Here is a 115343-nt window from a genome sequence, read left to right as displayed (position 1 = left end):
CCAGGCCAGGGCTGCCGAGCAGCAGTGAAAGCATTGCCGATGAGGCAAGCAGGTATCTCGTCATTGTTTCCTCCTTGGGGGCATTGGTTTTGGGAGCAGGCCTGATCCAATGTACGGCTGCGCCCGAGATCAGAGGCGGGTCCGCCTGCGGGAGAAGCCTCCGGGGCCCGCTAAGCCGCAGCCCGGAGGCTTGCCGATGTTGCGGTTACTGACGCTGGCAGAGGGTGCGGGCCATATCGTTGGCCTCTGGGGTAGCGCCTTCGGCGGGTAGGATGCTGGCGGCAGCGGCCTGGGCGATCAGGCGATCGGCATCCCGTTGGAGCAGATAGCGCTTCTCCACATCGCGTTTTGCTGCCGCCCGAACAACACACACGTAGCCTTCCTGAGTGCCGTAGCGTTCCTCGAGAGAAGGTCTCGGGTCGCCCGAGGCGAGGCGCTCGGCCTTGGTCTGAGCAAACGGGATGTAGCCGCCCGTGAGTCCGCCGCCGCAAGGTTGCCCCTTGAAGAACCCTGTCGCCGTTGCATTCCAGCCCGTATACGTCCCAAGCGGCGCCTGGTGCAGGAGGGAGCCAATTCCGACCACCTCGTTGCCATCAGCATTGACCTTGGGCATCAGGGCCCGGATCGTCTGCTTGATCCCAGGTGGTTGGCGCGAGATCACGCCGGAGAAGTCGTTGTAGTCCAGATCGGGACCGAAATCGTAATCCATCAGGCCAATTGCCATCCCGTCCGGCGCGAGGCCGCCGGGAATCGTCGGGAAGCCCATGGCTTCCTTGGTATTGGCCACGAGATTGCCGTCACTCAGCCTCGGATAAACGCTCCCAGGCGGCTCGGTCCCATCCATGACCCACTCCGCCAAGGCGAGTTGGAGTGCGTTCATGGTCTCAGTCTCCGGGTTCGGGTTCTTCGCCAGGACACAACCCGAGGCAGGCTGCGGCTTCGGATCGAACCCAGCCTCAACGTCACCGCCATGAGTGGTCCCCGGGAAGTAGTAGCGCCGAACGTTGGCCGGCAGCGGCAGGTCGGCCTTGCTGTCAGTGCCCGTGAGCGCGACGGTCATCAGGCGAGCATTGAACTCGGCCGCACCAAAGGTCTCGAAGATCTTCGGACAGGTGCCTGTCGCTGTGCAGCGGTCGAGCAGGCTTGCCTCGGTGCGGCCGCGGCCCTTGTCCTGGTAACGGGTCCACCAGAGAACCCCCTCGCCGCCCGGCTCATAGAGCGTGCCGGAGCCGCTTGGAACGCCGAATCTCACGTTGACGGCAGTCAGGCGTCCGGCAATGTGCGGGTTGGCGCCGTCGAACACCATCCGTCCTGCCTCGTCCTGGTTGAACCCGAGCAGGATGAAGGTCTTCAGGGCATTGCCGCTCTGAGAGATGCCTTGCGTGACGGCCTTCTTGATCCGCCCGGCAACCGGGTTGGCGTTGCCCTCGGTATCCTTATCCTCGTAGCGGAAGAAGGAGGCTACATCGCGCATGGCCGCAAGACCGACCCCGAGCACCTTGGGATCCTTGACGTCATAGGCCAACTCATAGAGGAGCTTGGGATCAAATCCGTCCTTCAGGCATAGCATCCGCGGGTTGGGCGTTCCCGGGAACGGCGTCTTGGAGCAATCGGCAAAGGCCCACTCGGTTGAGGCAATCTCCTTGGTGGGCCCGATCTCACCCGATCGCTTTTCCGAGGTCTTCGCAATCAGGTGAGCCTTGGAGGTGTCAAGCGATGCCGCATCGTAGGGAATGGCATTGGCAAGCACCGACAGAGGCCGGGTATTCGCGTCCGGCTTCGAGTCCGCCAGCCGAGACAGAACGACCCCGGTGATGGATGATCCGTCGGGATTACGTGCAACGGGCACCTGGACCGTCACGTTCTTGTCGGTTTGGACGAGATCGCCCTGCCAGCCGCTGATCAGATGGACATGCCCGTGGGCAGGCGGGCGGATTGCTCCCTCGCCCAGGGTCACGGGCGTCCCGCGATTGACGAGGTCGTACCAGAGCAGTCCGCTGGCCTTCGTCATGTCGACAGGCTTCGTCAGCTCGAAGACGGAGACGTATTCGACTTTTCCGTTAGCATTGCGGGTCGCGAACTTGAGATCCGTGATGATCTCGTTCGCCGGATCATAGGGATCCAGCTCCCCAAAGGCACGGCCCCTGAGCTTCTCGTAGGAAACAGACGGGTTCGCATCGTTGAGGGGTTCGACCTTGTCGACGACAATGCGAGACACCTTCGCAGTGGCGCCCCCGACCCAAACACTCATTGTCCCGGCAGCTGCCAGTGCAAGCGTCAATACCCTCCGGGATACGCTTGAGACTGTCCCTCTTCCTCGTGTCTCACTCATGGGAGTTCCTCCGTTACATGATTATAGGTAGGTCTTGTCGAGACGCGGGTCCGGTGCTCTGACCACGTCCAGTTAATTCGTCGTTGCTAGCGCATCCTGGGAGAGATGCTGACGCATGATCTGCTGCACGATCGAAACATCCTCCTCGCACGCCCCTCAATTATCACCTCGCCCCTCTTTCGACGGGACCAGTGTGTTGTCGAGAATCGAGCTATCTCGATGCTCCATGTTAAGCGAGGTGGCGGACAACTGCTTTTCGAGCAGGGTAGGTATAGAGGTGGTGTATCTTGTCGTCCGAGGGATCTACGCTAGTTTTGCGTCCTGCATATTCCGACAAACCTGCGTGACACACGTGTTTCGAGATCAATATTCAGCCAATTGATCCGTATCTCGTACCTCAGGGTGTTCTCCGAAGAGCACGCACTTCAACAACGAGACTTCCAGGACTAGTTGACCAATCGTTCATACCGAAATCGTCTATGTTCGAGCCAACGGTATGTGAGCTATCCGAGGGCGGCTCACCACCTGTTGCGAGAGGTCGGCCCACTTCCTAAACGGATTAATCCATGGAGTTCCCGCTTCCGCAGCAATGTCCGAAGATCCCTACGTACTTATCGGCGTTAGCCAGATGTAGACCTTCAAAGCTCCAAGGAGAGCCGCCTGTAGTGAGCAGCCTTAAGTTGCTGCACATTGAAAAAGGCCAGAGGAAGGTCCTCTTGTCGACGCATTCCGGAATTTCGGTCTACTCCCGGGATGTGCCAGAGGGAGACCTTCCGAGCCGCGGTTTGGAAGGTTGAAAGTCTCGGCGAGTTGAGTTTGCCTTTTGCGGACGTGAATCAAAGACGCTTGCCGGACTGCTCGTCGAAGAGGTGCACGAGCTTCGGATCAGGAGTGACGCGGATCTGCTGGCCGGGCTGGGCATCGATGCGCTCGCGGAACACGCCGACCACGTCGGCGCCGCCGAACTTGGCGAAGACCTGCGTCTCCGAACCGGTCGGCTCGACCACCGCCACCTCGGCCGGCAGGCCGTTGGTGTCGTCGAGAATGAAGTGCTCGGGCCGGATGCCGTAGATGATCGGCTGCCCGTCCGAGGCCGCCGGGGCATTGGCCACCGGCAGGCTGGTGCCGCTCGCGGTGACGAAGCGCCCGCCCTGCAGGTGGCCTTTGAGGAAGTTCATCGCCGGCGAGCCGATGAAGCCGGCCACGAACAGGTTGGCCGGGCGGTCGTAGAGCTCGAGCGGCGCCCCGACCTGCTCGACCACGCCGTCGTGCATCACCACGATCTTGTCGGCCATGGTCATGGCCTCGATCTGGTCGTGGGTGACGTAGATGGTGGTGGTCTTCAGGCGCTGGTGCAGGGCCTTGATCTCGGTGCGCATGGCCACGCGCAGCTTGGCGTCGAGGTTGGACAGGGGCTCGTCGAACAGGAACACCTGCGGGTCGCGCACGATGGCCCGGCCCATCGCGACGCGCTGGCGCTGGCCGCCCGAGAGCTGGCGCGGGTAGCGGTCGAGCAGCTTGTTGAGCCCCAGGATCTCGGCGGCGCGGTCGACGCGGGCCTTGATCTCGGCTTTCGGCGCCTTCTTGAGCTTGAGCGAGAAGGCCATGTTGTCGGCCACCGTCATATGCGGGTAGAGGGCGTAGTTCTGGAACACCATGGCGATGTCGCGCTCTTTCGGCGGCATGTCGTTGACCACCTTCGGGCCGATGCGCAGCTCGCCGCCCGAGACGCTCTCCAGCCCGGCGATCATGCGCAGCAGGGTCGACTTGCCGCAGCCCGACGGGCCCACCAGGATCACGAACTCCCCGTCCTGGATGTCGATCGACACCCCGTGAATGACCGGGACCGTGCCGAAATTCTTGCGGATGTTGCGGATCTCAACCGGTGCCATGGTGTGTTCCTCCGTAATTCATTTCTGATCTCGCAGAGATGCGACTCGCTGAGCGGTCAGGCGCAGTGTTTCAGCTTTTGGTGTTCGTTGGAGATCGCCAGCGCCCTCATCGATATCGGCTGTATGGCCTACGCGGTCGGCAGCTTCTCTAGAGACTTGCGATTTGTGCGAAGCGGAGGCGTCACAAGGCCGCACGGTGCGCGTCAGCATAAGCCGATCAAGGCATACCGGTTTCATGCATGATTGCGCCCGCTGTACCAGTAGAGTACAGCGTAGCGGGCGCAATCAGACGTGCGGAGCCGGTCGACGGCAGCTGCCGAGTGACGTCATTCACTCCATTGAGCGGCTCATACGAAGTTGGCCAATTCCTGTTCGCCGCGCGTGAAGCGGTTCAGCTTCGCGTAGAAATCCTCAAGGATGTATCTTACATCAATGCTGTGGTAGACCTTGATCGGGCGATTGGCTCCTGTATGCACGTAATTCATCAGGCTGTTGAACTCGGGCGCAGGCAGCCATTCCGAGATGCCGCCGTTCGGATTGAGAATGACCGAAAGGGCCGGCGTGTCGCCGAGCGATCTGTGCTCAATCGGGCCGGCGTGCATTCGCAGGTTCCAGTCGATCAGTTGCTCGACAAGATACTTGCCGATGGCGCCCCTGTCATAGACGCGCTCCATGAGTTCCGCGTAGCTGACGGCCATCATGCGGTAGACTGACATAGGAATCTGCCAGAGCTGAACCTTCGACTTCATGACCACGTTGGCGGCATGGATATCGTTCGAGAGGTTGTATTCGCGACCTCCAACGGGCCATTGCCCACCCCCGATCCAGACAACGCAGATATTCCTCTCGTTCAGACGAGGCTCCATCAGCAGGGCCGCAGCCATGTCGGTCAGAGGCCCCAGGAATGCCACGTAGAGTGGCCGCGGATCATCTTTCATTCCCTCCTCAATAATCAGACGCGCGCCCGCCGATGCCATGGGAGTCTTCTCATCGGGCATTGAACCCTCGGCTCCGGGCTCTACACGCACGCGATCTTTGAGGTTCATCAGATCCAGGATCTTCATAACCTCATCGTGGCTGTCCCTCAGACTTGTCTTCGATTTGATCGATCCGAAGTGAGCCGGAATGATCCCATGGAAGTCGAAGGTCGGCGTCAGAAGCGCATGAACGATCGTATACTGGTCGTCAGCCTCATTCTTGGCATCAGTGTTGAGGATGAGGCGAGCTCTCTTTTCGATGGGTAGCACTCTTTTCTCCTATGTCAGTGCGGTTTCGGATTATTTGATCGCTCCGGCCATGCCGTGGACGAAGTATCGCTGGAAGAACAGGTAGAGCAGGATCAATGGCGCAATGGTAATGATCTGCCCAGCCGCGAGGAGTTCATAGGCCGTCGAGAACTCGGTGCTAAACTGCACGACGCCCAATGGCAGAGTTCGATTGGCCTGGGTCCGGATAAAGATCTGGGCGAGGATAAACTCGTTCCAGGTCGATATGCCGTCAAGGATGAGAAGCGATACGATGGCGGGCTTTGAGACAGGCATGACGATGCGCCAATAGACATCCCACCAGGAGCAGCCATCAATGAACGCCGCTTCGATCATCTCATCCGGAATGGACCGGAAGTAGCCGCGCAAGATCAGAATGCCCAACGGCAGTCCAAAACCGAGATAAAGGAAGAACAGTCCCGGCAATGAGTCGATCAACCCAAGGTGCTGATACAACGTGGTCAATGGAACGAGAGTCATCTGCATCGGCACGACCAGTCCGAGAACGAAGACCGTGAAAATGACTTGGGCGCCCCGCAAGCGCATCTTAGTGAGCGCGAATGCCGCGAGCGAGCATATGAAGACTCCTGTAGGCACCTTGATCAGGGTGAGGACAAGCGAGTTCATGAAATATGTTTTGATCCCGATGTCCCATGCCTTGGCAAAATTGGAGAGTTCAAGGGTTTGCGGCAGGGAGAAGGTACCGTTCTGCGCAAAATCGTTGGCACTCTTCAAGGCTGTGAAGAACAGGATAAACAACGGTGACGACCAGATGAGCGCGGCGACCGAGATCGCGATATAGAACCCATATGATCCCACCGCGAACCGTGGCGTCCGCACGGCGACGTCCGGGAAGGAGGCGACGGAGGCTGTCATCAGTTTCTCACCATGTGTCGCGTGTAAGGAATAGCGAAGAATAATGTCAGACCGAAGAGAATGACTGCTATCGCCGTGCCGAGGCCGACCTCGTTATGGTTGTAGGTGAGAAAATACATCCATGTTCCGAGGACCTGGGTCCGATTGGCGGGACCGCCGTAAGTCATCACGTAGATGATGTCATAGACCTTCAGGGAATTGATTGCCGTGATCGCAACGACAACCATTGTTGTCTCCCGCAGCATCGGAAAGGTGACAAACCAGAAACCCTGCAGGCGGGTCGCACCGTCGATGCGCGAGGCCTCCATGACCTCCTTGGGGATGGTCTGCAAGCCCGCGAGGAACAGCAGCATCGGGAGACCTGCATTATGCCAGGTTGCGGCGACGAAGACCGAATAGAGTGCGATGGAAGGATCGGACAGCCAATTATTCTCCAATCCAGTTAGCCCAATGGCCGCAAGGGACTGATTGATGAGACCGAGTGTCGGATGATACATCCAGCTCCAGATCAGGCCGACGATGCTCATCGACAGGATCGCCGGAAAGTAGAAGACGCTCCGGAAAAATGAACTTCCCCGGAACGCCATGTTGAGGAGCAGGGCAAGGCCTAACCCGATCCCTGTTGGGATGACGAGTGAGAGCAGACTCCAGAACACATTGTTCTTCAATGCGATCCAGAAGACCCGGTTTGCCGTGAACAACTCGACGTAGTTCTCAACACCCACCCAGACCTTGTTCGGCGAGACCCCGTCCCATTGGAACAGGCTCAACCAGGCCGAATAGGTCATGGGATATATAAGAACGACGGCGAATATGACGGCTGCCGGAGCAAGAAACAGCCAAGCCACAAGAGACTGCGGGAGAGTTCGTCTCATGGTCAGGCTGCCGGCTTTTAGATCGACCGGGATGGATGTCATGGCGCTGCACCTCGTAGGAGAACCAGGGGCGTCATTTATTGCGCTTTTTAAAGCGTGTGATGGCTTCCTGAACCTGCTCGGCCGCCTCCTCCGGTTTCATCGCCCCAAGGATGACCGAGTCCTGTGCCTCGAAGTACGATGCCACCACGTCTTGGGGTAGCCCCTGATCCGTCAGCTTGTAGAAGCCGACCTCACCTTGCGTCCATTCGGCCCACTTCCGCTGGATCGGGAGGTTTTCAGGGGGCAGAATGCCTTTTGTCGCGCTGGGATATCCAACCGCCTCCGCCGTCACTGGAGCGATGTCCGGACGCGCCGCGAAGCTCACAAAGAGCAGTGCGGCCTGCCTCGTTTCGTCTGGCGTCTTGGCGTTGACCTGGAACTGGGACGGGGATCCTGGCGCACGCAGCGGCTTGTGATCCGTCGGGAGCGGGAACGTGCCGTAATCAGCCGGCGACATGTTCTCCCGAATGATGCGGCTGGTTTCGAGCGAAGGGGTATCAAAGACGATCGCCGCCTGATCGTTGTAGAGCAGAGGAAGATTGGTGCTCGGATCGATGTTGAGGAAGCCTTTTGGGAAGTACCCCTTGTCGGACCATTCCTTCAACTTCGCAAATGACTTGACCACCGGGTCGGATGTCCATGGCGTCTCCGTGTTGAGCAATGCGTCGTGTCCGGCCGGACCGGCGTAGTGCTCGAGGAAGAAGTCGAAGAACCGCATGGTCATCCAGCTGAACTTGCCCCCGATCGAGAACGGCGTTACGCCGTTTGCCTTCAGGGTTTCGGCGGCCTTTTCGAGTTCGGCGAAGGTGGTCGGCTCCTTGATGTTGTACTTGGCGAACAGTGCCTTCTTGTAGATAAAGCCGAACGGTCCGATCTTGTTGGGAATGCCGTAGAGATCGGCACCGTCCCGCGTGATGTCGAGCGAAGCGGGTGTCACATTCTGAGTGATGCCATACTCCTTCTGCATTTCCGGCGTGATCTTCAGCGCGTAGCCGGCACGGTTGTAAGGTGACGCAAGCGAGCCACCCCAGTTCCACCAGAGATCCGGGAGCTTGCCTGAGGATGCGCCTACCCGCAGCGCCTGCTTCATCTCGTCCGTGCTGAACTTCGTGAACTTGATCTTAATGTTCGGGTACTGAGCTTGAAAGCGGTCAATGACGAGTTGCCAGTTGTGCGATGCGAGGCCGAACAATTCAAGGGTAACGGGACGGGTGGGGGCGGGCTGGCTTAGAGCCGGCGCAGCTCCAAACACAAAGGCTGCGGCAATGATCGATCGACGTGACAGTGCATTCATGGCGTAATTTCCTCCTATTCCAGTTTCGGCAATCTTTTTGTTTTTGGTCTTGGAGCATCGCGCCGGGTGACACGATCCTCGTCCGTGTTGGCAGGTACAGGTCAGGCTGCTTCGCAAATCTCCTTGACGGATCGCATGACGGCCTTCGGGTCGAAGACACGCTCCAGCCAGCCGTCGCGGAAAATTTGAGGTTTGGCCTGCTCGATGGCATGCAGGGCGCCATCCGAGAAACGGCCTTCAGGGAAAACTTCGAAGGCGATGGAAAGCCCGATGTTGATGTGCCCCAGCACGAACTCGACGGCGGCCTGACGCGGGACGCCACGCCGGATCGCCTCCTCGGTCGCCTCGCGAAGAGCGATGCACATGGTAATGGCAACCGTCTCGGAGAGCGCGGGTTCAAGGATGGCGATCTGCTCGACCGTGCAGCGATGTGCTGCGATGACCGGCTTGTAGATCGTACGGGCGATCTCCTCGCAGAGGGCGTAATGCTCCTCGGGGCCCTGCATCAGGGCGCAAACGATATGCTGCTTGGCCTTTAAGCCACCAAAGAAATCCTTCTTGGCCTCGGGGTCGGTTTCGTCGTTGAAGACCGAGGGATGGCAGGGGTGGGTGACAAAATATGTTACATCCGGCCGGTCAGGCATTTCGCCCGCATGCGGGGCAGCAGCGTCAAGCACGATGAAGGCCGTGCCGGGACGGACCTTGTCGATGATACTGTGTGCGATCTTGCCGATCAGCCGGTCCGGAACGGCCATGAGAACGATGTCCGCTCCGGCAAGCGCCTTATCCTGATCAACGCAGTCGACGCCGATGGCGGACGCCAGACGTTGGCGCCCGCCATCGGAAATCTCGACGTGGTCAACCTCAAAACGTGATCCAAGCAGATTGGTGGCCAAGCGGACTCCCATCTTTCCGCCAGCGCCGAGCAATGCGATCTTCGTCATGTTTCTCTCCTCATTCAGTGTTGGGGACGGGTTCCGCCCTGTCTCACGGCGCAAAAAAAGTCGGGTGCTCCGATCTGCCCACCCTTAAGCGCGATTTCGAGTTGGGCATGGGCTGGATCGTCCGAGTACGCGCGGCAGAGTGGCGAACCGGGAGCAATCGGTGCTGTGGCGGTGAGCGCGTAGATGCCGAGCTCGCGGGCAGCATGGCCCGACGTATCGCCGCCTGCGATGACGGCCCGCCCGAGGCGGGCTTCCCGCAACACCCGATCCAAGATCCGTCCAAGGCCAGCCCCGACCTGGTCATTGATCTCACCCGCAGGCAACCCACTCGTGTCGACCGCGGACCGCATGCAGGAGACGGCCGGGTCGTCCGGGCCGGCGGCCGTGAATACCAGGGCGTCCCGGCCCTGGCCGATGGTGGTGAGCGCGTGAGCCGCAGTGCGTTCCAGCTCCCGCTCCCATTCCGTCGGATCAACGGCCCGAGCCGCATCGAGCCGGATTCCGGCAAAACCATTGTTTTCAGCAAACGCGATCTGCCCAGCGGTAACTGGCGAGCACGAGCCGGAGACACAGACAATGCGTTCGATTGGAGCAGCGCGAAACTCTTGGCGTGGCTTGTCGAGCAGGCCCGCGGCCTGCCAATGAGCAACCAGAGCATTCTCCAAGCCTTGTGAACCCACCGCGAAGATCCGATCCCCGCGGTTGTCCCAAACGAGTCGACCAGCTGCAGCAAGCGTCCCGCCGTCGGCGACATCGATCGCCACGATCTCGGCCCCCCGGGCGCGTTCCTCCTTCAGTCTTGTGACGGATTCGCCGCGCTTCAGGGCAAGATAGTCGACCAAACCGATGTTTTTATCGGTCTGCTGCTGGAGGTGCCGGCGGACATCCGCTTCGCCCATGGGAGTGACCGGGTGGCAGGACATGGTTGGGTGCCGGTCGAGCCGGTAACCAACGCCGCCAGCGACGGCGAACAGGTTCCCGAAGACCTGATAGCGGCCAATCGCCGGGTCTGCGACGATGAGCGGGTGCCATTCGCCTCCAAGCATAGGAGCTGCGAGATCAATCGCTCGCCCGATCGAGCCGACGTGCGGCGCCGAGTCGAAGGTCGAGCAGACTTTGTAGTGTGCAACGGGAGCATTAAGCGCTGCCATGGTCCCAAAAATTCTGGGTAGATGCGCCGTCATCCAATCCGGCGACTGAGATCGAGCAATGCCCGCGATCCCTATACCCCGGTATCCTGCAAACCCGGCAAGCTGCTCGGGCGTTGGCGTATCAAGGAAAAGCACCGTGGGGAGGCCGGCGAAGGTCAGCGCCTCCATAACCGAGGTCGAGCCGGTGAAATCATCGCCATAGAAGCTGACGAGAAGACCGTCAGGCAGGACGGTTGAGGCAGCCATGTCGCTCATGCTGCGTGGGCCTCGAGAGCCTTGGCAAGGGCGGGGTGCTCACGGGCGTAGTCGCCGAGCGGGATACCGGCCAAGGTCGCCTCCCAGGCTTCGCGCAAGCCCGACACTCCGGCGGCAGGTCCATCGGGGTGAGCCATGATGCCCCCTCCCGCCGTGACGATCAGGTCCGCTGATTCAAGCCCTGCGTATGTGCCCGGCGCCTGCTTGGCGGACTGGCCGGAGGAGAAGACCGGCATTGTGATGCAAGGCTTGTCCGCAAACATCGGGGTGAGGCAGGCTCGGGCCGAGGTGATGACACTCTCGTCCGGCTCCGAGAACTTGCTCTGCAGGCCATTCACATGCATGTGGTCAGCGCCTGCAAGCCGCCAGATCTTCTGCCACGCGACGTAGGACCAACCCAACACAGGTGACCGAGAGAGATAGCCCCAGCCGTTGCGATGAGCATGGATCGGCAACTGCGAGAAGCGGCCGAGTTCGACCATACCGACGATGCCCACGGAGTTCAGGCTGGCCATGATGCAGGTGCCGCCCAGTTCGACGACGAGATCGTGGCGATGCCGCATCTGATCGAGTTCACCGGTGAGATTGAAGGCATACATCACCTTCTTGCCCGTACGGTCCGCGTGATCGTTGATAACCCGCATCACGGCACGGGCCCGCTCATCGAAGGGACAATGCGGCCCGTCGGATTGCAGCTCATCATCCTTGATGAAGTCGATGCCGGCTTCGCACAGTGTCTTGGTCAGCGCAGCGGTTTCCTCGGGTCCAAAACCAACGCTTGGCTTGATGATAGTCCCGATCAGCGGGAGATCCGCGACGCCCGCGAGGCGGCGCGTCCCTGCAATGCCGAACTTCGGGCCTGGGTATGCCTGCGCGAAGGCGGTGGGCAGGCGCATGTCGAGAAGGCGCAGGCCTGAGAACTGACGCAGCTCGAACAAGTTACCTGCAACAGTGGCGACCAGATTGGGCAGCGACGGGCCTATGTTTTCAAGTGGCCAGGAGAGCGTGACGCGCGCTTGCCGCCGTATCGGCTCGGCCAGACCCTTGGGGTTTGCCGAGCCCGGAAGCGAAGGCTGTGGTATTTCATTGTCCTGAATGTCCAGCGCTTCAATGCGGGCTGCCGATCGTGCCTTCAGTTCCGGCGTTTCACCGGGGACTGGGACGAACGTTCCGCTCGACTGCTCCCCTGCCATCGCCTCGGCTGCGGCACGGGGGTCGAAGGTTGTCTCTATAAGATAATCGGCCTCGATGCGGATCGGATCGCTCACGGCTTGCCCTCTCCCGTGCTTTTCTGTGCGGAACTTGGCCAGCATGCCGTAGACGGCCATACAGTCGCACTTATCGTCACAGCCGCGGCCATTCGGATGTGTTGCAGCGTCGACATCCAGACAGCTTTCAAAGCCGGGTGTCGGGACCAGGGAGCCAAGGCGTGGCGGGCTCGTGCATGGCGCTCCTCCTGTTTGACGTTCGGCGCAATCGCTCAAGCCTGAATGGGACGAGTGCGAGCAAGCGGTTCTGTATCAGGGCCTGCGCTCTTGACGGCGCATTCCTCTCTTCGCCTGCTGATATGCCGACAAAAGAGCTGCTTTGGTCGTCGTGCCGAATAGCAATGCATACTCATTATACCAGCAGACCAGCACGTGCAAGGCGTTTCTGCATGAGGAGTGATTTTGCGATCTATTTTGCTGTGGTTCGCACGAGCTCACTTATCATCGTCCGGGCTCTTCGGGGCTGCGCGATACGCCAGGGATGGAGCTTGTTATCAATGAGAAGATCCAACAGGCGCGGCTATTGCCAAGTCGATGCATATTCGTTCAGGAGCCGCTCTCGAGCGGCTGCGGGAATCGGGAAGAACAAGCGTCAAGTTCCTGCGTTTGTACAGGGCAAGGCCGCAACGATCGTGGCTTGAGCTATAATCATTATACCAATATGATAGAACCTCTGAGAATGGTTCGGCCCCTGGAGCCGTTTCGTCCTTTGAGCGGGTCCACTCATGCAGGCAACAGAGATCAGGTCAAAGAAGCAGGGATGTTGTGACGGCACCAACTGACGCAATTGTTCGCCGGAAGCTCTCGGATGAGGTGTTCGACCGGTTGAGGCTGATGATAACATCTGGAGAACTCAACCCAGGCGACATGATGCCGTCGGAGCGCGAGCTCATGGAGCGCTTCCGTGTGGGCCGTCCAGCCATTCGCGAAGCGATGCAGGCCCTCAACAACATGGGGCTGATCACCATCACTCACGGTGAACGCGCGAGGGTTCGCCAGCTGACCGCGCGCTCGCTCTTCGAGCAGGTCGACGCGACCGCCCAAATCCTACTCTCTACCTCTCCAACCTCTCTGGATCATTTGAAGAACGCGAGGCGATTTTTCGAGCGGGGCATGGTGCGGGAAGCTGCCCTCAAAGCTAGCAAGGACGATGTAGCCCATCTACGGCAGACATTGGAGCGTCAACGGCATAACCTGGGCAACGCTGCTCCATTCATCGATGACGATATGAGATTTCATGCGCAGATTGCCGCGATTTCAGGAAACCCCATCTTCGAGGCCGTCAGCGAGGCCATGCTCAGCTGGTTAAAGGAATACCATACCGAGCTGCTGATTTGGTCCGGCAAGGAAAAGTTCACGTTGTCCGAACATGAGGAGATCATTGATCGGATAGAGGCTGGAGATCCTAACGGAGCAGAGGCGGCAATGACCAAACATCTCGATCGGTCCGCCTCTCTGTACGAGCATCATCCCAACTCCAGTGAGAAGGATAAGGCCAAGGCTAAGCCAAACCGAAAGCCGAGCACCAGGAAGCCCGGTCGCGCCAAGGTCAACTCCAAGGGCGGCTAGCGCGTCGTGAGATCCGGAAATTGTACCGACCTCCTGGAACGATGCTCTAAGCTTCGCTCCATATCTTCAGGATGCCTGAAGGCGGGCGATGGCAAACGGCTCCATCTCAATGGCGCCGTTCCGTACGTTCATTGTGGTGCCTAGTGAGCCAAGAGACCCGGACTCAACCGAGTGCTGGTCAAGGGTGGTCATCTTCCAGAGTGAATTCTCAGAGACTATTCGGACGCGCTGCTTCCGGTCCGTCACATTGGCGGCCCAAATCGTTGGACGTCCTTGTTCATCGATGACGCCGATTGCGAGGATGTCAGACGGGCGGCTCGATCGGCATCCGGCCAGTTCTTTTCCAGCGAGTGAGGACAAGCCGGAAGCGGCATGGAAGACAGGCCTGACCTGGCCAGTGCGTGGCCCATCTCGCAGGAGCCCAAACGGCCCTGTCAGGGCCCCGATTGTGAGCACCTCGAGCTTCGCTTCGATAATACGGACCGCATATCCGATCGTCCACGCCGCCGCAAACAGACCATCCTGACGGGGATCCCATGAGGCCATGGCGATCCGTTCATTATTCGGATTATCCATCGTGCGGGAGCCGTACGGATTCTGGCGCATCCCAATCGTCGATGGCCCAATCCAATACGGCATATCTCCGATGAAGGCACGTGCCGACCGCGTAATGAATGGGAGCGCTTCGAGCGACTGCATTACGCTCAGGTCATCGGCCGCATGCACGATCGGGCAGGTACAATGAGTCACGAAGCCAAGGCTCTCGACCGGCACACGCTTGCGATTGAGCTCCGTGAAATAGCTGAACATGCCACCGCCGAGCCGAATATCCGGAAAGGCTTTCTGCGCCGACGCATAGACCTCCTCAAGCGGTGGACACTCGGGCCACGTGCTGCCGGGTGGCGTTGATTGCCGGTCCATCGAAGGGGACACCGCAATGGCGGAGAGCGACAATCCCGCGCCCCGCACCAGTTCCGCAACCCGCTCAAGCTCACCCTCATGAGGCTCATGGCACGGGACCACGCACTCAAGCACCATCTCCGCGGGATAGGCAGCCGCGACTTTCGCGAACCCCATCATTGCGTCACGCCCGTGCCCCGCAGTTGGATCGAAATGACAAAGGAGGACCTGAGGACCTGCCTGCTGGAGGCGCTCAATATGAGCGAGGGTTGCATCAATTTCCTCCGGAGCGATCACAAGCCCGATTTTGGGCGCCACCCCGCTGGCCGGCTCAAGGAAAATCTCAACAGCTTCCTGCCTGGGTGGACTGCTTGCCGCCGGCCGTTGTTGCCGCAGATCCTCAATGCTGAGCGTAATTGTTTGCCGATCTGGAACAGCCCGCGGCATAACGTAGGGCCAAGGCAGTGCTAGAGGCCGCACATACGTCTTGTAGGAGGCATCGGACCAGTTGCGCTGATCCTCCATCTCCCACACCCCACCCTCCATCCGGCAACCCGCGATCAGTCCAGGGTCGACCTGATGGGAGATCGCCCGCATATCCTTGAATGGCTGCCACGGTTCGATCAGGTCCGGGAGAACTGACTGCTCCCTCTCACCGTCCGTGTGTTCGACCGTGACAGGTGTTCCTGCCAGATCCACAATGGGATGGAGAATGCAAAAGCCACACCGGTTTGTAAGGAAATCCGTTTCGGGCTCGGCCACGACATCGAAGGTGACCCCTGCCTCCGTGCCATGGATGGCGGCACGGTAGGTCAGGTTCTGATCCGCCGACCCTCGGCAGGCCGCACGATAGGTGACGGTGAACTCGTTGTCGCTTTCGCGAACGACCAGCTCGTCGATGACGGGCGAGTACGTTCCCCAGTCTTTGTCGCGAACCACATACGAGATGGCCCGCAGCACCTCGAGGCCATCGTAGGAGATCGTTCTCAGATTGCCCTCGACCAACTCTGCCGCCAGGCGCCCAGCCGTCAGCAGGCGCACAGCAACCGAGCTCTGCTCAGTGCCAAAATATGTACGAAGTAGATTTCGGTCCATGACGAGTCTAGCCGTTGGTCAAATCGATGGTTTGGCCGGTCCCAGCGCTCCGATAGGCAGCCTCCACCAGTGCGAACGTCTTGAGATTGTCATGTCCGGAGGTCGTCGGTTCCTGCCGTTGCCGCAGGCACTCGATCCAGTGGTTCTGGATCGCGAGCACGCTCTCCTGGATATTGTGCCATGGTCGGGTTGCCCAGGGCAGAAGAGCCGGAGCAACATCTGTGGTCTCCACGCCCTGTGGGCTAGTTACAACCATCTGATAGCCTTGGCCGAGCCTGATGGAGCCGTCACTCCCGTCGACTTCGACGAGGGTTTCAGGAAACGGCTCCGTTGCAAGACGGGTGGCATAGCTGCAGTCCACGACGGAGGTGGCGCCGCTCGCATGGTCCAGCAGCATGGTCGCAACATCTTCGCCCCGGATCGCTGGATTGACTCGCTGTGTTCTTGCCGTGATCCGTGATGCGTCACCGAGTAGAAAACGCGCGACATCAAGAATATGGATCCCCAAGTCTTCAATGATGAACCGTTCACCCTCGGCGAGGTAGGGTTGACCGGAGAAGACGTCGTAAGCGGACCGGAACGAGACCCGCGCAAAGAACGGTTTCCCGATGCGCCCTGATCTGATCACGTCCGCGACCGCCTGGATCGGGGTCTGCCACCGGAAGTTCTCGTGGACCATCAGCGGGATGCCCGCTGCTTCACAGGCACGAACCATGGCCTCAGCATCCTCCATGGAGGGGGCGAACGGCTTCTGGCAAATGGTCGGAACCCGGTGCTGTGCCGCCATCTCGACCAGCAGCCGGTGGGTTCCCGCCGTCGTCGCGATGTCGACGAAGTCAAGCTTCTCGCGCACGAAGAGATCGGCCGCATCCGTGTAGCGGGACTGAATTCCGAATTTGTCGCCATAGTCGGCCAAGCGGGCGGGGTCACGGTCGCAGAGTGCGACGATCCTGGCCCCGGGAATATCTTGCCAGGCATGAAGATGGTTGGCGGCAAAAAAGCCACAGCCTATGAGAGCGCCACGTAGTTCCATAATTACACCGTTCGGGCCAGTTGAAGGGAGGCGACCCGCTGCTGGAGTCGATACTGAGCCTGGTCAACGACCACCGCCGCCACGATCACCAGACCTTTGATCACGGTCTGCCAGAAGGAGCTGACGCCCATCATGACAAGGCCGTCCGACAGAACACCGATCACGAACGCACCTATGATCGTGCCTCCGACGCTGCCACGACCGCCCGACATGGACGTGCCACCAAGGACGGCGGCGGCGATCGCATTGAGTTCGAACGTCTCGCCGGTCGCCGGATGAGACGCCATGAGTTCCGACGAGATGATGAGCCCGACGGTCGCAGCGCAAAAGCCGGAGAACATATAGACGAGCATTTTGACACGCCGGACCCGGATACCCGACAGGGCTGCCGCCCGCTCGTTCCCGCCCACGGCGAAGATGTGCCGGCCCAGCGGCGTCTTCCGGGCGACATAGCTCGCTATTGCGGCAATCGCGATCAAAATCCAAATCGAAAGCGGCAGGCCCAGCAGCGTGCCGGATCCGAGGATCCCATAGCCTGTGGTGCCGAGTTCCGGCTTGCCGACGAGATTCGGAAACGTACGCCCATCGGAAGACAAAAGGGCAATGCCACGAGCCATGTAGAGTGTGCCCAAGGTCGCTATGAATGGGGCTACGTTCAACCGTGTGATCAGCAAACCATTGATGGCGCCGATCATGACGCCCACAGCCAAAGTAATAAGGATGACCTCGACGACGTTGAAGTAGATGGTCCAGCCGATCTGCAGGTCTATGCCGTACAGGAGCAAGCCGCCGGCGACCATGCCGCACAGGCCCACGATTGAACCGATGGACAGGTCAATGCCCCCCGTTACGATGACAAAGGTCATGCCAATTGCCAGGATCGCATTCAGCGCGACATGCTTCGACATCAGCACCAGGTTGGCAGTGCTCAGAAAGTTTGGCGCGGCGATCGAGAAAAAGATCAGCACGGCGAACAGCGCGATGAAGGTACGAAGCTTCATCAAGCCCAAGGCAACTGCACTGCCGTTCCAGGCAGTTCGCGAGTTGCCGATGGTTTGTGTAATGGCCATGCGGATCACCCTTGGGTTGGCTGCAATGACGGATGGGGCCTGTGGCCGACGGCGGACGCCTCGACAATCTGATCCTGAGTGACCGTCGCCCGGTCGAAGACATCGATGAGACGGCCATTGCTCATGACGGCGATCCGGTCGGACAGGGCCATGACCTCCTCGAGGTCGGAGGTCACGAAGAGAATGCCGAGCCCCTCTGCCGCGAGCCGTCTCATCGTTTTGAAGACATCGGCTTTGGCCCCGACATCGATCCCTCGGCTGGGCTCGTCCATGAGCAGGACTTTAGGACCGGTCATAAGGGCTTTGCCGATGACGACTTTCTGCTGGTTCCCGCCACTGAGGGCGGAAACCTCGATGGCAGGATCGGACACCTTGATCGTTAAGTCGCCGACAGCCTTGCGGACCGCTCCCGTCTCGGCCTTGCTTTGGATCTGAAAGCCGCGCAGGAACTTGTGAAGGCTCGCCATGGTAAGATTGCTGGCGACAGACTGAGTAGAAACGAGACCTTCCCGCTGCCGGTCCTCCGGAATCAAAGAAATGCCATGCCGGATCCGGCTGGTCACATCTTTGGCCTCAAGCTTGATCCCCTCGACAAAGATGCTTCCAGATGCCCGCTCATGATCGCCGATGACGCACTCAAGGAACTCGCTTCGCCCGGCCCCCAGCAAACCATAGATCCCGACAATCTCCCCTGCCCTGACCGAGAGTGACACGTGATCGACGAGGTACCCTCCTGTGTCTCGCGGAAGACACACCTCTTCGGCCCGAAACACTTCAGGGCCGAGAACGTGACCATCAGGCTTGGCAAAGGGCTTGGCGTCGGACCCGATCATCTGTCGGACGATCCACGGAACGTCAATGTCGAGGATCCGGCTGCGGGCTGTGACCTGGCCGTCGCGCAGGACGGTCACGAAGTCGCCGATGCGGATCAACTCCTCCAGCCGATGAGAAATATAGACGATAGCAACCCCGCGCGCCTTCAAGTCCGCAATGACCCGAAACAGGATCTCCACCTCGGCTGCACTCAGGGCCGAGGTTGGCTCGTCCATGATGAGGATGCGGGCGTCCAGCATGACGGCCTTGGCGATCTCGACAAGCTGCTGTTGACCAACGCGCAGCGTCTCGACCAGCGTCCCCGGTTCAATGCCGGCCTGCAGCCGGGCGAGGACCTCTGCCGCCCGCCTCTCCTGCTCTCGATGGTCGATTCCGAGCACCCCATAGGTGATCTCCCGGGCGGCGAATATATTTTCCGCGACAGACAGATTGCCGAACAGATTGAGTTCCTGGAAGACGATCCCAATGCCCTGCCGCAGTGCGTCGGCAGAGTTCTTGAGCTCTACCGGGGCTCCATCGATGAGAATTCGCCCGGTCGTCGGTTGCTCGACCCCGGCGATGATCTTCATCAAGGTAGATTTACCGGCTCCGTTCTCTCCCACCAGGACGTTCACGGCACCGCGTCTGACCTCAAAATCCGCGTGCCGCAATGCGACAGTGCCGGAGTAGATCTTGGAGATCCCCTCAGCTTTCAGGACCACCTTCTGCTCAACCAGCGAGGTCACGACTTCGGCCCCAGTGTGAGTTCGGCCGGGGTGATGAGCGGTGGCTGGTCGAGCTTTTCCAGCGGAAAGACGCCGAGTACAGACACCTTGCGGCCCACCAACTGATCTCGTGGCAGGCCCGAGAGCAGAACGCGGTCCACCCGCGTATTGAGCGCCTTCCCGAACTGCGCATACTCGATCTGGTTCGTGAACGATGTGAAGGACACGAAGTCGAGCGCATCACGCAGGGCGGTCCCCCGGATCGCCGGGCCGATCTGGATGGTGGCGTCGGCTTTGCCGTCACCGTCGATGTCCACGCCTGCCGTCGCTGCACGAGACGTCGTATCCGCAGTGACGACCTGCCCGTCCAATTTCGTCACGACAGTCCAGGGCGATCCGTCCTGCTTCTCACGGTAGCCGTACTTGCGCCCGGCCTCGTCCGGGTTCTGGCGTGCCGCAGCCAGGATCTCAGGCAGCGCCCCGGCTTTCCGCCTCAGGTAGGGCATCGCTTTGGAATCCCATATCTCGTCCGCCATCCTGTCAGGCGAGAACTCGGCATTTTGAGCTGGACTGCCTTCCCGCGAATTCGGCTGGTTTTTTGCGGCAGTGGCGACGAGCTTGCATGCGCTGAGGCTCATGCAAGCGGCCAGAAGTGTCGCGATCTGAAGACTCCGGGTGAGCATCAGTCCTGCGTCCTATCGAGGAGCCTGAGGGTTGGCCACCCCTGGACGATCAGAGGTGGCCGAACGCAATCAGTTTGTCAGAGCGAAGGTCTCGAGCTTGCCTGCGTTTTCCGGCGTGACCAGGACGCAATCCATGAGTTGCTTTTCCTGTGCGGGCGCAGTCTTGGTCTTGATGTACTTATCGGCCTGCTCGACGGCGATCTCGGCCTGGCGATAAGCCGGCTGAAGCACTGTTGCCTTGATCCCGCCGCTCTTGATCGAGTCGCGCACATCGTTGCTGCCATCGAACCCAACGACAATGACATCCTTTCGGCCCGCCGCCGCCAAGGCAGCCCATGCGCCCATGGCCATGGTATCGTTTCCTGAGATCACGCCCTTGATGCCGGGGTTGGCTTGCAGGATCGACTCCATCTTGGCATAGGCTTCAGGCTGGCTCCAATTGGCTGACTGGCGGGCGACCATCTTCATCTCGGGATAGTCATCGATGATATCATGGTAGCCCTTGGAGCGAATACCGGCATTGGTGTCTGATTCCTTGCCGACCAGCTCGACGAAATTGCCCTTTTCCCCCATCAGACGGACGAATTCCTGGGCACCCAGCTGGGCGCCTTGGTAATTGTTGGAAACGATCTGCGCGACAGCGACGCCGGTGGCGTTGATCTCACGGTCAATCAGGAACGACGGGACGTTGGCGGTTTTGGCTTTTTGCACGGCCGCGACCGTGGCGTCCGCACCGGCGTTATCGAGAATGATGGCCTTCGCTCCTCGAGCGATCGCGGTGTCGATCAGCTGCGACTGCTTGTTCGCGTCGTCGTTATGGACGAGCACGATCGTCTCATAACCAAGAGCGTCCGCCTTCGCCTTCGCACCGTCAGCTTCCGCCTTGAAGAACGGGTTGTCGTGGGACGGGGTAATAATCGCGATCAGGTCAGCGGCGTTCGCGCCACTCGCCCCCAGGCTTAAGCTCGCGGCGATAGCCGCGCCCAGCATCAATTTCGGAATTCGCATGCGTTTCCTCCTTCTGGTTTCAGGCCGCCCTCTTTTAAGCGGGGCGTTCGTACGATCTTGCGGTCGGTTACTTTGTTATATTTGAAGGTGGCTAGCTCTTTGCGGACTTTGCCGAATGCAGCCTAGGGATGAACAAAGCCTCCTTCCCTCCGAAACGGCCATTCTGTTTCGCCTTGAGCGCTCTAACACCGAGTATTCTTTGAATATTGGAGCACTTCCCAGATGGACAGTAAGCTCGCTGGTATGATGAGTCAATCAGCATATGAGAGGAAGGGATCTGTTTAGGATCTGTCGCAACAATTTGTTTCAGAGTTTCAGATATTGCTCCTTGAGTTCAGCAATGGAGGGTTGCGTGTTCAAGGGCAGGCATTTTGATCGATCCGTGATCCTGCTCTGCATCCGGTGGTATTTGGCTTATAACCTCAGCCTCCGGAACTTAGAGGAGATGATGGTGGAGCGCGGCATCTCCGTCGACCACGCGACCATCCACAGATGGGTCATTCGCTACTCACCCGAACTGCTGAAGCGCTTCAATTCATGCAAGCGATCCGTCACTGGCAAGTGGCACATCGATGAGACTTACATCAAGGTTCGCGGGCAGTGGCGGTATCTCTACCGCGCAATCGACAGCAACGGTGACATGGTCGAGTTCTGGTTCAGCGAACGGCGCAATCTGGCGGCCGCCAAGCGGTTCCTGCGCAAGGCTCCCAAGCGGCACGGCCGGCCCGAGAGGATCGTCATCGACGGCAGCCAAACCAATCGGGAAGCCATCCTGTCGTGTGATGCCGAGGGCCGGCTGCAGGACCATTCAAGACACAGACTCAAGCCGATCCGGATCCGGCGAAGTGCCTACCTGAACAATCGCATCGAACAGGATCATCGAGCCATCAAGCGGCGAGTGCGGCCAATGCTCGGGTTCAAGGCGATGAATAGCGCTCGTGTGATCCTGGGCGGCATTGAGATGATCCACATGATGCGCAAGCAGCAGGCGATCTACGCCCGGAATCCGCAGCCCTCACTCGCCGAGCAGTTTGAGAGGCTTGCTATCTGAAGCCAAGGCAATGCCCCAACGATTCTCTCGCATCCGTTCCAGATTTGCGACACAGCCGCCTGGCGAAGGATGGATCAAAGCGCAGCACCCCACGATGTGGTGTTCTAGTGAGCGCACAGTGGCCGCAATCTCTGCCCTACTTGGCAACGCTCGAAGTGACGGACGTAATCACCTCGGATGCCTTCTGGAACGCAGCGTCCCGATCCACGATGCCATGCCGGCGGGCAATGTACTGGAAATCATTATAGACCGTCCACACTGTGCCGTTCTCATCCTCCGAGACCAGCAGCCGCACCGGCCAGTCAATGCCCGCGTTCGGGTTCGAGGTGATGAACTGCGAGCCGAGTCCCGGATTGCCGAACACCAGAAGGGTCGATGGTCTCAGGTTGATTCCTGCATCGGAAGCAAGCTTTGACTGATCGACCGCGAAGAAGAACATGATGCCTTTTGCGGCAACATCCTGCTTGATCCGATTGATGGTTTCATCGAATGGATAGGCGCTTTTCACACGCACGATGCCGTTCTCGAATATCTGCCGGCCCGGATCCTCCGCCCTGGTCTGAACGGGCGAAAGGGCGAGCCCCAACGGGATCAGGGTAGCGGCACACAAACTTGCAATATGGGTAGCCATCGGGCGCTCCTCCGGGTTGCTGCTCACGCACCTCGCGTAAGCCATGGCAGCATCATGACGAAGGCGACTTGCCTGTTGAAATACCGAGTAGCTCCCAAATCGATACCCATGGGCTATCGTCTCGCGATGGCGGAGCCAGCCTCCAGGATGCCGGAGGAGTGAAGCCCCGCATGCAGTCGATCATCCTGCCATCATAGCCGCCCGCTATCGGCTCCATCGCTCAACGGTATTTCACCAAGCCCTCCATTTCCGGGATCATGTCCCAACCAGCGGCAGCGCAGGCAGGGACGAAGCTCATGTTCCGGGAGATCGGATCAATCCTCCCGGCTGCTGAAACCGAACGGAGGCAATCGTGGGATCTTCAGCGTCCGCTATGCACTCCGACATAGTTTGCCTCACCAAGGTGCTAGCAACCCGGTTCCCGGTGACCCGGGCGCTTGTGGAGGATGATGTCTTCCGGGGCATGGTGCAGGCCTTCATCGCGTTGTCGCCACCCCGCTCTCCCGTGACCCTGACCTATGGCGACGACTTCGGCGATTTCATCGACACTTTCCCGCTCGTCCTGCCAGTGCCGTATCTCGGCGACATGGCACGTCTCGAGGCAGCCCGAACCCGTGCTCATTACGCGGCGGATGCGAGCCCTCTGACCGTCCGGGAACTTGCTGCTTTCGCCCCTCACAGCTGGGAGCAGTGTCTGGCCGTTCTCCATCCATCCGTTCAGGTCGTGAGATCCACCTACCCCATTGTGACGATCTGGGAGACATACGTCGCTAAGCCCCAGGGTAAGTTTGATAATTCAAGGCCGGAGGACGCCCTGATCGCCCGTCCGGATCTCGTGGTCGAGATCCATCGGCTGCCGCCCGGAGGCGCCGTTTTCATCCAGCACCTGATGAACAACTCAGTGTTCAGGGATGCGGCAGATAAGGCTGCTGTAGCGGACCCACGGTTTGACCTTGTTACAAGCCTGAGCGTGCTTCTCAGCCATCACCTGATCATCGGGCTTAATTTATGCGCTAACCAGTAAGCTGAACAAGGAAAACTGTGTCCGTCGTTGGTTGATTTCACGAAGCCAAGCCAAAATTCGGCCGGAGACAATCCCGTGGGGAGCCGCATTCGGGGTACCGGGTCCGAATGCGTCAGTACGGCGTACCTTCAGCACGCTGGCGCCGAAGGGCCTCGGCGTACCACACCAACTCGTCGACAAAGCGGCTGGCGGTCTTGTTGAGCCACGCTGCTCCTGCATAGCCGTCGGCAGTGAGCGCCGTACCGATCTCAGGGATCGGCAGCAGGGATGGGATACTAGGCATCCCAAGCTCGCAGAGCATCGCCCGCAGCTGCATCGCGGCCCTGACGCCGCCGAAGCGCCCGCCCGAGTAGCAGACGATGGCGGAGGGCCGCCAGAAATACTCCTCCAGGAAGTGATCCAGCGTGTTCGACAGGCTAGGCGGGATGCTGTGGTTGTACTCTCCGGACACGACCACGAAGGCATCCGCGCGTCGAAAGAGCTCAGCAAGACGCTCGAGAGTCTTGGGAGCCTCTCCCTTGGGAAATTCCTTGTACATGCGGTCGAGCAGCGGCAACTTCAGTTCAAGTGGGTCTACTAGGGGCGCCGTGTACCCCCGACCCTCCAGATGGCGAATGATGAAGCGCGCGGCCTTTATCCCTTGGCGATCGGAACGGACCGAGCCCAGGATCACGGGTATGAGAAGAGGCATATCGTCCTCCTTACGATTCCGGCGCGGCGCACGCGTCATTACGGGCCCAAACCCGAAGCCTGAGACCGCGGCTGTCCCGTGGATCAGAAACCCATCTCATGCGAGGTCCTCCGCCTTCTGACGCTCCTTCTCGAGATCCAGGGCAAGGGCTGGCTGGCCGAGCCATTGAGCCCGCATGGCCTCGTGCACGAGGGCTCCGACCGCCGGGGAGTACGGGCGGCCGCGGACCGTCACCAAATTGACCTCGCGCCAGATCTCCGGATCGACCATCGGGCAGGCAACGACCATGGGATGCCGGGCACAGCTCTTGGGCATGAAGCCGAATCCGAGCCCGGCCGCGATCATGGACAGGATCCAGTCGTCGCGCTCGCTGCGGTAGACCGTCTCGCAGCCCTCGAAGCCGTTCTCCCGCCAGAGGGCACCGGCATAGCGATAGAACTCACAGTTGATCCGGTTGAGGTAACGGTCCCCCGTAAGGTCGCGTGGCGCGATGCTCTCCTGAAGCGCGAGCGGATGGTCGGGCGAAACGACGATCATGAACGGCTCCCGGAACAAGGGCATATAGTGCAGGCGCTCGTCCGGCTCCCGACCCGGGATGCAATAAATCGCCACCTCGAGTTGGCCGTTGATGAGTCGGTTCTCCAGGTCGGCCGCACTGGCGTCGACAATCTCAAGCTCGATCCCGGGATGTCGCGCCTGGAGACCGCTGACGAGGTCAACCAGTTCATCCGGCTGGATCGTGCACATCACCCCGAGCTTCAGGGCGGTTTTCTTCAGCTTGGCGAAATCGAAGGCTTGTCGTTTGGCTGCCTCTGCTTGGGCATAGACCTGCTCGAGATGCGGCTTCACCATGCGCCCCAGCTCCGACAAGTGGGTGTTGCTCCGCTCGCGATGGAACAGAACGCCCCCAAGCTCCTCCTCAAGCAGCTTGATCGCCCGTGTGAGGGAGGGCTGCGCGACATTGCAGCGCTCTGCCGCCCGCGTGAAGTTGAGATCTTCGCAAACGGCGAGGAAGTACCGGATCTGGTGCATCTCCATTGCAATCCTCCCCATCGGCTGATCGGTGCCACCGATGCCGGCACGACCTGCATGCGATATCATTCTCAGACTACCGCCGATCAGCCTGCTGCGGTGATAGCTTCTGGCTATGGAATCGAGGCTCACTCGGCATTTCCAATCTGTCTTGGCCTGACCGACCATGAAGCTACCGCATCGCGCCGGCTCCACTTGGTTGCCTCCATCTGGGCGCTGCGGAACAGAGGAGACATGGACATGCTGAACCAAATTCGAGGCCCCTTTATGCTCCGGCAGGGACTTTGCACGGTCGCTCTCCTGGCGGGCGCGATCTTCGCGGTTCCCGCAAATGCCGGCGAATGCCCCGCGGACAAGATGAAGGCAGGCGCCCGCACTGAAGGCGAAACACAACACAAAGGCGTTACGGACACGGTGCTCGCCACGGTCGACCTGTCCAAGGAGAAGGTGAACCTCGCCGAGCATCAGCTGCGGACGCGCAAGCTGGTCATCCAGCCTGGCGGCGTCGTGCCCTGGCACAGCCACGAGGACCGGCCGGCCCTGATCTACGTCGTCTCAGGCACCATCGAGGAATATGCCAGCAATTGCTCGGTGCCGATCATTCATAAGGCGGGCGAGGTTTCAGTCGAGAAGAGCGGGGTGCAGCACTGGTGGAAGAACACCGGCAAGGCCCCGGTCGTGCTGCTGTCCTCCGACGTGTTCCACGACATGCCCAAGGCAGACCCTCACATGATGTGACGGCTTTGGCTGCTTTGGATGGTGCTCGGCCGGTCGAACCGAGCACCAGCGCCCCTCCTGCGACAGGAGACGATGATGACAGCGTCCAACCAAGACCAAGCCATGTCGATGCAGGGCCACCATGCCGGCATGGTTGAACGGACTCTTCTGATTGGTCTGATTGCCTTCCTGACGGTGGTCGATCTGTTCGGGACGCAAGCGATCCTGCCGGCGTTGGCCCGAAACTACGGCGTGACGCCGGCTGCAATGGGCTTTGCCGTGAACGCGACAACGATGGGGATGGCGGTCGCTTGCCTAACAGTTGCCTATTTCAGCCATCGCATCGATCGCCGGCGCGGTATCCTGATCAGCCTCGCGGTGCTGGCGATCCCGACCGCCCTGCTGGCGGTTGCACCAAACCTTGCGACCTTCACGGTGCTGCGGATCGCCCAGGGGCTGTGCATGGCCTCCGCGTTCACGCTCACCCTCGCCTATCTCGGCGAGCATTGCAGCGCCATGGACGCTGGCGGTGCCTTCGCGGCCTACATCACCGGCAACGTCGCCAGCAACCTCTTCGGCCGGCTTCTGACAGCGGGCCTCGCCGACCATCTCGGCCTGCCGGCGACCTTCCTGTCCTTGGCGGGCTTGAACCTGCTCGGCGCCGTGATCGTCTATGCTTGGCTCACGCAATCCGCCATGATAACCGCTCAAGACGAACCCAGCCGGGCGCCATTGTCGATCTGGGCCGAGCATCTGCGCAACCCGCTTCTGCGGCCCAGCTTCGCCATCGGCTTCTGCATCCTGTTCGCCTTCATCGGCACCTTCACTTACGTGAACTTCGTGCTGGTTCGCGAGCCGATCGCGATCGGTCAGATGAGCCTCGGCCTCGTCTACTTCGTCTTCGCGCCGTCCATCGTCACCACCCTGTTGGCCGGTCGCACGGTGCAGCGGTTTGGGACCCGGCCCACCTTCTGGGGATCGCTGGCCGTCGCGGGCCTCGGACTGCCGTTCCTGGTCGTGCCAAACCTGACCGCAATCCTGGTAGGCCTGATGCTGGTGGGTGTGGGCACCTTCTTTGCCCAGGCAACCGCCACAGGGTTCGTCAGCCATGCAGCCACGACAGACCGCGGCTCGGCGAGCGGGCTCTACCTTGCGTCCTACTTCTCGGGCGGGCTGGTGGGCAGTGCGATCCTGGGGCAGGTGTTCGACCGGTATGGCTGGGCTGCCTGTGTCACCGGGGTCGGGGCCTCGCTCCTGATCGCGGCACTCCTCGCGATTCGGCTGCGACCCGCATCCGAGAGGCTTTTGCCCGAAATAGAGCGAGACGTCCCGACACCACCTCCGACTGCTGTCCACTCGGCGTAGGGCTTCGGGGAGCCTCGGCAGCAGCCCTCTCCAGAAAGCGTCACGACAACCCCCAGGAGGATCATCATGAACGTCACCTTCACCCAGCCAGCAACCAGGTCCGCGAGAGTTCTGGACGGAAAGGTCGCCATCGTCACTGGTTCCACCAGCGGGATCGGGCTCGGGATTGCACGCGCCTTCGCATCAGCCGGAGCGTCGGTCGTCATCAACGGCTTCGGTAAGCCGGAGGAGATCAACGCTACACTCGAAGGCTTGCAGGATGAGACCCGAAGCAAAGCCATCTATTCGGCTGCCGACATGACCAAGCCGGCCGAGATCGCCGGAATGGTCAATCTTGCCCTGGAGAGCTTCGGTCGGTTGGATATCCTAGTGAACAACGCCGGCATCCAGCATGTCAGCCCGATCGACCAGTTCCCGGTCGAGAAATGGGATGCGGTCCTAGCAATCAATCTGTCCTCCGCCTTCCACACCACCCGTCTCGCCCTCCCGGCGATGCGGCGGCAGGGCGGCGGCCGCATCATCAACATCGCCTCGGCGCACGCGCTCGTCGCCTCCCCGTTCAAGGCCGCCTATGTGGCGGCGAAACACGGGATCGTTGGTCTCACCAAAGTGGTCGCGCTCGAGACGGCTGAGGAAAACATCACCTGCAACGCCATCTGCCCGGGTTATGTCTTCACCCCCCTGGTCGAGGCTCAGATCGAGGGGCAAGCGAAGTCGCATGGCATTCCACGCGAGCAGGTCATCCGGGACGTGCTGCTGGCGCAGCAGCCCAACAAGCGGTTCGCCACCGTCGAGGAAATCGGGGCCTTCGCCACGTTCCTGGCCAGTGATGCCGCTGCCTCGATTACCGGTGCTGCGCTTCCGGTTGATGGCGGCTGGACTGCCCACTGAGGAGGACGCCATGCTCAAACATGTTTCACCCGATGTCCTCAGGACGGACAAGGGCTCCGATGCAGCAGTGATCAGCGAACTCGAGCGGACGGGAACTCCCCCAGATGCGATCACAGAACAACGGCTCCCGGACAGCATACCGGCCCGCCGGAGGCGGATCCCGAAGGAACTCGGCCAAATCGTCCTGGTGCTGCAGGGCGGCGGCGCGCTGGGCGCCTACCAAGTCGGTGCTTACCAGGCGCTGCACGAGGCCGGGGTCGAGCCCGACTGGGTGATCGGCACCTCGATTGGCGCCATCAATGCCAGCCTGATCGCCGGCAACACGCCCGAGGACCGCATGGAACGGCTGCAGGAGTTCTGGCGCCGCATGCAGCACAGCCCTTGGGTGGAGTTCCTGGGCGCGTGGCCGCTTGTGGGGCCGCTGGCCACGAATCTGTCGACCATCGCCCAAGGCATTCCGGCCTTCTTCCGGCCGAACCTGTCGGCATTTCTTGGTCTCCAGGTGCCCCTCGGATCGGAAGCCGCCGGCTATTACGATACCTCGCCGCTGGCCCGAACCCTGTGCGATCTCGTGGATTTCGACCGGATCAACGGCAGGGAGACGCGCCTGACGGTGGGAGCCGCCAACGTGCGCACCAGCGAGATGCGTTACTTCGACAGCCGCGACATGGATCTCGACCTCCGGCACGTAATGGCATCCGGCGCCCTACCGCCTGCCTTTCCGGCCGTGCGGATCGATGGCGATCTCTACTGGGACGGCGGCATCCTGTCGAACACGCCGGTCGAGGCCGTCTTCGACGACAACCCGCGAAAAAACTCCGTCATCTTCGCGGTCCATATCTGGAACCCGCAGGGGCCCGAGCCGGACACGATCTGGCAGGTGATGAGCCGGCAGAAGGATATCCAGTATTGCAGCCGGGCGGTCAGCCACATCGCCCGTCAGAAGCAGATCCACCGGCTCCGGCACGTGATCGCCGAGTTGGTGCGCCGGTTGCCGGAGCGGGAGCAGAGGACCGAGGCCGTGCGGGAGCTGGCTGCCTATGGCTGCGTGACCCGCATGCACGTGGTCCGGCTACTGGCACCTCCCTTTGAGGGCGATGACCACACCAAGGACATCGACTTCAGCCCGCGGGGTATCCGCCGCCGCTGGGAGGCGGGCTATGCCGACACGAGCCGGGTACTGGAGTTGGCACCGTGGTCAAGCGACTTCGATCCCGTGGAAGGCTTCATCCTGCACGAGGCCCGACCCGGCATGATGATGACTGCCGGATAAGATCTCGCAGGAGAAATATCATGAACGTCACCCTCCCTCAGCCGGCGCTCGGTACCGCCAGGATCCTCGACGGAAAGGTGGCGCTCGTCACGGGCTCCACCAGCGGCATCGGTCTTGGCATCGCCCGCGCCTTTGCGTCAGCCGGAGCGTCGGTGGTCATCAATGGTTTCGGTAAGCCCGAGGAGATCAACGACTCCCTTGAAGGGCTGCAGCGCGAGACCGGCGCCAAATCCATCTACTCTGCCGCCGACATGACCAAGCCGGACGAGATCGCCAGGATGGTCAATCTTGCCCTGGAGACGTTCGGTCGCCTGGACATCCTGGTCAACAATGCCGGTATCTTCCATGTCGGTCCGGTCGACCAGGTTCCGGTCGAGAAGTGGGATGCGGTCCTGGCGATCAATCTGTCGTCCGCCTTTCACACGATCCGACTGGCCCTTCCTGCCATGCGCCACCAAGGTGGAGGCCGCATCATCAACATCGCCTCGGCGCTCGCTCTCGTCGGTTTGCCGCTCACGTCGGCTTACGCAGCGGCCAAGCACGGGATCGTCGGCCTGACCAAGGTCGTCGCCTTGGAAACGGCAGAGCAAACCATCACATGCAACGCGATCTGCCCCGGAAACGTCTGGACGCCGCTCGCGGAGGCGCACATCGCGGAACAGGCGAAAACACATGGCCTTCCTCGCGAAGAGGTGATCCGGAAGGTGTTGCTGGCCGAGCAGCCGAACAAACGCTTCGCCATGGTCGAAGAGATCGGCGCCTTCGCGACATTCCTGGCGAGTGATGCCGCCGCTTCGATCACGGGTGCGGCCCTGCCGATCGACGGCGGCTGGACGGCCCATTGAGGCGACAAACCGACGGTCACTGGATATCGGCTCCATGGGACGTCACAGTAACACAATCGTGTTAAGGCCCGTGCATCGGAGCATCGGGATTGGGTGTACCGTGGCCATCGCATGGAGCCATCGCAACGGGAGACGACCATGGTCGAGCAACCCACGGCTTCCATCCGCCGGCACTCCATAGCGGTTCGCGTGACCCATTGGATCAATGCCGTCTGCCTGCTGGTCCTTCTGATGAGCGGCCTTCAGATCTTCAATGCCCATCCGGCGCTCTACTGGGGCCAAGCTTCTGCCTTCGATCACCCGATCCTGGCCCTCACCGCAAGCGACAGCGATGAGGCCGGCACCAAGGGCGTCACGCAGATCTTCGGACATGCGTTCGACACCACGGGCTTCCTCGGCGCTTCGACCGGGCCCGAAGGACAGGTCTGGGCGCGCGGTTTCTCATCCTGGATGACGATTCCAAGCTATCAGGATCTGTCGACCGGAAGGCGGTGGCATTTCTTCTTCGCCTGGCTTCTCGTGGTCAACGGCACGGCATACCTTCTTTACAGCCTCATCAGCGGCCATCTGCGCCGCGACCTCCTGCCGACCCGCCTCCAACTCAGGAAGATCGGGCATACGATCCGAGAGCATCTGCTCCTGCGGTTCCCGCGCGGTGACGAGGCCCGGCACTACAACGTGCTCCAGAAGCTGGCCTATCTGGCCGTTGCCCTCGTGCTGCTGCCGCTGGTGGTCCTCACCGGCCTGACCATGTCGCCCGGGATCGATGCCGCCTTTCCCGAACTCCTCACCCTCTTCGGTGGCCGGCAATCCGCCCGCACGATCCACTTCCTGGCCGCATCAGGGCTGGTGCTCTTCGTCGTCGTGCATGTTGCCATGGTCCTGCTGTCGGGTGCCTGGAACAACCTGCGCTCGATGATCACCGGAACCTACGTCCTCCCGGGAGGCACCCATGCGAACTGATCCTGAGCGACGCAGCTTTCTCAAACGGAGCGCCGCGTTGGCGGGAACGCTGGCGCTCGGTGGCTGCGATCGCCTGTCCGAAGCGCCCTGGTTTCGGCAGATCCTGGAAAGCGCCGAGAGCGCCACTTCGCGGGCACAACGGTTTTTGCTCGGCTCAGGCCCGCTTGCCCGCGAATACACGGAATCGGATCTCTCGCCGGTATTCCGGGCGAATGGCTCGGCCTCGATCGATGACTTCGACTATCAGGCCCTCGCCGAGAAAGGCTTCGTCGATTGGCGGCTGCAGGTCGACGGACTGGTCGAGCGCCCGCAACAGCTCTCTCTCGCTGAACTCCGGGCAATGCCCCCGCGCACGCAGATCACGCGGCATGACTGCGTCGAGGGCTGGAGCTGCATCGGCAAATGGACCGGGGTCCCGCTGGCGCATGTGCTGGAACAGGCCGGGGTGCAGGCCCGGGCACGCTACGTCGTCTTCCGCTGCGCCGACGCGCTGGAGCCGGAAGCGGGTGGCAATGGGCAGTACTATGAAAGCATCGGCTTCGAGGACGCCTATCACCCGCAGACGATCCTGGCTTACGACATGAACGGTCATCCGCTGCCGATCCCGCATGGGGCGCCGCTACGGCTACGGGTCGAACGTCAGCTCGGCTACAAGATGGCCAAGTACGTCATGCGGATCGAGCTCGTGGAGAGCCTTGCGGGGATCGGTCTTGGCCGCGGCGGCTTCTGGGAAGACCGCGGCTACGAGTGGTACGCGGGCATCTGACCGGCGTTCTTTGTCATTTCGGCAAACGCCGCCGGTTAGGCCTGCCGTGTTTCGGGGTTTGAAGGAGCAAGCAATGTCATCGAACGCAAGTGTCAACGGGCTCGCTACAGCTCTTCATCGGCATCTGAAGAAGACAATCGGTGGGCCGGCTCTGGTGGCTGCCGTCGTCGGATTCGGGCTCTGGCGTTTGGTGGATCTGTCCGCCAATGCCGCGGTCATCATCCCACCACCGTCCATTGATGAGCCACTCGGTGCGGCTTCCGAAACCGTTGTTCTGGCTGGCGGCTGCTTCTGGGGTGTCCAGGGCGTGTTCCAGCATGTGAAAGGCGTGACGAGCGCCGTCTCCGGCTATTCCGGTGGAACTGCGGACACCGCGCAGTATGAGACCGTCAGCGCGGGGCGGACCGGCCATGCGGAGTCAGTCAAAGTGACGTTCGATCCTCACCAGGTCAGTTTGGGCCGGATCCTGCAGATCTACTTCTCGGTGGTGCATGATCCGACGGAGCTCGACAGGCAGGGGCCTGATGTCGGATCGCAGTACCGCTCCGCGATCTTCGCAGCAAACGACGCCCAATTCGAGGTCGCACGGGCTTACATCGATCAGCTGAATCGGGCCCGGGTGTTTCCAAAGCCGGTCGTCACCACGGCGGATCGGCTGACCGGGTTCTATCCGGCTGAAGACTACCATCAGGATTTTCTGACACTGCACCCCTATTATCCCTACATCGTCATCAACGATCTCCCGAAGGTCGCCGATCTGAAGCAGTTGTTCCCGGAGATTTATCGCGACACCCCCGTTCTGGTCACGAAATCAGGGACGTGAGCAGCGACGGAACGGACGTCAGGGCGCGCTTGGCGTGGGCAGGTCAGCTGGTTCCGGCATATCTCTGGAACGCTCTACCGCCAAAGCCCGCTCGCCGAACCAACGCATGCTCATCGCCTCGCGCACCAGCGCTCCGACAGCCGGCGAGTGCGGCCTCCCCCGCACGGTGACGAGGTTCACCTCGCGCCAGAACTCGGGCTCGGTGATCGGCAGGCCGGTGACCGCAGGATGACTGACTGAGTTCGCTGGCATGAAGGCCCAGCCGAGACCTGCCGCGACCATGGCCAATGTCCAGTCGTCCCGCTCGCTCCAATAGACGGCCGTGCATTTGACGTTCTGCGCCTGGAACACGGGATCGGCGTAGCCCGCGAACTCGCAGTCGGTGCGATGGATGTAGCACTCCCCGTCCAGATCCTTCACCCGGACGGCGTTCCGGCTCGCCAGGCGATGGCGTGATCCGAGCGCCGCCACGATCTGCTCGCGAAACAGGGGAAGAACATGGAGCCGCTCGTCCGGCTCCTTGCCGGGAATGCAGTAGATGGCGACCTCCAGATCCCCCTGGAGGAGCCGCTCCTCCAGTTCCCAGGCATTGGCATCGGCCATCTTCAGTTCGACCCCTGCATGACGGGCCCGGACCGCACCGACGAGATCGACGATCTGATCGGGAGCGATAGTGCACATGATTCCGAGCTTGAGGGGCGTATGGGTCAGCTCGGCGAAGTCCCCCGCCTGGCGCTTGGCTTCCTGCATCTCGCGGTAGACCTGCTCCAGATGTGGGCGGACGATGCGGCCAAGCTCCGATAAATGCGTGTGAGCACGCTCCCGGTGGAAGAGCTCACCCCCGAGCTCCTGTTCCAGTTGCCGGATCGCTCGCGTCAAGGAGGGCTGGGCCACATGGCAACGCTCGGCTGCGTGGGTGAAGTTCAGTTCCTCGCACAGGGCGAGGAAATACCGAACCTGGTGCATTTCCATGACCGACCTCCCGGAAGGTTGCCCTGGATGAACTTGAGGAATTCCCCTTCGCCTGGTCGTGCTCTCTTCTCCATCACTACGGTGATGGAGAACGTCATCGCAAAGGCCAGAAAGCCGAATGACATTGGCGTCCTATTCTTCCCGTAAAGACGGCAAACTCAAGGACCTGCCATTCGGCCATACTGAGATCGCCAAGCATGAGCGTGGGCAGGTTCGACGCTTTTAGGAAGTGATCCAGGCGACCGGCACGACTCCTCCGGCAACGGCGAATCCAATCGCGGCGAGGCCAAATCCCATCACCGCTGTAAGGCGCTGGCCCAACGGGAGCACCTTTTCGGCAAACACAAGCAAGGTCAGCAGCAGCATCCAGGCCAAGTTCATGACACCTGCGGCCACCAGAATCCCGAACAGGGCCCAGCAGCAACCAAGACAGTACAGCCCATGCAAGACTCCCATCCGCAGAGCGCCGCCCCGCCCCTCACGCCAGTGGAGCGCTACGAAGGCCAGCGGCGAGCGGCAGTGGCTCAGGCATAGGCGCTTGAGCGGGGTCAATTGGTATAACCCGGCAACGATCAAGGTGCCCCCCAAGGCAAGCGGCGCCCAGTTGAACGAGCTCGTCGCGACCGGGGAGGAAGCCATGTCATGGCCCCATTGAACGATGGGGTAGACGACCCACCCGGCGAGCAGCCAGACCAGCCCATAGCCTGCAACGAAGATCCAGGTAGGAACGTGCACCGCCCGGTCCCGCCGAGCCTGGGCCTGGGCGAAGGTCAGGATCATCGGCGCAGCGGCCGGCAGCATCATCGCGGCCATCATGACGGTCCAGACCGCAACGAAAATGGCGGCTCCCCTAACCGACAAGCCGGCCGCGGGCACTCCCGCCATGGCCGTCCCACCCATGCCGGCGGAAGGCAGGCTGCCAAGATCAGCCATCCCTGCCGGCATATCCATGGTGAGCGCCTGATACAGGATGAACCCCCAGGCGCCGGTCGTCAGCACAACCAGGGAAACGAGAAGCGACAGACGCGCGTGCCTGAGAAGACCGATCGTACTCTCGGCAGGAAAACGCTCGGTACGATTAGCGCCTTGTCCTGCCAAGCCGGCCTCCCTTGCGGCTAGGCCGAAGCCGGGCCGGACCAGTCGAACGGAATGTGCTTGCTCGACCGGCTCTCGCCCGTCCACTGGAAGCCAAACCCCTCTGTCCGGGCCTCAACCGACCGGCCCCATGTGGCGACCTGCCCTGGCCCGACTTCCGAGCCGGGCGGATTGATCGTCTGAACGCGCTGCCCCGGCGGCGTGGTGGGTCCGGTCAGGGCTTCCGCCCTCCCTATGACCTTGCCCGGAATCTCGGCCCGCCAGAAGCCCAGGTCGTCGGCGACCTCGAACGTGATCGGGACGAACTCGATGCCCCGCAGCTCGCCGATCGTGGCGGCGAAGCTCGCAGGCCATCCGCCGGCCTGCCCCGAGAAGATGATCTGCAGCGCCTCGCGCTGCGGCTCGTCGGCCCTCTCATCGATAAACAGGCCCATGATGGCCTTCGCCTCGCCGGTCCACAAATTGCCCTCGAAGGCACCCAGGGCGAGCAGGTTCAGGCCGTCGAGGCGGACGGGCCCGAAGTGACCGTCCCTGATATGCCAGGCGAGCAGACCCTGACAGGCGTTGTTGGTGGGGGCCTGAGCAAACTCACAGGGACAAGGAATGTCGCAACTGCAGATGTCGAACCAGTCGCCGGCCAAATGCCATTCAGGGATGGTGCTCATGGAACATCCCTCCTCGTGTGCCACATGATACTCCCGAGGGGAGCAAATGTCAGGCGCGGGAAATCTCCAGGATGGTTAGGACGAAGGTTCGACGGCCAACTGCCCGTGCTCCATGGACCTCTCTTCGGCCACCCGAAGGGACAGTCTGCTCAGGGTCACGAGGAGATCGACGCAAAGTTACGGACGTCCGGGTTACCTTGGTGAGCTGACGAAGGCTTTGAAAGGAATGCTCAGCCTGGGTTTCTTGTCGGCATAAACGGCCAAGGTTCATTGCGGGGGCTTCACTTCGGGAGCACTGCAATGCAAGACAGTTCCGCTGACCATCCCTGCCAAACCACCGCACCTTGGAACCGGGGCAAGCTGATTGGCCCCAAACCGCCTCTTAAGGCCAAAGAGATCTGGTCCATTCGCGTCAGGCTCCAAGTGGCGCATCGCATCCGGGATTTGGCTCTGTTCAATCTCGCCCTCGACAGCAAGCTGCGAGCTTGTGACCTTGTCGCGCTCCGCGTCGACGATGTGGCCCTTAATGGGCGGGTGCGCTCCCGAGCTACGGTCATGCAGCGGAAGACGGGCCGGCCTGTTCAGTTCGAGATCACAGAGCAAACCCGGGAGGCTGTGGGCCGCTGGCTGGAGAAGAAGGATCTGCACAAGGGGGAGCCGCTGTTCCCGAGCAGGGTCAATCGGCGAAAGGCAATGACGACGCGCCAGTACGCCCGCCTGCTGGCATCCTGGCTTCGCGCGATTGGGCTGGATCCCCTCGCCTACGGTACCCATTCCTTGCGGCGTACCAAAGCGTCGATGATCTATCGGAGAACCGGCAATCTCCGAGCCGTCCAACTTCTGCTCGGCCACACCAAGATCGAGAGCACTGTTCGGTATCTTGGGATCGACGTCGGCGATGCCCTTCTGATTGCGGAGCAGATTGAAATCTGAACTCTAAGGCGGCTCCCCGACGAGCCGCCTTAGAGTTCACCAAGCATCACGAATGCAACGTCCGGACTTGAGGCTTAAGCAGCCACGGAACAAACGACCCGCACGTGCCAGTTGCAGACCTTAGGAAGCGCACACCCTGGCAATTTTGGGTAGGTCCGAGCCTCTTTCAAACCTGAGAGAAGGCTTCTGCTAAGATAGGTTCACTCGAAGCGTTAGCTCGCCCGTTTCGAAGCTGGCGTTGCATTGCCGCAGTCCATGTCTGTTTGGCCTTCGTGAAGCAGCCATTGGCCAAGGGGCGATGCCTCGTCGGCGCATCCGTATCGGGCGACGTAACTCAGGTGGAGGGGCCGCTGCCAGGCGTCTTCTGTGCGCGGGACACGCAACCACGAGGGCGTGAGCGGCCGATGGTGAGAATATGAGCGCACCAATCCTTCATGACAAAGTCCAGGGCGCAGGATCGCTGGCCTTGGTGTTTCTGCACTATTTCGCCGGCTCCCTACGGTCCTGGGTTCATGTGGCCGGGGATTTGTCCCGCGCACACAGGTGCCTGCGCATCGACCTTCCCGGCTTCGGCCGCTCGCCGCCGCTGCCTGCTTTCAGTGTCGACATGGTCGCTCAAGCGATTGCGCAGCACATCGCGGGCCGTCGTCTTGGTACTTATGTTCTCGTCGGCCATTCCATGGGCGGCAAGCTGGCGCTCGCCTGCGCGGCCGATCCACCTCCCGGTCTCGCCGGCGTCGTCCTGGTGGCTCCCTCACCACCCTCGCCTGAGCCGATGGACGAGAAGGAGCGTGCGCGTCTGCTGGCGACCCATGACGACCGAGCCTCGGCGGATCAAACCCTCCGCACGATCACGCGGCGGACGATCCCGGCAGAGGACGCCGAGATCTGCATTGCGGACAATCTGATGACCTCGGCCGAGGCCTGGCACTGGTGGCTTGCGCAGGGCAGTCGCGAGACTATCGCGGCTCAGACTAAACGAGTGACCTGCCCGGTTCTGGTTTTGGGTGGGAGCGAGGACCCCGTCATCCCGCCTGAGGTCATCACAACCGAGGTCATGCCCCGGCTCGCCAATGCCTCTCGTGCCGTAATTGCAGGCGCCGGACACCTCCTTCCGTTCGAGGCTCCAAAAGAAGTTGCGGGCAACATCCGCACTTTCGTCAAAGAACGATGCCGTGGCGCGGCGGTAAGAGGTACACCGTAGGAAAGCGGGCAGCCCGACGCTGCACATCTTTTCGACGGCTTGTCGGCCCTCTATGTTTCCCTCGAAGGCCAGTTGATTTGTCTAGGTCGGCCAATCGGCCCGATCGCCTTGCTCAAGGGCGCCTAGTGGGCCCTGCTGGAGGCCCGAGATGGCAGCGCCTTGGTTTATGTTCGCGACGGGTATCGAGAACAGCTATCCGACCATCAAGAACGGCGCCGTCCGTGTCGACGAGCTGGACAAGTGCGGCCACTACAAGCACTGGCGGAGGGATTTCGAACTCCTTCAGGAACTCGACATCCGCTATCTGCGCTATGGCCCACCGATCCACCGCATCTGGTTGGGCCAGGGCCGGTATGACTGGAGCTTCCCGGATCAGACCTTCGGTGTCTTGAAGACGATGGACATCGTCCCGATCGTCGATCTCTGCCATTTCGGGGTTCCGGACTGGATCGGAAACTTCCAGAATCCCGAGATCCCGACGCTGTTTGCGGACTATGCGCGCGCCTTTGCGCAGCGCTTTCCCTGGGTGCAGCTCTACACGCCCGTGAACGAGATGTTCATCTGTGCCACCTTCTCGGCCGCATATGGCTGGTGGAACGAGCAGTTGAGCAGTGACACGGCTTTCGTAACGGCGCTCAAGCACATCGTGAAGGCGAACATTCTGGCGATGGCCGCCATTCTCGAGATCCGCCCTGACGCGATCTTCATACAGAGCGAGTCATCGGAGTATTTCCATGCCGACGAGCCTGATGCGATCGGCCACGCAGAGATTATGAACGCCCGCCGGTTCTTGTCGCTGGATCTCAATTACGGCCGCCGCGTCGATTCCGAGATGTACCAGTTTCTCCTCGACAACGGCATGACGCGCGACGAATACCAGTTCTTCATGACGCATCGCCTGCGGCAGCACTGCATTATGGGCAACGATTACTACGTGACGAACGAACACCGTGTCGCTCCCGATGGACGTACATGGGCTGCGGGCGAGATCTTCGGATATGCGGAGATCACCCGGCAATATTACGAACGCTATCGCCTTCCCGTCATGCACACGGAGACGAATCTGGCGCAGGGCCTCAACGGCGACGAGGCTGTAACCTGGCTGCGGAAGGAATGGGCGAATGTTATGCGGGTGCGCAACAGCGGCGTCCCAATCGTCGGGTTCACCTGGTACTCGCTGACGGATCAGGTTGACTGGGATACCGCCCTGCGGGAGGAGAACGGCCGGGTAAACGCTCTCGGCCTTTACGATTTGGACCGGAACATCCGGCCGGTCGGCAAAGCCTATCAGCTCCTGATTCAGAGATGGCGCAGGGTTCTGCCGACACAGAGCGTCTGCCTTACCGTTCCGATCATTCCACCGAGCCAGTTTGAGAGCGCGCATGCGGTCTCTCAGCAGGAAGCGGCCCGGAACCTGAGTCAGGCTGCCCCTACGTCGCCAACCATGGCGGATCATGCCGGCTGAATGTGCGCCTTCGCCACCTGCCAGCGACAGGCCTCTGCATGGCCTTCCCCTGCCGCCGGCGCGGCTGCACCCTGACCTGTACGTGGCGGAGTTCGTCGGTACGGCCCTGCTGGTTCTGGTCGGCGTGTCGGTGGTTATTCTCATGTTTGGGCAAGGCAGTCCGGGGGCAAGACTGATCCCGAGCGAAGGCTGGCGCCTGTTTCTGACCGGCGGCTTGTTCGGTTCGGTCGGGGCGCTGATCGCGGTTTCACCGATCGGCCGCATCAGCGGCGCGCATATCAATCCTGCCGTGACGGTCGCGTTCTGGCTGGAGGGCAAGCTGGCGTGGCGTGATGCCACCTTTTACGTCTTGGCTCAGTTCGCCGGCAGCGTTATCGGAGCTTGGCCTCTTCTGAGCTGGGGGCGCATGGGACGAAGCGTGGCGTTTGGTGCGCCGCAGCCGGGAGTTGGCATTCCCGTCTGGGCCGCTCTCCTCGGGGAGGCAGGAGTGACGTTTCTGCTCATCCTGGCGATTTTCACTATGGCGGCACATCCCCGTACCCGTAGCTTCACGCCCTTGGCCCTGCCGGCCGTGCTCTCGGTGTTGGTATGGTTGGAGGCTCCCCTCTCTGGGGCCAGCGCAAACCCGGCTCGGTGGTTCGGACCTGCCCTGATCGCCAGGGTCTCGATAGACCCATGGATCTACATCGTTGGGCCCTCGCTTGGAGCCGTCCTGTATGCCGGCTTCGTCCGTCTCGGGTCTGTGCGCCTTCCCCGCGTCAGAGTCGCGCGATTATTCCACTTCAACATTGAGGCTTGACAGCGTTCCGGCAGGAACAGTCCGCGCCGGGTCAGGAACCGAGATTCCCTGTGCTTTCGGAACGTCCGCTTTGAGTAGAATTGATGCCTTCGAGCTTAGGTCTCAGGCATGCCAAGTGCCGACATTTTCACAGACAGAAAGCTATCACGCGCAACCTTTCAGAAGGCCAAATTCCAAGCTTTCTTGGTTTGAACCGGCACTTCGAACAGGATGGCTTGTCTCTCCTCTCGAACTTCCGGACCAAAGGAGCGCCTCGGCAGAAGTCGGACAACGTAGTAGACCAACGCCGCTTCGTACATCTCATCACGGTCTCAGGCCGCGGCCGAGCATGCAGCCCGGCAGAAGTATCATCCGAGTGCGTCAAGCAGGCGCCTCGCATCCTGCAGGTCGGCAGTGTCGAGTCCCTCGGTAAACCAGTTGCAGACGGGAGCAAGAAGATCGCGGGCTTCGCTGCAGCAACCCCGATTGTTCCAGAGCTGGGCAAGGCTAACGGCAGCGCGCAGCTCCCAGGCTTTTGCCCTCTGCTCGCGAGCCCTTTCAATCGCGAGCAGCAGGGAACTTTCGGCGGTACAGCGCGTGCCCGAGGGAGCGGCTAGTAGGACGCGGCCCCTCAGATGGAGCAATTCGGCCTCGCACCATCCCTCGTGGTGCTGTCTTACGTCGGCGATGGCTTGATCGAGCAGCTGGGCACCGTCGGAGGCTCTGCCGATCCCCGCCAGCACCTCGCCAAGCACGCCCCTCGCATAGGCATGAGTCACCCGCGTGCCGATAGCATCCATGCGAGCCAAACCCTCGTTAATCCGAACGATAGCCTGGGTGGCGTGCCCCTGCTGGGCCAAAAGCCAGCCCTCCTGTGTCGTCGCCATTGCAATCCAATAGGGATACTGCTGTTCCTCGGCAAATCGGAGCGCGCGGTCGATCGCCTGAGCTGCCCCGGCTCCGTCGCGCTGGATGATCATCAACCAGGCAGCCCAGGTCAGAACATAGGCTTGGCTGAACGGGTGGGCGAGTTCGTCCGCCAGGGCGAGCGCATCCCGCATTCGGGCCGCCGCCTGATCGGGGTAGCCGAGGAGCCACAGCACTGCGGCGCCGCGACAGAGGCAAATTGGACCGGGATCCTGCCCATAGTGTGCGAGGTGGGCTCTGTGCTGTCCGGTCCGGTACATCCGGACCGCCACCATCAGGTGCCGGCGCGCCTCGGTGAGCTCGCCGCGCCAGTGATGGGTAATGCCGGCGGAGTATTGCGCTTCAACCTGCAGGACAGGGTCTCGCGCGCGCCTAGCCAGCTCCAGAAGCCGCTGGCTCAGCGCAAGCCCGGAGTCGAGGTCAGCGCGAACCGCCGCGTAGATCGTGAGGCCCAGCAGAACCGGAAAGGCATTCACCTGCCGCTCGACTGTCTCGCAGAGCAGTCTCGCGCGGGAGTAGACTTTCTCGACCTCCGGGCTGGAATAACCACTTCGGGCAATCAGGACCCGACCGAGCACCGTCAGCAACCGAAGCTCCGCCTGCCTGCGTCCGGCGTCGGCTGGAAGTTGGTCAATAAGGCCGAGCGCCCTCCTGAGGTGGTTCTCGGCCTCCTGATTTGCCGAACGGTTGTTGGCACGCTCGCCGGCGTGCTGCCACCAAGCGATGGCCTGCATAGCCAAGCCCGCGGCTTCGTAATGCTGGGCCACCGTTTCCGGCTCCCGCTCGGCGATCCCGGGGAAGCGCTTCTCCAGCAACCGGGCCACCCGGGTGTGGAGTTGACGGCACCGGGCGCGCAGCAACGTGGCGTAGACCGCATCCCGCACCAGGGCGTGCTTGAACGTGTAGATCGCGTCCGGTGGCTGACCACGCACGAACAGGATTCCCGCTGACACCAGCCGGGCTAGAGTGCTCTGTAGCTCTGCTTCATCGCGCCGGGCGACGGCGGCCAGAAGTCCATACGAGAATTCCCGCCCGATGACGGCGCCGATTTGAGCGGTCTCCCTGACGCCCGTCAGGCGATCGAGGCGAGCCATCAGAGAATCCTGGAGGGTGTCTGGCAGGGTGAGCACTGGATCGGACACCCGTGCGCTGCCAGTCGCCGGCTCCGAATGGTGAGCCTCCAGGACGGCCTTGGTCAGCTCCTCCGCAAACAGCGGCACCCCGTCGGTCTTGTCGGCAATCTGTTGCATCGTCCGAGCAGGAAGACCCTGGCCGTGGGCAAGGTGGGCCACGAGCGCACGCCCTTCCGACGGGCTGAGTCGGTTCAGGACCAGCATGACCGCGCAGTCAGAGCGGGTCCACGGCGGCACGAATTCCGGGCGGAACGTGTAGACCGCGAGGACAGGGAGCGTGGGCAGACGCTGAACCACGCGGCCCAGAAACTCCAGGGTCGTCGGATCGGCCCAGTGAAGGTCCTCGACGATCATCAGCATGGGCCGAATGGCGGCAAGCCTGGCGAGATGCTCGATAAGAGCCCAGAGGGTCACCTCCTTTTGCCTCTGCGGGCTTAAGTTCAATGGCGGATAGCGCCCCTCTGTCGGCAGAGAAAGAAGGGCGGCCAGCAGGGGAGTGCCCGTTGCGGCTTGACCTTCGGGTCGGGCCAGCAGCCGTTCCAACTTGTCCAACTTGACATCGGGAGGGTCGTTTGAACTGAAACCTGCCAGCCGCACGAGTTGCGTTGTCACTGGATGCAGGACGCTCTGCTGATGAACGGGCGAGCACTGGTAGATCAGGCAGGTATGGGACTCTTGCGCCAATCGATCCTGAAGGGCCTGCGTCAGGCGCGACTTTCCGACACCCGGTTCGCCGCCAATCAGGGCAAGGCGGCCGGTGCCGCCTTTAGCCTGGGTCCAGAGCTGGCATAACTGCCCCAGTTCCCGCTTGCGCCCGACCAGTGGCGTCGGGTGGCCTGCCACCCGGGCTGTAAACCGGCTTGCCGCAATGCCATCCCCGAGAACGCGCCAGGCCGGGACAGGAAACGCGAACCCCTTAAGCTCGTGCGTGCCAACATCGTGGAATTCGAATAGCCCCCCGAGAAGCTGTCGCGTCGCCGCGCCGACGACGATCTCGCCGGGAGCCGCGAGGGCCTGCAGACGCGCAGCCAGATTAGGCGCCTCCCCAATTACCGCCTCTTCCCGTGCGGCCCCCTTGCCGACCCGATCACCAATAATCACCGGTCCGGTGGCGATGCCGACCCGGCAGGCAAGCCGGGAGCCATCTGGGGCGGTCAGCCCGCCGATCGCCGCTACGAGCGCGAGGCCGGTGCGGACAGCCCGTTCGGCGTCTTCCTCGTGAGCGTAGGGCCAGCCGAAATACGCGAGGATCCCATCACCCATGTATTTGGCAACGTGCCCCTCGAAACGCCGGATCCTGTCCGCCGCAACCTGCTGGTATGTCCAGAGCACGTCGCGCATGTCTTCAGGGTCCAACCGGCTCGCCAACGCAGTCGAGCCGACGAGATCGCAGAACAGGATGCTCAGATGGCGGCGCTCTGCTTCTTTCGGCATTGGTCGCGAAAGGATCGGCTTGGCGGCACGTGGTGTCTCCAGGTGTTTCGGGGCCTTGAAGGCAACGATTGCCCGAAGAAGCCTCTTGCGGTGGCCAAGAGTAACGCCGAGCTCCTTGAAATCGGCCTCGGTCAGGTCGAGCAAGGCATCGGCATCGATGTCATGGCTGCGAAAGATCTGAACATACCGTTCCAGACCCATATTCCGCAGCCACGCCTCGAGATTCATTGTGCCCTCCACCTCTTCCTTCGCAGAGAGGCCCAGTACCTCGTCCAAGTTCTCAATGTCCGGCTTGGATCAAAGAGTAACGATCAGCAAATGAAATAGAGATCCGATCACCGCCTCACGAGCAGACCAAAGCGTTTCGTCCGAGATGTTCCAGAATGCAGCCTTTCGGTTTTTTCACCAGGAAACGCTATTGGCGCTTCAAGGATCTGCATGCGGTTTTCCGCCCAAGAGCACTCGGGAACAGACTACAATCAATGGCGCAGCTCTTGGGATTGTCGAAGGGGCAAGCAGCAGCAATCGTCATCCCATTCTGACGCGCACGGCATCCAGCCTCCAATCTCTTTCGCCAGAACCTGCATCCTCGGCAATGAGTTCATCAATGAAGGCGCGGAAATGCGGATTGTGCCGATTCCTGATTTCGCTCCAACAAGCCCGCGCGCCGGGAGACGCCATGACGGCCTTGTTGCTTTCGCGGATGCCGGACCAGTGCGGCGCATGGATTGTGCGGATTTCGCTCTGCACGTAGACGTTCTCCGCTCGACGCAAGAAGCTGAGCAGCATGAAGCTGTACTGCACCCGCTCCGCCTCATTGAGCGCGGTAAAGTCCCGCCCGGCCCGGATGTAGAGATCGACCAGCGATCGGTCCCGCGCGATATCGAAGGAGATTGAGGCGAAGGAGTTCACTACCTGCTGGAAGGTCGAGGCCCGCACGGCACGAGTGTTCTCGCGAATCTGGATGGAAAAGATGATCAGCGTGAAGATGACGCCGATACCGCTGATGGTCGTAGCAAGCCAGGCAAAGTCCTGCAATGTCATGGCGAACCCCATGGCGTTCCATCTTGACGCCGAGCGATAGCGCTCACGGTCGAGCACAGCTCCGGCGAAGGCCCGCGGCACTTCCTGAGGCAGATTGCGCTCGTGCTGATCCGGAGCGCAATCTGCCCGAGAACTTACTGGCATAGGCATTGGTGTCCTGATCATTGCGCCGGCCGGATGTTCTGGTTCATCCGGAATATGTTGCGCGGGTCGTAGCGCCCCTTGAGCTCGGCCAAGCGGCGGTAGTTCGCCCCATAGATCTTCTCGACCCGGTCGGTCTCATCCTCCGGCATGAAGTTGACATAGGCGCTGCCCGTTGCGAATGGCTCCGTGGCCCGGAACAGCTTCCGCGCCCATGCGATGCAGGCGTTGTCGTCCTTGCTCTCGCGCCAGCGGGTGTGGACATTCATGACAAAATGCGCTGAGCGCTGCGGGTAGGCCGTGGCCTCCGGCGCAACCCGGCTCATGGCGCCGCCGACATGGGCGATGAACAGCTCGCATTCGGGGCCTGGCAGCGTCCGGACTGCCTGGGTAATCACATCCAATGCGCCGTCCTGGAGCGTCTCAAAGTCATGGCTCTTCCAGTAATTGCGCGCGCCCGGGGTCAGAAGTGGGTCGAAGGCCGCCTGCCAGTCGACAAGCCGGTGCGGCCCGACGACATCCGCGATGGGATGGCCCAGCAACCGGAGTTCCTTCGTGGCCTTCTCACCCCCGGCGGGATCGCCCACGTAGCACATGGCAAGGATCATGACCGCACGCCCGTGCCATTCCGGCGGCAGGAATGGAAGCGGCGGGGCCTGGCGCATCACCACCCAGCACGTGAGTTCCTCGGGCGCATGGTTCACAGCCTCGCGGTAGGCTCTGAGCAGCGCGTCCGCCTGATCGAAGGAGTGCACCACAAGTCCGGAGAGAACCTCCGGCCCGACCGGGTGGAGATTGAACTCAAAGGCAGTGACGATCCCGAAGTTCCCTCCTCCGCCCCGGATGGCCCAAAACAGGTCCGGGTTCTCGTTCGTGCTGGTCCGCAGGAGCCGGCCGTCCGCGGTGACCACGTCGGCCGAGACGAGGCTATCGATGGTGAGCCCCAACTTGCGGGTCAGCCACCCGAACCCGCCGCCCAGCGTCAGGCCGGAGATCCCGGTCGTCGAATTGATTCCGCTGGGCAGGGCGAGCCCGAAGGCCTGGGTTTCCCGGTCGACATCGTTGAGTTTCGCACCGGGCCCGACCCAGGCGCGCCGGGCGGCAGGATCGACCCGGACGAAGTCCATCGGCGAGAGGTCGATCATCAGCCCGCCTTCGCAGACGGCGTTGCCGGCGATGTTGTGCCCGCCCCCGCGCACGGCGACGACCAGATCGTGCTCGCGCGCGAAGTCGACCGCGTGCATGACATCAGCCGCTCCATGGCAGCGGATGATCAGTCCCGGCGAGCGGTCGACCATGCCGTTCCAGATGCTGCGTGCCATGTCATAACCGTCCTCATCCTTGACCAGGGCCGGCCCGCGCAGGCCACCCTTCAGGGCGAGCAGCGCCTCGGGCAGAATCGCCATCGTGCGGCCGTCGATCGTGGCAATGGAAAGCGTCGTCATCTGAGCGTCCTTTCATGTGCAAGGTGCGTGCCTCATCTCTCGGTGGGCATGCGTCGATCATCCTCCCCCGGGTCGATCGTCAGGGTTCGGATGTCGGTGAGCACCAAATCCGGATCGAAAAAGTCCAGGCTGTAGATGTTGCGGATACGGCCTGAGGGGTCGATCAGGAAGGCACGGAAGATATGATACAGCGGTCCGCCTGCCGCGCCCGGATCGGGCTTCGCGTCGACGGCCTGGTCGTAAGCGGCGAGCACGGGCGCGAGCGCGGCCCAATCAGGCGCCGTCAGGAAATGCCATGGGGGGGCGTCGGCTTCGGTGGAACGCCAGCCTGCCGCGTATTCCGCCATGGCGCTGGGCGTGTCATGGTCCGGATCGAAGCTCATTGAAACGAGGTGCATGCGTCCGGCAAGCTGCCGGTCCTTTATGGCCAAGTCCTGAAGCCGAGACATCTGCAGCGTCGCGGTCGGGCAAATGTCTCCGCACCGCGTGTACAAGAATGCCAGAACCGTGATCCGGCCCCGGAGAAACTCCATCAGATCATGCGGCCGTCCGCTCTCGTCGAGGACGCTGCCCCCGGCGGCGGATCGAATGGCCGGCAGCAGGTAGGATCCGGGTTCCGGCAGCGGAAAGGCATAGCCGGTGCCCGGACCGGCGCTTTGCTTGGGGCCATGCGGATCATGAGCCGGCGCAGCCACAGGCGCGGCACAGAGCGTGACGAAGAGCGCCAGTCGGGCGATGGCAAATCCGCGCATTGGATCCTCCTATGCTGGGTCAGGCGGGACGCGTCCTCCCGCCTGCAGGAGGTCAGCTGGAATAGAGGCTCGCCGAGCCAAACGACATCATGTGCGGGCGCCCGAGCCCCTCGCGCAGGAAGTCGATCTCGAATCGCGGCGCCAGTTGCTTCCCATCCCAGGTGTAGGCCTTCAGGAACTGCTCGTTGTCAGCTCCGGTTTTGTCCCAATTGGCCAGGAGCGAGCTGGTGTAATAGAGCCGCTTCCCGTCCCAGCTTTGCGAGACCATGTTGACTTGGCTGCCGATCTTCTGCTCGTAGATCTGCTGCGGCTTGTGCGGATCGGAGACGTCGAAGACCCGGGTCATGCCGTCCATGAAGCTGTCGACGAACAGCGTCCGGTCGTCGGCGCTCAGGCTGATGTCGACGGGCAACGGCAATTTCGACGGGTCGCCAATATCTGCAACCGTCTCGGCCTTCCACTCTCCATCTGCTGACTCGTACACGAGCCACAGCTTCGAGGTCAGGGCCGTCGAGGTGAAGGCATAGTTGTTGTAGGGTCCCGAAGCCCACCGGATCTCCAGCGGGGCGCCGGGAACGTGGAACACCTTTTTCGGCATGCGCGCATGGAAGTCCCACAGGACCATGGTCTGACCGGTCCGCTTCAGAGCCTCCGGGTCCTTGGCGACCTCGCCGAGCGGGCGCATGTAGTTGTCGAGCCCGGTGAAGGACGAGGTGAGCAGGACATTCTTGCGGGGAAGAACGCGAGCATCGTAGCCGTAGCCGTCGGCAATCGTCTCCACGGCCGCTCCCTGCGGGCTCTCGGTGGTCGGCATCCAGTGCGTGGTGATGTACTGCCCGTCGTTGGTATACTCGACGAGCCCTGTGCGTCCGTCCCGATGGGTGTTCGACAAGCCCGGGATCAGCATGCGTCCAGGCAAGGCATAGGCCCCGTGCGGTCCTGCAACGCCGCCGCTCCTTTCGACGAAGTCGTTGATGGTTTTGACCAGCTTGGGGTTGGCGGGGTTGCTTGCCACATCGAAAATGTGAAGCTTGCTGTCGGACAGGCTGGCCGCCCAGAAGGAGCGGCGGTCATCCGTAAATCCGCCGTGGTGAGCCTCGCCGCGCCCGCCGACCGATTCCGTATCGATCACCCTGCCGAAGGTAGGCGAGTTCTTCCGCACATCGACCGTGACGAGCTTGTCCATGCCGTCGCCGACCCCTTCGACACCGAGGGTCCAGACGTAGACGAATTCCTCCTCGCCAGTGATCTTGGCCATGTAGGGCGACAGGCACGTCTCATCGGCCCGGGCCAACGGACCTGTCAACACTGTCCATAAAACAGCTGCCGTGCCCAGGAGCAGTGTTCGATGTAACCGGTTTCGGCATGGCCGTGCCAATGATTCCCGCGCCAGAGGAGATATCGTCATCATGGTCTTTTCCCTCCTTCGACTTACTGCCACGCAGGGACTTGGAATGGCGAGTAAGCGATGGTGGATGGATTGGCTCCATGCTACGCCAAGCCGGCCTTCCCCGGGCTGGGCGATTATGACAAACTGGAGGGGCAAAGCCGCCAGGGAGAGTTTCCGATGCTCCGTGTGGCCGTTCTGTTTCTCAATGGCGGATGCGCCTCGACGGCTCTTCTGCCGATGGAGATCTTCCGCAACGCCGGTGTACTCTGGAACCTGCTGGAGGGCCGGGCGCCGGTGCCACGCTTCCGCGTGACGACGGCCTCGGTCGGGGGCGAGCCGGCCGTCACGGACAAATTGGTCTCGCTGACCCCCGCCTGTGCCCTGGAGAAGGTGGAGCGCCCCGATCTCGTCTTCGTTCCCGCTGGCGGCCTGCCCCTCGAGACGCTAGTGCACACGGGTTACGTCATCGACTCCGTGATCGAGAGCAATGCCGGGGTCGTTCCCTGGCTGCGCCGCTGGGCGGCGGAGGGAACGAAGATCGCCGGCGTATGCTCTGGGGTGGCTCTGCTGGCGGAAGCTGGCCTCCTCGACGGCAAACGTGCGACCACCCACTGGGGGCTGGCCGACGTCTATCGGCAACGCTTTCCCGCTGTGGATTGGCAGCCGGACTACCTTATCACCGATGCCGGCGATGTCTTCTGCGGCGGTGGCATCAACTCGGCGGCCGACCTGAGCCTGTATCTGGTCGAGCGGTTCGGCAGCCGGGATCTCGCTCTGGAATGCGCCAAGGCTCTCCTGATCGAGATGCCGCGCACCTGGCAGGTCGTCTTTGCCGATGTGGCGCTCCGCACGGATCACCACGACGAAGGCATCCGGCATGCCCAGGACTGGCTCCGCCAGCACTGCCAGAAGCCCATCAGCATGGATGCTCTCGCCATGCGCGTCGGCATGAGCCCACGCAACTTCCTGCGGCGTTTCAAGGATGCCACGGGGCATACCCCATTGAGCTACATCCATGCCCTGCGGGTCGCCATGGCCAAGCGGCTCCTGGAGGACGGGCAGCAGACGGTCCAGGAGGTGAGCCAAGCTGTCGGCTACGATGACGTGATGTTCTTTCGCGGCCTGTTCAAACGCCACACGGGCGTGTGTCCGACCGAGTATCGGACCCGTTTCGGCACGCTGCCCATCGCCAGACCGGGCAGCCGGCCTGTATCCCCGAGAGCCCCGCGCATGCCGACTGTTGCACGGCGTTCAGTTGGCCCCCAACGAGACCTCTGATCTGCTCCTCCTTTACAGACCGTAGCCATCTCCTTGCGACAGCCGTGCATCTGGAGGTCTTGGCAGAGGAAGAAGAGCGCCGGGCTCGGAACGGCGCTCCCGTTCGGGTCCCCGTCCACGCGAGGAATAGACGCCCGGACTTCCGGTAATCATGTGAGCCGTTCAGCCTGGGCGTGCGAGGGTCTGCTTAGCAGCCGGTACCTGCCTTTGGCTCTGTGTCGGGGCAGGCTGCCGGCAGCCTCGCATTCCTTAGACGATGTCCCAGGCCCGATAACGCCGCCGGCCAGTCAGCTCCCGCGGCAGGGCACCTCCCAACTGCACCAACATTAAGTCGACAGCTTTGGGCGTAACCTTCAGGAGTTTGGCCGGTAGCGTCAGGTTAACCGGTAGGTGACCGGAAAGAGGCATAGAGGAGGGATGAAGAACACGCGTCATTCTCCTTATGCTCGCCACCGCTTTCCGGCCGCGGTCATCAGCCATGCCGTCTGGCTGTACTTTCGGTTCCCGCTCAGCCTGCGGATGGTGGAGGAAATGCTGGCCGCCGCGGGATCCTGGTCAGTCATGAGACGGTGCGACAGTGGGCGCTGAAGTTCGGTCAGAACTTTGCCAACCAGATCCGCCGCCGTCTTCCGGCAGCCGGTGACAAGTGGCACTCCGACGAGGTTGTCATCAGCATTGCAGGCCGAAAGCACTGGCTCTGGCGTGCTGTCGACCAACATGGGATCGTGCTCGACATCCTGGTCCAGAGCCGCCGCAATGCCACAGCAGCCAAGCGGCTGTTGCGCAAGCTGCTCAAGAAGCAAGGCATCGCACCGCGCGTGATGATTACCGATAAACTCGCAAGCTACGGCGCGGCCAAGCGAGCTATAATGCCGGGTGTCGAGCATCGGCAGCATAAGGGCTTAAACAATCGACCGGAAAACAGCCACCAACCGACCCGAAGACGCGAGCGCATCATGAAGCGCTTCAAGTCAGCCGGTCAGGCTCAACGCTTCCTTTCAGTCCACGATCAGGTGGCCAACCTCTTCCGCCGTTCCGCCAACAGCAACGCCGCTGAACGTCGCGAGGCCCGCTCACAGGCCTTTACTGCCTGGCCCGAGGTGACAGGCGCTGCCAGGAGCTTCTGATCTGGCGATTCAGGGACGCGCTTTGCCCTCAGCTCGTTAATTTGACGGTGCCGGTCAAGACCTACAAGGACCTGCCGCACGGCCTGTGCCAGACCCATCCCGAGATCGTGAACCCGGAGATCCTGGCCTTCCTTCGCGGGAAGGACGTGAAGGCAAGCGACCAAGCGGCGTGAACTGAGTCTGCGGGGCCGGCTGCCTTGGCGGCCCCGCACAAAGTGTCCATACGTCGGCCATCGAAACCATCAGGGAGGGCCATCCCAATAGCCAGTTTCGGGGACTTGTCTGTCGAGTGCCTTCTTGACGAATTCCACGGAATCAATGGCCGCCCCCAGTTGGGCGCGAAACTGCTCGACTGCTTCTTTCATCGGCAGCGGCAGGTCTCCCCAGTAGTCAATCACCCGGCTCATTGCTTCTTCGACGGTTCTTATCATGTCCTCGATTGCCACTTCACGGTAGGTTCTCGCCATGGCGCTACCCCCTCAGCTCCCGAACGCGGCCGTCAGTTCCGTCTCTTTCGTGTCCACCACCGCCAACCGCGAGGAGTTTGGTCGGTTGCGTCTCGCTGGCATTAGCGCTGACGCACTGGCATCCGTACTCGACACAGAGTCTTGCCCCGTTTTTCTCATCCAGCCATCACTTTGCCGGCACGAGCGCTGGAGCACCCTTGTCCTTGATCAGGAACACCAGGAACTTCGCCGGGTTAGTAGCGCTCGCGTTCCGGTCAACGACGTGAACATCGTCCGGGCCTTCATAGAAGGTCTGTCCTGGTGTCAGCGTTACTTGCTGTCCACCCTTCAGCTGCATCACAACGGAGCCCTCCAGGACGTAAACAAATGCATGTGCATTGTGTCGGTGAATAGCGCTCGACCCGCCGGGCGCATGTTCGACGGTGATCATCAGAACTTCCCTGCCGGGATTCTCCGCAAGATCTTTGGACATGAGCGGGGCGACCTTCGGCTCCTGAGCCGTCGCCGTGCCGCTCATGAGGCATAGCAGGGCCAATGCAATGAGTTTGATCCTCATCGTCGCCTCCATCATTCGTCGCCTTGGCTCACCTCCTGCCAGGGAGCTCCCCGGGTCTATCTCCAATGCAGGTCAGGCTGCCGTCCGTGAACGGCTGATCCACTCGTCGAGGCGGATGCGGCCGAGGCGCGCCTCTCCCAATGGCACGAGCGAGTGCTCCTCGACCCGGCCGCCCCAGTAGCGGGCCTCAGGGTCGCTCACGACCTCACGCGGGTCGCCGAGCGCCTTCAGGTAACAGGCGACGATTTCGTGGAACGGCGCCCGTTCCGGGCCGGCGATCTCGACGATGCCGTTTCGCGGCGTCGCAAGCGCCACATCGGCAACGATGGCAGCCACATCGTCCGCCGCGATGGGCTGGAACAGGCCGGGTGATAGCCTGATCCTGTTTCCATCTGCATTTGAATCGGCGATGACGCGGAGGAACTCCAGGAACTGGGTCGAGCGGATGATGGTGTAGGGAATGCCGGAGGTCTCAATCAGCTTCTCCTGGGCGACCTTGGCGCGGAAATAGCCGTTGTCGGGCGCCCGGTCCGTCCCCACGATGGAGAGCGCGATATGATGCCGGACGCCGGCTGCGACCTCCGCTGCGAAAAGATTGCGGCCGGAGGTCTCGAAGAATTCCAGCACCGCCTTGTCTTCAAACGAGGGCGAATTGGCGAGGTCGATCACCACCTGTGTACCGGCCATGGCCTCCTTGAGCCCCTCGCCGGTGATGCTGTTGATGCCGCTTTGCGGCGAGGCGGCGACAACCTCATGGCCACCTTGGCGCAGAATGGCGACAGTCTTCGAGCCGATCAGGCCAGTGCCGCCGATGACCACGATCTTCATGACTACCCTCCCTTGTCGACGAACGGCGATCTCTTGCGCCACTCTGCAGCCCGGGGAGATGCAAAACGTAGTGCTTCAATGTCGGGAGCATGCGCGGCTCAACGCTTCTGATACGGGTGGAAGATGTAATCCTTCGCCTTCACAGCGACATGGCACGCGTGTCCGCAATCCGAGGGGCTGGGATCGGCCGTGAACGCGTCGGACACGGGTTCGTAGTTGAACAGTGCATAGCCCCATCCGCCGCTGTCCGGAAATCTCTTGCTGTCCTTTTCGATGACGAAAGCCTGGGTGAAGACATCCGGCACGTCCACCACGAAGGGAGCCTCCGTGCTCTTCTTCGGCTTCCACTGAAGCTTCGCGATCCTGGAGCCATCCGGGAAGGGCTGGCCGTTGCCCGGAACGCCGGCCTTGTACGCCGCGATCATGGTCGGGTTGGCGACGATCACCTTGAGCACTTCGTCGGTTCGGGCGGACGAAACCACCGCCCAATCCTCGTATCCTCTGAAGTCAGAGAACGCAATTCCGCTCGGCGATGTCAGCGCGTGTTTGTCCTGCGCGGCAACGGCCGTGCCCAGGGCAAGCACGGCCGTGGCTGCGGCAAGTGGCTTGGAGAGACGTATCTTGGCGAGAATGGTCATTGATCGTCCTCCCTCGATGGCCGCCGGCTCACGAAAGACGTGAGATCCAGTCGAGTGCCGAAAAGCTCGGCATGAACAGATCCTCGCCGCGAAGGACGTTGAGATCGTCGAGGACGACCTGAAGGGCGGAATCGAAGTTGCGGTCCGGAGCTTCGATCCCCAGATGATAGCGGACGAACTCCATCATGAGGCGGCCCCCCGCCTGTCCGGGTTCAACTCCACTGAGAACATCTCCAATCATAGCACAAATGCCCGTGGCATGGGAGCCTGTGAAACAAAATGGGCCGCCTTCTGGCGACCGAAGTGCCGATACCGGAACGGTGGAGTCGAAGGCACCCGGTTCGCCACGCGGCATTGCCTGCACCGGGTTCATAAAGGGATGCCGAGAACGCCGATGGCGATTCAGTTGTCCTCACTGGGAGAGCCAAATGGTCATGCCCGGCTCAAGGTCTTCACCGCCGGTCGACGGCTCAAGCCGCACCAGGAAGCTATTGAGATCGTGATCGCCAACTGCTCTTGCGGCTCGCCAGGTGGCGAATTCTCCCAACGGCCGCAGTTCGGTGACCTGCGCCTCGATGGGATGCCCAAGGCTCGTCTGCAGCGAAACCCTTCCGCCTATAGTCAGATCGCCGAGAGTGTCCTCGCGCAGGGTGAACGTGAACCACGGCGGCCCGTCGGCTTCGATGGTCATGATAGGTTTGCCCGGCGACAGGATCTCGCCGGGCTCGGCGACCAGGACGCGGACCATGGCGTCGACCGGGGACCGCAGCGTTGTCTTGTCGAGCTTCGCCTGAAGGTCGTCTACCGTTGCCAACGCCAGAGCGACCCTCGCATCGGCCAGACTGCGTTCTTCCGCCGTGGGTCCCGCATTCGCCGCCGCAAACTGCGCCCGCTTGAGATCGAGATCGGCCTGTGCCTTGGCGAGCGTTGCCCTGCTCTCGTCGAGCTGCTGACCTGTGGAATAGCCTCGCAACGATAACGTTGTCGCGCGGGCACTTTCCTGTTGCGCCAGGAGCAGGTTGGCCTCCGCTGTCCGGATCGCCTCGGCGGCAATGGCCACTTCTTCGGCCCGGACGCCGGCGTAGACATGGTCCCGCTCAGCTTTGGCCGCAGCCGCGGCGGCTTTCGCTTCTTCAACCGAGGCCGCCACTTCCGGATTGTCGATACCGGCCAGGACATCCCCTTTGTGGACATGCTGGCCTGGCCGGACCGCAATCGAAACGAGCCGTCCGTTGATCTCAGGGGCGACGTGGATTTCGGTCTTTCGGACCAGGCCAGGGTTCGTCGCACTGGGCTTGGACCCCTGGGCGTGAGCCGCGAGAGATTCCAAGCTTCCGAGTGCCACGGCAGCGACCAAAGCCAACTTCAGCGGTAGCCTAGATCCGGGGAACATCGGCCCTCCCCGCATGCTGACAAGCCACGATGTCAGGATGGCCAGGACGGCATAGAGCGTGGCCAGGATCCACAGCCGGGACCAGTCGCTCGACACATCGGCCAGGGTCGCTCCCATCTGGTTCAGGCGCACGAGCCCGTCAATTCCCGATGTACTCGGAAAGGCCCTGCTCGCGATTCTGAGACTGTTGGGAATGGCTTCCAACGGCCAGGACACCCCCACCAGGAAAAACAGCGGCAGGCTGATGGCAATGAGAAGCAGGACCGCCGTTTCGCGGCGCCTGAACCATGCGCCGACGAACTGTCCCATGAAGCTCACAGCAAGAATGAACGGGATCCCGAGGGCTAACACCTCCGGCACACGGCCGACGGCCGTGAAGCCATAGGCCCGCGGCAGGACAATAACGTAGAGAGCGAACCCCGGCAGCGCGAGAAGGAGATGCGCCAGGCCCTGCCCGAGCACCGCTGCGGCCATCCCGCGGCGGCGGCGGGCTCCAAGCCCTCCCTGCTCGAACGCAACGCCGCCGAGCGTCGCGGCGCCCATGAGCAAGGTTTGCTGCAGGATCAGGATGAACGCAGCGGGGACGATGTAGCTGCCATAGCCGCTCGTGGGATTGAACAGCGGCTGGTTGAGGACCTCCACGGGAGCGCTCTTGACCAGGGCCGCTCGATACAGACTGCCGTCGGAGCGTGCACCCCGAGCGATCAGGTCGGACGAAACCGCGCCCGTGGCCTCCGAGATGCCCTGCACGGCGCGATTGTAGAGGAGGAAATAGGCGGAATCGACATAGGCGGGCAGCCGGGCACTGTTCCCCTTGAAGACCTCCCGTTCCGCACCGGCCGGGATGCCCACGATCCCGAACACCTCACGTCTCCCGAGCGCCGCCTGCGCATCCGCCAGCGTATCGGCACGGACAGCGACCCGGATCGCTTCGTCGGCATCCAGCATTTGAATTAGCAATCGGCTGAGGTCGGATGTATCATTGTCCACGACGGCGATCGGCACCTTGCGCAGCAATTGGCCGAGGTAGGGCTGGGGATAAAGCAGGCCATAAATGATCGGGGCGAGAACCATCAGACCGAACACCCCGGGGTCCCGAAGAACACGCCCGTACTCGGTCGAGAAGGCGCCGACAACGCCTGCCTGATCCGGGGCCTCACGAACAACCTTGTCGGGAGCATTCGGGATCGGAGCTCGAGCGACAGTGCGCAGCCTGAGCCAGGCCACGCCGAAGTAAATGACGACCAGCGTGCACAGCACCATGAACGGTTCCACCGTGTCCCGCGGTGGCACGCCGCGTGCGGCCTGATCGAACAGGATTTGAATGTACCAGCGTAGAGGCAGCAGCGCTCCCCAGGCGCGGCCGAACGTTCCCATCCCCAGGATTGGAAATCCCACGCCGGCAAATCCGAAGGCGGGCGAGCAGATGATGCCTGTCAGCGCGAGACCGAGAGCGAGGTTTCTGACGAGAAGCTGGAGGAGCGATCCTAGGGCGAGATAGGCCACGATGAGGAGACACGCGGCCGCCCCGACCAGGATCGGATCACCCCGGAAGGGAATCTGGAACAGGCCATGAATGATGCCGAGTTCCACGGCCATCATGACGATGAAGATGCCGAAATAGGGAGCCAGCTTGCCAACGAGCGCAGTCAGCGGACTGCCCCCCGCGGCATCGATCCACTCTCGCAGGTTCCGCAAGCGAAACTCCGAGCCGACGGCATAGCCTCCGGCGATGGCCGTGATCACATGGAGGACCGTGGGGAGAACCGCCCGCAACAGGAACTGGACATAGTTGAGCGCGGGATTGGTCAGGACATATTGCTCCACGACGAGTGGGCCGGGCGTGAAGGTCCCGGAGCCGTTGCCGCCCTTCGGCAGCGTCGCGACGGCCGCGGCGATCGCCGCCTGCAGCCCACCCGACGCGATATTGCCCGGCGTGTAGTACTGCTTGTTGTGGAAGATCACGATCTGCGGGCGTCGTCCGGCGAGAATATCGCGTTCGAAGTCCTGCGGGATGTAGACCGCGGCAATCGCCTCGCCCGACCGGATCGCACGCATCGCACCCGTGAGATCGGACGACCGAGAGGTCACATCGACCGTCGGAGCCGCATTGATCGCCTGGACGAAGATCATCGACGTCTGGGACCGGTCCTGATCAACGACGTCGACCCGCAGGTTCCGAATGACCGCGTTGCTGAAGGTCGCCGCCAGCAGGGTGAACGCGAGGAGCGGAATTCCGACGACCAACAGCAGCGCGACGCGGTCATGGGCGATCCAGACGACCTCGCGGATCGCCACCCGCAGAATGCCGGGCCTGACGGTAGCCATCACCGCTCCCTGGGCCAGTCGACATACACGCTCATGCCGGGACGCAGAGCGGCAATCCTGTCGACCGGATAGGCCCGGACCTCAAAGGTCCGGAGATCAAAGTCACCGGTCGCGCGTGTGGCACGCCAGCCGGTATATTCCCCGCGCGTGGCGATCGTCCGTATCTCGACCGGCACCGAGCTGTCGCCGAGGGCCGGGACCCGCACCTGAAGCCGGTCGCCGACCTTGACGCCTTTGACGAGATCCTCCCGCAGATCGAACCGCAGCCACACATCGCTCAGATCGATCAGAGACAGGAGAGGAACTCCGGGGGAGACGAACTCGCCGAGTTCCGCGCCGATCTGATAGACCTGCCCGGCGATTGGGGCCTTGACGGTCAGCTCGATAACCTGGGCTTGCAGCGTCGCGATGGCAGCCTCGGCCTTGACGACATTGGCCTGGGCGACTCCGCGCTCCTCGGCGGTATAGCCTGCCACGGCCTCCTCATAGGCGAGCTTCGACCGCTCGAGACTTTGTTTGGCGACGTCAAGGCTCGCCGTTACCTCGTCGAGCCTCTGGACAGAGGCAAACTCGCGAGAGGTGAGCTGACTGGTGCGATCATAGGTCTGCTGAGCGAGGGTCACGTTCGCCTGGTCTGCGGCGACGGCAGCCTTGCGCTGGGCGATGACTTCGGCCCGCGTGCCCACCTGAATTCGGGCGAGGTCCGCCAGGGCGACCGTCTTCGCGGCCTCCGCCTCCCGCAGCTTGGTGAGAAGCTGCGGGTTGTCGATGGTGACGAGGACCTGCCCCGCCGCGACGCTTTCGCCCCGTGAAATCGGACGCGTCTCGACCCGCCCCTCGACGCGGGCCGCAATGTCGATGCGTGTCGCATCCGCCTCTCCCTGCACCAACAGGGGTTGCGGCTGAATCAGATACCAGAGTGACAGACCGACAATTGCCGCGACGGTCACCGACACAACAAGGGCGGCGGCCTTCGGAGCCTTGGGTGGCGCCTCGGGGGGTGAAGCGGATGGTGACGGACCAGCGACCGAGGATGGCGCAGCTTCGTCCCGCGCGGGTTGAGGAAATGGTGCCTGCTCATTCATGCGAGCATCCTCGCTACTGCATGAACCACCCATGGCTGACCACAACCGTCTGGCCGGTGAGCGCGTTCGATGGGAAAGCCGCCAGAAAGACCGCTGTTTCCGCTACGTCCTGCACGGTCGTGAACTCGCCGTCGACGGTCTCCTTCAGCATCACGTTTTTCACGACCTCCGCCTCCGAAATGCCGAGCTCGCGTGCCTGCTCCGGAATTTGCTTCTCGACCAACGGCGTGCGCACGAAGCCTGGGCAGATCACGTTGGCGCGGACCCCGTAGGCTGCACCCTCCTTCGCCACGACCTTGGCCAAGCCGACTAGCCCGTGCTTAGCAGTGACGTAGGGCGCCTTCAGGGGCGAGGCCTCCTTGGAGTGCACGGATCCCATGTAGATGATGCTGCCGGTCTTCTGCTGGTACATCTGCCGCAGGGCGGCGCGGGTGGTGAGGAACGCCCCATCCAGATGAATGGCAAGCAGCTTCTTCCATTTGGCGAAATCGAACTCCACGATGGGAGCGACGATCTGGACCCCCGCGTTGCTGACCAGGATGTCGAGGCGCCCAAAGACTTCGATCACCTGCCTCATACCGGCTTCGACCTGCTCCTCATCGCTGACATCCATGGCAACCCCGAGCGAGCGCTGGCCGGTCGGGTCGATGGCACCCGCAGTCTCATGTGCCGCCTTCGGATCGAGGTCGGCGATGACCACTTTCGCCCCCTCCTGTGCGAACATCAGCGCAATTTCCTTGCCGATGCCGCTTGCTGCTCCCGTGATGACAGCCACTTTGTCCCGCAGACGGCTCTGGCGGGAACCGCTCGCGGCGGGCGAATCGGATAAAACTTCATTTCGTAAGTTCATGGGCTCTTCCTTTCTGCCGAGACGGCTCGGATCCAGCCAAGTAGTCGTGAACGACCTTGCCGAGCCCAAGCGTCAGATCGGCGAGGATGTGGGAGGCCGAAACCACCTCTAGCACCGGCAGCTCCGCCAATGGCGCCAGCGCGTGCGACCATAGCCTTAGGGATGCTGGACCAGTCCAGGCCCCTTTCAGGTCGATATCCTCCAGGTAATATTCGACGAGTTCGCAGATGCGTGGAGTACCGTCGACATGCGGGATGATCTTGAGGAGGTAATTCGGCTCCTGAAGCGCAGCCTTCACGCTTGTGAGATCGGCCGCCCGGTGCTTGTAGCCCATCGTGGCGGTCGCGATGCGCATCGGGCCATAGTCGAGCGTGCCGACCAAGGTGTCGATTTCCGCACGGAGGATAGGATTCGCAAGCTTCTTGGGAAATCCCCACAGCTCGCGCCCGCCGGCAATCGGTGGGTGATCGTTGAGGAACATGCAGTGGCTGTAAGCGCCCTTGCGGCCCCGGAACGAGACGGGGATGACCTGTCCGCTCTCGGTGTAATCGCCGAAGCCGGTCGAGTCAGGCATGCGGATGAACTCGAACTTCACCAGCGGCTCGTCGATCTGGAGCGGCTCCGGGACAAGTTCGCGCAGCTTCTGTGGGTCGGTCCGGTAGGTGATGATGAGATACTCCCGATTGTGGAAGCGATAGGGCCCGATCGGAAAGGCGGGGCTCGTCAGAGGCATCGCGAAGGCTCTGGTCCGAACGGTGTCTTCGTGCATGGGTCAGTCCTCCAGTGTGGATCGAGTGGCTCATTCGTGGGGCGGCAAGGCAAGCGTCCTTGCCCCCTGGGCGCATTGATTCCAGTACGCAACGCAGACTGAACTGCCTGACTGTCTCGCAGCCTGCCTGCTATTCCCGCCCGTCAACTGCAAGATCGAATGTGCGGATTCCATCCTGGCCGTCAGGCCGCTGGAGCACTTCGGGGTGACGCAGCGTGCGCCGGGCGTCCTGGTAGCCAGCCTTCCAATGCTCTTCCATGGTCCGCCGCGAGAACTCGTAATCCCTTGACTCACCCTCGTAGTTTTTCGAGCGATAGATCAGCTGGATCAGGCTATAGACCTTCCTGTCGGCGACCGTTTCCAGGAAGTTCACCTCGGGATGTTCCCGAAGAGCCGGCGGCAGGTCATCCAGCAGCCGCGCGATCGAATTTCGTACCTGCTGCAGACTGCGGAAGTGGTCGGTCGTGGCGCGGGTGCGGCTGGAATACTGGATCTCCTTCTGCCGCGTTGCCACGGCGGAGATATCGCGCGGAAACTCTCCTCGTGCGCTCCACAGATCGACCTGGAAGGCGAGCGTGTCTTGGCGCGTCCGCAGGACCCATTGCAGCGGCGTATTCGAGACCAGGCCGCCGTCCCAATACTGCTCGCCCTCAATCTCGACGGCGGGGAACCCTGGCGGCAGTGCACCACTGGCCATGACATGCTCCGGACCAATGACATGTCTCTCGTTATCGAAGTAGACGAAGTTGCCCGAGCGCACATTCACAGCACCAAGGCTGAGATGGATTTCGCCCGCGTTGATGCGGTCGAAATCGATAAGCCGTTCCAGCGTCGCCCGCAGCACGCTCGTGTCATAGAAGCTCGTGGCTTCCAGGCAGCCCGGCGGATGTAGGAACGGCCCAGGGACACGCAGGTTGAAGAACCCCGGTGCACCCTCGAACAGCGAGTAGAGCGCGTTGATGTTGTTGGCGATCGAGCGCCCAAGGTCGCCGCCATCGGCGTGAATTTGCTGAAGCAGAGAGAAGACCGGTATCCAGGGCTTGGCGGTGACTCCTTCCCAGAATGACCGGAGCTTGTCCACCCGCGCCTCGGGCGGATTGCCCGCGATAATGGCGGAGTTGATCGACCCGATGGAGATCCCGGCGACCCAATCCGGTTCAAGCCCTGCCTCGGCCAACGCCTCATAGACCCCGGCTTGGTAGGCTCCGAGCGCACCCCCGCCCTGCAGGACCAGCGCAATGCAGTCAAAGGGCGGTCGATCACGCACGCGTCCGCCTGCCCTGATCGCTCGCGCGGAGCGGACTGCCCCTATGCCACATGCCGTCGACTGGGCGTGCTCGTTCATGGCGTCGCTCCAGGAGAAAGTCTCGAACGATTAACCTCACGCGCGCTTGCGTCGGCGCGGTTCTGAACTGTGACAGTGTGCGATACGCCAGTCGGCGGGGCACTTGCTGATACAAGACCCGGACAGACTCCAGTCACCACGACGATGCGCTTGAGCATGGGCTCCTCCTTGGGCTTCGCGGGCCAAGGGGTACAGGAGCGAGGTCGATCGTTTCTGCCGATCAAAAAGGGAGGCTCATCGTGAGCCTAAGCCCTACGCCATACTACCCCATCATAACGCCGATGCCCATCGCTCCGCAAGTTTGCCTTGCTAGAGGCAATCTGGCATCTCGTTCCCACCTGAACCTTTGCCGTGCGGGTTCGGCGCGGCGTTTGCAACTGGGCCGGCGGTTTTCCAAGACAGGACTGCTCAAGTTCATTGCGGAGGCTACCACCTCGTCGGCGGCCTCCAGTATGGGATGGTGGGGCAGCCAGTGAGAGGATCCATTCTAGAAGCGGCAGCCAAGCTTGATTGACGACAGTGCAACGAAGCCGAGATCACAGGCGACACTGCCGCCCCACATTTCCTTATGCTCCCCTGTGCGCCACAACAAAACCCTGATGTCGGCTCAATCTTGAGCTGTCGATCTCGCCCCTATCGTCTTGGTCAAGAGCGCCGCAGAGGCCGGACGGCTCCTCTGAGGTGAGCTGCGGTCACTCCTTGTTGCGTACGCCTCACATTCCGCCTTGAAGCTGGGAGTCCTCGCTCCCGTTGCAGCAGGAGGCATCTATGAGGATCAGTACCTTCCTGACCCGACTGATCGTCCTGACCGTCGCCGTGCCCAGCCTTGGCTGGGCGCAGGACCAGACTGTGGAAACCCAGGTCGTGGACGCGATGAATCAGGTGTTCGGCAGTCATCCTGGAATTCGCGCCTTTCACGCCAAGGGTATCGTCGTCGAAGGCAACTTCAAGGGTACCCCCGATGCTGTGGCGCTGAGCCGGGCGGTTCTGTTCGATGGCCGCACGATCCCAGTGACAGTGCGGTTCTCGGATTCCAGCGGCCTCCCGAGCATTCCAGATGGCTCGGATGGTGCCAATCCGCATGGCATGGCGCTCAAATTCCACCTGCCGGATGGCAGCGAGACCGACATGGTGACGAACTCGCTCAAGGTCTTCCTGGTGCCCACCGCGGCCGACCTGCGCGATTTCTTTCTTGCCATTGCCGCCAGTCCGCCTGAGGCTGCAAAGCCGACGAAGCTCGACCAGTTCGTTGCCAGTCATCCCACGATACCGGCGGCCCTGGCCACGATCGCGACGCCGGACAGCTTCGCCCATGAGGAATATCGTGGCCTCAATGCCTTCGTGCTCGTCAACAAGGCCGGCGGGCGCCAAGCGGTGCGCTATGTGGTGACGCCGGAACAGGTGGTGCATTTGAATGCAGCGGAGGCAGCCAAGCAGCCCCCGGACTTTCTCATGACGGAGTTGCCCGAGCGCCTGAACCGTGGACCAGTCATCTTCCATCTCAAGGCACAGCTCGCTGCGGCCGGGGATCCTACAAACGATCCTGCACGACCCTGGCCCGACGACCGCAGGGTGGTGGAGCTCGGCATCCTGACGCTTGATAAGGCAGTTCCGGGCAGCACTGAAGCCGAGAAGAAGCTGCTGTTTCTGCCAGGCCAGCTCACCGATGGAATTGAGGCTTCGGACGATCCGATGATCGACGTGCGAGACAGCGCTTATGCCGTATCGTTCTCGCGCCGCACGCCCTGACCGAGTGCGCGTCCGATACGGCAAGGCAGCTGTGCCCGTGCAACGAGCATGAGACCTCGGCGAAATGCCCGTTCGGATTGTCCTGTATCCGGGCAAGCGGAGCGGCCATTCCGACACGGAGATGGTACAATGACTGCGGTTCGATGGAAGCCCCTCTGCTGGAGGCCGGCTGCTCTTCTCGGTCTTCTGCTACCGGCGGCGTGCAACTCTCCGCAGCGGGCAACCGCTCCGGCGCCGCAGCCGGCGGTTGGTGTCCGGCCTGCGGAGATGCGCGGGGTAAACCAATCCTTCCAGTTCGTCGGGCGCATCAAGGCCGTGAGCACGGTCGCTCTGCGGGCCCGTGTCGAGGGCTTCCTCGAGCAGGTCGCGTTCCGAGAGGGTCAGGCCATCAGGACCGGCGACCTCCTGTACCAGATCGAGAAGGTTCAGTTTCAAGCGCAGGTCGACCAGGCCAAAGCAAACCTGGCCTCCGCCGAGGCCGTGGTGACCAACGCTCAGCTCCAGTATGATCGGCAGCTGTCCCTTTCCGAGCGCCAGTTCACGCCCCAGTCACTCGTCGACCAGAACAAGGCTAATCTCGACAGCGCCAAGGCCAATGTGCTGCAGATGAAGGCTGCACTCACCCAGGCCGAGGTGAACCTCGGCTACACTGAGATCAGGGCTCCGATCGACGGCCTGATTAGCCGTACCGCCTACACGATCGGGAACCTCGTCAATCCGGCGAGCGGCGTGCTGGCGACGATCGTGAGCCAGGATCCGATCTATGTGCTCTTTCCGGTGAGCGTGCGCGACCTTGAGCTCATTCGCGAGGCACGCCGCGAGGAAGGCGGCAGCCTCGCCAAGATCGAGATCCGCATCCGCCTGGCGAGCGGCGCCGAATACCCGCAGCGGGGCACCTGGAATCTGACTGACCCGCAGGTCGATCAGCAGACGGACACGCTCATCATGCGCGCCACGATCCCCAATCCCGACGGGCAATTGATCGACGGCCAGTTCGTGACCGCAGAGATCCGCCGGCGGCAGGAGGAGCCGCGGCTCGTCATTCCGCAAGCGGCCCTGCAGTTCGACCAGACTGGCTATTACGCCCTCGTGGTCGACGAACAGCACAAGGTGCAGCAGCGACGGATCAAAACCGGTCCGAACCGGGATGCCGACGTGGTCATCACCGCAGGCCTTCAGGAGGGCGACAACGTGATCGTCGATGGCGTCCAGAAGGTCCAACCGGGTCAGGCCGTGCAGGCGAACGTTCTGGCGGCGGAGGCATCCAACCAATGATCTCGGACATCTTCATTGACCGGCCCCGCCTTGCCTTCGTGATCTCGATCGTCATCACCCTGGCAGGCCTGATCGCCATACAGGCGATCCCGGTCGCCCAGTTCCCCGATATCGTGCCGCCCCAGGTCTCCCTTACGACTCTCTATCCCGGCGCCGATGCGGAGGTCGTGGAAACGACCGTCGCTCAGCCAATCGAGCAGCAGATCAACGGTGTCGATAATGCCCTCTATTATCAGTCGGTGAGCGGAGCCGACGGTAGTTATTCACTGACCGTCACCTTCGCGCTCGGCACCGATCCCGACATCAACACGGTGAATGTCCAGAACCGTGCCCAGCTGGCAACCCCGCTCTTGCCGCAGGAGGTCCAGCGGCAGGGATTGGTCATCCGCAAGAAGTCGGCAGCGCTGTTGCAGATCATCACCCTCTCGGCACCGCGGGGCACGCATAATGCGCTGTTCCTCAACAACTATGCGACCATCAACATCATCGATCCCCTGGCCCGCATTCCCGGCGTCGGCCAGGCCAGCCTCTTCGGTCCCCTCGACTATTCGCTGCGCCTGTGGCTTGATCCCAACCGCCTGACAGCCTTCAGCCTGACGCCGGCCGATGTGGTCGCCGCTATCCAGGCCCAGAACCTGCAGGCCGCGGTGGGCCGTATCGGCGCCCCGCCGGCACCGGGCAACCAGCAACTGCAGCTCACGATCAAGACCAAGGGGCGGCTCACCCGAGCCGAGGAGTTCGAGAATGTGATCTTGAGAGCGAACCCCGATGGCTCTCTCGTCCGCGTCAAGGACGTGGCCCGTGCCGATCTGGGCGCCAAGACGCAGGAGCGCCACACCCGCTTCAACGGCGCCCCCTCGGCGGCGATTGGCATCTATCAGAGCCCGGGCGCCAACGCGGTCGAGGTGGCACGGCACGTGCGTGAGGTGATGGATGATCTCGGCAAACGCTTCCCGGACGATGTCCGCAGCGATCTGTTCTGGGATGCAACCACCTTCGTCACCGCGACTGTGGACGAGGTCGTTCGTACCCTGATCATCGCATTCCTGCTGGTGGCTCTCGTGGTGTTCCTGTTCCTTGGCAAGATCCGCACGATGATCATTCCGCTCGTTGCGGTGCCAGTCTCGATCATCGGCACCTTCGCGGTCATGCTCGTCATCGGCTATTCGGCCAATACGGTATCGCTCCTTGCCCTCGTGCTCGCCATCGGCATCGTTGTCGACGATGCGATCGTGGTGACCGAGAACGTGGAGCGGGTGATCGAAGAGGAGCCGACCCTCTCGATCCAGGATGCCACCAAGAAGGCCTTGGCGGAGATCACCGGACCTATCGTCGCCATCACCCTTGTGCTCCTGTCAGTGTTCATTCCGGTAGCGTTCATCCCGGGTATCAGTGGCCAACTCTTCCGCCAGTTCGCTGTGGCAGTCTCGACCGCAATGATCATTTCTGCGGTCAATGCTCTGACGTTGAGCCCGGCCCTATGCTCGGTTCTTTTGAAGCGTGCCGGGCCCCATCGCGGGCCGATGCAGTACGTGCTTGGCGCGATCGATCACGCTCGAGACGGATATGCCGCGCTGGTGCGCCGTCTGGTCCGGGTCGCCATCGTCAGCCTGATTGTCGTCGCTGGTGTTGCCGCGGCAACGTTCGGTCTGTTCAGGGTGACCCCACAAGGGTTCCTGCCGTCGGAGGATCAGGGCGCGATCTTCGCCGCCATGCGGCTGCCCGAGGGGGCATCCAGCGAGCGCACCGAGAAGCTGGTCGCTCAAGTGGAAGACATTCTGCGATCGACCCCTGGAGTCGCCCGCGTTCTGTCAGTGGTCGGCCTGAACTTCATCGACTACGTGGCTTCATCGAACAACGCCTTCTTCGTGATCCGGATGAAACCCTACGAGAATCGCACCGATCCGGCGCAGAGCGTCGATGCGGTCATCGCTCGTCTGCGCCCGCAGCTTGCCGCCGTCCAGGGGGCCGTTGTCTTCCCGTTCAACCTGCCACCTATCCTTGGGCTCGGCAATACCGGCGGCTTCCAATTTGCGCTTGAGGCGCTGCAGGGGCAGAGCCCCAGGGACCTCGCAGCCGTCATGCGCGGGCTTCTCGTCACGGCCAATCAGCAACCTGAACTTGCCGGCGTCTTCAGCACCTTCGCGGCAGATACGCCGCAGGTCTCCCTCGACATTGATCGCGACAAGGCGCAGGTGCTGGGGGTCCCCATCAGCAGCATCTTTAATACGCTGCAGGCGTCACTCGGGGGCTTTTACGTCAACGACTTCAACCTTTTTGGCCGTACTTGGCAGGTCAATGTCGAGTCGGAGCCCGGATTCCGCAATGAAATCGACGACATCTACCGGGTCTACGTCCGCAATTCTGCCGGGACGATGGTCCCGATCCGGGCCTTGGCCCAGGCACGGCTCGTGCAGGGACCCCAGGCAATCGTGCGCTACAACGGCTTTCGTGCCACGATCATCAACGGTGCCCCTAAGCCGGGTTACAGTTCAGGCCAAGCTCTCGCTGCGATGGAACGGCTCTCGGCCGCGACACTCCCGGCTGGCTACGGCTTCGAATGGACTGGGACCGCGTTGCAGGAAAAAACGGCAAGTGGTCAGACTGGGATCGTGCTCGGCCTTGCGGTGCTCTTCGCCTATTTGTTCCTGGTTGCGCTCTACGAGAGCTGGAACATCCCAATCCCAGTCCTCTTGTCCGTCAGCGTCGGAGTGCTCGGCGCCATTGCGGCGGTAAAGTTCTCCGGCATCGCGTTCGATGTCTACGCCCAGATTGGACTCGTGGTGCTGGTGGCGCTTGCTGCCAAGAACGGCATCCTGATCGTCGAGTTCGCCCTCCAGCAGCGGCTCCAGGGCGTGGGAATTGGTGAAGCGGCGATCGCCGGGGCACGGTTGCGGTTCCGTCCGGTGATGATGACAAGCCTCGCTTTCATCTTTGGCCTGCTCCCACTGGTGATTGCTGAAGGTGCCGGGGCGCTCAGCCGGCGTGCCGTCGGCACGCCGGTCTTCGGCGGCATGATCGCTGCCGCGTTCTTTGGCATCTTTGTGATCCCGATGCTGTATGTGGTGTTCCAGAAGCTGCGAGAAATCAGCTCGCGTCGCAAAGCCAGCATGGGAGATCCGTCCGGCGGCGGTGTGAGGGACAGCGTCGCAGCAGAATGAGGGAGAGACTGCCACGCTTCCCCTTTCGACGGGGATCATATCATAGCCGCGTCCCTTGTCCGCCTCGAGCATCGGACCAAAAGACGAGATCCGCGACATCCTACCCCTCCCCCTGGGCAGAGGTCGGAACCAAGCGGGTCCGACAAACCGTCCGATGCTCTAACGCGTTTGGGTTCGTGCAGCGAGGCTTGATCGTTGAAGGTCTTGTGAGACTTTCAACAGGAGCTATCGCCCGGCCCTGCTACTACCGATTGGGACTACTTCTGCGTTGGCGGAATCCCGATCGGCTCATCGGCGGCCGTAGCGTTCCCCCGGCACACGATGAGAAATGTTCGGCGGGAGCGCTGCCCGCGCTGTTTTGAAGGCAGCCCAATCGGACACGTCCGGCAGTGCTAGATCGTGACCCGTTCTCCCTCACCGAGACCGGAAAGCGCCGCATCGACCATATCACTGGTCTCCATGAGAATGTCCTCTGGGAGAGCGTTGATGTCGAGCCCTCACATCTCCCACGGTTCCGTCCGCCTGACTCCGGGCAGCACGGCCTGCATACGGACGCCATATGGCGTAAGTTCGCTGTCGAGGCCCTCGCTGAAGGCTAGGAGATAGGCATCGCTAGCATCATAGCCGACGCTGATGGACGGTTAGTCGCCTGGATGGCAACCACTGAGGCAATATTGATGATGTCGCCCCTACGACGTTGTGCCAGGCCTAGGAATGAGATGGCTATCGTCCGAGATCGTGTTGAGGTGTGGGTAAAGGCGTGGTGGCTCCTTCTGTGTGCGGCGGAGATGCGGTTCTCATCACACCATGCGAAGCTGGATGCATCAAATCTGCGGTTGATAGGACGGTCCTTGGGCAATGAGCACTGGTGCCTGCCCACAGATGGCCATTAACATCGGCTAGGAGATTGGCTAGCCGGAACGGGTCTGGAACGGTCATGGCCCCAAATGTCGCTGAACGTCTCGTACGAACCCTCGCCGAAGCCGGTGTAAGCCGTATATATGGGATCGTGGGTGACAGCCTGAACGGCATCACCGATGCCTTGAGCCGGTACTCCGGCATTCAGTGGATCCATGTTCGGCACGAAGAGGTCGCCGCCTTCGCGGCAGCCGGTGAGGCGCAGATCTCGGGCCAACTCGCGGTCTGTGCTGGCTCGTGCGGGCCAGGCAATCTCCATTTGATCAATGGCCTGTATGACGCCCACCGCAGCCGCACACCAGTGCTGGCTCTGGCGGCCCACATTCCGTCACCGGAGATCGGCGGCGGCTACTTCCAGGAGACGCACCCGCGGGCGCTGTTCCGCGAATGCAGCCATTATTGCGAGCTCGTCTCCGAACCCGCGCAGCTGCCCTACGTCCTCGAGAACGCCATCAGGGCGGCTGTCGGCCTGCGAGGCGTCGCGGTCGTGATCCTGCCGGGTGACGTGGCCTTGCGACCGGCCCCGGCCCGGGACATCTCCCCAAGACCAGGCCTCCTTCCCCCTGTCCCCGTGGTGCGACCGAGCGAGCGAGAAATCGATGCTCTCGCCTCCTTGCTCAACAGCAGCCAGCGTGTGTCGCTCTTCTGCGGTCGTGGCTGTGCCGGGGCCCACGCAGAGCTTATGCAGTTGGCGGAGGCTCTCAAGAGCCCCATTGTCCATGCGCTTGGCGGCAAGGAGTGGGTGGAGTTCGACAACCCCTACGATGTCGGGATGACCGGGTTCATCGGCTTCTCGTCGGGCTATGCCGCGATGCAGGCCTGCGACGTCCTGCTGATGCTCGGGACTGACTTCCCTTATAAGCAGTTCCTGCCCTCGGATGCCAGGATCGCCCAAGTCGATCTCCGCCCCGAGAACCTGGGGCGCCGCGCCAGACTGCATCTTGGCATCGTTGGGGATGTTCGGGCGACGCTCGAGGCGCTTCTGCCCAAGCTCGACGTCAAGGCCGACCGCGCACACCTCGACGCCTCTGTCCGCCATTACCGCAAAGCGCGGGAGGGTTTCGACGACCTTGCTAAGGGCACGCCCGGCCGCAGGCCCATCCATCCGCAATACCTCGCCAAGCTCGTCAGCGATGCGGCTGCCGATGATGCGGTCTTTACCTTCGACGTGGGGACGCCGACCATCTGGGCCGCGCGCTATCTCAGGATGAATGGCCGCCGCCGGCTCGTCGGTTCCCTGGCGCATGGGTCGATGGCCAACGCCATGCCGCAGGCGATCGGGATCCAGGCAGCCGAGCCCGGGCGTCAGGTGATCTCGCTCTCGGGCGATGGCGGCTTCACGATGCTGATGGGCGACCTGATCACGCTGACACAGCACAAGCTGCCGGTGAAGGTCGTCATCTTCAACAACGGTGACCTGGGCTTCGTGGCGCTGGAGATGAAGGCGGGCGGCTTCCTCGACACTGGCACCAATCTCGTGAACCCGGACTTCGCCGCGATGGCTCGGGCGATGGGCATTCACGCACGGCGGGTCGAGGAGCCAGGAGAGCTGGCAGAGGCGGTTGCCGATGTGCTCGCCCATGATGGACCCGCGCTGCTCGACGTCGTGACGGCCAAGCAGGAGCTTTCTCTGCCCCCGACGATCGGGGTGGAGCAGATCAAGGGGTTCAGCCTCTGGGTGTTGCGTGCGGTGATGAGCGGACGCGGCGACGAGGTCGTCGATCTCGCAGCGACCAATCTTCTGCCGCGTTGATGGGCGCCAAATGCGGTCGAGTGATGAGCCACCGGCGGTCTATCCGTTTTAAGTGTAATTCGACGGGGCGCTTGCGCCGGGTCTGTTCCGCGGCGCCTGTGCGGGCCTGGCGCAGCAAACTTCCGTTCAAGCGATCCGGCTGGATCTCACAGATCCGCCGCGCTCACCCGTTGCTTGCAGACTTCTTCGCCCTGCCCGTCAAGACGAAGAATTGTCATTAGCACATGTCCGGACCACGTTTGCGGGACTGTCATCTGCTAATCGACGAGCGGAGGGAACAGATATTTGCCGCCCCGACCCTATTGTGGAGCGGATACGAAAGCTCGGCGGCCTGACGCTGCGCTGGGTTGGTAGGTCGGCGGTCTGCAGCGCAGGTTGGACAATGATGCCGAATACGTGACACCATTCGATATGATGGCGGAACTGCATGATGACAATCTGCAACCTATAACTCACATACGAGAAATTCACGCCATGTGCGAGGAGGGTGGCGACGTTGCGAGCGTCCGAGCATCGAGCTGGAAATCGGGTTCTTGGGCCACTGCGCGAGACGGCGGTGTGATTCACTCCTTCGGTTCGAATGTGGAGCATGGGTCTCTGCTATTCTCTCGATGTTCGCGTCCGGGTCGCAGAGCTTGTTGAGGCGGGCCCTTCCTGCCGAGCGACGATGCCATGAGCTGAGCGCGCCGCGGATCATTGATGGCCCGATCACCCGCTCGGCCTTTGCCACGTATATCGAGACGCAATTGGCGCCGATGCTGCGCAAAGGCGAGGTGGTCATCGTCGACAATCTGGACGCTCGTATGAGCGAAAAAGCCGTCGCATGCCTGCAGAAATAAGGTGCCCGGTTTCTCTTCGAAGCGAGCCGAACGAGAGGAGCCTGAGCGCTCAACCAGGGCTGACAGCAGCACTCACTTGTCCCGAATATCAGGGCATGCGCACTCCATTGCCACCTGCTGTATTGTCGTGAAGCTATATACCGCTCACCGCGTCGCTGGCTTCTCGGGTTTTAGTCACGGGTCACAGATCCTACAACTGCCCGGCAGCGCTCCCCGCGGGCTACTCGCCGTTGCCGCGCCTCCTCGATGGCCCGCTGCACAAGCGGTTCATCGAAGTCCCTTGGACGGCCCACCGGCACCTGCAAGCACAGGCTGAACACGGGCAGCACCTCCCGCCACGCGGCGATCAGCTCCTTGTAAGCGCGCCCCACGGGCCGGATGCTGCGGTCTAGCTCGTAGAGTCCGAGCGGGTTCACGCGGTTGTTCCTTTCGCGAAGGGCCGAGTCCCAGTCAACCTGATCGGTAAGCGAATACCAGGTGAAGCCAACGATCGGATGACCCGCATTGCGGACATGCAGCACGTTGGCCCACTCCTTCCAGAGCCACAGGACCGCCTCATCGCCCTCGAGCCCCTCGCGGAAGTTCGTCTCCGTGTGCATGATCGGCAGCCCGTAGCGCTGATAGTACTGGTGCGTAATCACCGCGTAGCCGAAGACCTCGCCTGAGGCCCGGGTTGTACCATCGGGCCAGATCCGGTGCTCGTTGGTCACGTAGTAGTCGTTGCCCATGATGCAGTGGGCCTTGAGCCGCATGTGCAGGAAGAAGTCGTATTCCTCGGGCGTCATGCCATTGTCCATCAGGTACCGGTACATCTCGGCATTGACACGGATGCCATAGTTCAGGTCCAACGCCAGGAAGCGCAGGGCGTTCATGAACTCCGCCGGAGCAATCGCTTCCGGGCTGTCGGCGTGGAAGTATTCGCTCGACTCGCTCTGGATGAACAGGGCGTCAGGCCGGACGTCCAGTATTGCCTGCATGGCGAGCACATTCGCCTTGGCAATGACCTTCAAGGCGGTGACGAAGGCTTGGTCGGAGGTGAGCTGCTCGTTCCACCAACCGTACTTAGCGGAGAAAACGGCGCAGATGAACATCTCGTTGACGGGCGTATAGAGCTGCACCCATGGAAAGCGGCGGGCAAAGTCACGGGCGTAGCGTTCGAACAGCTCCGGGAAATCCGGGTTCTGGAAGTCACCAATCCAGTCCGGTACGCCGAAATGGCACAGGTCGACGATCGGCACAATGTTGCGGCGCTTCAAGTCCGCGAACGCTTGGTCGGTGAAGCCCCAGTCGTAGCGCCCGTCGCCGAGCCAGACGAGGTGCATAGGTGGGCCGTAACGCAGATAATGGATGCCGAGATCCTCGACCAGGTCGAAGTCGTCACGCCAGCGCTCGTAGTGATGGCACTCCTCCAACTGGTCCCGCCGCGTACGGCCACCGTCGATCGTAGGATAGGAGTTCTCAATTCCGGTCGCAAACATGAAGCGGGTCATCGCAGCACCCTTGTTCGCGGGTTGGCTCGACTAACATCCCTAGATCACCAAGGGGGCTAAATGGGGGCGAGGCGGACCGAACGCGTGCAAGGCTTAATATGGGAGCCTCAGGACCAAGAGGCCCATCTGCTGGCAAATTCTGGGGGTAATGGTGATATGGGGCCGCCTCCACCGGAGGCATCCATGAGGTCTCGCCGCACTCGCGGTGAATGTCGGGAAGGGGTCGATGCTGTTGAAAGACTCTCATTTCCTTGTTTTCAGCAGCAACAGCATACCTGATGCAGTGGCCTCTTAAGCAGCTCCATACCACCTGTAGATGCCCAGTATCCCGCAGGGGAGTTTTTCAACAGCATCGGTCAATGTGTAACGTTGAGCGGGCTGAATGAAGGTCTGCTTTGCGCACGAAAACGGATAGAAGGATAAGCTCAGCCCAGTGCCTTACCGGACGTTCCGTATCTGACCTGACAAGGCAGATTCGAGAACGGACTATGTATCAAACAAGACACAGGGCGCGCCTGAGATAATGTTGGCGGCCTTCTGGTTTACTGCAGAATCTTATCCAACGTGATGGGTAGGTCGCGTATGCGCTTTCCCGTCGCGTGACAGACCGCATTAGCAATCGCTGCTGCAACGCCGACGATGCCGATCTCGCCAAGACCCTTGATGCCAAGCCGATTGATACTATCGTCCGGCTCGTCGACGAAGATCACCTCAATGTCGTGTACGTCAGCGTTCACCGGCACGTGGTATTCCGCAATGTTGGCATTCATGACCCGGCCGAAGGTATGATCGAGAAGCGCTTCCTCGTGCAGCGCCATGCCGATGCCCCATACCACCCCGCCCAGAATCTGGCTGCTGGCAGTCTTGGTGTTCAGGATGCGCCCGGCAGCGACCGCATTGACGACGCGGGTAACCCGGATAACCCCGAGTTCCTCGTCTACCTTGACCTCGGCGAAGACGGCCGAATGCGTGTTGTGCGAATGCGCTTCGTTCTTGGGAAAGTGCGTTGTCTCCTCCCGCTCGATGCGATCGATTCCGCCCTGCCGCATGGCGTCCGCAATCGACACCGCACGGGCCGGGTCCTTGTTGCCCACGATCTTGCCGTCAGCGAGCCGGACGTCATCGGGCTCAACGTCCGAAAGTGGCGAATTCCGCACCTGCTTGGCGAGGTTCAATAGTTCACGACGGATCGATTCGGAGGTCGTCATGATTCCATTGGCGACTGAGGCTGCAATCCATGATCCGCCTTCGACGGGCGATTGCGGCAGCGTCGAGTCGCCGAGCTTGACGCTGATGTTGTCGAGGGGGAGGCCCAGCATGTCGGCTGCGACCTGAGCCATGATCGTGTATGTCCCGGTGCCGATGTCGGAGGTCGCGCACGAGACCTCGGCGTGACCGTTGGCGGTGAGCGCGATGCGCACCGCGATCGGCACCTGCAATGCCTCCCAGACACCGGTCGCCATACCCCAACCCACCAGCTCGCTGCCATCACGCATCGAGCGCGGCTCGGGGTTGCGCTTGTCCCAGCCGAATGCTTCGGCGCCGCGGCGGTAGCACTCACGCAGGTTCTTGCTGCTGTAGGGCCGGTTGGCGATCTGATCACGGTCCGAATAGCACTGCAGTCGCAGATCGAGCGGGTCGACCCCGAGCGCGAACGCGAGCTCGTCCATGGCGCATTCAAGAGCAAAGACGCCCGTCGCCGCGCTCGGCGCACGCATGTCGCACGAGGTTGGAAGGTCAAGGGGCGCGAGCCTGTGCGCGTATGTCGTATTAGGGCACCGATAGAGCAGGCCGGACCAGCCGGTCTCCTGCCGGTAGAAGTGCTCGTATTGCGAGGTCACGGTGACCGCGTCGTGCGAAATCGCCTCCAGAGTTCCGTCGGCTTTCGCACCGAGATCGATCCGCTGGATCATGGCCGGCCGATAGCCGAGCCCGTACATCTGCTGTCGGGTGAGCCCGACACGTACGGAGCGCTTCAATGCGAGCGCCGCCAAGGCGGCCAGCACCACCTGATATTGCGGCCGCAACCCTGAGCCGAACGCTCCGCCCGTGAAGGGCGAGAGCACGCGGACGCTGCCCGGTGCGAGCTCGAGCGCGCCGCAGAGATAGCGTTGGACATTCTGAACGCCCTGGGTCTTGTCGTAGACGGTAAGCTTGCCATCAGGCTCGTACATCACGGTCGAGGCATAGAGCTCGATCGGGTTGTGATGCTCGATCGGGACGGAATACTCGCCTTGATGGCGCACGGCCGCTGCCGCGAGTGCTGCCTTGGCGTTGCCGCGCGGCTTTGGTGGGGCGAAGGGGCTCGAGCCGGGTTCCGCAGCAGCTTTCAAGACAGATTCCACATCACGCTGGCGTTGCATGTCCGTGACGTGCGGCTCCTCGTGGTAGTCGACCTGAACCAGGGACGCCGCGAACTGGGCGGTCTCCAGATCGTTGGCCACAACCAGCGCCACCGGCTGACCGTCGAACAGGATCGCGTCATCGTACAGAGGCCGGAACGGCGAACCGTCTGGCGCCAAATCGTCCTTATAGCCGCTGTCGCCGTCGGCCATCCGAGGCCGGTTCGTGTGGGTAAGTACGTCGATCACGCCGTCGACCCGCAAGGCATCGCTCACGTCGATGCGCGCGACTCTGCCCTTGGCGATGGTTGATGTGACGACGCTGCCGTGTGCAAGGTCGGCGGCCTTGGGTTCTGCTGCGTATTTTGCCGCGCCCGTGACCTTCGCATGGCCATCGACGCGGGATGTGGCGGTGCCGATATAGGTCATGACAGTCACCGGATCTTCTTGATGGCCTGGACTTGAGGCGTGCCACGCGCGGCCTGCGTCAAGGTGCGTTCGATCGCACGACGGGCAAGGCCGATTTTGAAATCGTTGTGCCCGAAGCCACGGCTATTCTGCAGCAGGATGTCGGCTGCTTTGGCAAAAGCCTCACGATCAGGAGCCTCGCCCTGCAAGGCCGCTTCGGCTTCCGTTCTCCGCCAGGGCTTGTGCGCCACGCCGCCGAGTGCGAGCCGCGCTTCCTTGATGCGCCCATTCTCGAACTCCAGGGCCGCCGCGACCGACACGAGTGCAAATGCATAGGACAGCCGATCCCGGATCTTCAGATAGCTGTAGTTGGCAGCGAAGCCCTTAGGCGGTAGTTCGACGGCGACAATGATCTCGTCCGGCGCGAGGTTAGTGTCGATCTCCGGGGTATCGCCTGGCAGGCGATGGAAATCGGCGAAGGGGATCGCGCGCTCCCCGGATGGCCCTGCGACATGCACCATAGCCTCGAGCGCCGCGAGCGCGACGCACATGTCGGACGGATGCGTCGCGATGCAGGCTTCGCTCGTCCCAAGGATGGCATTGATGCGGTTGATGCCTGTGATTGCAGAGCAGCCGCTGCCGGGATCGCGCTTGTTGCATGGGGTCACCGTGTCATAGAAGTACAGGCACCGCGTGCGCTGCATCAGATTTCCGCCGGTCGATGCCATGTTGCGCAATTGCTGCGACGCACCCGCCAGGATCGCGCTCGACAACAAGGGATAGCGCGCTTCGACCAGTGGATGGTAGGCCAAGTCGCTGTTCGGCACGAGCGCACCGATGCTCAGGCCCCCGCTCGGAGCTTCCTCGACAGTCCTGAGAGGCAGATGCGAGATGTCGATGAGCCGCCCGGGGCGTTCAACATCGTACTTCATCAGATCCACGATGTTGGTGCCCCCTGCGATGAAGCTGGCGTCCGGATCGGCTGCGATCTGTCGGAGAGCGTCGCCAACGTCGGTCGCTTGGGAAAATTGAAAGTTGATCATGGCTTGCCCCCCATGACAGCCATGGCCTGCTGGATCGCCGCGACGATCCTGGGATACGCACCGCAGCGGCAGATATTCCCGCTCATCAGTTCGCGGATCTCGTCAGCGCTATGCGCCCTCCGCTCACTGATCAAAGCAACGGCCGACATGATCTGGCCGGGCGTGCAATAGCCGCACTGGAAGGCGTCGTGGTCGATGAAGGCCTGCTGCACTGGGTGCAGGGCACCATCCTTCTCCAATCCTTCGACGGTGATCACTTGAGCGCCCTCCAGCCTGATCGCGAGGACGAGGCAGGACGTCACCCGGCGTCCATCCACGAGCACCGTGCAGGCGCCGCATTGGCCGTGATCACAGCCCTTCTTGGTGCCAGTCAGATCCAGATCTTCACGCAGCGCGTCGAGCAACGTCGTCCAAGGGGCAACGGTCAGCGTGCACGCCACGCCGTTGACATGAAGCGTGATTGTAACCTTTGGGGGCAGTGAAAGGCTGTGCTGGCCCTCTCGGGCCTCTCGCAAGGGCTTGTCCATGGGGATCGTCCAACCAGACGGCGTTGTCACTTTACGCGGTGTGGCGGAGAGGTCGTACGGATCCTGCTCCGGATCACGCTACCATTGATTTACATTCTGCCTACCGCACGGTGAAGTCAAGACACCGTCACATCGATGTCAGGCCGCTCAGGAGCGATCAATGCCACCCTTGTCTGGGAGAAGGCCTGTGGCGCTCCCTGAGGTAGTCTCAAGACCGTGTATCACCAGTTCGCCGAAGTTGTAGGCTTCAGAAAACGATACTCCATATCTGCTTAATCGCCAGGCTTAGCTTTGCCGCTGGAGTCGGCTTCGGGTCAAACTGAGCCGTTGGCATGGGCCTGTGAAGGTCAGCTTACCCGGTAACTATGGAGGTTCGGCTTTCGCCTTCCCCGTGCCAAACGCTGCCATCTGGACCCGCGTTGTAGCTCTTCCAGCGGCGATTTTTCATTGGGGATGTCGAATCAGAAGGAGCCAGCCGCAACGGAAAGTCTGGGCATCTATGCCACTCCGGCTAATGAGACGCATCTGACCAAGTCGAATTGCCAGCGAACAGGAGGTCGGTGCATCCCGATGCGGTGCCATCTGACATTATAGGAAGCTGTCCGGTTTCTCACAGTCGTAGCACCCCTACCCAGTGAGCCTGCACGAGGTTGCCTGACATAAGGTCCCAGAGCCGGTGCTTACGATCAGAGCGGATGGTTCAGTGGAGTCCAAGACGAGCAACGGAGAGGTGATGCGGTCAACGAGCGCTCTTCACCAGGGCGAGGAGACACATCGCTTCGACGTCACCACCTCTTGATGCCCGGTGAAGGATTTGGACGATGGTTTCGTCCTCACCCGGCGCGTGCCGGTCACAGACGGCAAGCACCTGCTCGTACAGGGTTCGATCCACAGGAGCGATACCCCACACCGCGGCAAAAGCAACCTTGATCTCCTCCGGAGCGGCGTCGGGCACGTCCGCGGCCACAAGCGGATAGGCAAGCTCGAACAGACCACCCGCGCCAACCGTACTGTGCTCTTCCGCAAGTACACTGATGACCCGCTGGACGGCGTGTCGGATAAGATCTTCACGCTCCTGAACCATAGAAGTGTCTCCAGCGGTCGTGACGGTGGGCGCCTCGGCTCCCGCTATCGATTATAGGCGGGATCTTTGCAGTTGTTGGCTACCGAGAACACCGCCGGCTGCCGCTCAAGCCCCCACACCCACTCGCCGGCGCGCCCCGGGTGAGCCTGGAAATGGGAGATGTCACATTAACTGAGTATAGTCCTTGGGCTGACCGACAAGGACAGTCGTTGCACAGCCCAAGTCGTTGATTTTTCTCACTGCGAGATTTTTCCTTGACGAGTACAGGGTAGTATTCGCCGTTAATATGACATCCCCCATCTCACCTCTCTATAATAAGCTTGGCCGGGTCCGTCGCATGTGGCGCATTTCATAGGCTTAGATCTAACAGCACCCTTACGGCTCCGAGGTCGGTACGCGAAAGCTCGTGCGCAGGGGCTGGGTTTCGTTGGCGACATGCTGGACGGCTGAGGGAGGCCGCTTGTCATGACCATTCGTGGAAGCGGTCGGAGCCGCCGCCAGTTCCCGCCAGAGCAGGATGAGGCTCGCCATGATGGCGGGACCAACGAAAAGACCCAGAAAGCCCCAGGTTTCCACGCCGCCCAGAATGCTGAACAGCACCCAGATGAAGGGCAGTTTCGTCGTTCCTCCGATCAGAAGAGGCCGGATCAGGTGATCGGCTATGGCAAGCACGACAAGCCCGAAGATTACGATCCCGATAGCTGCCGTAACAGCCCCTTGGGCCAGCTGGATCAGTGCGGCCAAGCCGAACACGATCGGTGCTCCGAACGGGATCGTGGCTGCAATCGCCGTGAAAAGGCCGAGCAGCACTGGATGCGGAACGCCCGCAATCCAATAGGCAATGCCGAGCAGGAGGCCTTCACCAAGTCCGACGAGCACGAGCCCACTCAGAGTTGCACGAACGGAGGCAATCATCTGACAGGCGAGCCTCTCTCCGTGCGGACCGAATATCCGTCCGCTCGCCCGACGCATCTCAAGGGTGAGCTTCTCCCCGCCACGCAGCAGGAAAAAGAGCGTCAGCAGCGTGAATACGAACAAGACTGCCCGGTGTGCAACCTGTGTTCCGAGCTCTCGCGCCATCAGAAGCGACGAACCTTCGTGGAGATGGGCCACGAGTTGAGAAGCCTGAAAGGGATGGCCAAGAGTTTGGGTCCACCACGTGGCCGCCTGTACCCCCAAAGGCAGCCGGGTCAGCCAATACGGTGCAGGAAGACCAGATGCTTCCGCTGCGTGAAGCCATCGAATGACGTCACTTGCCTCGTGGCTTGCCTGCAGCACCACGAGAAACAGTGGCACCATGAAGATCATACCGATGGCTGCCGTAAGGAGAAGCGGTACCGTAGTGTCCGAGCGTCCGCCCCAGTATGTCTGAAGACGTTCGGAAAGTGGCCATATGGCAATGGCAAAGATTGCGGCCCAGACCAAGGCTGGAAGAAAGGACTGTAGGGTCCAGATCGCGGCGATGAGGAGCGCCAACGCCAGCACAATTATTGCAATGGATTGGGGCGAATTCAGTTTCATCGGCACTCCGGGTCGGAGAGGTTCGATCATGCTATAGGCGGCGGACAAACGCAAAACCGACCAACATGGGAAACTACTATTGAATATGGTGCTCCGGTCTGAAGCCGTCGATCACGCCATGACAAATGCAGTTGCCGCCTGGCGGGCGCATCGGTCGAGATCATGCGCTGGCAAGGGCTGGAAGCCCGCCGTGACCGTGCCAGTCAGGTCGCACGGGAGCGCCAAGTCTCCGGGAGGCCTCGGCAAAGGGATGTAGACTCTCGCGCGCGTGCCTCCCGTGCATTCTTCCTCTAGGGGATGATCAAGAACTGATGATCTTGCGCGGGCCCAACACGGTCGCTTCGCCTGAACGGAACTGGTTGTAGAAACGTTGTTGGCCTAGATCTCCAAAGTCACAGAGGAACGCCATGAAACAAATTCTCCTCTCCAGCCTTCTTGTTATCGCCACGCTGGCGGGAGCTAGTTCAGCCCAAGCCAAGGGTTGCATCAAGGGGGCTATCGTCGGGGGCGTGGCAGGCCACATGGCTGGGCACGGCAAGACTGGTGCCTTGGCCGGATGTGCCATCGGGCACCATGAGGCCACCAAGAACGAACAGCAGCAACAGAATCAAAATCAAAAGCCGCCGCAATAAGCGGGGGGAAGTCCGGGGCGATCTCGTGCGGCCTGCTGCCCTGGAGTTTATCGTCCTTTGCGCCCTTCTCGCGACCTGCTCTGGGAGGCTCTGAGCGTGGTCTGACGCTGGACCAGGACGCCTAAGCTCCTTCGAGGCGTTCTCCCTCGGGATCATCGGCACGGGCCGGCTTGCCGTCCCAGTGCTGACGGGTTCGGCCGTCCCCTTGTCGGTGAGGCGCGTAAGTGGTCGGTGGCCTTCGCCCGCCGCCCTCAGGAAGCCAAGGCCTTCTACGGCGCCGTCGCGCTGGCCACCTAGTCGGCATGACGATCAACTTCGCCAGGATAGACCCGGTTAAGGCGCTGTGTTGGGCGGCCGTGCTCAACGGCGTGAACGCTGTTTCGGTGATGGCGGGCACGATGCTGATTGCCTCCCGGCCGACGTCCGGGGCCGTTTTTCCGTGCGTAATTGGCTGCGAGTGCTCGGCCGGGTCTCCACCGCCGTGATGGCGTTCGCCGTAGCGGCTGTGCCGGTGATATCCTTCTAAGCGACGAGCCTTGGACCCAAACCGATCAGGCGGAAGGACTGCATCGGGCGACCTAGCCCGTGTGCCAACTGAGGACATGGCCTGTGTCCGGAGGAAGAGGCCCCGAACCCTGAACCTCAAGCCCACGCCATGCCGGTTTCCCGCCATCTCCGGCTGCTCAGCCACATCGAGGGCTTCCGCCAAGGCAATCAGGTGTTGGGCTACGCAGTCCCGCCTTATCATGTCCCGGTGGCCGTGCCATGGGCCGCTCTATCCTCCTGCCTCGGCGGCCAACGTACAATCGTCCCATTTTCCTGCTGACCTGAGCCATAGCCTCGAACGTCTGAACGGGAGCTTTGAATGATCGGCATCATGCGTGGCCTTGTAGTTCCTCTGGCTCTCATCCTGGCGGTTTCGGGGGCCTGGGGTGCCGAGGGTAAACCCGGGGTCGATCTCGCCCTCGTGCTGGCAGTCGACATCTCCCAGTCCATGGAGACCGACGAGCAGGACTTGCAGCGGCAGGGCTATGTCGAGGCCTTACGCTCCCCGGAGGTTCAGCAGGCGATCCGCCAGGGTTTGCTCGGACGCATTGCCGTGACCTATGTGGAGTGGTCCGGAACAGAGGAACAACAGGTGCTCGTCCCCTGGACGGTGATCGAGCAGCCCGAGGATGCGCTTGGGTTCGCCGAGCACCTGATACAGAGTCCGATCCACCGCGCGGGGTACACGTCCATCTCCGGGGTGATCGACTTCAGCCTCGGGCTGCTGCGCGAGAGCGGCGTCGATCCTGCTCGCCGAGTCATCGACATCTCAGGTGACGGGCCGAACAACCAGGGCCGGCCCGTAACGGAGGCCCGCGACGAGGCCGTCAGTCTGGGGACCACGATCAACGGCCTGCCGATCATGCTGGAGCAGCCCCGCGGGCCATGGGACATCCCGGATCTCGACCTGTACTACCGCGACTGCGTCATCGGCGGTGCGGGGGCCTTTATGATCCCGATCCGCGAGCGGCGTCAGTTTCTTGAGGCGATCCGGACCAAGATCGTGCGTGAGGTCTCTGACCTTCGGATCCCTGAAACGTTCGTCCAACGGGCCCAAATCACGACGTCCGCGGATTGCCCTGCGGGAGTTCCCCGTCCCAGGAGGCCGGCGGGCGAATAGCAGGGCGCACCCGGCTGCGTGTCGCCGCCCCGAACGGACCGAACGGGCAGCGCGTTCGCCTCGATTACGTGGCCATGTTCCTCTGGTTGACCGCCGCCCCAGGGAGGCGCATGCCTGCAAGACGTTGCCGTCCCACTTCGGCCCGGCAGCAGCCCCACAGGAACCATGAACCCCATGCCAAGCGACAGTCACAGTCGATTGCCTGTGCCGTCACCGGCCTGCGCGAACGCCTGATCGCTTGATCGGCTCGCCCGCGACCGGCCCGTGACGGCTGGTCGGACAAGAGATGAGCCATGCAGGACAACACCAACACAACCGAGGTCGTTCGTGATCCCGCCGTCCTTGCGGCGGAGCTGGCCGACGCACACGTCGCCAACACTGCCGAGATCCTGAACGAGCAGCTCACTGAGGTTGCCTCGGAGGTGCTCGCCCGCCTGCCGCTTGACCGAGCGGTCGAGGTCCTCAACCAGCCGGAACTGGAATCGTCCGCCGAACTGATCGCGATCCTGCCGTAGGAGCGGGCGACGGACCTCCTGTCCGGCATGTCCGCTGACCGGGTCGCCGAGGTCTTCCGCGGCCTTGAGGAGCCCAGTCGCTCAGCGCTGCTGGATCGCCTCGATGACGAGACGAGGCTCGCGGTCCTGCGCCTCCTGTCCTCCCCTCCGGACAGCGCCGGCAGCATCATGACCACCGAGTTCGTCAGCGTGCCGACCACGTGGACGGTGGCGCAGACGCTCGACCACATCCGCCGGGATGAGCGGACACGCGAGGGCACCGTCATGTCTGGATGGCGCCCTTCCGGCTCCATTCTGGCGCAGGCCAACGCATGTACCCCTCCTATGGGCAACCGCACTGCACGCGCAAGGCTGATCAAGTGCACGCTTCAGAAATCGGCCATAACGGGAAGGACTTCGTGGGAGAGGACATGGACCCTGTCGGCAAAGCCCTGTGGCTGATCGAGAGCCGCTTCGCGCAATCGATTTCGTTGCCCGATATCGCGGAGGTGAGCGGCGTCTCTCGCTTTCACCTGTCGCGGGCCTTTGGGCTCGCAACTGGCCGCACCGTCATGGGTTATCTCCGCAGCCGCCGACTCACCGAGGCCGCTCGGGTGCTTTCCAAGGGTGCGCCAGATATTCTGTCGGTAGCCCTCGATGCGGGTTATGGCTCCCACGAGGCTTTCACCCGGGCCTTTCGCGATCAGTTCGGCCTCACGCCCGAATGCGTGCGAGCCCAGGGTCATCTCGACAACCTTGAACTTGTGGAGCCAATCAGGATGGATCAGGCACTTCTCGTCAATCTGGAAGCCCCGCGTATGGAAGACGGTCGGGCGCTGCTGATCGCCGGTCTTAGCGGCCGCTATACCTTTGAGACGAACGAGGGCATTCCCGCCCAGTGGCAGCGCTTTAGCCCCTACATCGGTAGCGTCCCCGAGCAGGTCGGCTGGACGACCTACGGGGTTTGTTGCAACTGCGATGATGCGGGCAGCTTCGAGTACATCTGCGGTGTCGAGGTCTCCGACTTTTCCGACATCCCTGAGGAGTTGAGCCGCATCCGCATTGCCACCCAGCGCTATGCCGTGTTCACGCACCGGGGGCACATTTCCACGATCCGCAGCACGGTCTACTCGATCTGGAACAAGTACCTGCCGGGGTCGGGACTTGAGGTGGCGGATGCGCCAGACTTCGAGCGCTATGACGAGCGCTTCGATCCCGGGAGCGGTTCTGGCGAGGTCGAAATCTGGATTCCAATCAAGCAATGATAGTCACTGCTGCATTTGCAGCTATGGCCGAGCTTCAAAGAACTCGCCGCCGTGCCCGCCCCGACCAGTTTCTGGCTGCCCCGGGCGGGCGATAAGCTTTTCGGATCAGTTACTTGCTCAGCGGTTGGCTGCCGAATACCGTGAGAAATCAGGCATGCGCTCCGCCCTTTAAAGATTCTATGCACCAAACAAAGGTTTTGATCGTTCAGGCTGCCGATTAACCCTGGTGCTTAAAACGCTTCCGGCCGATTGTAGTTAGCCTGAATCCGAATATAAAGTCACGGCAGTGAAGGTCTTGATTTGACTTTCCTATGGCGGATTGGATGTTCACTCGTCTGGGACCGATCCAAAGGCATGATGCCGCCCCGCCATACCGGTGTGAACCCGGTATATCGATATCACCATCGACATTTTAATCTGGTTCGAGTTCAAGCACTTTGTGACAGCTGAAGCTCGGAGGTTAACGCGAGCGTCCTATGCTGACCGTTTCTGAGTTTGTCTTCACAGAGCGATCTGCTCTCTTGATTGCGATGGAGGTTGCGACCCTTGCTGTTGCCTGTCTTACGTGCGTTCATCAGTGGACACAGGCAGGCAAGATCCGGGGCTCCAAGCGATTTGTGCTCAAAGGTGTGGCAATCGCGGCTGCTCTCTTCGGCCTATGGTCGACCTACTGGGTCGCAACCAGAGTGGTGGCGCCCCCTCCTCCGGATGGATTTGGCATCAGCTTAACCCTTCTGGCCTTCGTCACGGGTGTCGTTCTCACCGGGATAGGCGCAGGCATGAGCATCCGGGACCGCTGGAACCGGACCCGTGATCTTGTGACGGGCCTTGAGAACCGGGCCAACTTCATTGACAGGCTCGATCGTGAAATCTCCGCCCATCAGGCCAGGAACGAACAGCTGGCAATCCTTTGCCTCGACATCGACGGCTTCAAGGACATTAACGATCTTTATGGTCATACGACCGGCGACCACACTCTTCGGGATGTTGCCAGCAAGCTGACGACAGTCCTGAGCCGCGGGCAAATCCTTGCACGGCTTGGCGGTGACGAGTTTGCGGTTCTCATGCCTGATATTGAAAGCCCGACAGAAGTCCGAATCCTTGCAGAGCGGCTGCAGAGAGCCGTCGCAGCTGGCCTTCAGGTCAAAGACCTTCCCGGGTCCGTATCCGTGAGCATCGGCGTCGCCTTGTATCCAACCGATGCCGGTGACCGGGCCGAGTTGCTCTCATGCGCCGATACTGCTCTTCACCGGGTCAAGGAGGAATCGAGCGGGTCCTGCCGCTTCTTCGATACAACGATGGGCGACAAACTGCGCGAGCGCCGGACGATCGAACAGGATCTCCGCCAAGCGCTTCAGGACGATCAACTCTACCTTGTCTACCAGCCCCAGGCGAAGATCGGCACGGGGGAGGTCACGGGCTTTGAGGCGCTGTTGCGGTGGAAGCATCCCGTCCGTGGTGACGTCCCGCCTGGGCTCTTCATACCGATTGCCGAGGAGAGCAACCTTATCCTAACCTTAGGCGAATGGGTCCTGCGCACAGCCTGCCGCGAGGCGGCAAGCTGGACCCGACCACTCACGATCGCAGTCAATGTTTCTACCCGGCAGCTCATTGATGAGGGCCTCGCCGAGTTGGTTCAGAGCATTCTGGCAGATACCAACTTGTCGCCACAGCGCCTCGAGATCGAGGTTACTGAGACAGCCCTCATCAGTGATCCAAGTCGAGCCCGCCAAACGCTCAAGAGGGTCAAGGCGCTGGGCGTCACCATAGCCATGGACGATTTCGGAACCGGCTATTCCTCCTTGTCGAATGTGCGGGAGTTTCCGCTCGACAAGATCAAGATCGATCGATCGTTCATCAAGGCGGTTCATGCCAATAAGCAGGCGGCCGCGATCGTCCGGGCCGTGCGCTTGCTGTGTGATGGTCTCGGCCTGCCCGTCATCGCCGAAGGTGTTGAGACAGCGGACGAGCTCCGATTCCTGATCAATGAGGGGTTCACCGACGCGCAGGGCTACCTCCTGGGCGCTCCTGTCCCTGCCAGTGATATTGGACCCCTGGTCTTCGAGAATGTCATTCCGCTGCCGAGCGCTCGCCTCCGCATTGTCAGCGAAGCGGCAGTCTAATGATCATCGGTGGCCTCAGAGCAATGATAGCAATGAGCAAGAAGGCGCCCAACCGGGCGCGATCTCTCAACAGGCTCAAGGTTGTCCTGGTGATCCTCGGAGCCGGCTGCATCATCGCGGCCGCCTGCCTCCTATGGCTCATTGCCGACCGCCAGGATAAAATGGCACGAGTTTCGCGCCTGGACGTCGCGTGGGTCGCGAATAAGGCCGAGGCCGAATTCTTCCGCCTTCAGCATTCCCTTCTCGCTTATCGTACCGGCGACAGCGGCGTGACTGCCGACGATGTCATTCTCAGGTTTGACATCGTCCAAAGCCGCTTCACTATGCTGAAGGACGGCAACTTCGGTTCCTTCATCCAAAGCAAGGAAGACACAAAGGCGGCTGCTGATCGTCTCGATGAGATCCGCAGGGCTGCAGAGCCATTCATTTACGGTATCGAGAAGCCGGGCGCGCCTTCTCAAGCCGCAACGATACTTGCGCCAATCGCAATGATCTTGCCGCATCTCGTGGGTACGGCAAACCAATATGTCGCCGACTTGATTACCGATAATCATGTTGCCCTTATGGGTTTGCATCGCACTTTCACCCTCATGATGATCGGAATGATCCTCTGCGGCTTCGGACTGATTGCCTTCATGAAGCGGCAGAACGACTTGTTGGAGGATGCCCATGACGAGGTTCAGGATCTGGCCAAGAACCTGACCCACTTGGCCCACCATGATGCCCTGACGGGGTTGGCCAATCGGGTTCTGTTCCGCCAGTGTTTGGACGCAGACCTCGACAAGCTCCGCACTCAGGGCGAGCCGTTGACGGTCTTGTATCTGGATCTAGACGGATTCAAGCAGGTCAACGACAAGCTCGGCCACGCGACCGGTGATGAATTGCTTCGGATCGTCGCGAAGCGTCTTCAGAACACGGTCCGGGCCAATGACGTCCCTGCCCGTCTTGGCGGCGATGAGTTCGCCATCCTGCTCAGAGATCCTGTGTCGGTTAATATTGCCGAGACAATCTCGCAGCGGATCATCGCGGCGATCAGTGCACCAATTGGACTGGATCGCCAGGAGATTACAATCGGAACAAGTATCGGGATCTTCATGGCGAAGGATCCCGGATTGACCCACGACGAGATTATGCGAGGCGCGGACAAAGCCTTGTATCAGGCGAAATCGGAAGGCAGAGGACGCTATCGCTCGTTCGACGTTGTCACCCTGCCGGATCAACAGGTCGCTTAAGAAAAAGGCCGGTCCTTGCGAACCTGCCTGTTCCATTACGCTGCATCATCGGCTGCGGCATCGCCCGTATCGTTGGCTTGAAGATCATGCATGAGCAGGCCCGCATTCTCGCGGATCTTGCCCTCGATCTGGGCCGCGATCTCCGGGTTCTCCTTTAGGAAGGTCTTGGAGTTTTCGCGGCCCTGCCCGAGACGCTGGCTATCGTAGGAGAACCAGGCGCCCGACTTCTCGACCACCCCAGCCTTGACGCCGAGATCGATGAGCTCGCCCATCTTCGAGATGCCCTCACCGAACATGATGTCGAACTCGACCTGCTTGAAGGGCGGAGCCACCTTGTTCTTGACGACCTTCACGCGCACCTGGTTGCCAATCGGCTCGTCGCGATCCTTCAGAGTCGACGTGCGGCGGATATCCAGGCGCACCGAGGCGTAGAACTTCAGGGCGTTGCCGCCCGTCGTCGTCTCAGGGGAGCCGTACGTCACGCCGATCTTCATGCGGATCTGGTTGATGAAAATCACCAGCGTGTTCGTCCGGTGGATGGAGCCAGTCAGCTTTCGCAGCGCCTGGCTCATCAGACGGGCCTGGAGGCCAGGGCGGCTCTCGCCCATCTCGCCCTCGATTTCGGCCTTCGGGGTCAGGGCCGCGACGGAATCGATGATCACGACGTCGATTGCGCCGGAGCGCACCATCGTATCGGCAATCTCCAGCGCCTGCTCGCCATGATCCGGCTGGGACACAATGAGATCGTCGAGATTGACACCCAGCTTGCGGGCATAGACCGGGTCGAGCGCATGCTCAGCGTCGATAAAGGCGCAAACGCCGCCCTTCTTCTGGGCCTCGGCAATGGCGTGAAGCGTGAGCGTGGTCTTGCCCGACGACTCCGGCCCATAAATCTCGATGATGCGGCCCTTCGGCAGGCCACCGACACCCAGGGCAATATCGAGTCCAAGCGAGCCAGTCGAGATTGTCTCAACCTCCACAACCTGATCGCCGCCCAGGCGCATGATTGCGCCTTTGCCGAAGGCGCGTTCGATCTGCGCGACTGCTGTTTCGATCGCCTTGTTCTTATCCAAGCTCATAAAGGCTCCGCACGTCCTGATTTTTGGGATTGCAGGACCCTATCCTGATCCGAGGCGAATGACCAGAACAAATCGAGAACTGCGCCACTTTGTCGGGGACAAAGCTTAGCTGCGACCTCACATTGAGCTCAGCAACTCCGTGCGGCTCAGAGGGCCAGCGATAACTGCGGGGGTTCGGATTCTTCATCTGTATTCAAGGTGGAGAGGGAGACCCCAAGGAGCCGAACCGGCTTGGGAAAGGGAACCAAAGCCGACAGAAGTTCAAACGACGCAGCCTCGAGCGCTTCCCTGCCCTCTACCATGCCTGACAGCGTTCGGCTGCGGGTGATCTGGTGAAAATCCGCATACTTGACCTTAAGCGTCACCGTACGGCCCCGCACCCCCGTTTGATCGCAATGCCGCCAGACTTTGTCGATGATCGGCTGGAGCGCCGTCTTCATCGCTTCCAATTCCGTTAGATCGTTCGAGAACGTGTTTTCGGCCCCCACAGACTTCCGGATCCGGTCTGGGCACACGGGACGATGATCGACGCCCTGGGCGAGCCAGTAATAATAGCTCCCTGCCTTGCCGAACCGCTCCTGGAGAAACTCAAGCGAGCGTCCTTTCAAATCAAGCCCAGTGAAAATACCAAGCCTGTTGAACTTCGCAGCCGTCGCCGGACCGATCCCATGAAACTTCTGGATGGGGAGTTGCTCCATAAACGCCGGCCCCATCTCCGGCGTGATCACGAACATGCCGTTGGGCTTACGCTGATCCGACGCCATCTTCGCCAGGAATTTCTGGTATGATATACCAACCGAAGCAGTCAGCCCTGTCTCCTGAAAGATCTTCGCTCGGATCTCACGTGCAACCTGGGTTGCATAGGGAATACCCTTCAGGTTCTCGGTAACATCAAGATACGCCTCGTCCAGCGAGAGCGGCTCCACCAGGGGCGTGTACTCATGGAAGATCTCGCGGATCTGCAGGGAAACCTGCTTGTAGACGTCGAAGCGTGGTTTCACGAAGATCAGATCAGCACACTTGCGGCGCGCGGTGACCGAAGGCATTGCCGAATGGACACCAAAGCGGCGAGCCTCATAGCTCGCAGCCGCCACGACACCCCGCTCTCTTGAGCCGCCCACCGCTACAGGCTTCCCACGGAGGTCTGGATTGTCACGCTGCTCCACGCTGGCGAAGAATGCATCCATGTCACAATGTATCACGCGCCGGTCGCCCGCGACCGTTCCAAGTGCGGCTTCCTCCGGCTTTGGATGAGCAATGACTGGATCGAGGGTGATGTCCAACGTGGTCCCCACGAAATGGATACAGACTATCAGGCCGCCCTAGTAATAGCATTGCCTGTTCTTCATTTGTACTACCTGCCCAGAATTTCCACCTGTTTCCTATGGGGCCCCTATTCTTGAGATCGCTTTCGATCAATCCCCGAAATTTCAGGAGCGTCCGATGTCCGCTGACAAGCATAAGGGCCTTGCCATATGCACGGCATACCTCCGCCTTGCGGCCTCCCGCGGAGACGCGGGCTTCGCCGTTCAGGTCAAATGGGCCTATGCCGTCACCTCACACGTCGAGGATCTTCTGAAGCTCGGACACCTGCGCCGCACCAGGCAGCCCAGCGGCGGCCGGAAAAGGATCACCTGCATGGTGATCACGCCAAGCGGCGAGAAAGGCCTCCACGACACCCTCACCCGCCGCGGGGCAGGACTTCGGGCCGATCTCCCTCATCCGCACCATCGATCCACGTAAGGTACGCAAGGAGGAGCGGCGCAAAACCGCAGCTCAGGCTGCCGGATACATGAGCCGCCGCGTCTACATCCGCATCCGCCATTTGGATGCGGCTTGGAGCCCGCCACCTCGAGCGGATCAGACGGGTCTTAGCCCGCTCTGCCTCGTCCGTCTCCACGCAAGTTATCGCCTCAGGAGTTCCATGAGCCTTCTTGTTTCGGCGGCCCTCGCTCTCCTGTTCGTCTACCTGGTGTGGAACTGGATCCGGTACTCTGCAAAGCAGACCATCAATCCACGAGATCTCTGTGTGATCGACGGTGACACCGTGTGGATCATCGCGCCGGAACGATCCGTCTCAGAAAAGATCCGCTTGCAGAACGTGGATGCGCCTGAACTCCGGCGCCCGCGGTCCCGTAAAGAGCTCACCAGGGCTGTTGCCGCGACCGAGTTCCTCCGGGAGACGATCGACCGGGCCCGTTTTGCCACCATCCGCAGGAAGAGTAAGGATCGATACGGGAGAACCCTCGCCCGTATCGCAATCGACGGCTCTGACCTGGGCCGCCTCCTTGTCCGCGCTGGTCATGCCAAACGCTGGACCTGACCCGTTCCTTACGCCGATGCCGCAGCGGGGCGACGGCCCGCCTTCTTTGCAGGTTTCTTCCGCTGGGCGCCAAGACCCATGGTCTTCGCCATCTCAGAACGTTGCTGAGAATAGTTCGGCGCGACCATCGGATAGTCGTGAGGCAGACCCCATTTGACGCGGTATCCGTCCGGCGTCAGGCCCAGTCCCCTCAGGTGCCGCTTCAGGGTGCGATACTGGCGGCCATCCTCCAGGCTGATCAGGTAGTCCGGCGTGATCGTCTTCTTGATCGGCATCCGAGGCTGCAGAGGCTCTGCAATCTTGATCTCCTCAGGCCCGCCTTGGATCTTGACGAACGCCTTGTGCACGTTCTCGATCAAGGACGGAATGTCCTGCCGGACCAGGGAATTGTGCGCCACGTAGGCCGTCACGACATGTGCCGTCATCTGAATAAGATCGTTGCTCGTCGGTGTGGTGGCGACTTCAGGGGTGTTCATAGAGTAGCTCGCTTCTGGTTCTGAGCAGTCCGGAGGTTATAGGACCGGTGGTTCAGACAGGACCACCTTCAAAGGGGGCTCCGGCTGGAGCAAAAGGCTATTGGGATCTTCCATTAGCGTTTGTGTTCTATCCGGGATCTGCTGTGTTCTTGGACTTGCGGTCAACGGACCAGTTTGGCACCTAAAATTGCGGGGCAGTTAAACCCCGTAAGGCGTTTATCTTCCAATGGGCTCTATTCCAAGCCCGCCGGGCTGATTTTTTCAGGGGCGGCTCTGGAAGAATTGATCTGGAAGAGCAAGGCGATTGGGGGGCCAGTGGCGTTGGTGTTCTAATCGGGATCTGCTCTGTTTTTGGATTGGCGGTCAACGGACCTGTTTCAGGGCGAAAAATGGCGACTAATCTAAACCCCGAACGATATCTATCGGAAACTCACGTGTGTGCGCCTACTCAGATGAGATCACCGTCCATGGCGATAAGGATCATGGCGTGGGAGACTCAAGGTGATGTCTCAAATACGCTCTTGGAACAAGGGCTCGGACAATTCGCTCAGGACTGCTCAATCAAGGCTTGAGTAAAGTCAATCTCCTCCCGCAAGGCTTGCAGAAAAACATTCACGAAATCCTCTAAGGGAGGAGAACGGGCAGCGCGCGGCGGGTAGACGACTGAGAGCGTATACTTAATGGTTGGGCGAAACGCTCGAACCACTGTCGTCTCGGGGTCAGCAAGGGCTGCCGCCAGGGGATCTACAACTGCGATGCCGAGCCCCCGGTTGACATAGGCCGTGACAGTTGAGGAAAACAGACTTTCAACCCGCACCCGAGGCTCTGAGCCTGCAAGTTGCAGCAGTGCGTTCAGTTCGAGCCGCATCAGGCTGCTTGGGCCCAAGGCTACGAAATCCTGCCGATGAAGGTCTTCCGGATGAATGACCTTCTTACCCGCTAATGGATGACAACGGGGCAGAAGGCAGACAACTTCTGATGACGGAACGTCTTCATGATCAAGCTGGTCATGGCCTGGAGGAATAGCAACGAAGCCCACATCGACACTGCCATTCAAAACCAGATCGATAATATCGATTGATGCACCACTATGGACCGAGATGACCATGTTTGGGTAACTGCTTGCGAACCGCGCGACTGCCTTCGGAGTACAGGACACTGAAAGAGCCAAAATGGCCGCCACGCGTATCTGTCCTGCATTGTATTGCCGAATTGCCAGAGCCGCTTCGCGAATGCGTTCTGTGCTTACAAAATGCCGCTCGACCTCGCGATAAAGCTCTCGTGCTTCCCGTGTTGGCGTAATACGAGTTTTGTCTCGGCGAAACAGGGTCAGCTTGAGCTCAAGCTCGAGATCTCTGATGAGACGCGTGATGGCCGGCTGCGATATTGACAGGAGACGCCCTCCTCCTGTCATCGTTCCAGTCAGCATCACGGCCCGGAAGGCCTCGAGTTGGCGGACATTAAGGGGACGTTGAGTTTGACTCATTCGCTACTATGTGATGGGAGCCCAGCGGGAGGCAATAGACACGTTTACGTACCCGCTGGGTTTGGAAATCAATCCACTGATCAGACCACGTCCAGCCTATGCTCCTAGTTTGTGATGCTGATGCCGAGTCTCTTAACGAGATCGGTATAAAGAGCCTCCTCCCGTTCCAGCATTGCTTCGGCCTCGGCAGGCGAGTTGGCCACGACAGTTGCGCCCATCGTCTCGAACTTGGCCTTCACGTCATCAGATCGTAGGATGGCACCTATCTCAGCGTTCAATCGATCAACAATGGCTTTTGGAGTACCTTTAGGAGCCAGGACCATCCCCCAGGAGTTCGCGGCAAACCCTTTCAAACCCGCTTCTTCAACGGTCGGCACGTTGGGGTATTGCGACGAACGGTCAGGCCCGCCAGCGGCGATCATTTTGATCTGCTTGCTATCAACGTGACCGCGGACAGCAGGAAGGGTGTCAAAGCCCATCTGCACGACCCCACTCATGAGATCCGGCATCGAGTCGCCGCTGCCCTTATAGGGAACATGGATCATTTCGATCCCTGCCGCGTCCGCGAACCAAGCCCCGAACAGATGCGAATTACTGCCCGGGCCGGCCGATTTGTACGCGAGCTCCCCGGGGTGCTTTTTCGCGTAATCGATGAACTCTTGAACGGTGCTCACAGGCAACTTTGGGCTGATCACCATTGCCATTTGAGTCAGAGCCGTGGTTGTAATCGGCGTAAAGTCCTTGACAGGATCGTAGGGCAATTGCGGTACGATTGCACGCGACAGGGCATGTGAAGCAACGACAACTCCGATCGTGTATCCATTCGGCTCCGCCTTCGCCAGCGCATCAATCCCGATGATACCATTGGCTCCAGCCCGGTTTTCTACCGTTACAGGCTTGCCGATGCTAGTTGCAAGCTTTTCACTAATAAGCCTTGCAGTGATATCTCCCTGCCCTCCAGGTGAATAGGGGACGATAATGCGAATGGCGCGGCTCGGGTAGCTATCCACCGCCAGGGCCGGGACGGCAAGTAACGCGCTAGCGACCGCCAGCACAGATAAGGATCTATTCAGAAGACTCCTCATAGCGCCTGCTCCTTCATTTTACCGTGAGAAAGACCCCGATCCGGCGCGGCAAGATTCAGGCGCAGCATATCCCGGAGCAGCTGGACAATCGACATCGAGCTTTCGCCCGCGGTTCCATCGACGATAAAGCGGGAGGTACAATAGCGCATCTCCCACCCACCCGCGTCGAGACAGGCTTCAAGAATCTTGCGCTCCATCTCAGGTGTCTGGAGAACATCCTGGTCTTTTAGATAAAAGGCCACCATCGCGGCGATTCCGTAGGCGCCCCAGTTGGATACGGAGGCTGGCAAAAAGTAATCGGTATCAATCACCGTGATGACACCGGTGCCGCCGGGATACTGACATTCACGCCCATACGGGTGGAAGTCCCGCATAAAGTTATAGATGCGACCAAAGCCAATTTCATTTCCATTGTCGCCGATTCCAATGGTCAGAATGCCATGTTTCTTAGCCTCGATGAAAACGTGACCAAGATCAACGCAGTCCTTCGGGACCCCTGTCGAACCGTGGACAATGCCCTGGTCATTTGGCCCAAGGCGTTCGATCGAGATGACCGCGGCAGGCTTATACTCAGCGATAATATCCTTTGCCCAGTCAGGCGCCCTATCCCGCGCTTCGGGTGCTGTGATGAGAGCGCCTCCCATGCGGCGATTTTTAGCGAGTTCGAATTCTCGCACCATGACGGCGGCCGCCTTTGCGGAGGCAATGACCGGAGGAGCGTGGCAGGCCTCAGTGACAAACACTGGAACGGCTTTCAGGCCCCAATAGATGGCCCTGGCCAAGGATGCGGCTCCGGGCGGGCCATCACTCTCGCCATTCGGCACTTCAGGCGCATAGCCTGCACCGGTCACGATGAAGACGACATCCCCGGGTTTGACAGTCTTCACGAGCGCCTCCGCCGCGCGAGCACTGATCGGACGACCACCACCTTCGGCTCGCGCGGCATCGTAGATCTGCTTAACGATGCCGTAGTTCATTCCACGATTTCTCATTTCGACAGTCACAAGCCTGTCGACGTATTCGCCCATAATGTCTGGCATACTAAGAGCCTCAGATTGGATGGTTGGGATTGGCGACGGACATTGTTCAGTCACGACGCAATGCAGTTACGAAGGTAAAGTCTCAATTCGCCTCAGCGAAAGCTTCCTTTCTCTTGCTGCGTGCCATCGGCGAAATAATGGTCACAAGCAGGATTGCTGTCAGAGCCAGCATGGCTGCGGAGAGCGGCCGGGTGAGGAAGACGGTAGCGTCACCTCGCGCAAGCAGCATGGACCGGCGGAGGTACTCTTCCATCATTGGGCCCAAGATGAACCCTAATAAGAGCGGGGCGGGCTCGCATCTCAGCCTGTTCATCACGTAGCCGATGAGACCAAACGCGGCTCCCATCTGGATAGCCGAGACATCATTATCGATGGAGTAAAGCCCAATTACTGAGAAGATCAGGATTGCTGGATAAAGGTAAGAGTAGGGGATCCGCAGGAACCGAATCCAGATGCCGATCAACGGTAGGTTTATCACGACCAGCATCAGATTGCCGATCCACATCGATGCGACGAGGCCCCAAAACAATTGCGGATTGCGCGTCATGACCTCGGGACCGGGCACAATGTTATGGATCATCATGGCCCCGATCATCATCGCCATGACGCCGTTACTTGGGATGCCGAGGGTCAGCATTGGAATGAAGGAGGACTGCGCTCCTGCATTGTTAGCCGCTTCTGGCGCCGCCACACCTGCTGGAGCGCCCTTGCCAAAGGCCTCTGGTGTTTTTGAGATCTTCTTTTCGATCATGTAGGATGCGAATGATGAGAGTGTCGCACCACCGCCCGGTAAGAGACCTAGAATAGATCCCAACGCCGTTCCGCGCAGAACCGCGGGCCAAGATTCACGAAATTCCTGCTTGTTTGGCCAAAGGCTGGCTACTTTGTTGGTGACCAGTCGGCGCTCCTCACTCCCTCGTGCATTGACCATGATATCGCTGAACGCGAACAGACCCATTGCCAGAGCCGCGAACTCAAAACCGTCAACCAGGTCCAGGGATCCAAAGGTGAAGCGCGGAACGCCACTGCTGACGTCCGTGCCGACACAGCCGAAGAGAAGCCCTAACAAGATCATGCCGATTGCTTTTAGGAGGCCACCGGATGCCAGAACGACCGCAGCAACCAATCCAAGGACCATGAGGGAGAAGTACTCTGGCGGGCCGAACGATAAGGCGAACTGAGCAAGATGAGGGGAAAACGCTGCGATCAGCAATGTTCCGACTGTGCCGGCAAAAAAGGATCCGAGAGCCGCAATTGCAAGAGCTGCGCCCGCGCGACCCTTGAGAGCCATCTTATGGCCGTCGATGCAAGTCACAACGGATCCAGACTCTCCGGGAAGGTTCACGAGGATTGCTGTGGTCGACCCACCATATTGAGCGCCGTAATATATGCCGGACAGCATAATCAGGGCTGATATCGGCTCAAGGGCATAGGTGAGTGGGAGGAGCATGGCGATCGTTGCCAGGGGGCCCAGGCCTGGCAGGACACCAATTGCCGTTCCGAGCGTGACGCCGATGAAGCAAAAGAGACTATTCTGCAGGCTAAGAGCGGCCTCAAAGCCAGCGGTAAGGTTTGCAAACATCGTCATTGTAGAGCTTCCGGCAGGAGCGACAGTTGAATGCCGAGACCAACGACAAACACCAGATAGGCGAAGGCGGTGAGGAAGGCGGCCATGAGCAGGGTCGGCAGCAAGCGAGCTGATCCGGATGCTAGACTGCTGAGAATGACAGCCCCCGGGATTGCCACGATGATCCCAAGCCCCTTTACAGTGAGCCCGGCAAATACGAGGGCTCCGACAATGCTGCTGATGCTTCTCACATCGATCTGCAGGGCCGCTTCACCACCGGAAAAAACAGCTCTGATGATCTGGGCTGCCCCAACGACGACAAGAAGGATGGAGACAATCACCGGAAATGCGCCGGGTCCGAGCTGGAAGGAGGACCCAATGCGGTAGTTCATGGAGTATATTGCTGCAATAACTCCGATGAATAAGAATAAACAGCCACATAGCAAGTCAGAGGATTTAGCAGATGTCAGTAATAATCTTGCTTTATTCATGCAGACTTCCTTCCGTGGGTTAACTCTTGGGTTTCTTATCTTATTGAGACAGTCGGCCATGTCGCCCTTAGTCTGCTTCAAGGTTCGGCAGTCAGGGGTATATCGTCAAATACAAAAGTGGCATAAACTTATGACTTGGTGTTATGGGGAGTGCCTGTTTTTGAGGCAGCCCTCTCATGTTTTCTTCGCTCCCTCTGCGGTTTATGGGCTTTTCAGGCCAGGGCGGCCCGTGCTGAGGGCGAAACGGCCGTTATGGACACACCTGCTCCACAACTTGCGGCTCGTTTGCATGTGCAGTTTTTCCGCAGGAACTACGGCCTGTTATGACTTGAACCCTTTTGCGCTTGGAGGCGTTTTGCTCATCCTTTTTGAGGAGGAGCCATGCTGACGGACGCACAATGGGCGATGCTGGAGCCGCTGGTGGAGCAGTGTCGTCCGAACGGCAAGACGCCGCCGCAGGATCTGCGTCGGACGGTCGAGGCGATCCTCTGGCGGCATGAGAACGGCGCCAAGTGGCGCGCTGTGCCGTCAGACCTGGGCCCCTGGTGGCGTGCCGCTCAGACCTTCATCCGCTGGGCGCGTCTGGGTGTCTGGGAGCGCCTGCTCAGCCTGGTGCAGGAGCGCGGGATCCAACTCGGCATGACCTTCCTCGACGGTACCAGCGTGCGGGCGCACCAGAAGGCGGCAGGAGCGCGCCGAAAAGGGGCTCTCAAGCTCAACGAGACGATCGTGAAGCACTTGGCCGCTCTCGTGGCGGCTATGGCACCAAGGCTTGCGTGATCGCCGACGGTCTCGGACGCGCCATCGCGTTTCGGCTCGCGCCGGGCCAAGCGCACGAGTTGCCTGACGCCATTCCGCTTCTCAACAGCCTGCCGACGTGCCGGGCTGGGTCGTGGCGGATCGCGGCTACTCCAGTCATAGCTTCCGCGAACACATCTGGAGCCTCGGTACGAAGCCGGCGATCCCGGCCAAGTCCAATGAGGCGCTGGCCGCCTGTCCGGACTGGATCTACACCAATCGCAATGTCGTCGAGCGGCTCTGGGCCAGATTGAAAGAGTGGCGAGCCGTCGCAACACGCTATGAAAAGACCGCCCGATCCTTCATGGGCGTGCTCTGCCTCGCCGCCACTCTCGACTGGATCAAGCGCTAACAGGCCGTAGCACTCATGACCCTACCGGGCAAAGGCCGCCAAGATCCGTGCCCACGAGCGAATGCCATGATGGAAACTCGACAGATCGTACTTCTCGTTGGGTGAATGAACACGATTGTCGAAGCGGGCGAAACCAACCATGAGTGCATCCATGCCGAGCAGGCGCTTGAAGTCGCCCACGATCGGAATGGAGCCGCCCGTACCAGCCAATGTGGCTTCACGGCCCCATTCCGCCGTCAGGGCGTCCAGGGCCGGCCTGAGCCAGGGGCCATCCAGCGGCAGGCTAAGTGCCGGACTGGCGCCATGGTCCCTGAAGGTGACGGTGCAATCAGCTGGCATGTATGAGCGCACATGATCCCGGAAAGCCTCACGGATCTTCGTGGGGTTCTGCCCGCTCACCAAGCGGAACGACACCTTCGCCGACGCTTTCGACGGGATGACCGTTTTGAAGCCTTCGCCAATGTAGCCGCCAACGATGCCGTTGATCTCACAGGTCGGGCGCGCCCAAATCTGCTCCAGTACACCGCGCCCCTTCTCGCCTGCCGGGATGCTCAGGCCTACCTGGTTGAGGAAGCTGGCTTCATCAAAAGGCAGACGGGCCCATTGCTCCTTCACTGCCTTGGGCAGTTCCGATACGTCATCGTAGAACCCTTGCAAGGTGATGCGTCCGTCCGCATCGCGCAGTGTCGCAAGAATTTCGGTCAGAAGATGGATTGGGTTGCGTGCCGCGGCCCCGAACATCCCGGAATGAAGATCCCGGTCGGCGCAGGTGATCTCCACCTCCTCCCCGACTAAACCCCGCAGCATGGTGGTGATGGCAGGCGTTTCATCGTCCCACATATCAGTGTCGCAGACGAGGGCAACATCGGCGGAGAGTTCGTCGCTGTTCGCCTCCAAGAAAGGCTTGAGACTTGGACTGCCGGACTCCTCCTCCCCTTCGAAAAGGATAGAGACACGGATGGGCAACTCGCCGGATACCGTCTTCCAGGCACGGCAAGCTTCCAGGAACGTCATCAATGCGCCCTTGTCATCTGAGGCACCCCGCGCAACAATCCAGGTGTCTCCATTCGGCGCAGCCACCAGAGTAGGCTCGAAAGGCGGTGTGTTCCATAGTTCCACGGGATCGACAGGCTGTACGTCATAGTGCCCGTAGAACAGCACATGTGGCCCTTTGGCTGCCTGGGTCTGGTGGCCAACCACCATCGGGTGACCTGGCGTGGCGCGGGTTGCCGCGACAAAGCCCAACTCTCGCAGTTGCACCGTTAGCCACTCCGCGGCTCGGCGGCAATCCTCTTTGTAGGCGGGATCCGTTGAAATACTCGGAATGCGGATGAACTCAAAGAGACGCTCCAGGCTCTTGTCCAGATCAGCATCGATATGGTCAAGAACGGCAGAGAGATGATCAGCCATGGAAGGTTCCTCTTTGTGGCATGCAATCTCGGGCCTGAGCGAGAACTGTTCTGGAACCATCTTCTCGTCCACAGGTAGGGTGCCAGTACCGGTAACAACCTCTAAATAGAATCGTCAAGCTTGTTTAAGTTGTGTTGTAAGAACGCGACACATCTGCTGTTTCTACACCTTTGATTTGGAGGTGATACCCGGATCACGTCGGCTGTGTCGCAAATCTGGAACGGATGCGGGAGAATCGTTGGGGTATCGGGGATGTCACATTAACGGCTAATACTACGCTGTACTCGTCAACGAAAAATTCCGCGGTGAGGAAAATCAATGACTTGGGCTGTGCAGAATGAGACCTTGTCGACCAGCTCAATGGCTATACTCGGTTAATGTGACATCCCCCATTCGCTCGCTCAGCTTCGAAGGAAGGCTCCCGAACCACTTCATCCAACCGCCTTGGATCTGAAGCAGCAAACCTGCAAAGGGCAGCTTTGGGTCATCCCGGGTCCTTTGGCGAGGTTCTGCGAAGGTCCCGATACCGCTCCATTGCGGAAACAAGGCTAAGGTCGGCCCAGTGCTAGAAGCAGCCCTTCGCACTTTTTCAAGAGTACACTTGGATCAAGGCATCCGGGCGCGGGAAGCCGAGAGCGGGTCGTATGCCCGATGCCACGGATGACAGCGGCATTGGGTCTGGTTAGGAGGTCGGCGTTCGTTGTCATCGTATCAGCCTCTTGCTCGGTCTCATCGGATCGACCTACGTTCCACTCGTGGTGAAATGCCCAATCCAAGCGTCCGTCGCGTTCAATCGCCGACCATCAGGCACAGGATGGTGAAGAGCACCTGCGCCGCCACGTGAGCCGTGTTTGTCGTAGCGTCATACTGTGGTGCGACCTCGACCACGTCGCCGCCGACGAAGTTGATCCCCTTCAGGCCTCGCAGGAGTTCCAGCACCTCGCGCGGTGTGAGGCCACCCACCTCGGGAGTGCCCGTCCCGGGTGCGAAGCCGGGATCGACGCTGTCGATGTCGAAGGACAGATAGGTGGGACCGTCGCCGACAACGGCACGGGTCCTCTCGATTAGAGCCTCAATCCCGATCCTCGGCACTTCCTCGGCATGGATGACCGTCATGCCGCTTTCATAGGAGAATTCCCAGAGGTACTCCGCTCCGCCGCGGATGCCGATCTGGATGGTGCGCTCGGGATCAAGCACTCCGTCCAGGACTGCTAGGCGGAAAGGGCCCCCGTGCTGGAACTTGGCGCCTTCATAGGGACCTGCGGTATCGCAATGGGCATCGATGTGGATCATTCCAACGGGCTGTCTCTCGCCCACGGCCTTCAAGATGGATGAGCTGATCGAATGATCGCCACCGACCGACAGCGGCCGCACCCCGGCCTCCACCAGCCGCTTGTAGAAGGCCTCGATGTCGGCATGGCAGAGGGCGAGGTCGTAGCGGCTCTGCATTGGCACATCGCCGATGTCCGCGATCCTTGCCTTGGAGAAGGGTGCGCACCTGAGGACATGATCATATGGGCCGACCCGCTCAATGGTCCGCACCGCACGTGGTCCGAAGCGGCTTCCATTGCGATTCGTCACGCCCAAGTCCATCGGGACGCCGACGAGCGCGACGTCGAGGCCGCCGAAGTCGGGCAGGTCCTGGGCATCCGCGCGGTAGGGCGCATCGAGTAGCGTGGGAATCCCTGCGAAGGGCCACTTGCGCCTGTCGGACCCCATGAACTGGGCTTGGGCCACGGATGCAAAGAGCGGATTGAAGATGTCCCCGCCCGAGGCATTGGCATACTTCTCGCGAAGGGCTTGCAGCTTTCTGGAATCAACCATGGCTTCAGCTCGTCCTCTGTTCAGATGGGGGTGATCGGGTTAGGCCTTCCGGTTCCAGCGGCGACGGGAAACGGCGGCAACGGCATCCGGCTGCCCGTGGAAGAGATCGGCCAGCCTGTCCCGGTGGCGGACGCGATTCTCGAACCTCTTCTGGTCCATGCTGGCTTTCTCCGGCACGTCGAATGTCTATCGGAAAAGCGGCGGGCGTGGTCGATCGGAAAGCAGGGCATGGTTGAGTGCCCGAACATCCTCTTGGCCCCACAGCCCGAGCACGCCGTCGATCAGGCGCTCGGTGCGTTTCCCGTCGAGAGCCATCCCCGAGAGGCTTCTGATCTTCGCAAGGAATGCGTCATCGGGGACTGGGTTCGCCGGCGATCCGAGTGCCTTCGGCACCCGCGCCTCGTCCGTTCGCCCATCCCGTGTCACGATCCGTACGAAAGGCTCCTCGTTGGCGGCGATTGTGGGGTCGACGATCAGGGAAACCCGCTCCATCACCGTCCGAAGCCGTGGACTGTCTCGCTCCTCGGCAGCATAGGCCGATAGACCCGCTTGTCCGAGGGCGAGCCTTGCCGCGAGAGCATAGGGCAGGCTCATCTGTGCGAAGGGCAGCGTCTGAACGTCCCGCCCACCGCACATATTGGAGAGAAACGGGCTGAGCCGGACCTCGATCCGCTCTACATCATGCTCGGCCGAACCGCTCCGATCGAGAAGCAGGCCCAATGCATCGATCGATGAGTGGGTCCCGCGGCAGGATGCGTAAGGTTTCAGGGAGACACGCTCCAGGCGCCAGCTCTCACCGAGCCCTAGTGTCAACACGTCCGGGCGGGCAGTTTTGGGCGCGAAGGTTGTCAGGAAGCCGCCCCATACATCCTCGAAGACCGCAGACGGGCCACTGACGCCAGCGCGCGCCAGGAGTGCCGCGAGGACGCCGCCTTCCGAGGCCCGGCCGGCGTGAATGCGCTTGGTCTGGCTGCCATCGTGGATGAAGGCCCACAATCCTCCGCTGAAACTCGCGGCATGGCCGAGTGCATGGGCAACCTGTGTCGCATCGAGCCGAAGGATGCGCGCAGCGGTGACAGCCGCACCGAAGGTTCCGCAGGTCGCCGTGGAATGCCACCCTGCCTCATTGTGTGGCTCGTACCCACCACAGGCTTCGAGAACGCGGCGCCCAACATCATAGCCGAGGACGACCGCGAGAAGGAACTCCTCGCCGCTGACCGGATGCTCCGCCAGCGCGGCGGCTGCCAGCGCGGCGGGCAGCACGACGGCTCCCGAATGGTCACATCCACCCGTATCATCGAGTTCGAAGGCATGACACGCAATGGCATTGACGAGGGTAGCGGAGCGAACGGAGAGACCTTCGCTCGTTCCCCAGACCGGCACTCCGCCTCGCTGCTCAGTTGCCAGGATCAGGTCGAGAGTGGACTGGGCTTCCTGCGACGCAGCCCCTGCGACACCGCAAGCGAGCGTATCAAGGGCATGGCGTGCTGCCTTGACGCGAGTCGGCTCAGGCAGATCCATCGGCGTGGCAGAGGTGACGAACTGGGCGAGCGCGGTCGTGCGCGATGCCGGGGCATGCGTGCTCATATGCAATGAATCCTGTCGAAATGACCATCGAAGCCGCGCTCCGAACATGCACCGCCGGCGTCAGATACGGCCGGCGGTGCGTTGGGAGGTTACTGCGTTTTGCCGGCCTCGCCGTTGATCATGACCTTCTCGACCTTGGCGGAAGACAGTTCCCACTTCTTGAGCACTTCCGCATAGGTGCCGTCCTTGATCATCTCACCGAAGGCTTTGGCGACTGCGTCACGGAGCTGCGTATCCTTCTTGGCGAAGGCCATACCCTGATAGACCGAGGTGAAAGGCTCACCGATGATGGCGTAGGTGTTCGGCTCCAGGTTCAACAGGTACGGCAGGGTCTCAGACCCCTGGACCGCGGCATCGAGACGCTTCTGTCGAAGCTGTGTTCGCGCATCCGCGGAACCTTCCGTGCCGACGATCTTCAGGGGCGGCTTGCCGGCACCTTCGCATGCCGTCTTGCTCCAGGTTTCCATTTCGTTCGGGAACGACGTGCGACGGCTTGCGCCGACGGTCTTGCCACACAGGTCGGTCAGGGTCTTGTATTGATCCTTGCGGTCGTTCGTCGTGTAGAACTGCGCGCCGGACTCCAGGTAGTCGACGAAGTCGAGCGTATCCCGGCGGCCTGGAAGATCGCTCATGCCTGAAAGGATCATGTCGGCGCGGCCGGTCGTCAGGGCGCTGACCATCTGCTCGAAACTGATCTCCTCCCACTTGATCTCAATGCCGAGCTTCTTCGCGAGCGCGTTGCCGAGGTCGATGTCCAGGCCGGTGAGCGTTCCCGTCTTCGGGTCCTTGAACTCGAGAGGCGGATAGTTCGGCACGTTCGCGACCACCAGTGTCTTCTTGGTAGCAATTCGCTCGGGCAATTGCTGCGCCATCGCCACACCGCCGGCAACCAGCAGAGTGGCAAGTGAGCAGAGGATTGTCATCGTTTTCATGTTCGGGTTCCTTCCCTGGTTAGCTTTGCTCTCATTTATGCACGGCCGAGATGAACTCGCGGGTGCGTGCCTGTTGCGGGCTCGCGAGGACGGAGCGCGAGTCCCCGATCTCGACGAGTTGCCCTTGATCCATGAAGGCCGTGCGGTGGCTGACCTCGCGGGCAAATCCCAGTTCGTGGGTCACAACGATCATCGTCATCCCAGAGTGCGCCAAGTCTCGCATCACGTTCAGGACCTCGCCGACGAGCTCGGGGTCCAGCGCCGAGGTAGGCTCATCGAAGAGCAGGAGCTGAGGGCGCATGGCAAGGGCACGGGCAATCGCGACGCGCTGCTGCTGCCCGCCCGAGAGATGGACGGGATAGATATCGCGCTTGTCGATCAGGCCCACGCGTTCCAGCAATGCGTGGGCGCGCTCCTTCGCCTCGGCTTTGTTTTCCCTCAGCACCTGTACAGGACCCTCGATGATGTTCTCGGTCACGGTGAGGTGCGGAAACAGGTTAAAACGCTGGAAAACCATCCCGATGGTGCGTCTCTGCCGTGCGACCTGTGCGTCATCGAGTTCGTGAAGGTTGTCGCCCTCACGCCGGAAGCCGACGAGCTCGCCGCCGACCCAGATCGCACCACCGTCGATGCGTTCGAGCTGGTTGATGCAGCGCAGGAAGGTGCTCTTGCCAGACCCGGAAGGGCCGATGATGCACAGCACCTCACCTTTCGGCACAGTGACGTTGATGCCTTTCAGGACCTCGAGAGAGCCGAATTGCTTGCGGACATCGGCGGCGACCACGAGCGGAGCATTGGCGGAAAGATTCTGCATATCCATATCCTGCTGCTCCTTATTTCGTGTTTCCGGCCCCAGCCACGCCCTTCGAGAAGTACTTCTCGATACGGCCCTGAATCAGGCTGAGGATGGTAACCACGACGAGGTACCAGATCGCGGCAACGATCAGGAGCTCGATGACCCGCGAATTGGCGTAGTAGATGTTCTGCGCACTATGGAGGATCTCCGCGTACTGAATGACGCTGGCCAGGGATGTCAGCTTGACCATGCCGATGAACTCGTTGCCGACCGGCGGCACGATAACCCGCATCGCCTGGGGCATAACGATCCGGCGCAGCGTCTGAAGCCGCGTCATGCCGATTGTCTGCGCCGCCTCATATTGCCCACGGTCAACCGACAGCAGTCCGGCGCGTACAACCTCGGCGGTAAAGGCGCCCTGTTGGATGCCAAGACCGAGGAGGGCCGCGACGAAGGGGGTCATCACGTCCACGGTGTTGACCGAGAAAAGGCCAGGGATCCCGATGGTCGGAAAGACCAGGGCAAGGTTAAACCACAACAGCAATTGCAGCAGGGCTGGAATGGCGCGGAAGAGCCAGACGTAGCCCAGCGCCGTCATGGAGAGGACCGGGTTGTCCGACAGGCGCATGATCGCGAAGACGATTCCAAGCACAATGCCGACCACCATGGCGAGGATCGCCATGACGATGGTGTTCACGAGACCTTTCATGATCACCGGGACGGTCAGGAACTCTGCGACGTAATTCCACTCGATCTGACCAACGGCGAAAGCATGAATGACGACAGCAAGCACCGTCAGGACGAGCACGGCGGCAATCATGCGTCCGTAATGGCGTTTCGGGACGAGCGTAAGGTGACTGATTTGATAGACCGTATCGGTCATGGGTTGGTTCCTCCTCCGCGGCCTTTTACGCGTGTTTCTCTTTAACCGTCACGACGATCTTGCCGACATGCCGTCCAGATTCCATGTACCGGTGCGCCACGGCCATCTCGGCAAAAGGGAAGATCCTATCGACCGTCGGCAGGATACGCCCACTCTCCACGTGCGGCCACAGATCCCGCCTGACGCCCTCCACGATCCGAGCCTTGGCTCCCAGGGGACGGTCCCGGAGGGACGTCGTGAAGAGTGAGCCACGCTTGGCCATCATGCGGCCGAGGGGGATCTGAGCGTCACGCCCACTCTGGAGGCCGATGATCGCAATCCGTCCATCTGGGGCAAGTGCGTCGATATTTCGGGAGAGATAGGCGGCGCCCATGTTGTCCAGAATGACGTCGGCGCCGTGCTGGGCTGTTTCGTCTCTGATGATCGTGACGAAGTCCTCGTCGCGATAGGAGATGGCCCGCTCGGCTCCTAGATCAATGCAACGTTGCATCTTGTCGCCGCCGCCGGCGGTGGCGAAGACCCGCGCTCCTATGGCCCGACTGGCCTGAATGGCGAAGGTGCCAATCCCTCCGGCGCCGCCATGAACGAGAACGACTTCCCCGGCCGCGAGTCCGGAAATGTCGATGATGTTGGACCACACCGTACAAGCGGCCTCGGGCAGCGCAGCCGCTGCGATGATGTCGACATTATGTGGCCGCCTAAGGAGTTGGGTGGCGGGAACCGCCACCCTCTCGGCATAGGCTCCTCCGGAAACCAATGCGCAGACCTCATCCCCGACGTTCCAGCCTTGCACGTTCTGGCCAATCGCGTGGATCGTCCCGGAGCACTCGATGCCGAGGATGCCGGGTAGGCTCGCCGGTGTGCCGTAGGTTCCCTTCCGCTGCAAGAGATCGGCGAAGTTCAGCGCAGTCGCGTGAACGTCGATGACAACCTCGCCGGATGATGGATGCGGGTCGGGAACCTCAGCTGAGACCAAGGCCTCCGGCCCCCCGGTGTGGGGCAGAATGACAGCGCGCATGTTCGTCTCCGAAGTTGGATCGGCTCAGTTACCGGCGTCGATTGTCACTTCGGTCACGGCCTGACGTTCGAGGCCGAACTTCTGCAACGCCTGTTGGTAGCTGCCATTCTTGATCGTAGCCCTCAGGGCCGTCGCGACCGCATCCCGCAAGGCAGTGTCCTTCTTATCGAAGGCAAAGCCGAAGAGCGTCTTGATCAGAGGCTCGCCTGCCAGGGCATAGGTGTTGGGTTCGTCGGCCATCAGATAGGCAACGTACTCGGGGCCGAGCACCGCCGCATCGAGGCGGCCTTGCTTTAGATCGAGCCTTGTAGCCGTAGCACCAGCCGTGCCATTGATGGTCGCGGCGGGCTTGCCGGCAGCGACGCAATTCTTCTCGCTCCACGCCTGCGCGACCGGGAAGTAGTTCGTGGTACGTGGCGCACCCACGGTTTTTCCGCAAAGGTCGATCTCAGATTTGATTGCATCCTGCTTCGCGACCGTCGTGAAGGGCTGCGCTCCCGTGACGAGATAATCGACGAAAGTCAGCTTCTCACGCCGCGGCGGGAGATCGCTGATCGCGGTGCCGATCATGTCGATGCGGCCGGTGGTGAGGGACGTCATGAGCTGTTCGAAGCTCATCTCCTCCCATTTGACTGAGACCCCGAGTTCCTTCGCGATACTCTCGACGAGGTCGACATTGACACCGACCCGCTGGTTGGTTTTCGGATCCTTGTACGCCATCGGCGGATAGGTGGCCTCGATGCCGACCACGAGGGCCTTGGCAGCCTTGATCTTCTCCGGCAGGGCCCCGTCCTGCGCCATTGCCGCGACCGGCAGCAGCGCGACAACAGCCGTCGCGACCACAGCGTTGTAGAGAGTCCCGATAAGCGTATTACGTGTATTCATTGTTTCAAGGTTCCCATTGGTTAGATCTGGGCCACGGTTCCGTCCGCAGCTCGTTGGTTTTGTCTAAGAGAGCTTGGAGCCGGGCACTTCCCCTCGCCGGCCCTCGGCTCAAGCCTTTGCCCAGTCACGCTGGCGCGAGACATTCTCCTTCAGTCGTTCAATCTGCTCGGCCACGCGTGCCGGTGCGGTTCCGCCATATCCTGCTCGTGCGGCGACGGCTGCTTCGGGCGTCAGATGACCGAGCATCTCTTCGCCGAGCCGCGAATCCACAGCGCCGAGGTCGGCAGGCGTAAGGTCGGAGAGCTCAAGACCGTTTTCCTCGCAGTAACGGACCAGTGCACCCGTGATCTCATGTGCCTCGCTGAAGGGCATGCCGTTGCGGGCAAGCCAGTCGGCCACCTCCGTTGCCAGCGTGAAGCCTTCGGTCGATTGCGCCTTGAGACGAGCGGCATCGATCTGCATCGTCTCGATCATGCCCGCCATGGCGGGCAGGACTAATCCCAGGGTATCGATGGCCTCGAAAGCAGCCCACTTGTCCTCGGAGAGGTCGCGATTGTAGGCGAAGGGCAGTCCCTTCAGTGCCGTTAGGATGGCGTTGAGACCGCTGATCAGGCGTGCTGCGCGGCCACGGGTGAGCTCGGCAATGTCCGCATTCTTCTTCTGCGGCATGATCGATGAGCCGGTGGCATAGCCGTCGTCGAGCACCACCCAGCGGAACTGGCGTGACGACCAGAGGAACACCTCTTCCGCCAGACGCGAGAGATTGACCCCGATCATCGCGCAGACGAACAGGAATTCCGCGACATGGTCGCGGCTGCCGACCGCGTCTATGGAATTCTCGCAGGGTGCATCGTAGCCAAGCTCCCTCGCCGACAGCTCAGGATGGAGCGCAATCGCGGAGCCTGCCAGCGCGGCGGCACCCAAGGGTGAACGGGAGGAGCGGCGATGCCAATCCTGGAGGCGTTCGATGTCGCGCGAGAAGCCTTGCGCGTGGGCAAGGAGCTGATGCGCGAAGGTGACCGGCTGGGCCGGCTGGAGGTGCGTGAAGCCCGGCGCGAGCGTAGTCTGATGTTCGCTCGCCTGTGCAATCAGGGCGTCCTGAAGCGAAAGGAGGTCGCTAGTGATCTGCTTCGCAACTCCCCGCAGGTGGAGCTTGAGATCGTTTGCCGCCTGATCGTTGCGCGAGCGGCCGGCACGAAGCTTGCCGCCCATGGCACCGAGGCGTTCGACGAGCACACGCTCGAGGAATGTATGGACATCCTCATCAGCGTGGGATGGCGCGACCGTTCCCGCGGCAAAATCGTTGCCGATGGCCGTCAGCGTCTCGCTGATCTTGTCGCCTTCGTCCTGGGTGAGAATTCCGGCACGGACCAGTTCGCTCGCATGAGCGATGGAGGAGCGCAGATCTTCGGGAACAAGCCGGAAGTAATTCTGCGGGGCGCGTGAGAGGCGCATCAGTGCCGGTGATGGCGGCGTCCGGAAGCGCGCTCCCCAAAGTCTGACGGTTTCTGTCATTGGCTATCCTCCAAGTTGCGAGGATGCTTGCACCCGTTTCCAATATGGACAATTGAATTGATTTCCGAGAGGCTAGTCGGAAATGGAATAGTGTCGTTGTTGCATTCGGGGCCGGAGTCCAATGCCTAGAACTCACCTACCCAGCACGATCGGATTGCGGGTCGTGGCGGCGCTCGCCCAACACGGAACCGCGTCGGCGGCCTCCGAGGCGCTTCATCTGACCCAAAGTGCCGTGAGCAAGCAGCTCAAAAGCATCGAGACATTGGTGGGGACACCTCTTTTTGAACGAACCAGCCAGGGTCTGACGCCCACAGAGGCCGGGGTGATCTACATCGAACAGGCGCGAATTGCCCTTGGCGCCCTGGAGACGGCGGCGGTCCGTGTAGCCGCCCTGCATCGGGCCCAGCCCGCGATCCTTGTGCACGTGCTCCCCATCATCGGCGATCGCTGGTTCATTCCTCGGTTCTCGCGCTTTGCCGAGTTGCATCCGGAGATCGAGGTCGAGTTCACGACTTATGCGGCAGCCGACACCGTGGAAGAGGCGGATGCGGTCTTTCGCTTCGGCGAAGGCAATTGGCCAGGCTGGAGAGCCGACTATCTCCTAGGTCGGGACGTCATCTTGGTTGGGGCACCCCACCTCATCGACCGAGCGGGCGGGATCAATTGCGTCCAGGATATCCGCCGTTTCCCTGTGCTGGAACATCGGCAGACACCCTTGCGCTGGAACGACTTCGCGGAAGCCTCCAACCTCCACGATTTCGCGCCGATCCGCATTACGCGATTTGCCTATTATTCCCTCGTTATCCGTGCGGCGATCGGCGGGCAAGGCCTTGCCCTGGTGCCGCGCAGCCTCATCCCTGACGAGATGGAAAGCGGTCAGTTGGTCAATCCGCTCGGTCTCGGGTTCCAGAGTCGGAATTGCTACTGGCTGACGACGCAGGCAACCAAGCCCGTCAGTGGCGGCCTAGCAACCTTGTGCGAATGGCTTCTTCACGAGGCGCGGCAAACGGAGCCCATGGAAGGCACCAACACACGGGCAGTCGGCTCTTGAAGACTTATCGAGCAGCGCTCTCGCATGCCTCGAAATGATCGGCGATCTCGCGGCCCGTCGTCCACCACACGTCGTCGTAACGCCGGACATATTGCAGGAATTCCTCGAGAATCCTGTAGCGCATAGGACGACCGGATACTTGCGGGTGCATGATCATGGTGGCAACACCGCTCCATTCTCGCGTTTGGTCGAACTCATCACGCCAGATCGACAGCACTTCCTCACGACCGAACAGCGCACGCGGACTCATGCGGTGCGTGATGCCGAAATTCCAGTCGTCGAAACTGTAGTTCACAGGGATCTCGATGGGACCGGGACCCGTCGGCAGGACATGACGATAGGGCCGGATATCGTCGCGCCAGGAGCTCGAATAGCGAATGCCGCGATCCCGCAGCAGCGCGAGGAGTTCTGTGAAGCTCTCGCCGGACGGCGCGCGGTAGCCGATGGGTTTCACGCCAAGGACGCGCTTGAGCGCATCGAAGCCGCGATCCACTTCTTCCACCATCGTGGCAAGATTACCCGGCTCGGGCCGCAGGTGCCAGTAGCCGTGGTGACCGATCTCATGGCCGGCCTTGAGAATGGCCTCGCAGGCTACCGGATGCGCCTCGGCGGTCCATCCGGTGATGAAGAAAGTCGCCTTGACCTCGTATCGGGCCAGGAGCTCCAGCAGTTTCGGAATGCCGACACGCGCCTCGTAACCCCCATAGGACATAGTGACGAGGCGGTCCGCATTGCGGCGGTCCATGCCAAGCCAGACGGACTCGGCGTCGACATCGAAGCCAGGAAACAGGGCGCACCTCTTGCCGTCTGGCCACGGGAATTCAGGAGCCGGGGGAGCCGGATTGGCTGGGCGTGGTGTGGGGTCAGTCGACATGGCAATCTCCGCAAGCGCCTGATGCTGTCAGCTCGATCGGATTTGGCAATTGAATAGTTTTCCATCCCGCTAGTCGCAGATGGAATAGGCCGCTCTCAGGAGGTCTTTCATTCGGCGGCCAGAGCACCCAACACCTCTGTCGGCATGGTATAGTGCACCTTGTGTTTCACGACACCTCCGAGCCCATCGTAGAGTCGCTGCGCCGAGACATTGCCGTGATCCGTCGTGAAGTCCATCCGTCCGATCTCGTTCCTGACCGCAAAGGCTGCAAGGAAGCGGATGATGCGGGTACCGATCCCGAGTCCTCGGGCTTCCTCAACCACAAAGAGGTCCTTCAGGTACAGCAGACCCCGCAGGTCACGACCGGGCCGCAGGATCGCCACGCATGCGAGGCCGACATTCTGCCCTCTTGCATCCCGCGCGAGCACGAAACGCGTGCCTTCATGGCTGGTAATCGTCTCTTCCATAATACGGCGATAATCGGCCTCGGGTCGGAGTTCCTCGCCCGGACGGTAATGACGATCCATGTCCCGCACCAGCGATGCCACGGCAGCGGCGTCGTCAATGTTCGCAAACCGGATCTCGTCAACCATTGGTTCGCCTCAGTCAAGAACTCAAACTATGTTAATCAGCTATCTGACGACTGCAAAGGGTGTCAGATGATCTCCCATGTCAACACCGCCCCGCTTTCGATGGACAATGAACAGTCGCCGATGTGATCCTCCAACAGTGCGGGCCAACCGGTCAATGGCAGAGGTCGTTACCGCCACCGGTGCTTGGTTCAACCGCAGGAGCGGAGTGACCGGCTCTGCGGAATCTCTGGCAAATCCCGGGTTACCTGTCACGCTCAGGCACTGAGGGCGGCCAACTTGCCCGAACTTGCAGCCCGCAACAGCATGCCGAATAAATCGCGGGGCTCGTCTGGATCGGCCAGGAGATCGAGCTCCTGATAAAGGCCTGTCGCCTTGAGCTGGTCGCGCACGTAGCGCAGGGCCGAGAAGTCCTCAATCGCAAACCCGACGGAATCGAATAGCGTGATCTGCCGCTCACCCGTGCGGCCTGCGACCTTCCCGGCGATCACCTGCCACAGCTCCGTCACGGGATGATCTGCGGCGAGCTGCTGGATCTCGCCCTCGACCCTGGTTTGCTCGGGAAACTCGACGAAGATGTCCGACCTCAGGAGGATGCCCCGGTGCAGTTCCGTCTTGCCGGGACAGTCTCCCCCCACTGCGTTGATGTGGACGCCGGCTCCGACCATGTTGTCGCTCAAGATGGTCGCAGTCTGCTTGTCCGCGGTGGCGGTGGTAACGATGTGCGCGCCCTCGACCGCCTGCTGGGCAGTGGCGCAGATAGTGACATCGAAGCCCAGGCCGGCAAGGTTCCTGGCGCACCTGCGGCTAGCCGACGGGTCGATGTCGTAGAGACGGAGCCTGCGGATATTGAGGATGGCCTTGAAGGCGAGCGCCTGGAACTCAGACTGAGCTCCGTTCCCGATGACGGCCATGGTATCCGCCCCTTCCGGAGCGAGGTACTTGGCGGCCACCGCCGACATGGCTGCCGTACGCAACGCCGTCAGGATCGTCATCTCGGTCAGTAGCGTTGGATATCCGTTGCCGACATCGGCCAGGACACCGAAGGCCGTAACCGTCTGCCGGCCATCACGCGTGTTCTTGGGATGGCCGTTGACGTACTTGAAGCCGTAGAGCTGCCCGTCACTCGTAGGCATCAACTCGATCACACCATCCATGCTGTGGGAAGCCACGCGTGGTGTCTTGTCGAAGAGTTCCCAGCGGCGGAAGTCCTCCTCGATATAGGCTGCAAGATCGGTGAGGAAGCGCTCCACGCCGATCGTGTTCACGAGCCTCATCATATGATCGACGCTGACGAAAGGAACGATGTTGAGCTTGCTGTCCATGGTCCTTGAATCCTGTAACTGGCCGCTGACGCCGCAGGATCGGGTCAGCGGGCACAGTGGAGATGCTTGCACGCTTCCAGAGCGAGCGTTGGGGTCAGGCCGCGCGGGAAAGCCCAACCGGCTGGCGGGACCGAAGTGTTATGGCCTTGCCGAACAGGCTGCCGACGAGGTCGACCATGAGGCTGGCGGTCTGCCCCTGGATGTCGCGCATTGGGTTGAGTTCCACCACATCGAGGGATCCCACGAGGCCGGAGTCGTGGAGCAGCTCCATGATGTAATGCGCCTCCCGGTAATTCAGGCCTCCGGGAACTGGCGTGCCAACGCCTGGTGCGAGGGCTGGATCGACAACGTCGAGGTCGAAGCTGACATGCAGGTGGGTCGTCGTCGGATCGATGCTGCCCAGGACATCCTCCACAAGGTAGCGGATGCCGTGCTCGTCCACCGCCCGCATGTCGTGGCATCGCACGCCGGCGGCCGCGATCGCCTCCTGTTCTTCCTGGTCAATCGAGCGGGCCCCGATGACGGAGATATCCGTCGGCAGGATGGCCGGGAACGCGCGCCCGCGCATGATCTCGGCAAGATCCTCGTCGCCGGCCAGGAACGCGAGGCTCATGCCGTGCATGTTGCCTGAGGGCGAGGATTGCGGGGTGTTGAAGTCGGGATGGGCGTCGATCCAAAGGACGGCCACGCGTTTGCCATCGCGGGCGGCGTGACGGGCCACGGCGCTGACGGAGCCCATGGAGACACTATGGTCCCCGCCGATGATGAGAGGGCGTTGCCCTTCAGTCAGGGCGGCGAGCGTCTCGTCATGGATCGCCTCGACCCAGTGGGATACGGCCTCGGCATGGTTGCCCAGGCGGGAGATGTCTCGGGACGTCCGGGAATGCGACCGAACCGGAGCGAGATCCCCACGGTCGACGACCTCGTGGCCAAGACCGGAGAGTGCTTCGGCGAGGCCTACAATCCGTGCAGCGGCAGGCCCCAGGCACGTACCAGGTACGCTGGCGGCAAGACCGAAGGGTACGCCGATCAGGCCAACGGCTTGGGCCACAGCCGAGGATTTCGCGGACAATGCAGCATCGAAGGACAAGGTCATGGAGTGGAAGCTCGTCTGTTGAAAGGCGAAGCATGACCAATAGCCTGTTCAACAGGAAGCCAACGAAGCGATAGATTTCGTGATATTTATGTGCATTATGTCAAGTTAGTTAGCGAAACGGCAAGTCAAATGCGACTGGATGAAACGGACCAACGTCTGATCGAACTCCTGCGAGGCGATTCCCGCCTCCCCGCTGCGACCCTCGCCCGTATCCTCGGCGTCTCACGCGGCACGGTGCAGAACCGGATCGACCGTTTGGTGCGGGACCAGATCATCCGAGGCTTCACGCTGCGTCTTTCGGCAGAGGCGGAAGCCAACATCGTCCGGGCAGTGACGGCTGTGGAGATCCGGGCAGGCGACGCACGCGCCGTCGTGGCAGCACTGAAGCGGATCCCCGCTGCGGCCGCGATTCATTCCACCAATGGTCGATGGGATCTGGTGGTCGATATCTCAACAACGGATCTCGCCAGCCTGGATCGCATCATAAGCCACATCCGGGAGATCCCAGGGGTGACGCACTCCGAAACCAGCATCCTATTGAACGAGCTTTGAGGTTGGTGCCACAAGGAGACATTGGCGCGAGGTTTGGGCTGAACGCTCCAGTTCCCTACGAGGGTTATCCGCTCCAGCGGGCATCTTCTCTTAGAAGCGCCACGTGAAGTCACCCTTCAGCGCATGCTCCTGAGCGCGCGATCCAATCTGGCCAGAGTAGGAGACGCCGAGCGTCATGTCCTCGTTGACCTGCCAATCGAGCCCGGCTTCCGCCACCAGTGCATTCCGATCAATCGGGATGCCCGCAACCGTGAAGGCCGAGGCGCCACCTGAGAAGGCCAGTAAGGCGGCGGGCTCGACATCGCCGAAGGCATGCCGCCAACCGGCCATGCCGCGCAGGGTGAACGGAAGCTCATCGCTCAGGCGCGTCCCGGCCCGAAGGCCGAACATGGTCGTGCCGAGCTCAGAGGTGCGGCCGTAGCCGATCAGCGCGGCTGGTCCGCCCTCCTCCCGGAAGCCGTCCGTGTGCAGGCGCATCATGGACGCGCCGACGAAAGGTTCGACCGTCACACCGCTGAGAGCGAACTCGTAACCGATCTCGCCGAAGGCCGTCAGGGTCGAACCGGCGGAGGATGCATTAGCTTGATCGGAGAAACCCGGGAAGCTGAACGTGCGGCTCACGTCCATGTCATGGGAAGCTAAGACAGTTCCGAGGCGGACATTGATGGCATCCCACTTCGCCGCACCGTAGATGCTGCCGAAGACGCTATCGTTCGTGCCGGACGAGAGGCGGCCATCAATATCGAAGGACGTGCTGGTGAAGCCGCCTGCGATGCCGATGCGATAGGCCTCGTCGATCGTCGCCTCGGCCCCGAGAATGAAACCGCCCGTGGCCGTCTCCAGACCGGCCGCATTGCCGTTCGAGCCGATCCGGCCCCAGGAGCCGAAGCCCTCGCCCCAGAGCGCGAAGCGGCGCGGATCAGAGATCGACGCAACGGCAACCGCTTGCGAACCAGCCCCAGTTCGGGCGGCCGCATAGGCCGCGCTGTATGAGCCTTGAGCCAAGCTGGGCCGGGAGCCCATCGGCTGACGCAGGCGGTGGAGGATCGCATTCTGTACCAGTTGGGCATCGCCATAGGCCACGGTCGCGGCAGATGCATGGGCTTCACCCGAGAGCGCGTTGAAGGCCTGACGGGCGCCCTCTTCACTCGTGCCGAGCACGGTGTCGAACAGCGCGTCGCCAAAGCCCAGCCTCTCGACCGCGTCCGCAACACGGTACTGGTTGCGGGTCTCGGCCACGGAGTTGAAGATCAGGCCACCACCCTTATCGTTGTCGTTCGGCTCACCCTTCCGCTCGAGCAGGGTCAGTGTGACGGCGTCGGGCCCATAATCGAGAACCGGGTTCAGGAACGCGAACTGGTGCTCCACCTTGGTGTCTGTGAATTGTCCCGTCACGCCCTGCTTGGCGGTCAGGATGGTGTAGGGTGACAGCGAGTACCGGCCCTGATCCGGGAGAATGTGCACCGTGCCGCCATTCAGGGTGGCAGTGCCGGTGGCCGCGATCCTGTCGGACTGCCCAGAGCGGTTGATCTCGACCTGGTAAATCGAACCCGGCGCGAAGCGGACATTGCCTCTGACATTC

98 protein-coding genes and 4 pseudogenes (2 of these 102 cut by a window edge) are annotated in these 115343 nt (G+C 61.3%); 36 read left to right on the top strand and 66 right to left on the bottom strand.

Going from position 1 to position 115343, the window contains the following annotated elements:
• The 10 genes from U0023_RS31765 to U0023_RS31720 form a co-directional block, all read right to left on the bottom strand.
• Window positions 1–64 carry the 5' portion of a hypothetical protein gene (locus U0023_RS31765; RefSeq protein ID WP_009490225.1) on the bottom strand. 1535 nt of this gene lie to the left of the window's left edge, so only the first 64 of its 1599 coding nucleotides appear in the window; it begins with the start codon at window positions 62–64; the stop codon falls past the left edge of the window.
• 141 nt (window positions 65–205) lie between these two features.
• Entirely contained in the window at window positions 206–2251 is a 2046-nt protein-coding gene (locus tag U0023_RS31760) for an alpha/beta hydrolase domain-containing protein (protein ID WP_052600464.1), read from the bottom strand.
• 917 nt (window positions 2252–3168) lie between these two features.
• Window positions 3169–4224 (bottom strand): ABC transporter ATP-binding protein, encoded by a 1056-nt coding sequence (locus tag U0023_RS31755; protein ID WP_322883907.1) that lies wholly within the window; start codon window positions 4222–4224, stop codon window positions 3169–3171.
• Window positions 4225–4571: 347 nt separating this feature from the next.
• Entirely contained in the window at window positions 4572–5471 is a 900-nt protein-coding gene (locus U0023_RS31750) for a nucleoside hydrolase (RefSeq protein WP_009490231.1), read from the bottom strand.
• A gap of 30 nt (window positions 5472–5501) precedes the next feature.
• Window positions 5502–6365, bottom strand: a complete 864-nt coding sequence (locus U0023_RS31745) for a carbohydrate ABC transporter permease (protein WP_009490233.1) — start codon at window positions 6363–6365, stop codon at window positions 5502–5504.
• Window positions 6365–7282, bottom strand: coding sequence for a carbohydrate ABC transporter permease (locus U0023_RS31740; RefSeq protein ID WP_009490235.1), 918 nt, complete (start codon window positions 7280–7282; stop codon window positions 6365–6367). Before U0023_RS31740 ends, U0023_RS31745 begins: the two co-directional genes overlap by 1 nt.
• A 31-nt stretch (window positions 7283–7313) precedes the next feature.
• Window positions 7314–8693, bottom strand: a complete 1380-nt coding sequence (locus tag U0023_RS31735) for an ABC transporter substrate-binding protein (protein WP_154660961.1) — start codon at window positions 8691–8693, stop codon at window positions 7314–7316.
• A complete protein-coding gene (locus U0023_RS31730; RefSeq protein WP_009490239.1) occupies window positions 8678–9520 on the bottom strand; it encodes a phosphogluconate dehydrogenase C-terminal domain-containing protein in 843 nt (280 codons plus the stop codon). Before U0023_RS31730 ends, U0023_RS31735 begins: the two co-directional genes overlap by 16 nt.
• 14 nt (window positions 9521–9534) lie before the next feature.
• Window positions 9535–10926, bottom strand: coding sequence for a four-carbon acid sugar kinase family protein (locus U0023_RS31725; RefSeq protein ID WP_009490241.1), 1392 nt, complete (start codon window positions 10924–10926; stop codon window positions 9535–9537).
• Entirely contained in the window at window positions 10923–12239 is a 1317-nt protein-coding gene (locus tag U0023_RS31720; RefSeq protein WP_210160991.1) for a ribulose-bisphosphate carboxylase large subunit family protein, read from the bottom strand. Before U0023_RS31720 ends, U0023_RS31725 begins: the two co-directional genes overlap by 4 nt.
• A gap of 720 nt (window positions 12240–12959) precedes the next feature.
• On the opposite strand from U0023_RS31720, the gene U0023_RS31715 reads away from it, so the two are divergent.
• Window positions 12960–13763 carry a transcriptional regulator NanR gene (locus tag U0023_RS31715; protein ID WP_009490245.1) on the top strand — a complete coding sequence of 268 codons (804 nt, stop codon included), beginning with the start codon at window positions 12960–12962 and terminating at the stop codon, window positions 13761–13763.
• Between the two features lie 66 nt (window positions 13764–13829).
• Here the strand turns inward: U0023_RS31715 and apnL are convergent, their stop codons facing one another.
• The 6 genes from apnL to U0023_RS31685 form a co-directional block, all read right to left on the bottom strand.
• The gene (gene apnL / locus U0023_RS31710) at window positions 13830–15758 is read right to left on the bottom strand and encodes a D-apionate lactonase (protein ID WP_009490247.1); all 1929 of its coding nucleotides are present in this window, start codon (window positions 15756–15758) and stop codon (window positions 13830–13832) included.
• 7 nt (window positions 15759–15765) lie between these two features.
• On the bottom strand, window positions 15766–16794 hold the full coding sequence (locus tag U0023_RS31705; protein WP_040638125.1) for a Gfo/Idh/MocA family protein: 1029 nt from the start codon (window positions 16792–16794) through the stop codon (window positions 15766–15768).
• Window positions 16794–17861 (bottom strand): ABC transporter permease, encoded by a 1068-nt coding sequence (locus U0023_RS31700; RefSeq protein WP_009490252.1) that lies wholly within the window; start codon window positions 17859–17861, stop codon window positions 16794–16796. The genes U0023_RS31705 and U0023_RS31700 overlap by 1 nt, the downstream gene beginning before the upstream one ends.
• A gap of 5 nt (window positions 17862–17866) precedes the next feature.
• Complete coding sequence (locus tag U0023_RS31695) at window positions 17867–19420, bottom strand: sugar ABC transporter ATP-binding protein (RefSeq protein WP_009490253.1); 1554 nt, start codon at window positions 19418–19420, stop codon at window positions 17867–17869.
• Window positions 19417–20082 carry a DUF2291 family protein gene (locus tag U0023_RS31690; RefSeq protein WP_009490255.1) on the bottom strand — a complete coding sequence of 222 codons (666 nt, stop codon included), beginning with the start codon at window positions 20080–20082 and terminating at the stop codon, window positions 19417–19419. The genes U0023_RS31695 and U0023_RS31690 overlap by 4 nt, the downstream gene beginning before the upstream one ends.
• Window positions 20083–20151: 69 nt before the next feature.
• Window positions 20152–21090, bottom strand: a complete 939-nt coding sequence (locus tag U0023_RS31685; protein WP_009490257.1) for a D-ribose ABC transporter substrate-binding protein — start codon at window positions 21088–21090, stop codon at window positions 20152–20154.
• A gap of 352 nt (window positions 21091–21442) precedes the next feature.
• Here U0023_RS31685 and U0023_RS31680 point away from each other — a divergent pair, with 352 nt between their 5' ends.
• Window positions 21443–22141 (top strand): IS6 family transposase, encoded by a 699-nt coding sequence (locus U0023_RS31680; RefSeq protein WP_040638190.1) that lies wholly within the window; start codon window positions 21443–21445, stop codon window positions 22139–22141.
• Window positions 22142–22277: 136 nt separating this feature from the next.
• Here the strand turns inward: U0023_RS31680 and U0023_RS31675 are convergent, their stop codons facing one another.
• A complete protein-coding gene (locus U0023_RS31675) occupies window positions 22278–22772 on the bottom strand; it encodes a DUF302 domain-containing protein (protein WP_009490260.1) in 495 nt (164 codons plus the stop codon).
• Window positions 22773–23145: 373 nt separating this feature from the next.
• On the opposite strand from U0023_RS31675, the gene U0023_RS31670 reads away from it, so the two are divergent.
• Window positions 23146–23796, top strand: coding sequence for an HvfC/BufC N-terminal domain-containing protein (locus U0023_RS31670; protein WP_052600466.1), 651 nt, complete (start codon window positions 23146–23148; stop codon window positions 23794–23796).
• A 112-nt stretch (window positions 23797–23908) separates the two neighbouring features.
• Here the strand turns inward: U0023_RS31670 and U0023_RS31665 are convergent, their stop codons facing one another.
• Both U0023_RS31665 and U0023_RS31660 read right to left on the bottom strand, forming a co-directional pair.
• Window positions 23909–24487: an NADPH-dependent FMN reductase gene (locus U0023_RS31665; RefSeq protein ID WP_009490264.1), complete on the bottom strand. Its 579-nt coding sequence runs from the start codon at window positions 24485–24487 to the stop codon at window positions 23909–23911.
• A 96-nt stretch (window positions 24488–24583) separates the two neighbouring features.
• The gene (locus U0023_RS31660) at window positions 24584–25525 is read right to left on the bottom strand and encodes a LysR family transcriptional regulator (protein WP_009490266.1); all 942 of its coding nucleotides are present in this window, start codon (window positions 25523–25525) and stop codon (window positions 24584–24586) included.
• A gap of 234 nt (window positions 25526–25759) precedes the next feature.
• Between U0023_RS31660 and U0023_RS31655 the strand changes: the two genes are divergently transcribed.
• From U0023_RS31655 to msrA, 8 genes are all read left to right on the top strand, one after another.
• Complete coding sequence (locus U0023_RS31655; protein WP_009490269.1) at window positions 25760–26257, top strand: cupin domain-containing protein; 498 nt, start codon at window positions 25760–25762, stop codon at window positions 26255–26257.
• A gap of 75 nt (window positions 26258–26332) precedes the next feature.
• On the top strand, window positions 26333–27601 hold the full coding sequence (locus U0023_RS31650) for an MFS transporter (RefSeq protein ID WP_009490271.1): 1269 nt from the start codon (window positions 26333–26335) through the stop codon (window positions 27599–27601).
• Window positions 27602–27667: 66 nt separating this feature from the next.
• On the top strand, window positions 27668–28492 hold the full coding sequence (locus U0023_RS31645) for a 3-hydroxybutyrate dehydrogenase (protein WP_009490272.1): 825 nt from the start codon (window positions 27668–27670) through the stop codon (window positions 28490–28492).
• Between the two features lie 10 nt (window positions 28493–28502).
• On the top strand, window positions 28503–29765 hold the full coding sequence (locus tag U0023_RS31640; RefSeq protein ID WP_009490274.1) for a patatin-like phospholipase family protein: 1263 nt from the start codon (window positions 28503–28505) through the stop codon (window positions 29763–29765).
• Between the two features lie 20 nt (window positions 29766–29785).
• Complete coding sequence (locus tag U0023_RS31635; protein WP_009490276.1) at window positions 29786–30610, top strand: 3-hydroxybutyrate dehydrogenase; 825 nt, start codon at window positions 29786–29788, stop codon at window positions 30608–30610.
• A gap of 138 nt (window positions 30611–30748) precedes the next feature.
• Entirely contained in the window at window positions 30749–31573 is an 825-nt protein-coding gene (locus tag U0023_RS31630; protein WP_009490278.1) for a cytochrome b/b6 domain-containing protein, read from the top strand.
• The gene (locus tag U0023_RS31625; RefSeq protein WP_009490280.1) at window positions 31563–32339 is read left to right on the top strand and encodes a molybdopterin-dependent oxidoreductase; all 777 of its coding nucleotides are present in this window, start codon (window positions 31563–31565) and stop codon (window positions 32337–32339) included. The genes U0023_RS31630 and U0023_RS31625 overlap by 11 nt, the downstream gene beginning before the upstream one ends.
• Window positions 32340–32412: 73 nt before the next feature.
• Complete coding sequence (gene msrA / locus U0023_RS31620) at window positions 32413–33162, top strand: peptide-methionine (S)-S-oxide reductase MsrA (protein ID WP_009490282.1); 750 nt, start codon at window positions 32413–32415, stop codon at window positions 33160–33162.
• A gap of 18 nt (window positions 33163–33180) precedes the next feature.
• Here msrA and U0023_RS31615 read toward each other — a convergent pair whose 3' ends face one another.
• The 3 genes from U0023_RS31615 to U0023_RS31605 all read right to left on the bottom strand — a co-directional run bounded on the left by U0023_RS31615 (window position 33181) and on the right by U0023_RS31605 (window position 35894).
• Window positions 33181–34134 (bottom strand): LysR family transcriptional regulator, encoded by a 954-nt coding sequence (locus tag U0023_RS31615; RefSeq protein ID WP_009490283.1) that lies wholly within the window; start codon window positions 34132–34134, stop codon window positions 33181–33183.
• A gap of 222 nt (window positions 34135–34356) precedes the next feature.
• Window positions 34357–35232 carry a DUF2182 domain-containing protein gene (locus U0023_RS31610; RefSeq protein WP_009490285.1) on the bottom strand — a complete coding sequence of 292 codons (876 nt, stop codon included), beginning with the start codon at window positions 35230–35232 and terminating at the stop codon, window positions 34357–34359.
• A gap of 17 nt (window positions 35233–35249) precedes the next feature.
• Window positions 35250–35894, bottom strand: coding sequence for a DUF1326 domain-containing protein (locus tag U0023_RS31605; RefSeq protein WP_009490286.1), 645 nt, complete (start codon window positions 35892–35894; stop codon window positions 35250–35252).
• Between the two features lie 300 nt (window positions 35895–36194).
• On the opposite strand from U0023_RS31605, the gene U0023_RS31600 reads away from it, so the two are divergent.
• The 4 genes from U0023_RS31600 (at window position 36195) to U0023_RS31585 (ending at window position 40295) form a co-directional block, all read left to right on the top strand.
• Window positions 36195–36827: a tyrosine-type recombinase/integrase gene (locus tag U0023_RS31600; RefSeq protein WP_322883906.1), complete on the top strand. Its 633-nt coding sequence runs from the start codon at window positions 36195–36197 to the stop codon at window positions 36825–36827.
• 415 nt (window positions 36828–37242) lie between these two features.
• Window positions 37243–38031 (top strand): alpha/beta fold hydrolase, encoded by a 789-nt coding sequence (locus U0023_RS31595; protein ID WP_040638126.1) that lies wholly within the window; start codon window positions 37243–37245, stop codon window positions 38029–38031.
• 148 nt (window positions 38032–38179) lie between these two features.
• On the top strand, window positions 38180–39496 hold the full coding sequence (locus tag U0023_RS31590; RefSeq protein ID WP_009490291.1) for a family 1 glycosylhydrolase: 1317 nt from the start codon (window positions 38180–38182) through the stop codon (window positions 39494–39496).
• Window positions 39486–40295 (top strand): MIP/aquaporin family protein, encoded by an 810-nt coding sequence (locus U0023_RS31585; RefSeq protein WP_009490294.1) that lies wholly within the window; start codon window positions 39486–39488, stop codon window positions 40293–40295. The genes U0023_RS31590 and U0023_RS31585 overlap by 11 nt, the downstream gene beginning before the upstream one ends.
• A gap of 347 nt (window positions 40296–40642) precedes the next feature.
• Here the strand turns inward: U0023_RS31585 and U0023_RS31580 are convergent, their stop codons facing one another.
• The 5 genes from U0023_RS31580 to mtoX form a co-directional block, all read right to left on the bottom strand.
• Window positions 40643–43996, bottom strand: coding sequence for an AAA family ATPase (locus U0023_RS31580; RefSeq protein WP_009490295.1), 3354 nt, complete (start codon window positions 43994–43996; stop codon window positions 40643–40645).
• Window positions 43997–44296: 300 nt separating this feature from the next.
• Window positions 44297–44956, bottom strand: coding sequence for a hypothetical protein (locus U0023_RS31575; protein ID WP_154660963.1), 660 nt, complete (start codon window positions 44954–44956; stop codon window positions 44297–44299).
• A gap of 17 nt (window positions 44957–44973) precedes the next feature.
• Window positions 44974–46359, bottom strand: coding sequence for an FAD-binding oxidoreductase (locus U0023_RS31570; RefSeq protein WP_245272895.1), 1386 nt, complete (start codon window positions 46357–46359; stop codon window positions 44974–44976).
• Window positions 46360–46430: 71 nt separating this feature from the next.
• Window positions 46431–47150, bottom strand: a complete 720-nt coding sequence (locus U0023_RS31565; RefSeq protein WP_009490301.1) for an SCO family protein — start codon at window positions 47148–47150, stop codon at window positions 46431–46433.
• 52 nt (window positions 47151–47202) lie between these two features.
• Window positions 47203–48561 (bottom strand): methanethiol oxidase, encoded by a 1359-nt coding sequence (mtoX, locus tag U0023_RS31560; protein ID WP_009490303.1) that lies wholly within the window; start codon window positions 48559–48561, stop codon window positions 47203–47205.
• Between the two features lie 156 nt (window positions 48562–48717).
• Here mtoX and U0023_RS31555 point away from each other — a divergent pair, with 156 nt between their 5' ends.
• Entirely contained in the window at window positions 48718–49818 is a 1101-nt protein-coding gene (locus U0023_RS31555) for a GlxA family transcriptional regulator (protein WP_154660964.1), read from the top strand.
• Between the two features lie 249 nt (window positions 49819–50067).
• Here U0023_RS31555 and U0023_RS31550 read toward each other — a convergent pair whose 3' ends face one another.
• A complete protein-coding gene (locus U0023_RS31550; protein WP_280940669.1) occupies window positions 50068–50226 on the bottom strand; it encodes a helix-turn-helix domain-containing protein in 159 nt (52 codons plus the stop codon).
• 9 nt (window positions 50227–50235) lie between these two features.
• On the opposite strand from U0023_RS31550, the pseudogene U0023_RS31545 reads away from it, so the two are divergent.
• Together U0023_RS31545 and U0023_RS31540 are read left to right on the top strand one after the other, a co-directional pair.
• A pseudogene (locus U0023_RS31545) lies at window positions 50236–50945 on the top strand (IS6 family transposase).
• 47 nt (window positions 50946–50992) lie between these two features.
• Window positions 50993–51118, top strand: coding sequence for a hypothetical protein (locus U0023_RS31540; RefSeq protein WP_280940666.1), 126 nt, complete (start codon window positions 50993–50995; stop codon window positions 51116–51118).
• A 69-nt stretch (window positions 51119–51187) separates the two neighbouring features.
• Here the strand turns inward: U0023_RS31540 and U0023_RS31535 are convergent, their stop codons facing one another.
• The 10 genes from U0023_RS31535 to U0023_RS31490 all read right to left on the bottom strand — a co-directional run bounded on the left by U0023_RS31535 (window position 51188) and on the right by U0023_RS31490 (window position 61204).
• On the bottom strand, window positions 51188–51412 hold the full coding sequence (locus U0023_RS31535) for a hypothetical protein (RefSeq protein WP_009490311.1): 225 nt from the start codon (window positions 51410–51412) through the stop codon (window positions 51188–51190).
• 166 nt (window positions 51413–51578) lie between these two features.
• The gene (locus U0023_RS31530) at window positions 51579–51968 is read right to left on the bottom strand and encodes a cupin domain-containing protein (protein WP_009490313.1); all 390 of its coding nucleotides are present in this window, start codon (window positions 51966–51968) and stop codon (window positions 51579–51581) included.
• A gap of 72 nt (window positions 51969–52040) precedes the next feature.
• The gene (locus U0023_RS31525; RefSeq protein ID WP_009490315.1) at window positions 52041–52796 is read right to left on the bottom strand and encodes an SDR family oxidoreductase; all 756 of its coding nucleotides are present in this window, start codon (window positions 52794–52796) and stop codon (window positions 52041–52043) included.
• Window positions 52797–52894: 98 nt separating this feature from the next.
• Window positions 52895–53434, bottom strand: coding sequence for a cytochrome P460 family protein (locus tag U0023_RS31520; protein ID WP_009490317.1), 540 nt, complete (start codon window positions 53432–53434; stop codon window positions 52895–52897).
• 28 nt (window positions 53435–53462) lie between these two features.
• Window positions 53463–53621, bottom strand: coding sequence for a hypothetical protein (locus U0023_RS31515; RefSeq protein ID WP_154660965.1), 159 nt, complete (start codon window positions 53619–53621; stop codon window positions 53463–53465).
• 225 nt (window positions 53622–53846) lie between these two features.
• A complete protein-coding gene (locus U0023_RS31510; protein WP_009490321.1) occupies window positions 53847–57155 on the bottom strand; it encodes an ABC transporter permease in 3309 nt (1102 codons plus the stop codon).
• Window positions 57155–58240, bottom strand: a complete 1086-nt coding sequence (locus tag U0023_RS31505) for an HlyD family secretion protein (protein ID WP_009490323.1) — start codon at window positions 58238–58240, stop codon at window positions 57155–57157. Before U0023_RS31505 ends, U0023_RS31510 begins: the two co-directional genes overlap by 1 nt.
• A 13-nt stretch (window positions 58241–58253) precedes the next feature.
• Window positions 58254–59090 (bottom strand): 3-hydroxybutyrate dehydrogenase, encoded by an 837-nt coding sequence (locus tag U0023_RS31500; protein WP_009490325.1) that lies wholly within the window; start codon window positions 59088–59090, stop codon window positions 58254–58256.
• The gene (locus tag U0023_RS31495) at window positions 59074–59859 is read right to left on the bottom strand and encodes an acetoacetate decarboxylase (protein WP_009490327.1); all 786 of its coding nucleotides are present in this window, start codon (window positions 59857–59859) and stop codon (window positions 59074–59076) included. The genes U0023_RS31500 and U0023_RS31495 overlap by 17 nt, the downstream gene beginning before the upstream one ends.
• A 130-nt stretch (window positions 59860–59989) precedes the next feature.
• Entirely contained in the window at window positions 59990–61204 is a 1215-nt protein-coding gene (locus U0023_RS31490; protein WP_009490329.1) for a patatin-like phospholipase family protein, read from the bottom strand.
• 768 nt (window positions 61205–61972) lie between these two features.
• On the opposite strand from U0023_RS31490, the gene U0023_RS31485 reads away from it, so the two are divergent.
• The 6 genes and pseudogenes from U0023_RS31485 (at window position 61973) to U0023_RS31465 (ending at window position 70899) form a co-directional block, all read left to right on the top strand.
• Entirely contained in the window at window positions 61973–62953 is a 981-nt protein-coding gene (locus tag U0023_RS31485) for a catalase family peroxidase (protein WP_322883905.1), read from the top strand.
• 129 nt (window positions 62954–63082) lie between these two features.
• Entirely contained in the window at window positions 63083–64228 is a 1146-nt protein-coding gene (locus U0023_RS31480; RefSeq protein WP_009490332.1) for an efflux RND transporter periplasmic adaptor subunit, read from the top strand.
• The gene (locus U0023_RS31475; RefSeq protein ID WP_009490334.1) at window positions 64225–67389 is read left to right on the top strand and encodes an efflux RND transporter permease subunit; all 3165 of its coding nucleotides are present in this window, start codon (window positions 64225–64227) and stop codon (window positions 67387–67389) included. Before U0023_RS31480 ends, U0023_RS31475 begins: the two co-directional genes overlap by 4 nt.
• Window positions 67390–68326: 937 nt before the next feature.
• Window positions 68327–70060 carry a ubiquinone-dependent pyruvate dehydrogenase gene (poxB, locus tag U0023_RS31470; protein ID WP_009490336.1) on the top strand — a complete coding sequence of 578 codons (1734 nt, stop codon included), beginning with the start codon at window positions 68327–68329 and terminating at the stop codon, window positions 70058–70060.
• A 170-nt stretch (window positions 70061–70230) separates the two neighbouring features.
• Window positions 70231–70564 (top strand): annotated as a pseudogene (locus U0023_RS35825) (Dps family protein); the annotation flags it as partial.
• Window positions 70565–70698: 134 nt separating this feature from the next.
• Complete coding sequence (locus tag U0023_RS31465; protein ID WP_154660966.1) at window positions 70699–70899, top strand: hypothetical protein; 201 nt, start codon at window positions 70699–70701, stop codon at window positions 70897–70899.
• Between the two features lie 170 nt (window positions 70900–71069).
• Here the strand turns inward: U0023_RS31465 and U0023_RS31460 are convergent, their stop codons facing one another.
• The 6 genes from U0023_RS31460 to U0023_RS31435 all read right to left on the bottom strand — a co-directional run bounded on the left by U0023_RS31460 (window position 71070) and on the right by U0023_RS31435 (window position 79314).
• Window positions 71070–72389, bottom strand: a complete 1320-nt coding sequence (locus U0023_RS31460; protein ID WP_009490339.1) for a family 1 glycosylhydrolase — start codon at window positions 72387–72389, stop codon at window positions 71070–71072.
• Window positions 72390–72931: 542 nt separating this feature from the next.
• Entirely contained in the window at window positions 72932–75160 is a 2229-nt protein-coding gene (locus U0023_RS31455; protein WP_322883904.1) for a xanthine dehydrogenase family protein molybdopterin-binding subunit, read from the bottom strand.
• Window positions 75161–75165: 5 nt separating this feature from the next.
• Window positions 75166–76182 carry an FAD binding domain-containing protein gene (locus tag U0023_RS31450; protein ID WP_009490519.1) on the bottom strand — a complete coding sequence of 339 codons (1017 nt, stop codon included), beginning with the start codon at window positions 76180–76182 and terminating at the stop codon, window positions 75166–75168.
• Window positions 76179–76709, bottom strand: coding sequence for a (2Fe-2S)-binding protein (locus tag U0023_RS31445; RefSeq protein WP_009490341.1), 531 nt, complete (start codon window positions 76707–76709; stop codon window positions 76179–76181). Before U0023_RS31445 ends, U0023_RS31450 begins: the two co-directional genes overlap by 4 nt.
• Window positions 76710–77448: 739 nt before the next feature.
• Window positions 77449–77793, bottom strand: a complete 345-nt coding sequence (locus U0023_RS31440) for a hypothetical protein (protein WP_009490343.1) — start codon at window positions 77791–77793, stop codon at window positions 77449–77451.
• Window positions 77794–78168: 375 nt separating this feature from the next.
• Window positions 78169–79314: an AI-2E family transporter gene (locus U0023_RS31435; RefSeq protein ID WP_009490345.1), complete on the bottom strand. Its 1146-nt coding sequence runs from the start codon at window positions 79312–79314 to the stop codon at window positions 78169–78171.
• Window positions 79315–79721: 407 nt separating this feature from the next.
• On the opposite strand from U0023_RS31435, the gene U0023_RS31430 reads away from it, so the two are divergent.
• The 7 genes and pseudogenes from U0023_RS31430 (at window position 79722) to U0023_RS31400 (ending at window position 86726) form a co-directional block, all read left to right on the top strand.
• Window positions 79722–79946, top strand: coding sequence for a hypothetical protein (locus tag U0023_RS31430; protein ID WP_009490347.1), 225 nt, complete (start codon window positions 79722–79724; stop codon window positions 79944–79946).
• An 865-nt stretch (window positions 79947–80811) separates the two neighbouring features.
• Window positions 80812–81612, top strand: a complete 801-nt coding sequence (locus U0023_RS31425) for a DUF1194 domain-containing protein (protein ID WP_009490351.1) — start codon at window positions 80812–80814, stop codon at window positions 81610–81612.
• Window positions 81613–81905: 293 nt separating this feature from the next.
• Complete coding sequence (locus U0023_RS31420) at window positions 81906–82127, top strand: hypothetical protein (protein WP_009490353.1); 222 nt, start codon at window positions 81906–81908, stop codon at window positions 82125–82127.
• Between the two features lie 12 nt (window positions 82128–82139).
• A pseudogene (locus U0023_RS31415) lies at window positions 82140–82568 on the top strand (hypothetical protein); the annotation flags it as partial.
• A complete protein-coding gene (locus U0023_RS31410) occupies window positions 82538–83371 on the top strand; it encodes an AraC family transcriptional regulator (protein ID WP_009490357.1) in 834 nt (277 codons plus the stop codon). The pseudogene U0023_RS31415 and the gene U0023_RS31410, both read left to right, overlap by 31 nt.
• Window positions 83372–84150: 779 nt before the next feature.
• Window positions 84151–85494, top strand: a complete 1344-nt coding sequence (locus tag U0023_RS31405) for a putative bifunctional diguanylate cyclase/phosphodiesterase (RefSeq protein ID WP_245272888.1) — start codon at window positions 84151–84153, stop codon at window positions 85492–85494.
• Window positions 85495–85526: 32 nt separating this feature from the next.
• A complete protein-coding gene (locus tag U0023_RS31400; RefSeq protein WP_195904169.1) occupies window positions 85527–86726 on the top strand; it encodes a GGDEF domain-containing protein in 1200 nt (399 codons plus the stop codon).
• Window positions 86727–86761: 35 nt separating this feature from the next.
• Here U0023_RS31400 and recA read toward each other — a convergent pair whose 3' ends face one another.
• Both recA and dinB read right to left on the bottom strand, forming a co-directional pair.
• Complete coding sequence (gene recA / locus U0023_RS31395; RefSeq protein ID WP_009490361.1) at window positions 86762–87805, bottom strand: recombinase RecA; 1044 nt, start codon at window positions 87803–87805, stop codon at window positions 86762–86764.
• 146 nt (window positions 87806–87951) lie between these two features.
• On the bottom strand, window positions 87952–88992 hold the full coding sequence (gene dinB / locus U0023_RS31390) for a DNA polymerase IV (protein ID WP_154660987.1): 1041 nt from the start codon (window positions 88990–88992) through the stop codon (window positions 87952–87954).
• 256 nt (window positions 88993–89248) lie between these two features.
• Between dinB and U0023_RS31385 the strand changes: the two genes are divergently transcribed.
• Both U0023_RS31385 and U0023_RS31380 read left to right on the top strand, forming a co-directional pair.
• Entirely contained in the window at window positions 89249–89548 is a 300-nt protein-coding gene (locus U0023_RS31385) for a hypothetical protein (protein ID WP_009490363.1), read from the top strand.
• 181 nt (window positions 89549–89729) lie between these two features.
• Window positions 89730–90128, top strand: a complete 399-nt coding sequence (locus U0023_RS31380) for a thermonuclease family protein (protein WP_009490364.1) — start codon at window positions 89730–89732, stop codon at window positions 90126–90128.
• 8 nt (window positions 90129–90136) lie between these two features.
• On the opposite strand, the gene U0023_RS31375 is transcribed toward U0023_RS31380, so the two are convergent.
• From U0023_RS31375 to U0023_RS31350, 6 genes are all read right to left on the bottom strand, one after another.
• Window positions 90137–90604 (bottom strand): MucR family transcriptional regulator, encoded by a 468-nt coding sequence (locus tag U0023_RS31375; protein WP_009490365.1) that lies wholly within the window; start codon window positions 90602–90604, stop codon window positions 90137–90139.
• A gap of 547 nt (window positions 90605–91151) precedes the next feature.
• Window positions 91152–92090 carry a LysR family transcriptional regulator gene (locus U0023_RS31370; protein ID WP_083861332.1) on the bottom strand — a complete coding sequence of 313 codons (939 nt, stop codon included), beginning with the start codon at window positions 92088–92090 and terminating at the stop codon, window positions 91152–91154.
• A gap of 104 nt (window positions 92091–92194) precedes the next feature.
• Window positions 92195–93175 (bottom strand): Bug family tripartite tricarboxylate transporter substrate binding protein, encoded by a 981-nt coding sequence (locus U0023_RS31365; RefSeq protein WP_009490367.1) that lies wholly within the window; start codon window positions 93173–93175, stop codon window positions 92195–92197.
• On the bottom strand, window positions 93172–94152 hold the full coding sequence (locus tag U0023_RS31360) for a glutamate cyclase domain-containing protein (RefSeq protein WP_245272889.1): 981 nt from the start codon (window positions 94150–94152) through the stop codon (window positions 93172–93174). Before U0023_RS31360 ends, U0023_RS31365 begins: the two co-directional genes overlap by 4 nt.
• 145 nt (window positions 94153–94297) lie before the next feature.
• Window positions 94298–95803: a tripartite tricarboxylate transporter permease gene (locus U0023_RS31355; protein ID WP_009490369.1), complete on the bottom strand. Its 1506-nt coding sequence runs from the start codon at window positions 95801–95803 to the stop codon at window positions 94298–94300.
• Window positions 95800–96273 (bottom strand): tripartite tricarboxylate transporter TctB family protein, encoded by a 474-nt coding sequence (locus U0023_RS31350; RefSeq protein ID WP_052600468.1) that lies wholly within the window; start codon window positions 96271–96273, stop codon window positions 95800–95802. The genes U0023_RS31355 and U0023_RS31350 overlap by 4 nt, the downstream gene beginning before the upstream one ends.
• A gap of 381 nt (window positions 96274–96654) precedes the next feature.
• Between U0023_RS31350 and U0023_RS31345 the strand changes: the two are divergent.
• Window positions 96655–97423: pseudogene (locus U0023_RS31345) on the top strand (IS5 family transposase).
• A 21-nt stretch (window positions 97424–97444) separates the two neighbouring features.
• On the opposite strand, the gene U0023_RS31340 reads toward U0023_RS31345, so the two are convergent.
• The 9 genes from U0023_RS31340 to argH all read right to left on the bottom strand — a co-directional run bounded on the left by U0023_RS31340 (window position 97445) and on the right by argH (window position 108273).
• The gene (locus U0023_RS31340) at window positions 97445–98833 is read right to left on the bottom strand and encodes a dipeptidase (RefSeq protein WP_009490373.1); all 1389 of its coding nucleotides are present in this window, start codon (window positions 98831–98833) and stop codon (window positions 97445–97447) included.
• 789 nt (window positions 98834–99622) lie between these two features.
• Window positions 99623–100657: an agmatinase gene (speB, locus tag U0023_RS31335; RefSeq protein WP_009490374.1), complete on the bottom strand. Its 1035-nt coding sequence runs from the start codon at window positions 100655–100657 to the stop codon at window positions 99623–99625.
• Window positions 100658–100843: 186 nt separating this feature from the next.
• Window positions 100844–102244, bottom strand: a complete 1401-nt coding sequence (locus U0023_RS31330; RefSeq protein ID WP_009490376.1) for an MmgE/PrpD family protein — start codon at window positions 102242–102244, stop codon at window positions 100844–100846.
• A gap of 89 nt (window positions 102245–102333) precedes the next feature.
• On the bottom strand, window positions 102334–103176 hold the full coding sequence (locus U0023_RS31325) for an ABC transporter substrate-binding protein (protein ID WP_009490377.1): 843 nt from the start codon (window positions 103174–103176) through the stop codon (window positions 102334–102336).
• Between the two features lie 31 nt (window positions 103177–103207).
• A complete protein-coding gene (locus U0023_RS31320) occupies window positions 103208–103996 on the bottom strand; it encodes an amino acid ABC transporter ATP-binding protein (protein ID WP_009490378.1) in 789 nt (262 codons plus the stop codon).
• A 13-nt stretch (window positions 103997–104009) separates the two neighbouring features.
• On the bottom strand, window positions 104010–104855 hold the full coding sequence (locus U0023_RS31315) for an amino acid ABC transporter permease (protein WP_009490379.1): 846 nt from the start codon (window positions 104853–104855) through the stop codon (window positions 104010–104012).
• Between the two features lie 25 nt (window positions 104856–104880).
• Window positions 104881–105873 carry an NAD(P)H-quinone oxidoreductase gene (locus U0023_RS31310; protein WP_009490380.1) on the bottom strand — a complete coding sequence of 331 codons (993 nt, stop codon included), beginning with the start codon at window positions 105871–105873 and terminating at the stop codon, window positions 104881–104883.
• Window positions 105874–105897: 24 nt separating this feature from the next.
• A complete protein-coding gene (locus U0023_RS31305) occupies window positions 105898–106758 on the bottom strand; it encodes an ABC transporter substrate-binding protein (RefSeq protein WP_009490381.1) in 861 nt (286 codons plus the stop codon).
• A 108-nt stretch (window positions 106759–106866) separates the two neighbouring features.
• Window positions 106867–108273, bottom strand: a complete 1407-nt coding sequence (gene argH, locus U0023_RS31300; RefSeq protein ID WP_009490382.1) for an argininosuccinate lyase — start codon at window positions 108271–108273, stop codon at window positions 106867–106869.
• Window positions 108274–108394: 121 nt separating this feature from the next.
• On the opposite strand from argH, the gene U0023_RS31295 reads away from it, so the two are divergent.
• On the top strand, window positions 108395–109324 hold the full coding sequence (locus tag U0023_RS31295; protein ID WP_009490383.1) for a LysR substrate-binding domain-containing protein: 930 nt from the start codon (window positions 108395–108397) through the stop codon (window positions 109322–109324).
• A 4-nt stretch (window positions 109325–109328) separates the two neighbouring features.
• Here the strand turns inward: U0023_RS31295 and U0023_RS31290 are convergent, their stop codons facing one another.
• From U0023_RS31290 to rocF, 4 genes are all read right to left on the bottom strand, one after another.
• Window positions 109329–110198 (bottom strand): polysaccharide deacetylase family protein, encoded by an 870-nt coding sequence (locus U0023_RS31290; protein WP_009490384.1) that lies wholly within the window; start codon window positions 110196–110198, stop codon window positions 109329–109331.
• A 107-nt stretch (window positions 110199–110305) separates the two neighbouring features.
• Window positions 110306–110791: a GNAT family N-acetyltransferase gene (locus U0023_RS31285; protein ID WP_009490385.1), complete on the bottom strand. Its 486-nt coding sequence runs from the start codon at window positions 110789–110791 to the stop codon at window positions 110306–110308.
• Between the two features lie 254 nt (window positions 110792–111045).
• Complete coding sequence (locus U0023_RS31280) at window positions 111046–112113, bottom strand: ornithine cyclodeaminase (protein WP_009490386.1); 1068 nt, start codon at window positions 112111–112113, stop codon at window positions 111046–111048.
• Between the two features lie 94 nt (window positions 112114–112207).
• Window positions 112208–113209: an arginase gene (rocF, locus tag U0023_RS31275; RefSeq protein WP_009490387.1), complete on the bottom strand. Its 1002-nt coding sequence runs from the start codon at window positions 113207–113209 to the stop codon at window positions 112208–112210.
• Window positions 113210–113338: 129 nt separating this feature from the next.
• Between rocF and U0023_RS31270 the strand changes: the two genes are divergently transcribed.
• Window positions 113339–113761, top strand: a complete 423-nt coding sequence (locus U0023_RS31270) for an Lrp/AsnC family transcriptional regulator (RefSeq protein ID WP_009490388.1) — start codon at window positions 113339–113341, stop codon at window positions 113759–113761.
• Window positions 113762–113851: 90 nt separating this feature from the next.
• On the opposite strand, the gene U0023_RS31265 is transcribed toward U0023_RS31270, so the two are convergent.
• Window positions 113852–115343, bottom strand: the 3' portion of a protein-coding gene (locus U0023_RS31265) for an autotransporter family protein (protein ID WP_009490389.1). 1283 nt of this gene lie beyond the right edge of the window; 1492 of the gene's 2775 nt are visible here — the last part of the coding sequence; its start codon lies off the right edge, out of view; the stop codon is at window positions 113852–113854.

Source organism: Microvirga lotononidis (assembly GCF_034627025.1).
In the GTDB taxonomy this organism is placed as follows: domain Bacteria; phylum Pseudomonadota; class Alphaproteobacteria; order Rhizobiales; family Beijerinckiaceae; genus Microvirga; species Microvirga lotononidis.
Note: the sequence above shows the minus strand (reverse complement) of the source record. Positions and strands in the feature narration are given on the sequence as shown.

Coding starts and splice junctions, on each gene's coding strand:
- U0023_RS31485 (WP_322883905.1), top strand. CDS start 61,973: ATGAGGATCAGTACCTTCCTGACCCGACTGATCGTCCTGACCGTCGCC.
- U0023_RS31270 (WP_009490388.1), top strand. CDS start 113,339: ATGCGACTGGATGAAACGGACCAACGTCTGATCGAACTCCTGCGAGGC.
- U0023_RS31310 (WP_009490380.1), bottom strand. CDS start 105,873: ATGCGCGCTGTCATTCTGCCCCACACCGGGGGGCCGGAGGCCTTGGTC.
- U0023_RS31380 (WP_009490364.1), top strand. CDS start 89,730: ATGAGCCTTCTTGTTTCGGCGGCCCTCGCTCTCCTGTTCGTCTACCTG.
- U0023_RS31450 (WP_009490519.1), bottom strand. CDS start 76,182: ATGATCAACTTTCAATTTTCCCAAGCGACCGACGTTGGCGACGCTCTC.
- U0023_RS31570 (WP_245272895.1), bottom strand. CDS start 46,359: ATGGCGATTCTGCCCGAGGCGCTGCTCGCCCTGAAGGGTGGCCTGCGC.
- U0023_RS31435 (WP_009490345.1), bottom strand. CDS start 79,314: ATGAAACTGAATTCGCCCCAATCCATTGCAATAATTGTGCTGGCGTTG.
- dinB (WP_154660987.1), bottom strand. CDS start 88,992: ATGGATGCATTCTTCGCCAGCGTGGAGCAGCGTGACAATCCAGACCTC.
- U0023_RS31725 (WP_009490241.1), bottom strand. CDS start 10,926: ATGAGCGACATGGCTGCCTCAACCGTCCTGCCTGACGGTCTTCTCGTC.
- poxB (WP_009490336.1), top strand. CDS start 68,327: ATGGCCCCAAATGTCGCTGAACGTCTCGTACGAACCCTCGCCGAAGCC.
- U0023_RS31475 (WP_009490334.1), top strand. CDS start 64,225: ATGATCTCGGACATCTTCATTGACCGGCCCCGCCTTGCCTTCGTGATC.
- U0023_RS31410 (WP_009490357.1), top strand. CDS start 82,538: ATGGACCCTGTCGGCAAAGCCCTGTGGCTGATCGAGAGCCGCTTCGCG.
- U0023_RS31580 (WP_009490295.1), bottom strand. CDS start 43,996: ATGAATCTCGAGGCGTGGCTGCGGAATATGGGTCTGGAACGGTATGTT.
- U0023_RS31420 (WP_009490353.1), top strand. CDS start 81,906: ATGCAGGACAACACCAACACAACCGAGGTCGTTCGTGATCCCGCCGTC.
- U0023_RS31740 (WP_009490235.1), bottom strand. CDS start 7,282: ATGACATCCATCCCGGTCGATCTAAAAGCCGGCAGCCTGACCATGAGA.
- U0023_RS31505 (WP_009490323.1), bottom strand. CDS start 58,240: ATGAATGAGCAGGCACCATTTCCTCAACCCGCGCGGGACGAAGCTGCG.
- U0023_RS31550 (WP_280940669.1), bottom strand. CDS start 50,226: ATGCCTCTTTCCGGTCACCTACCGGTTAACCTGACGCTACCGGCCAAA.
- mtoX (WP_009490303.1), bottom strand. CDS start 48,561: ATGATGACGATATCTCCTCTGGCGCGGGAATCATTGGCACGGCCATGC.
- U0023_RS31510 (WP_009490321.1), bottom strand. CDS start 57,155: ATGGCTACCGTCAGGCCCGGCATTCTGCGGGTGGCGATCCGCGAGGTC.
- U0023_RS31730 (WP_009490239.1), bottom strand. CDS start 9,520: ATGACGAAGATCGCATTGCTCGGCGCTGGCGGAAAGATGGGAGTCCGC.
- U0023_RS31640 (WP_009490274.1), top strand. CDS start 28,503: ATGCTCAAACATGTTTCACCCGATGTCCTCAGGACGGACAAGGGCTCC.
- U0023_RS31440 (WP_009490343.1), bottom strand. CDS start 77,793: ATGGTTCAGGAGCGTGAAGATCTTATCCGACACGCCGTCCAGCGGGTC.
- msrA (WP_009490282.1), top strand. CDS start 32,413: ATGTCATCGAACGCAAGTGTCAACGGGCTCGCTACAGCTCTTCATCGG.
- U0023_RS31665 (WP_009490264.1), bottom strand. CDS start 24,487: ATGCCTCTTCTCATACCCGTGATCCTGGGCTCGGTCCGTTCCGATCGC.
- U0023_RS31490 (WP_009490329.1), bottom strand. CDS start 61,204: ATGAACGAGCACGCCCAGTCGACGGCATGTGGCATAGGGGCAGTCCGC.
- U0023_RS31515 (WP_154660965.1), bottom strand. CDS start 53,621: ATGATGGAGTTCGTCCGCTATCATCTGGGGATCGAAGCTCCGGACCGC.
- U0023_RS31535 (WP_009490311.1), bottom strand. CDS start 51,412: ATGGCGAGAACCTACCGTGAAGTGGCAATCGAGGACATGATAAGAACC.
- U0023_RS31700 (WP_009490252.1), bottom strand. CDS start 17,861: ATGGCCATTACACAAACCATCGGCAACTCGCGAACTGCCTGGAACGGC.
- U0023_RS31315 (WP_009490379.1), bottom strand. CDS start 104,855: ATGACCGATACGGTCTATCAAATCAGTCACCTTACGCTCGTCCCGAAA.
- U0023_RS31360 (WP_245272889.1), bottom strand. CDS start 94,152: ATGAACTACGGCATCGTTAAGCAGATCTACGATGCCGCGCGAGCCGAA.
- U0023_RS31590 (WP_009490291.1), top strand. CDS start 38,180: ATGGCAGCGCCTTGGTTTATGTTCGCGACGGGTATCGAGAACAGCTAT.
- U0023_RS31285 (WP_009490385.1), bottom strand. CDS start 110,791: ATGGTTGACGAGATCCGGTTTGCGAACATTGACGACGCCGCTGCCGTG.
- speB (WP_009490374.1), bottom strand. CDS start 100,657: ATGGTTGATTCCAGAAAGCTGCAAGCCCTTCGCGAGAAGTATGCCAAT.
- U0023_RS31690 (WP_009490255.1), bottom strand. CDS start 20,082: ATGCTCACCCGGAGTCTTCAGATCGCGACACTTCTGGCCGCTTGCATG.
- U0023_RS31375 (WP_009490365.1), bottom strand. CDS start 90,604: ATGAACACCCCTGAAGTCGCCACCACACCGACGAGCAACGATCTTATT.
- U0023_RS31605 (WP_009490286.1), bottom strand. CDS start 35,894: ATGAGCACCATCCCTGAATGGCATTTGGCCGGCGACTGGTTCGACATC.
- U0023_RS31720 (WP_210160991.1), bottom strand. CDS start 12,239: ATGCTGGCCAAGTTCCGCACAGAAAAGCACGGGAGAGGGCAAGCCGTG.
- U0023_RS31530 (WP_009490313.1), bottom strand. CDS start 51,968: ATGAGGATCAAACTCATTGCATTGGCCCTGCTATGCCTCATGAGCGGC.
- U0023_RS31625 (WP_009490280.1), top strand. CDS start 31,563: ATGCGAACTGATCCTGAGCGACGCAGCTTTCTCAAACGGAGCGCCGCG.
- U0023_RS31615 (WP_009490283.1), bottom strand. CDS start 34,134: ATGGAAATGCACCAGGTTCGGTATTTCCTCGCCCTGTGCGAGGAACTG.
- U0023_RS31365 (WP_009490367.1), bottom strand. CDS start 93,175: ATGAGGAGTCTTCTGAATAGATCCTTATCTGTGCTGGCGGTCGCTAGC.
- U0023_RS31305 (WP_009490381.1), bottom strand. CDS start 106,758: ATGAATACACGTAATACGCTTATCGGGACTCTCTACAACGCTGTGGTC.
- U0023_RS31480 (WP_009490332.1), top strand. CDS start 63,083: ATGACTGCGGTTCGATGGAAGCCCCTCTGCTGGAGGCCGGCTGCTCTT.
- U0023_RS31760 (WP_052600464.1), bottom strand. CDS start 2,251: ATGAGTGTTTGGGTCGGGGGCGCCACTGCGAAGGTGTCTCGCATTGTC.
- U0023_RS31585 (WP_009490294.1), top strand. CDS start 39,486: ATGCCGGCTGAATGTGCGCCTTCGCCACCTGCCAGCGACAGGCCTCTG.
- U0023_RS31600 (WP_322883906.1), top strand. CDS start 36,195: ATGCAAGACAGTTCCGCTGACCATCCCTGCCAAACCACCGCACCTTGG.
- U0023_RS31745 (WP_009490233.1), bottom strand. CDS start 6,365: ATGACAGCCTCCGTCGCCTCCTTCCCGGACGTCGCCGTGCGGACGCCA.
- U0023_RS31755 (WP_322883907.1), bottom strand. CDS start 4,224: ATGGCACCGGTTGAGATCCGCAACATCCGCAAGAATTTCGGCACGGTC.
- U0023_RS31500 (WP_009490325.1), bottom strand. CDS start 59,090: ATGAACTTACGAAATGAAGTTTTATCCGATTCGCCCGCCGCGAGCGGT.
- U0023_RS31635 (WP_009490276.1), top strand. CDS start 29,786: ATGAACGTCACCCTCCCTCAGCCGGCGCTCGGTACCGCCAGGATCCTC.
- recA (WP_009490361.1), bottom strand. CDS start 87,805: ATGAGCTTGGATAAGAACAAGGCGATCGAAACAGCAGTCGCGCAGATC.
- U0023_RS31350 (WP_052600468.1), bottom strand. CDS start 96,273: ATGAATAAAGCAAGATTATTACTGACATCTGCTAAATCCTCTGACTTG.
- U0023_RS31370 (WP_083861332.1), bottom strand. CDS start 92,090: ATGAGTCAAACTCAACGTCCCCTTAATGTCCGCCAACTCGAGGCCTTC.
- U0023_RS31650 (WP_009490271.1), top strand. CDS start 26,333: ATGACAGCGTCCAACCAAGACCAAGCCATGTCGATGCAGGGCCACCAT.
- U0023_RS31355 (WP_009490369.1), bottom strand. CDS start 95,803: ATGACGATGTTTGCAAACCTTACCGCTGGCTTTGAGGCCGCTCTTAGC.
- U0023_RS31595 (WP_040638126.1), top strand. CDS start 37,243: ATGAGCGCACCAATCCTTCATGACAAAGTCCAGGGCGCAGGATCGCTG.
- U0023_RS31655 (WP_009490269.1), top strand. CDS start 25,760: ATGCTGAACCAAATTCGAGGCCCCTTTATGCTCCGGCAGGGACTTTGC.
- U0023_RS31425 (WP_009490351.1), top strand. CDS start 80,812: ATGATCGGCATCATGCGTGGCCTTGTAGTTCCTCTGGCTCTCATCCTG.
- U0023_RS31520 (WP_009490317.1), bottom strand. CDS start 53,434: ATGACCATTCTCGCCAAGATACGTCTCTCCAAGCCACTTGCCGCAGCC.
- U0023_RS31445 (WP_009490341.1), bottom strand. CDS start 76,709: ATGGACAAGCCCTTGCGAGAGGCCCGAGAGGGCCAGCACAGCCTTTCA.
- U0023_RS31575 (WP_154660963.1), bottom strand. CDS start 44,956: ATGCCAGTAAGTTCTCGGGCAGATTGCGCTCCGGATCAGCACGAGCGC.
- U0023_RS31460 (WP_009490339.1), bottom strand. CDS start 72,389: ATGACCCGCTTCATGTTTGCGACCGGAATTGAGAACTCCTATCCTACG.
- U0023_RS31400 (WP_195904169.1), top strand. CDS start 85,527: ATGAGCAAGAAGGCGCCCAACCGGGCGCGATCTCTCAACAGGCTCAAG.
- U0023_RS31340 (WP_009490373.1), bottom strand. CDS start 98,833: ATGGCTGATCATCTCTCTGCCGTTCTTGACCATATCGATGCTGATCTG.
- U0023_RS31320 (WP_009490378.1), bottom strand. CDS start 103,996: ATGGATATGCAGAATCTTTCCGCCAATGCTCCGCTCGTGGTCGCCGCC.
- apnL (WP_009490247.1), bottom strand. CDS start 15,758: ATGGACCGAAATCTACTTCGTACATATTTTGGCACTGAGCAGAGCTCG.
- U0023_RS31670 (WP_052600466.1), top strand. CDS start 23,146: ATGCACTCCGACATAGTTTGCCTCACCAAGGTGCTAGCAACCCGGTTC.
- U0023_RS31295 (WP_009490383.1), top strand. CDS start 108,395: ATGCCTAGAACTCACCTACCCAGCACGATCGGATTGCGGGTCGTGGCG.
- U0023_RS31525 (WP_009490315.1), bottom strand. CDS start 52,796: ATGAAGATCGTGGTCATCGGCGGCACTGGCCTGATCGGCTCGAAGACT.
- U0023_RS31280 (WP_009490386.1), bottom strand. CDS start 112,113: ATGGACAGCAAGCTCAACATCGTTCCTTTCGTCAGCGTCGATCATATG.
- U0023_RS31455 (WP_322883904.1), bottom strand. CDS start 75,160: ATGACCTATATCGGCACCGCCACATCCCGCGTCGATGGCCATGCGAAG.
- U0023_RS31630 (WP_009490278.1), top strand. CDS start 30,749: ATGGTCGAGCAACCCACGGCTTCCATCCGCCGGCACTCCATAGCGGTT.
- U0023_RS31685 (WP_009490257.1), bottom strand. CDS start 21,090: ATGCGAATTCCGAAATTGATGCTGGGCGCGGCTATCGCCGCGAGCTTA.
- U0023_RS31430 (WP_009490347.1), top strand. CDS start 79,722: ATGAAACAAATTCTCCTCTCCAGCCTTCTTGTTATCGCCACGCTGGCG.
- rocF (WP_009490387.1), bottom strand. CDS start 113,209: ATGACCTTGTCCTTCGATGCTGCATTGTCCGCGAAATCCTCGGCTGTG.
- U0023_RS31555 (WP_154660964.1), top strand. CDS start 48,718: ATGCTCCGTGTGGCCGTTCTGTTTCTCAATGGCGGATGCGCCTCGACG.
- U0023_RS31330 (WP_009490376.1), bottom strand. CDS start 102,244: ATGAGCACGCATGCCCCGGCATCGCGCACGACCGCGCTCGCCCAGTTC.
- U0023_RS31675 (WP_009490260.1), bottom strand. CDS start 22,772: ATGGCTACCCATATTGCAAGTTTGTGTGCCGCTACCCTGATCCCGTTG.
- U0023_RS31565 (WP_009490301.1), bottom strand. CDS start 47,150: ATGCGCGGATTTGCCATCGCCCGACTGGCGCTCTTCGTCACGCTCTGT.
- U0023_RS31495 (WP_009490327.1), bottom strand. CDS start 59,859: ATGCACGAAGACACCGTTCGGACCAGAGCCTTCGCGATGCCTCTGACG.
- U0023_RS31325 (WP_009490377.1), bottom strand. CDS start 103,176: ATGAAAACGATGACAATCCTCTGCTCACTTGCCACTCTGCTGGTTGCC.
- U0023_RS31385 (WP_009490363.1), top strand. CDS start 89,249: ATGTCCGCTGACAAGCATAAGGGCCTTGCCATATGCACGGCATACCTC.
- U0023_RS31645 (WP_009490272.1), top strand. CDS start 27,668: ATGAACGTCACCTTCACCCAGCCAGCAACCAGGTCCGCGAGAGTTCTG.
- U0023_RS31290 (WP_009490384.1), bottom strand. CDS start 110,198: ATGTCGACTGACCCCACACCACGCCCAGCCAATCCGGCTCCCCCGGCT.
- argH (WP_009490382.1), bottom strand. CDS start 108,273: ATGACAGAAACCGTCAGACTTTGGGGAGCGCGCTTCCGGACGCCGCCA.
- U0023_RS31660 (WP_009490266.1), bottom strand. CDS start 25,525: ATGGAGATGCACCAGATCCGGTACTTCCTCGCCGTTTGCGAAGATCTC.
- U0023_RS31405 (WP_245272888.1), top strand. CDS start 84,151: ATGAGCATCCGGGACCGCTGGAACCGGACCCGTGATCTTGTGACGGGC.